The 95,966-nt window shown below is 65.9% G+C and carries 85 protein-coding genes, 1 tRNA gene, 1 other RNA gene and 1 pseudogene; 27 read left to right on the top strand and 61 right to left on the bottom strand.

All coding sequences use genetic code 11. The features are described 5' to 3' along the window. The first annotated feature begins 247 nt into the window (after positions 1-247). The 3 genes from CXY80_RS19075 to CXY80_RS04645 all read left to right on the top strand — a co-directional run bounded on the left by CXY80_RS19075 (position 248) and on the right by CXY80_RS04645 (position 3,115). Positions 248-583, top strand: coding sequence for a hypothetical protein (locus tag CXY80_RS19075; RefSeq protein ID WP_233194983.1), 336 nt, complete (start codon positions 248-250; stop codon positions 581-583). A gap of 196 nt (positions 584-779) precedes the next feature. Continuing rightward, the gene (locus CXY80_RS04650) at positions 780-2,285 is read left to right on the top strand and encodes a GntP family permease (protein WP_199182222.1); all 1,506 of its coding nucleotides are present in this window, start codon (positions 780-782) and stop codon (positions 2,283-2,285) included. Between the two features lie 5 nt (positions 2,286-2,290). Then, positions 2,291-3,115, top strand: coding sequence for a DeoR/GlpR family DNA-binding transcription regulator (locus tag CXY80_RS04645; RefSeq protein ID WP_104131774.1), 825 nt, complete (start codon positions 2,291-2,293; stop codon positions 3,113-3,115). A gap of 11 nt (positions 3,116-3,126) precedes the next feature. Here the strand turns inward: CXY80_RS04645 and CXY80_RS04640 are convergent, their stop codons facing one another. From CXY80_RS04640 to CXY80_RS04630, 3 genes are all read right to left on the bottom strand, one after another. Next, positions 3,127-4,584, bottom strand: a complete 1,458-nt coding sequence (locus CXY80_RS04640; protein ID WP_233194980.1) for a four-carbon acid sugar kinase family protein — start codon at positions 4,582-4,584, stop codon at positions 3,127-3,129. Further along, a complete protein-coding gene (locus CXY80_RS04635) occupies positions 4,581-5,354 on the bottom strand; it encodes an SDR family NAD(P)-dependent oxidoreductase (RefSeq protein ID WP_092448216.1) in 774 nt (257 codons plus the stop codon). The genes CXY80_RS04640 and CXY80_RS04635 overlap by 4 nt, the downstream gene beginning before the upstream one ends. 80 nt (positions 5,355-5,434) lie before the next feature. Next, positions 5,435-6,139: a FadR/GntR family transcriptional regulator gene (locus tag CXY80_RS04630; RefSeq protein WP_092448217.1), complete on the bottom strand. Its 705-nt coding sequence runs from the start codon at positions 6,137-6,139 to the stop codon at positions 5,435-5,437. Positions 6,140-6,263: 124 nt separating this feature from the next. Here CXY80_RS04630 and CXY80_RS04625 point away from each other — a divergent pair, with 124 nt between their 5' ends. The 5 genes from CXY80_RS04625 (at position 6,264) to CXY80_RS04605 (ending at position 10,226) form a co-directional block, all read left to right on the top strand. After that, the gene (locus CXY80_RS04625) at positions 6,264-7,094 is read left to right on the top strand and encodes an ATP-binding protein (protein ID WP_199182221.1); all 831 of its coding nucleotides are present in this window, start codon (positions 6,264-6,266) and stop codon (positions 7,092-7,094) included. 7 nt (positions 7,095-7,101) lie between these two features. After that, entirely contained in the window at positions 7,102-7,503 is a 402-nt protein-coding gene (locus CXY80_RS04620) for a tyrosine-type recombinase/integrase (protein ID WP_255411831.1), read from the top strand. Positions 7,504-7,995: 492 nt separating this feature from the next. Next, entirely contained in the window at positions 7,996-8,289 is a 294-nt protein-coding gene (locus CXY80_RS04615; protein ID WP_369828626.1) for a helix-turn-helix domain-containing protein, read from the top strand. Further along, the gene (locus tag CXY80_RS04610; protein WP_104131771.1) at positions 8,286-9,533 is read left to right on the top strand and encodes a type II toxin-antitoxin system HipA family toxin; all 1,248 of its coding nucleotides are present in this window, start codon (positions 8,286-8,288) and stop codon (positions 9,531-9,533) included. Before CXY80_RS04615 ends, CXY80_RS04610 begins: the two co-directional genes overlap by 4 nt. A gap of 180 nt (positions 9,534-9,713) precedes the next feature. Next, on the top strand, positions 9,714-10,226 hold the full coding sequence (locus CXY80_RS04605; protein WP_104131770.1) for a tyrosine-type recombinase/integrase: 513 nt from the start codon (positions 9,714-9,716) through the stop codon (positions 10,224-10,226). A 731-nt stretch (positions 10,227-10,957) separates the two neighbouring features. Here CXY80_RS04605 and CXY80_RS04600 read toward each other — a convergent pair. The 10 genes from CXY80_RS04600 to CXY80_RS04560 all read right to left on the bottom strand — a co-directional run bounded on the left by CXY80_RS04600 (position 10,958) and on the right by CXY80_RS04560 (position 21,784). Beyond that, on the bottom strand, positions 10,958-11,950 hold the full coding sequence (locus CXY80_RS04600) for an acyltransferase family protein (protein WP_146070681.1): 993 nt from the start codon (positions 11,948-11,950) through the stop codon (positions 10,958-10,960). Between the two features lie 151 nt (positions 11,951-12,101). After that, positions 12,102-12,266 (bottom strand): hypothetical protein, encoded by a 165-nt coding sequence (locus CXY80_RS19400; RefSeq protein ID WP_158251566.1) that lies wholly within the window; start codon positions 12,264-12,266, stop codon positions 12,102-12,104. A 101-nt stretch (positions 12,267-12,367) separates the two neighbouring features. Continuing rightward, positions 12,368-12,691, bottom strand: coding sequence for a hypothetical protein (locus CXY80_RS04595; protein ID WP_092448221.1), 324 nt, complete (start codon positions 12,689-12,691; stop codon positions 12,368-12,370). 82 nt (positions 12,692-12,773) lie between these two features. Then, positions 12,774-13,790 (bottom strand): hypothetical protein, encoded by a 1,017-nt coding sequence (locus tag CXY80_RS04590; protein ID WP_104131768.1) that lies wholly within the window; start codon positions 13,788-13,790, stop codon positions 12,774-12,776. After that, the gene (locus CXY80_RS04585) at positions 13,790-14,383 is read right to left on the bottom strand and encodes a low molecular weight phosphatase family protein (RefSeq protein ID WP_104131767.1); all 594 of its coding nucleotides are present in this window, start codon (positions 14,381-14,383) and stop codon (positions 13,790-13,792) included. Before CXY80_RS04585 ends, CXY80_RS04590 begins: the two co-directional genes overlap by 1 nt. Then, complete coding sequence (locus CXY80_RS04580) at positions 14,380-15,816, bottom strand: polysaccharide biosynthesis tyrosine autokinase (RefSeq protein ID WP_104131766.1); 1,437 nt, start codon at positions 15,814-15,816, stop codon at positions 14,380-14,382. Before CXY80_RS04580 ends, CXY80_RS04585 begins: the two co-directional genes overlap by 4 nt. 107 nt (positions 15,817-15,923) lie before the next feature. Beyond that, positions 15,924-16,448 carry a hypothetical protein gene (locus CXY80_RS04575; protein WP_146070680.1) on the bottom strand — a complete coding sequence of 175 codons (525 nt, stop codon included), beginning with the start codon at positions 16,446-16,448 and terminating at the stop codon, positions 15,924-15,926. Positions 16,449-16,498: 50 nt separating this feature from the next. Beyond that, a complete protein-coding gene (locus CXY80_RS04570) occupies positions 16,499-18,298 on the bottom strand; it encodes a DUF4012 domain-containing protein (RefSeq protein ID WP_104131764.1) in 1,800 nt (599 codons plus the stop codon). A gap of 62 nt (positions 18,299-18,360) precedes the next feature. Next, a complete protein-coding gene (locus CXY80_RS04565; protein ID WP_104131763.1) occupies positions 18,361-20,277 on the bottom strand; it encodes a DUF4012 domain-containing protein in 1,917 nt (638 codons plus the stop codon). A 73-nt stretch (positions 20,278-20,350) separates the two neighbouring features. Then, entirely contained in the window at positions 20,351-21,784 is a 1,434-nt protein-coding gene (locus tag CXY80_RS04560; protein WP_104131762.1) for a polysaccharide biosynthesis tyrosine autokinase, read from the bottom strand. A 159-nt stretch (positions 21,785-21,943) separates the two neighbouring features. Here CXY80_RS04560 and CXY80_RS04555 point away from each other — a divergent pair, with 159 nt between their 5' ends. Continuing rightward, entirely contained in the window at positions 21,944-22,774 is an 831-nt protein-coding gene (locus CXY80_RS04555) for a CPBP family intramembrane glutamic endopeptidase (RefSeq protein ID WP_233194978.1), read from the top strand. Positions 22,775-22,949: 175 nt separating this feature from the next. Here CXY80_RS04555 and CXY80_RS04550 read toward each other — a convergent pair whose 3' ends face one another. The 5 genes from CXY80_RS04550 to CXY80_RS04530 all read right to left on the bottom strand — a co-directional run bounded on the left by CXY80_RS04550 (position 22,950) and on the right by CXY80_RS04530 (position 28,334). After that, positions 22,950-23,498, bottom strand: a complete 549-nt coding sequence (locus CXY80_RS04550) for a sortase (RefSeq protein WP_104131760.1) — start codon at positions 23,496-23,498, stop codon at positions 22,950-22,952. A gap of 205 nt (positions 23,499-23,703) precedes the next feature. Next, positions 23,704-24,330 carry a thymidine kinase gene (locus tag CXY80_RS04545; protein ID WP_092448232.1) on the bottom strand — a complete coding sequence of 209 codons (627 nt, stop codon included), beginning with the start codon at positions 24,328-24,330 and terminating at the stop codon, positions 23,704-23,706. Continuing rightward, positions 24,331-25,740: a hypothetical protein gene (locus tag CXY80_RS04540; protein ID WP_104131759.1), complete on the bottom strand. Its 1,410-nt coding sequence runs from the start codon at positions 25,738-25,740 to the stop codon at positions 24,331-24,333. Continuing rightward, positions 25,737-27,059, bottom strand: a complete 1,323-nt coding sequence (locus CXY80_RS04535) for an ATP-binding protein (RefSeq protein WP_104131758.1) — start codon at positions 27,057-27,059, stop codon at positions 25,737-25,739. The genes CXY80_RS04540 and CXY80_RS04535 overlap by 4 nt, the downstream gene beginning before the upstream one ends. A gap of 69 nt (positions 27,060-27,128) precedes the next feature. Beyond that, positions 27,129-28,334: an Rv2578c family radical SAM protein gene (locus tag CXY80_RS04530; RefSeq protein ID WP_233194976.1), complete on the bottom strand. Its 1,206-nt coding sequence runs from the start codon at positions 28,332-28,334 to the stop codon at positions 27,129-27,131. Positions 28,335-28,601: 267 nt separating this feature from the next. Between CXY80_RS04530 and CXY80_RS04525 the strand changes: the two genes are divergently transcribed. The 3 genes from CXY80_RS04525 (at position 28,602) to CXY80_RS04515 (ending at position 30,626) form a co-directional block, all read left to right on the top strand. Then, a complete protein-coding gene (locus CXY80_RS04525; protein ID WP_104131757.1) occupies positions 28,602-29,813 on the top strand; it encodes a DNA topoisomerase IB in 1,212 nt (403 codons plus the stop codon). An 89-nt stretch (positions 29,814-29,902) separates the two neighbouring features. After that, a complete protein-coding gene (locus CXY80_RS04520; protein WP_146070679.1) occupies positions 29,903-30,328 on the top strand; it encodes a hypothetical protein in 426 nt (141 codons plus the stop codon). Positions 30,329-30,344: 16 nt separating this feature from the next. Next, positions 30,345-30,626 carry a hypothetical protein gene (locus tag CXY80_RS04515; RefSeq protein ID WP_104131755.1) on the top strand — a complete coding sequence of 94 codons (282 nt, stop codon included), beginning with the start codon at positions 30,345-30,347 and terminating at the stop codon, positions 30,624-30,626. Between the two features lie 71 nt (positions 30,627-30,697). On the opposite strand, the gene CXY80_RS04510 is transcribed toward CXY80_RS04515, so the two are convergent. The 16 genes and pseudogenes from CXY80_RS04510 to ffs form a co-directional block, all read right to left on the bottom strand. Next, positions 30,698-31,006: a hypothetical protein gene (locus CXY80_RS04510; protein ID WP_104131754.1), complete on the bottom strand. Its 309-nt coding sequence runs from the start codon at positions 31,004-31,006 to the stop codon at positions 30,698-30,700. A gap of 181 nt (positions 31,007-31,187) precedes the next feature. Continuing rightward, complete coding sequence (locus CXY80_RS04505) at positions 31,188-32,666, bottom strand: malate:quinone oxidoreductase (protein ID WP_104131753.1); 1,479 nt, start codon at positions 32,664-32,666, stop codon at positions 31,188-31,190. Further along, entirely contained in the window at positions 32,663-34,084 is a 1,422-nt protein-coding gene (locus tag CXY80_RS04500; RefSeq protein ID WP_233194974.1) for a PP2C family protein-serine/threonine phosphatase, read from the bottom strand. Before CXY80_RS04500 ends, CXY80_RS04505 begins: the two co-directional genes overlap by 4 nt. Further along, on the bottom strand, positions 34,081-34,506 hold the full coding sequence (locus tag CXY80_RS04495) for an ATP-binding protein (RefSeq protein WP_255411832.1): 426 nt from the start codon (positions 34,504-34,506) through the stop codon (positions 34,081-34,083). Before CXY80_RS04495 ends, CXY80_RS04500 begins: the two co-directional genes overlap by 4 nt. A gap of 7 nt (positions 34,507-34,513) precedes the next feature. Next, a complete protein-coding gene (locus CXY80_RS04490) occupies positions 34,514-34,846 on the bottom strand; it encodes an STAS domain-containing protein (protein WP_104131751.1) in 333 nt (110 codons plus the stop codon). 129 nt (positions 34,847-34,975) lie between these two features. Further along, the gene (locus CXY80_RS04485) at positions 34,976-36,976 is read right to left on the bottom strand and encodes a glycosyltransferase (RefSeq protein ID WP_104131750.1); all 2,001 of its coding nucleotides are present in this window, start codon (positions 36,974-36,976) and stop codon (positions 34,976-34,978) included. 438 nt (positions 36,977-37,414) lie between these two features. Further along, positions 37,415-39,814, bottom strand: a complete 2,400-nt coding sequence (locus tag CXY80_RS04480; RefSeq protein ID WP_104131749.1) for a bifunctional diguanylate cyclase/phosphodiesterase — start codon at positions 39,812-39,814, stop codon at positions 37,415-37,417. 98 nt (positions 39,815-39,912) lie between these two features. Continuing rightward, positions 39,913-41,168 (bottom strand): annotated as a pseudogene (locus tag CXY80_RS04475) (IS110 family transposase). Positions 41,169-41,375: 207 nt separating this feature from the next. Continuing rightward, positions 41,376-42,446 carry an aspartate-semialdehyde dehydrogenase gene (locus CXY80_RS04470; protein ID WP_104131747.1) on the bottom strand — a complete coding sequence of 357 codons (1,071 nt, stop codon included), beginning with the start codon at positions 42,444-42,446 and terminating at the stop codon, positions 41,376-41,378. Between the two features lie 380 nt (positions 42,447-42,826). Further along, positions 42,827-44,104, bottom strand: coding sequence for an aspartate kinase (locus CXY80_RS04465; RefSeq protein WP_104131746.1), 1,278 nt, complete (start codon positions 44,102-44,104; stop codon positions 42,827-42,829). 478 nt (positions 44,105-44,582) lie between these two features. After that, a complete protein-coding gene (gene recR / locus CXY80_RS04460) occupies positions 44,583-45,182 on the bottom strand; it encodes a recombination mediator RecR (RefSeq protein ID WP_092448250.1) in 600 nt (199 codons plus the stop codon). A gap of 3 nt (positions 45,183-45,185) precedes the next feature. Continuing rightward, entirely contained in the window at positions 45,186-48,179 is a 2,994-nt protein-coding gene (locus CXY80_RS04455) for a DNA polymerase III subunit gamma and tau (protein WP_233194970.1), read from the bottom strand. A 198-nt stretch (positions 48,180-48,377) separates the two neighbouring features. Then, positions 48,378-49,592 (bottom strand): acetate/propionate family kinase, encoded by a 1,215-nt coding sequence (locus CXY80_RS04450; RefSeq protein WP_104131744.1) that lies wholly within the window; start codon positions 49,590-49,592, stop codon positions 48,378-48,380. Next, positions 49,589-51,805 carry a phosphate acetyltransferase gene (pta, locus tag CXY80_RS04445; protein WP_092448455.1) on the bottom strand — a complete coding sequence of 739 codons (2,217 nt, stop codon included), beginning with the start codon at positions 51,803-51,805 and terminating at the stop codon, positions 49,589-49,591. The genes CXY80_RS04450 and pta overlap by 4 nt, the downstream gene beginning before the upstream one ends. Before the next feature lie 227 nt (positions 51,806-52,032). Further along, positions 52,033-54,483, bottom strand: a complete 2,451-nt coding sequence (locus tag CXY80_RS04440; protein ID WP_233194984.1) for a phosphoketolase — start codon at positions 54,481-54,483, stop codon at positions 52,033-52,035. Between the two features lie 299 nt (positions 54,484-54,782). Beyond that, positions 54,783-54,879, bottom strand: an RNA gene (ffs, locus tag CXY80_RS04435) — signal recognition particle sRNA small type. A 107-nt stretch (positions 54,880-54,986) separates the two neighbouring features. On the opposite strand from ffs, the gene CXY80_RS04430 reads away from it, so the two are divergent. Continuing rightward, positions 54,987-55,074: transfer RNA gene (locus CXY80_RS04430), tRNA-Ser, on the top strand. Positions 55,075-55,392: 318 nt separating this feature from the next. On the opposite strand, the gene CXY80_RS04425 is transcribed toward CXY80_RS04430, so the two are convergent. From CXY80_RS04425 to CXY80_RS04395, 7 genes are all read right to left on the bottom strand, one after another. Further along, a complete protein-coding gene (locus CXY80_RS04425; protein WP_092448255.1) occupies positions 55,393-55,905 on the bottom strand; it encodes a DinB family protein in 513 nt (170 codons plus the stop codon). 312 nt (positions 55,906-56,217) lie between these two features. Continuing rightward, the gene (locus CXY80_RS04420; protein WP_139226619.1) at positions 56,218-56,538 is read right to left on the bottom strand and encodes a hypothetical protein; all 321 of its coding nucleotides are present in this window, start codon (positions 56,536-56,538) and stop codon (positions 56,218-56,220) included. A gap of 71 nt (positions 56,539-56,609) precedes the next feature. Then, a complete protein-coding gene (locus CXY80_RS04415) occupies positions 56,610-57,329 on the bottom strand; it encodes an SDR family NAD(P)-dependent oxidoreductase (RefSeq protein WP_092448257.1) in 720 nt (239 codons plus the stop codon). Positions 57,330-57,342: 13 nt separating this feature from the next. Then, positions 57,343-58,107 carry an SDR family NAD(P)-dependent oxidoreductase gene (locus CXY80_RS04410; RefSeq protein WP_104131743.1) on the bottom strand — a complete coding sequence of 255 codons (765 nt, stop codon included), beginning with the start codon at positions 58,105-58,107 and terminating at the stop codon, positions 57,343-57,345. Continuing rightward, positions 58,100-59,506 (bottom strand): MFS transporter, encoded by a 1,407-nt coding sequence (locus CXY80_RS04405; protein ID WP_092448259.1) that lies wholly within the window; start codon positions 59,504-59,506, stop codon positions 58,100-58,102. Before CXY80_RS04405 ends, CXY80_RS04410 begins: the two co-directional genes overlap by 8 nt. Further along, positions 59,503-60,393 (bottom strand): polysaccharide deacetylase, encoded by an 891-nt coding sequence (locus CXY80_RS04400; RefSeq protein ID WP_092448260.1) that lies wholly within the window; start codon positions 60,391-60,393, stop codon positions 59,503-59,505. The genes CXY80_RS04405 and CXY80_RS04400 overlap by 4 nt, the downstream gene beginning before the upstream one ends. A 19-nt stretch (positions 60,394-60,412) precedes the next feature. Further along, on the bottom strand, positions 60,413-61,450 hold the full coding sequence (locus CXY80_RS04395; protein WP_233194969.1) for an asparaginase: 1,038 nt from the start codon (positions 61,448-61,450) through the stop codon (positions 60,413-60,415). Between the two features lie 214 nt (positions 61,451-61,664). Here CXY80_RS04395 and CXY80_RS04390 point away from each other — a divergent pair, with 214 nt between their 5' ends. After that, positions 61,665-62,702 (top strand): LacI family DNA-binding transcriptional regulator, encoded by a 1,038-nt coding sequence (locus CXY80_RS04390; protein ID WP_092448261.1) that lies wholly within the window; start codon positions 61,665-61,667, stop codon positions 62,700-62,702. Here CXY80_RS04390 and CXY80_RS04385 read toward each other — a convergent pair. The 5 genes from CXY80_RS04385 to CXY80_RS04365 form a co-directional block, all read right to left on the bottom strand. Beyond that, entirely contained in the window at positions 62,683-62,973 is a 291-nt protein-coding gene (locus CXY80_RS04385; protein ID WP_233194968.1) for a hypothetical protein, read from the bottom strand. The genes CXY80_RS04390 and CXY80_RS04385 overlap by 20 nt on opposite strands. A 177-nt stretch (positions 62,974-63,150) precedes the next feature. Then, positions 63,151-64,284, bottom strand: coding sequence for a sulfate/molybdate ABC transporter ATP-binding protein (locus CXY80_RS04380; protein ID WP_233194966.1), 1,134 nt, complete (start codon positions 64,282-64,284; stop codon positions 63,151-63,153). After that, positions 64,281-65,063 (bottom strand): ABC transporter permease, encoded by a 783-nt coding sequence (locus CXY80_RS04375; RefSeq protein WP_092448264.1) that lies wholly within the window; start codon positions 65,061-65,063, stop codon positions 64,281-64,283. The genes CXY80_RS04380 and CXY80_RS04375 overlap by 4 nt, the downstream gene beginning before the upstream one ends. Positions 65,064-65,340: 277 nt before the next feature. Then, complete coding sequence (gene modA / locus CXY80_RS04370; RefSeq protein WP_104131742.1) at positions 65,341-66,138, bottom strand: molybdate ABC transporter substrate-binding protein; 798 nt, start codon at positions 66,136-66,138, stop codon at positions 65,341-65,343. Continuing rightward, positions 66,135-66,539, bottom strand: a complete 405-nt coding sequence (locus CXY80_RS04365) for a molybdopterin-binding protein (RefSeq protein ID WP_092448266.1) — start codon at positions 66,537-66,539, stop codon at positions 66,135-66,137. The genes modA and CXY80_RS04365 overlap by 4 nt, the downstream gene beginning before the upstream one ends. A gap of 316 nt (positions 66,540-66,855) precedes the next feature. Between CXY80_RS04365 and CXY80_RS04360 the strand changes: the two genes are divergently transcribed. The 6 genes from CXY80_RS04360 to CXY80_RS04335 all read left to right on the top strand — a co-directional run bounded on the left by CXY80_RS04360 (position 66,856) and on the right by CXY80_RS04335 (position 71,564). Next, positions 66,856-68,163, top strand: a complete 1,308-nt coding sequence (locus CXY80_RS04360) for a ThiF family adenylyltransferase (RefSeq protein ID WP_092448267.1) — start codon at positions 66,856-66,858, stop codon at positions 68,161-68,163. Then, on the top strand, positions 68,160-69,584 hold the full coding sequence (gene glp, locus CXY80_RS04355) for a gephyrin-like molybdotransferase Glp (RefSeq protein ID WP_104131741.1): 1,425 nt from the start codon (positions 68,160-68,162) through the stop codon (positions 69,582-69,584). Before CXY80_RS04360 ends, glp begins: the two co-directional genes overlap by 4 nt. Continuing rightward, positions 69,581-70,096: a cyclic pyranopterin monophosphate synthase MoaC gene (moaC, locus tag CXY80_RS04350; protein WP_092448269.1), complete on the top strand. Its 516-nt coding sequence runs from the start codon at positions 69,581-69,583 to the stop codon at positions 70,094-70,096. Before glp ends, moaC begins: the two co-directional genes overlap by 4 nt. A gap of 102 nt (positions 70,097-70,198) precedes the next feature. Further along, complete coding sequence (locus CXY80_RS04345) at positions 70,199-71,047, top strand: molybdenum cofactor guanylyltransferase (protein ID WP_104131740.1); 849 nt, start codon at positions 70,199-70,201, stop codon at positions 71,045-71,047. A gap of 5 nt (positions 71,048-71,052) precedes the next feature. Next, complete coding sequence (locus CXY80_RS04340; RefSeq protein WP_092448271.1) at positions 71,053-71,325, top strand: DUF6457 domain-containing protein; 273 nt, start codon at positions 71,053-71,055, stop codon at positions 71,323-71,325. Beyond that, on the top strand, positions 71,325-71,564 hold the full coding sequence (locus CXY80_RS04335) for a MoaD/ThiS family protein (RefSeq protein ID WP_092448272.1): 240 nt from the start codon (positions 71,325-71,327) through the stop codon (positions 71,562-71,564). The genes CXY80_RS04340 and CXY80_RS04335 overlap by 1 nt, the downstream gene beginning before the upstream one ends. 117 nt (positions 71,565-71,681) lie before the next feature. Here CXY80_RS04335 and CXY80_RS04330 read toward each other — a convergent pair whose 3' ends face one another. Next, on the bottom strand, positions 71,682-72,164 hold the full coding sequence (locus tag CXY80_RS04330) for a molybdenum cofactor biosynthesis protein MoaE (RefSeq protein WP_104131739.1): 483 nt from the start codon (positions 72,162-72,164) through the stop codon (positions 71,682-71,684). After that, positions 72,164-72,679: a molybdenum cofactor biosynthesis protein B gene (locus CXY80_RS04325; RefSeq protein ID WP_104131738.1), complete on the bottom strand. Its 516-nt coding sequence runs from the start codon at positions 72,677-72,679 to the stop codon at positions 72,164-72,166. The genes CXY80_RS04330 and CXY80_RS04325 overlap by 1 nt, the downstream gene beginning before the upstream one ends. 356 nt (positions 72,680-73,035) lie before the next feature. On the opposite strand from CXY80_RS04325, the gene CXY80_RS04320 reads away from it, so the two are divergent. The 3 genes from CXY80_RS04320 to CXY80_RS04315 all read left to right on the top strand — a co-directional run bounded on the left by CXY80_RS04320 (position 73,036) and on the right by CXY80_RS04315 (position 76,136). Further along, positions 73,036-74,361 carry an MFS transporter gene (locus CXY80_RS04320; RefSeq protein ID WP_104131737.1) on the top strand — a complete coding sequence of 442 codons (1,326 nt, stop codon included), beginning with the start codon at positions 73,036-73,038 and terminating at the stop codon, positions 74,359-74,361. 80 nt (positions 74,362-74,441) lie between these two features. Next, a complete protein-coding gene (locus CXY80_RS19675) occupies positions 74,442-74,615 on the top strand; it encodes a hypothetical protein (RefSeq protein ID WP_166787499.1) in 174 nt (57 codons plus the stop codon). Between the two features lie 291 nt (positions 74,616-74,906). Beyond that, positions 74,907-76,136, top strand: coding sequence for an NAD(P)/FAD-dependent oxidoreductase (locus CXY80_RS04315; protein ID WP_104131736.1), 1,230 nt, complete (start codon positions 74,907-74,909; stop codon positions 76,134-76,136). Between the two features lie 108 nt (positions 76,137-76,244). Here CXY80_RS04315 and CXY80_RS04310 read toward each other — a convergent pair whose 3' ends face one another. From CXY80_RS04310 to CXY80_RS04280, 7 genes are all read right to left on the bottom strand, one after another. Next, positions 76,245-77,630 (bottom strand): dicarboxylate/amino acid:cation symporter, encoded by a 1,386-nt coding sequence (locus CXY80_RS04310; protein WP_369828625.1) that lies wholly within the window; start codon positions 77,628-77,630, stop codon positions 76,245-76,247. Between the two features lie 168 nt (positions 77,631-77,798). Beyond that, the gene (locus CXY80_RS04305) at positions 77,799-78,137 is read right to left on the bottom strand and encodes a DUF488 domain-containing protein (RefSeq protein WP_104131735.1); all 339 of its coding nucleotides are present in this window, start codon (positions 78,135-78,137) and stop codon (positions 77,799-77,801) included. A gap of 9 nt (positions 78,138-78,146) precedes the next feature. Then, on the bottom strand, positions 78,147-78,920 hold the full coding sequence (gene narI / locus CXY80_RS04300; protein WP_233194964.1) for a respiratory nitrate reductase subunit gamma: 774 nt from the start codon (positions 78,918-78,920) through the stop codon (positions 78,147-78,149). A 2-nt stretch (positions 78,921-78,922) separates the two neighbouring features. Next, positions 78,923-79,573, bottom strand: a complete 651-nt coding sequence (gene narJ, locus CXY80_RS04295) for a nitrate reductase molybdenum cofactor assembly chaperone (RefSeq protein ID WP_104131778.1) — start codon at positions 79,571-79,573, stop codon at positions 78,923-78,925. Between the two features lie 80 nt (positions 79,574-79,653). After that, positions 79,654-81,354: a nitrate reductase subunit beta gene (narH, locus tag CXY80_RS04290; protein WP_104131734.1), complete on the bottom strand. Its 1,701-nt coding sequence runs from the start codon at positions 81,352-81,354 to the stop codon at positions 79,654-79,656. Next, positions 81,354-85,118 carry a nitrate reductase subunit alpha gene (locus tag CXY80_RS04285; protein WP_104131733.1) on the bottom strand — a complete coding sequence of 1,255 codons (3,765 nt, stop codon included), beginning with the start codon at positions 85,116-85,118 and terminating at the stop codon, positions 81,354-81,356. The genes narH and CXY80_RS04285 overlap by 1 nt, the downstream gene beginning before the upstream one ends. A 105-nt stretch (positions 85,119-85,223) precedes the next feature. Beyond that, positions 85,224-85,928, bottom strand: coding sequence for a metalloregulator ArsR/SmtB family transcription factor (locus CXY80_RS04280; protein ID WP_092448282.1), 705 nt, complete (start codon positions 85,926-85,928; stop codon positions 85,224-85,226). A 137-nt stretch (positions 85,929-86,065) separates the two neighbouring features. Between CXY80_RS04280 and pdhA the strand changes: the two genes are divergently transcribed. Genes pdhA through CXY80_RS04265 form a run of 3 tightly spaced genes read left to right on the top strand, consistent with a single transcriptional unit; the run spans position 86,066 to position 89,532 of the window. Further along, positions 86,066-87,172 (top strand): pyruvate dehydrogenase (acetyl-transferring) E1 component subunit alpha, encoded by a 1,107-nt coding sequence (gene pdhA, locus CXY80_RS04275; protein ID WP_233194961.1) that lies wholly within the window; start codon positions 86,066-86,068, stop codon positions 87,170-87,172. Then, positions 87,172-88,191: an alpha-ketoacid dehydrogenase subunit beta gene (locus CXY80_RS04270; RefSeq protein ID WP_092448284.1), complete on the top strand. Its 1,020-nt coding sequence runs from the start codon at positions 87,172-87,174 to the stop codon at positions 88,189-88,191. The genes pdhA and CXY80_RS04270 overlap by 1 nt, the downstream gene beginning before the upstream one ends. A 9-nt stretch (positions 88,192-88,200) precedes the next feature. Then, entirely contained in the window at positions 88,201-89,532 is a 1,332-nt protein-coding gene (locus CXY80_RS04265; protein WP_104131731.1) for a dihydrolipoamide acetyltransferase family protein, read from the top strand. Positions 89,533-89,810: 278 nt separating this feature from the next. Here the strand turns inward: CXY80_RS04265 and CXY80_RS04260 are convergent, their stop codons facing one another. Genes CXY80_RS04260 through CXY80_RS04250 form a run of 3 tightly spaced genes read right to left on the bottom strand, consistent with a single transcriptional unit; the run spans position 89,811 to position 92,129 of the window. Next, a complete protein-coding gene (locus CXY80_RS04260; protein ID WP_104131730.1) occupies positions 89,811-90,050 on the bottom strand; it encodes a ferrous iron transport protein A in 240 nt (79 codons plus the stop codon). Continuing rightward, complete coding sequence (locus CXY80_RS04255) at positions 90,047-90,745, bottom strand: TrkA family potassium uptake protein (protein ID WP_233194958.1); 699 nt, start codon at positions 90,743-90,745, stop codon at positions 90,047-90,049. The genes CXY80_RS04260 and CXY80_RS04255 overlap by 4 nt, the downstream gene beginning before the upstream one ends. Next, positions 90,738-92,129 (bottom strand): TrkH family potassium uptake protein, encoded by a 1,392-nt coding sequence (locus CXY80_RS04250; RefSeq protein WP_092448287.1) that lies wholly within the window; start codon positions 92,127-92,129, stop codon positions 90,738-90,740. The genes CXY80_RS04255 and CXY80_RS04250 overlap by 8 nt, the downstream gene beginning before the upstream one ends. 291 nt (positions 92,130-92,420) lie before the next feature. Between CXY80_RS04250 and CXY80_RS04245 the strand changes: the two genes are divergently transcribed. Next, a complete protein-coding gene (locus CXY80_RS04245; protein ID WP_146070678.1) occupies positions 92,421-92,981 on the top strand; it encodes a hypothetical protein in 561 nt (186 codons plus the stop codon). Positions 92,982-93,033: 52 nt separating this feature from the next. On the opposite strand, the gene CXY80_RS04240 is transcribed toward CXY80_RS04245, so the two are convergent. From CXY80_RS04240 to CXY80_RS19070, 3 genes are all read right to left on the bottom strand, one after another. After that, positions 93,034-94,416, bottom strand: a complete 1,383-nt coding sequence (locus CXY80_RS04240; protein ID WP_369828627.1) for an NAD(P)/FAD-dependent oxidoreductase — start codon at positions 94,414-94,416, stop codon at positions 93,034-93,036. Positions 94,417-94,421: 5 nt separating this feature from the next. Beyond that, the gene (locus CXY80_RS04235; RefSeq protein ID WP_104131728.1) at positions 94,422-95,135 is read right to left on the bottom strand and encodes a phosphatase PAP2 family protein; all 714 of its coding nucleotides are present in this window, start codon (positions 95,133-95,135) and stop codon (positions 94,422-94,424) included. 258 nt (positions 95,136-95,393) lie between these two features. After that, on the bottom strand, positions 95,394-95,966 hold a 573-nt coding region (locus CXY80_RS19070; RefSeq protein ID WP_146070677.1), incomplete at its 5' end, for an HNH endonuclease signature motif containing protein.

The raw sequence follows: 95,966 nt of genomic DNA, 5'->3' as shown, positions 1-95,966 counted from the left end.
ACGACCACTGCGAATCAGTAAGGAAAACGGTGCGAGTCACATCTAAATGCTCTCACAACCAACCCACTGGGTTAGGAGACACGCCCTAGCCGCCTAAACTCCCACTGGTCTCATTCGCCTTGACAAATTCCGGGGCCGCAACTGGACAGACGCGGTACAGAAGGCCGCTCTTGACCTACTCGCCACGGGGAAGACAACTGAGTTGAGCAGCACCGAACGGAGCCGACTGAAGCACCGCGTCCGGAGCTTGGACGTAGGCGCGCTCGCGGGCCAGGTCCTTCGGGACCGGGTCTCGCTGAGACGAGCTGCAAGCGACGAGGCCAAGAGTCGTTGCGTTTCCGTGCTGGCCAGTGAGCTTGGCCTCTCCGCTGGCGGCGGACTGGGCGTATTGGTCGCACATGACGCCAGCCGCGCGGCCAGAAAGTCTCGTCTGGGCCTCGATGACTCCGGCGATATTGCTGTCATTGAAGGCGACGAGGTACACCGCCGAGGGCTTGAAGCCCTGGCTCTCTACACCTACGGCGATGCGCGCGAATGCTCAGCCGCGACCCAATGGATCACCTCTGCCCAGAAAGCCGCATGAATGACCGCCCACTGATCAAGATTGCGAAGTCGGCGGGTCGGGATCGCTCGCCCCGAACTTGCGTAAATAATCCCACTAAGTGGATGAAATGCGCAGTATGACTCACTAAGTCGCTTGCTTTGCGCATCTTCATTAGACATACTGGGAAGGTCCGCGCGCTGCTGCCGGGCCTCGCCCTGCTCAAGGAGATATCACTGTGGATATAAGACTCATCGCCGCTCTCGTTCTAGGGATTGCGACGATCATCGTTCTGGTGCTCCGCACCCGCCTGGACGCCTTTGCAGCCCTCCTCGCGGCGGCTCTGGTAACCGGCTTCGTTGCCGGCCAACCGGCCCTCGAGATTGTCACCGCCATCACCACCGGGTTCGGAAACACCCTCGCGTCGATCGGTATTGTGATCGGGCTGGGAGTCGGAATCGGCAAGATCCTCGAAGTCTCCGGCGCAGCAAAATCACTGGCACAGGCGTTCCTGAAGCTCTTCGGAAAGGGCCGCGAACCCTGGGCCATGGGCAGCGTCGGCGCCATCGTGTCGGTTCCTGTGTTCTGCGACGCGGGCTACGTCATCATGAACCCGCTGGCCCGTTCAATCGCGCGGGTCAAGCGCGGGGGCTACGTGACCATCGCCCTCGCCCTCGGTGCCGGCATGACGCTCACCCACCACCTCGTGCCCCCGACCCCCGGTCCCCTCGCGGTGGCCGGCATCCTCGGCGCCGACCTCGGCATGGTGATCATCGTCGGCGGCATCTTCACCGTGCTGCTGCTGCCCGTCGTGGTGATGTATGCCAAGTGGGTCGGTCCCAAGCTTGAGTCCGCGGTGACCCCGGCGGTTCGCCAGGCCGTGTACGGCACTGCGGCCGTGACACAGCAATCGCACGGCGGCAGCGCGACGACGGCCACCGAAACCCTCGAGCGTGATGCTGACTCGACCGACGCCGGTGCACTCTTTGCTGAGCTCGACGCCGATGAAGAGCCCGACCTCGGCACGCCGCCCGCCGGCGCCAAGCCGCATCGCGTCAACGCTCTGCTCGCCGCGCTTCCCCTCGCCCTGCCGCTTCTGCTCATTCTGCTCAACACGGTGGGAACCGCCGTTGACAAGAGCACACAGGGCGCGCTCACGGGCGACTACACGCCCTCCGACTGGGTCATTCCCCTCGCCTTCATCGGTAACCCCGTGATCGCACTCATCATCGGCATGCTGCTCGCCGTCTACGTGCTCCTCCCCCGCTGGACGCCGCGCGGCAAGGTCAACGGCTGGCTCGCCGAGGCCGCAGCATCCGCTGGACTCATTCTGCTCATCACGGGTGCCGGCGGCGCGCTCGGCCAGGTTCTGCGCACCTCCGGAGTCGGCGACGCCCTCGCCGAAGCGATCGGTTCCACCAACCTGCCGGCCTTCCTCATCCCGTTCCTCATCGCGACCGTCGTGCGCATCGCCCAGGGTTCCGGTACCGTCGCCATGATCACTGCAGCCGCCGTCTCCGCTCCGTTGGTCACAACCCTCGGCATCGACCCCATCGTCGCCGTTCTGGCCTGCACCGCTGGTTCCATGGTGTTCAGCTACTTCAACGACTCCTACTTCTGGGTCGTCACAACCTTCACCGGTCTCGAAGGCACGAGCGCGCTCAAGGGCTGGTCGGGCATTACCACCGCCATCTGGGCCGGATCCATCCCGCTTTTGTTCCTCGCAAACCTGATCCTCGGCTAACGCTCATGGCGACCAGGCCCAGCCAAACGGATGCCCCGGCGCCGACCGATTACCGACGCGGCACCAGGGCGAGGCATGAACGACTCCTCGCTCTGGTGCGCGCCGGATCGACGGGGGTCGACGAGCTCGCGACCGCACTCCAGATCTCACGGTCCACCGTGCGGCGCGACCTGGCCCACCTCAACACCACCGGGGACATCACCCGCACCTACGGCGGCGCCAGCTCTGCCCCGCCGTTTAGAGAGCGTGAACTCAGCGACCGCGTCACCGTCGAGCACGCGGCAAAAGTAGCGATTGCTGCCCGCGCCGTCGAACTCGTGCCGCCAGGCGCCACCATCTTTCTCGATGCCGGGTCTACCTGCGGGGAAGTCGCTCGGCAGCTCTGGCACACCGAGGGCCTCACCGTGGTCACCCGAAGTCTCGATAGCGCGCTGTATCTCGCATCCGCTCCCGGCGTCGATGTCGTCGTCACCGGCGGCCGGGTCGCCCGCACCAGCCACGGGCTCGTGGGGCCACTCGCAGATCTCGCCCTCGGCCGCTACATGGTGGACATCGCCTTTCTCGGGGTCGACGCCGTTGACCCCATCGATGGCGTCGGCGAGCCGACCCTGTCTGAGGCTCAGGTTAAGGACACCGCGGCCCGCCGCGCGCGCCGCGTCGTCGTTCTTGCCGATGCGAGCAAGCTCGCCCGCGGCGCGGTACCGGCCTGGGCGCCACTGCCGCACGGGTGGACCCTGATCACTAACGAGGTCGACGACGACATCCTCGACCGTTACCGGTCGGAGGGTGTCGCCGTCATCTCGGTCAAGGTGGGCGCCGAGCCGCGCTGATCGAAGCGGGACTACTCCGGTGCCACACCAAACGCGCTGAGTGTGCGCACGACGGCGAGGAGCGATTCATCGTCGCCGACGTTGCCCGCAAACACGATGTAGGGGATGCCGGCCGCTGGCCCGTTCACCGGCTGCCAGAGCGAGACGATGCCAGGCAACATGGGCCCGCGCACGATCGCGTGGCGAATCTGCAGGCCGAGCGCGGCGACATCCGAGGAGGTGATACCGCCCTTGGCGATAACGAACCGCGGACGGATGCGCGCAACCACTCCTTTCACGACCTCGACAACCGCGGCGGAGACTGTTCGGGCGATTTGCAGACTGTCGGCCGGGTCGGTCGAGCTCACCAGCACCCGGCTGGTCTGCAGGATGACGTCGGCGCAAGCAAGGGCGTCGACCACACGGTCGACAACTACACGCAGGTCGGCCGGCGAATCGGGCGAGAGGAGCCCGGCAACGTCGATCTCAACCACCTGGGCCGCCGAGTGCGCGCTCGTGAGGGCGTCGAGCTGGCGAGTGGTCATGGCTACATGCGAGCCCACGACGATCAGGCCGCCCGCGCGGGCCGGAACGGTGTCGCCGAAGGCATCCGCTGCGCTGAGCGGTTGGCGTACGTCCTGGCCGATGCGCGCCCGCACAAACGGCGGACCCACCCGGTAGATCAGTCGTTTGCCGCGGCGCTCTGCTTCGTCAAGGCCGAGGGCCAGCAGGCGCAGGTCATTTTCGGTGGCCGCGTCGACGACGATCGGGGTTGCATCGGTGGCGGGCTCGATCGCGGCTGCGATCGCTCCGGGCCCGGCGCGCAGGATCGCCAAGTCGATGCCGATGACGGCCGACGCCGGCAGCCGTCCGCCGCTTTTTTCCTCGACGTAGTCGGCCAGGCGCGAGTGCGCGAAGGCGAACGTTGCGTCCCGGGCGAACTCGGTGTCGGCGATGGGAGTGAGCTCGTCGGCCGCGGAGCGCATGTAGTGCACCCCGCCGATGGTCACCCGCCCGGCATCAGGAAAGGCGGGGACGATCACCACGCCATCGGTCTGCACCCCGGCACGGCTGCGCAGCGTCTCGGCGATGACGTCGGGTTCGAGCGGAAAGTGACCACGCAGGGTTGAATCCCCCCGGCTGACGAAAGCCAGCGCAACCCCGTCGGCAGCGGCGAGCGCATTGGTGACGACCTGGCGGTTGCGCTCGGCGGCCGCGTTGGGTTCGAGGCTGCGCGTATTGGTGAGCACATAGATCGCCGGCGCCCCCAGGCCGAGCGCCCAGCGAAAGTCCGAGGGCTCCCAGTGGGTGAGGACCGGCAGGTCGGCTACCGACTGGGTTCCGGTGGGGTCGTCATCGAGCACGATCAGAACGCGACCGGTTGCGGCCACCGCGGCGGCGACATCCTGAGCCAGCACTTCCACTTCAGCGGGGAACCCCGCCAGCAGCTCCCGGGCGAGCATCCGCCCTGCGTCGTCGGTGGGGCTCATGAAACCTGCAGCCCACCGTTGATGTCGTAGGTCGCTGCGGTGATGTAGCCGGCGTCTGCACTCAACAGAAAGGCGATAAGCGCGGCGACGTCGTCGCGGGTGCCGACGCGTCCCATGAGAATATCGGCGGACATAGCGTTTTTGCGCTCGTCCGAGAGGGTGCCGCCCATGATGTCGGTGTCGATCGGGCCGGGAGCCACGGCGTTCACGGTGATGTTGTGCTGGCCCATTTCGCGGGCCAGGGCGCGTGTGAAGCCGATGATGGCCGCCTTGGAAGCGCTGTAGGCGACCTTGGAGTAGGTGCCGCCACCGCGCTGGGCGGAGATGGAGGAGATGCTCACGATGCGGCCGAGCTGACGCTCGATCATGCCGGCGAGCACGCGCTGAGAGACCAGGAAAGAGCCGCGCATGTTGATCGCGAAGACGCGGTCCCAGGCCTCAACGGTTTCATTCATGAATTCGGTGGGCGAGCTGATTCCGGCGAGATTCACGAGGCCCACGATCGGCGGCATCGCGGCCTCGATTTTGGAGATGGCCGCGTTGACCGAGTCCTTGTCCGAGACATCGGCAGCGACGCCAATCGCACGGATACCGCGAGCCGCCGTAATCGCGGCGGCCGCCTCTCGCGCAGCATCGCCGTCAATGTCGACGATGGCAATCGACCAGCCGAGCGAGGCAAGCTTGTCGGCCGTTGCCCGGCCGATTCCGCGTTCGGAGGCGGCACCGGTCAAGACTGCGGTGCGGTCGGTGGGAAAAGTAATGTCGCTCACGGGTCATTCCTTCGGTCGAGGGCCCACTTCTGTGTGGACCGCACCACCAGCCTAATAGATATCTGACGTCTGATGTCTAGCTAGGACTGCGCTTGGATGAAGTTCTCGTAGTCCGCAAAGGTCTGCTGAATATGCGCTTCCATGGCGCGGCGCGCCTCATCGGGGTTGCGGCTCGCAATTGCCGAGCGCACGATTTTGTGATGCGCGATGGCGTGTTCCTGCACCTCAGTGAAAGCGGATGTTTCCCGCCGCAGCGTATAGAGCAGCTGGCCGAGTTGTCCCATCAGAGCGGGCACGAAGGGGTTGCCGCTGGCCGCGAGGATGATGTCATGGAACGCGAGATCGTTCCGGGTGAGGCGTTCGAGGTCGCCGTCCACGTAAGCGGCTTCCATTTCGGCGATCGTCGCATCGAGCGACACGAGGTCGCTGTCCTGGTGGTTGCGCGCTGCCAGCTCGGCCGAGCCGGTTTCCACCATGCGCCGCACCTCGAGCAGCCGCAGCGGCACCTCGGAACTGCCCAGGTCGTGCGCGGCGGCGCGCAGGATCGCGTCGAGGCTCGACCAGTCCGAAGGTGGGTTGACAAAGGTGCCCAGCCCACGCCGGACCGAGACAATCTTCTGTGCCTGAAGGGTCTTGATCGCCTCGCGGGCCGTCAGGCGGCTGACGCCGGCTTCCTCGGCCAGAACCGCCTCCGGAGGAAGCATCTCATGCGCCGCGAACACCCCCCGCAGAATCCGGTCGAGGAGACTCTCCACCAGGTCATCGACCAGCGATATTCGACTCATGAAACCTATTCCTTCGTCCCGGCGCGGCGTCGGACTCTCGGTTCAGTGTATCGAGCCCCCTGATTGCGCGTCGATCGCAGCGCGAGCTTGCTCCCTCGATTCAAGGCTGGCCTCGACCAGCGGGGTGGGTGCGGCGGGCGTCGGCGAGACCGAGATCGACCTGGAAGGGTACGTGCAGGAGATTGTGGCCTCCGGCTTTCCGGGAATTCGATCGTTGCCCGGTCGCGCACGGCGTCTTCGCCTCGACGGCTACGTCCAACGCGTCGTAGAGCACGAGGTCGTGGACGAGGGGATGCTGCGCGGGCAACCGGCGCAGCTGAAGTCTTGGATGGCGGCATACGCCGCAGCGACCGGCTCCACGGCAACCAGCACCACTATTGCCCAAGCTGCCTCCTCTGGCAGCGATGTTCCCGCACGATCGACGACTGAGCGATATCGTGATGCCCTCACTCAGCTGTGGCTCCTCGATCCAGTACCCGCGTGGCATCCAGGCAACGACTTTGCACGGCTGAGCTTGTCCCCTAAGCACTTTCTGGCCGACCCAGCGCTTTCCGCGCGCCTTCTCGGTCTCGATGAGCCGCGGCTATTGGCTGGTGCGAGGACCAAGATGCTCGGGCCTCAGGACAGAACGGCGCTGGGCGCCCTATTTGAGGCGCTCGTCGCACTCAGTCTGCAGACCTATGCGCAAGCCGCAGAAGCCGTTGTCGAACACATCCGCACATCACGCAGAGACCACGAAATAGACTTCCTGCTTCACCGAAATGACGGAACCAATATCGCTGTAGAAGTAAAACTGACCGGCGCCCCAGACAGCAGCGACGTACGCCACCTTCTGTGGCTTAAAGAGCAACTCGGAGAAGACCTCACCGACATGGTGCTCATTTACGCCGGTTCACACGCGTACCGCCGGCAGGACGGCGTTGCCGTCGTGCCACTGGCGCTGCTCGGACCCTAATCCAGCTGTGTATCTTCGACTCACGGGCAAAGGCAACAAGGATGCGACAATGCCCCGACCGGAGCCGGTGCTGCGCGCCCTCCTCGCAGCCGCCCGCGACCGGACGACCGGCTCCGTCGTACTCACCAAAAGCGGCAAGGCACAGAACCGGCGCAGCGCGGACGGCCGCTGCAAGATCCTCGTCAAGCGAGCTGGCCTTCCAGCCGGAACCCACCCGCACCCGATGCGGCACGCCACCATCACGGCCGCGCTCGACGCCGGCGCACCACTGCGCGATGTACAAATATTCGCTCGGCACAGCGACCCACGCATCACTACGCGTTATGACCGGGGCCGGCAAAACCTAGACCGGCACGCCGCGCACCTGGTGAGCGCTTATATTGCTGAAGGAAGCATGCCCGCGTCGTGAGCATCCGCTTGAAATGAGGGCCCGCATGAGGATGGTTGACGGCAGCCATGTTGCGGCCTCGACGTCGATCGCTGGGACCTCGCTCCTCGACCGGGAGATCATTCAATGGATTCACGGTCATGCTCGCTCTTCTAATGCCCGGACCAGCCGGGAGTGCTGTTGGTCGGTGACGCGGCCCAGAGCCCGGGCGCTGCTGATGGCTTGGTTTAGAAGTCGACTGGGAACGCCGCTCTGAATCCCTTGGTCGATAGCCGTAGGAACGGTGACCGTGCGGATCCCCTCTCACCAGCCGATCTGGTCCGGAACGAGGTCGTCACGATGCAGAACATCGATGGGCCTACGGTTGGCGAGTTGAACAGTTTCGCCCGTGGGGACGCGTGCCGACACCAGCGGTCGTCGCGAGATTATGGCCTCCAGACAATGGCTAGTGCATCACCCACTAATTGCTATAATGGATTCGATACTCGTCAATAATGTCGGAGGTGTCACGTGGTGACAGAACTGCCCAGTGCCATCATCAGGTCCGCACGCGAGATCGGCCTGGACTTTGCCGGCTGGCGGAAGATTCTTGGACTCACGGCCGCCCAGGTCGCAGACCGCGCCGATATTACGAGAGACACGCTTCGTAAGCTTGAGCACGGCGATCCAACCGTGAGCTTCCACGTCGTGCTGCGCGTCTCCCGCGCCCTCGGCCTCCTCGAGACGATCACCGAGGCACTAGACCCGCTCGACACCGATCTCGGTCGCGCACGCGCCGGCCAGCTCGAGAGGAAGCGCATCCGATGACCGTCTACGACGCACTCGAAGTGCATCTTGAGCTGGCCGGCGAGACGCTGCTTGCTGGCCGCGCGCAGTTTCACCGCAGCCGCGGCACCCTCACCTCGACGACTTTTCAGTACGACCAGGCATATCTCGCTCACACCTCGGCGTACCAGCTCGACCCCGCCCTACAGCTCGTCTCCGGCGCCCAACAGACACAGGGCCTGCCTGGAGCATTCTCCGACTCGGCGCCGGATCGCTGGGGACGCAACCTCATCAAGAAGCGAGAGCGAGCCCTTGCGGGACTCGAGTCTCGCCGGCCACGTGATTTCGACGACGCGGACTTCCTGGCCGGGGTCAGCGACTTTACCCGCCAGGGTGCGCTGCGATACCGTGCTGAGTCGAATGCGGAGTTCCTCGATCCCGGCCACACCGTGCCGCGGCTACTGCGCCTTCCGGGACTTCTCCATGCAGCCGACACCGCTTCAAGTGATACGGGCCCCGACGGTTACGAGGCCGTGAAGTTGCTCCTGGCAGCTGGGACCGGCTCCCTCGGCGGCGCTCGGCCCAAAGCAGCTGTGCTCGACAGCGACGGCCGCCAGCTCATCGCGAAGTTCCCGCACCTTGAAGACGACTGGGACGTTATGGCCTGGGAAGCCACGGCACTGGACCTCGCCGCTTCGGCCGGAGTGACTGTTCCGCCCCGAAGGCTCGTTCGTGTCGAGGGGCGGCACGTGCTGTTGCTCAATCGGTTCGACCGCACAAAGACGGGCGACCGCATCGGCTACACGAGCGTGATGACTATGCTCGAGCACCGTGACGGAGATCATGCCGACTACGTCGACATCGCCGACATCCTTGCCGAGGTCAGTGCCCAGGCGAAAGAAGACTCGCGCCAGCTGTTCTGTCGCGTCGCAGTCAGCGTCGGGCTGAACAACACCGATGACCACCTGCGCAACCACGGGTTCCTCCACGGCCGCGGAGGATGGACGCTCAGTTCGGCGTTCGACGTGAACCCGAATCCGAATCCCGAGCTCCGCCAGACCACGATCGCGGGTGCCGACTCACCCGCTGACGAATCCGCAGGACTCATGGAGCTCGCCCGCGCCTGTCGGCTCTCCGCAGCCGAGGCCAGGGCGGTACTCGCTAACGTTGCCAACGAGATCACCAGGTGGCGAGACATCGCTATCGGCAACGGCGTGCCACAGTCGCAGCTCGCCAAGTTCGAGGAGTCATTCGCGAATGGCGTCAGCACCCTGAGAACGGCCTGACCTGGCTGCTACCGACCATCCAAGCGCAGAGGACCGCTGTGCCGGACCGTCGGGCCGCCATGGTCGGCATGCGCTTGTGTCGAGCCCGCGACTGCCTTGGCGGATGAAACACTCGCCCAGAGCGACGGAGAACTCACGCCCCTGGTCAGGGTTGGATGGGGGCACTTTTTGGTGTCTGTTGTGCGGCGTATATTCGCGTCGGCGTCGTGCCCGAGCGACGGCGCCTTGTTTGCACTCATGGGACGGATGGGCCTCCGCGTGAGCGAGGCCTGCACTGTGCAGATCGAAGACTTTCAGGACGAGGTCCGCGGACACCGCGCGCTTCGACTGACGGGCAAAGGCAACAAGGACGCGACAATGCCACTACCGGAGCCGGTGCTGCGCGCCCTCCTCGCAGCCGCCAGCGACCGAACCACCGGCCCCGTGGTGCTCACCAAGCGCGGCACGGCGCAAAACCGGCGCGGCGCGTACGGCCGCTGCAAGATCCTCGTCAAACGACCCGGCCTCCCCGCCGGAACCCACCCACACACGATGCGGCACGCAGCCATCACGGCCGCCCTCGACGCCGGCGCACCACTTCGCGATGTACAAATATTCGCCCGACACAGCGACCCACGAATCACGACGCGCCATGACGCTATGACCGGGGCCGGGGCCGCCAAAACCTGGACCGGCACGCCGCGTACCCGGTGAGCGCGTACATCGCCGGAGGAAGCATGCCCACGTCGTGAGCATCCGCTTGAAATGAGGGCCCGCATGAGGATGGTTGACGGCAGCCATGTTGCGGCCTCGACGTCGATCGCTGGTACCTCGCGCCTCGACCAGCGGGTGGTGGCGGCATCGTCGGAGCTGCGGCATCCGCTCTGATTCCGCTCGGACCGCCTATTGCGACGCGGGTGCGCGTTGACCGTTATCGCGACGGTGCGAGACCGAGTCATCAAAAGGGGTGCCGCACTTCCCCGCCTTCGGAAGGCTCGAATTTACAGTCTTCGGCTTCGTTAGCTATGTCGTAGCCCGCAGTACCACCGCAGGCGTCTAAGCAGTAGAGGCACGGAGGCCCGTTGCGATATCGGCCTTGGGACAACCCGTCAAACTGCCACGTTTGACGGCTGCGTCTTTGACGATCTCGAGCGGAGGAAGGTGTCGCGTTTCGCAGGCATAGTCACGGTGGTCGATGGCGGTCTCGGCAAGCTCGACCAGCGGAATTTGCGAGCACGACGATGAACCTTGGGGTTGAGGCGGTGGAGCTTGCACGCTTCGGCGGAGCCCACACTGCAAGATGAGGTCTTACGCTTCAGCCAAAACCTCCTGGATGGTCGGGCCGTTGGGGCATCCAGCCACACGACGACGATTCCTCTTGGCGGCCCCACCAAAGTAATACGATTTCGTAATAGCCGCGTGGTACTACTAAATCGTAGTAGCACTCACCTGTCGCTCGGTCGTCGGGCGGGAGTCGCGGCAGAACCGGTGAAGACGCTACCGAGCGGCATTCGACTAATGAAGTACGCGAATGTCCACGAAATCACGAGAACGATGAGGAAGACCACTACCGCGGGTAGGTCGATTGGGAACGCGCTGAACAACAAAATGAATGCACTGTGGGTCAGCACAACCGCGAGCCCGACGGTGGCCGCCCGCGTAACAGCTCCGGCAACCCGTGGCCTGATGGAAGCAAACACCCTTTGAAATAAGAGGACGAGACCTGCAGAGATGGCGCTGGCAACCACGACGCTCACGACAGGAGTGCCAAAATCACCCTGCTTCATGTCTAGTGGCTGCGAGAGGCCGGTAACGATGAGGGCTGCTGAGCCGGCCAGGAGGGCCACTGAAACCCAGCCCCTCGACTTGAGCCGCGGGGCGATCCGGCGAAAGGAAATGCCCGCGAGGATGAAGATCATGGCGGGCACGGCAACGCCCAGCGAGAAGGGGACGGCGGTCAATGCGTCGGGGGCGAGGTAGGCGACGGTCAACCCGGCACCGGCAACCGCCCAGGGTAGCCAGACGGGAAAGCGCTGCAGTGCACGAAGCAACAGGCAGGCGCCGAAGAGCGCGGTAACGAACCAGAAGGCGAAGAATGGTGCGCCCATGTAGGAACCGCCGAGCAACACGTTGCCTACCTGCAGAGCCTGCCCGTTTGCCCAGAGGTACGTGCCGTAGACGGCGCCGATAGCGAGCAGCCACGCGACGTAGGGCACGAGCAGAGTGCGTACCCGCTTGCGGAATTCGACGCCCAGCGTGCGTTCGTTGGCCCAGAGGTATCCGCTGAGAAAGAAGAACACGGGAACGTGCCAGGTGTAGAGACCCATGCGGGCGATGTCATTGCTCTGGTCCGACCAGACGTGCCCAGCCACGATGGCCACAATGCCGATAACGCGCAAGCCATCGATCGCGGCCGAGCGCATTCTTGTACTGTCCACCTGGCGAAGCCTAGGGCTCCGCGCTTCCAGCTCGCTGAACTTCTTCTGGCGAGCCGCACGGTCGCGCCACCCCGGGGTAGATTTTGTATTCTGACCCCTTTCCCCGAACCGTCGAGCAGTGAGTTGAGCCGGTTGTAACCGACGCGCGACTTTAGGGGCTCAGCGGAGCGATTTCAATGGCCTGACCTCGGTCTGCCCAGGCGATGCTGTCGGCGGGGCTCTCGGCGGGGCAGCACACGGTCACGCTGTCGGGCACGGTCGGTGACGGTTCGGCCGTTTCGCGGGTGGCGTCTTTGACGGTGAGCGCGAGCGGCACTCTGATCTACCTTTCCGACATGGAAGCGGATGCCGTGACGACTGTTGCCGCCTCGCTGGCCTCGACCAGCGCGGGGGCGGGGCGGCCAGCCGGAGAGGACGCTAACGGGAGTCGCGGGGCGGCCAGATGCCGTCGCATCCGTTTTGGAGACAGACGAATCGCCAGGTCTCTCCGTCGGAAACGGCCCCCATGCGCATCAGGCAGCGGGGGCAATTGGGCGGGCTCAGCTCGAGCGGAGCATCGCTGGCCAGCTCGGCCTCGGAATAGGGCGGGCCGAAGTAGAGCTGCGTACAGCCGAGATTCGTGCAGCCGTAGTCATAGCCGTCACCGTGCCAGGAAACCTCCATGGCGTCCCCGCACTGCGGGCAGAGGCGCGGACGTTCCACGTCTTGCTTCTCGAACAGCCACGAGACGTTGTCGTCCATGGAGTGAGACTAGTCCCGCTGGCAGGGGTGTGCTGGGGATTCTAGGAACTGTGGAGAAGTGGGCGCCGCATACTCGGGGCAACTAGAGCCAGGACTGGCCGGCGTCGGTGGAGCGCAGGGTGAGGTCGCCGATCCAGAGCCAGAGGGTGTCCTCGGCGGATGCGACCGCAATGTTTGCGGCCAGTTCGGCGGGAGCTTCGTCGGTGGCGTAGCAGCCAGTGGTGCTCGCGCTTAGTGCAGCGGTCTCGGCGGCAGGGTCAGTGGCAGGGTCGAGCACGCCGACGTCGACGACGCTAAGGCCGAGGCACGCGACCGAGCCGGAGTCCGCCGACGAGGCGGCCGGGTCCCCCGCGGCCAGGGCGATGTAACCCCGGTCGGTTGCGGTGAGGGTGAGCACTCCGGGGACGGTCAGGGGCGCTGACCAGGAGGCGGCCGCATTCGTTGTGGCGAAGATGCGTGAGTCGGCGCAGAGAACGGCGGCGGAGTCAGCGTCGGCCGGACTCGCAGCGAGGGCGACGACCGCGTCGCACGGCGCCGAGGCCAGGCCGTCTGGTCCGTGCACGGCGGCGCGGTCGGCCGGGTCGACGTACCACGCGTCGTCGAGCTCGTCGGGGTAGCTGGAGTAGTTGTCTCCGGCGACGAAGGTCTTGACGAACTGCGGGGCGCAGTCGTCGTCGAGGCCGATGAACTCGGCGACCGATTCGCTCTGGGCCGCGATGGACTGCAGGGCGGTGACTCCGGAGCGGCCGGTGGCGTCGGTGGCGGTCCAGCTGGATCCGGAATCGGTACTGAGTTCGGGTGCGGCCGGGGCCCTGCAGGTTCCGGTGCTGGCACGCCAGGCGGCGGTGGCCGACACCGCGGAGAGCAGGCGGGTGGCCGGCAGGGGCATCACCGTGGGCGCGGCCGTTGGCGAGGTCGTCCGGGTGGCGCTCGGCACGGGAAAAGCGGATGCCGTGGCGGCCGGCTCCGAAGACGCGTCGGCGGCAGCATCAACCGAGGTCGAGGTGAGGGCGCTCGTGATGAGCACGGCGTCGATGAGCAGGAAGAGTCCGATAGCGGAGTAGGCGATGATGCGACGCCGGCGGGGGTGCTGGGTCATTAGGCTCCGGCCGCGATCAGGGCGGCGGTGATCGTGGTGACGGAGGCGTTGATCGCGGCGGCGGCGCGGTCATAGACGGCAGCGGGCTGGCGGTAAGGGTCCTCGACGTCGTCGAGGGTCGGCGGGTTAGGCGAGGGGTGGAGTCCGCGGGTCGAGGCGACGGACGCGACGAAGGCGGGGAAGTCGAGGCCTGTTTGGGCGTCAGCGCGGGAAGTGTCAGCGGCGAAATCTTCGGCTTTGGCCGGGGCCACCAGGCGGGCGAACTGGTTGAGGGTGAAGGTGTAGCGAGTGGCTTTGGGCAGCAGGGTGACGACGTCTCGACGGTGATCGCGGGTGGCAGCGAGCACGAGGTCGGCGTCGGCAATGAGCTTCTCGGTGAGCTGCCGAGCGACGTGCTCGGTGTTTGACGCGCCGTATTGCGTCGACAGAGCGGCGGCTTCGGGCGTCATGGCGCTGCCCGTCATGGCGTGGGTTCCGGCGCTCGTGACCACGGCATCGATGTTGGCGTTGCGCAGGTTTTCCCGCAGCAGCTGCTCCCCCAGTGGCGACCGGCAGATGTTTCCGGTGCAGACGATGAGGATGCGGGCGGTCATGCTTTGGCCCTTGATCGGCGCGAGTAGGCGGGAGCGATGACCTCGGGGGCCGAACCGGTGTCGCCGTAGGTGTGTCCGTAACCGTACTGGCCGTAGTGGCCGTAGCCGTAGGCATCCGGTCCCTTGGTCGGCAGCATGGTCATGACGACGCCGCTGATCGGAGCGCCGACCTTGTCGAGCGCGGCGATGGCTCCGGTGAGCTGGTTCTTCTGGGTGCGTCCCGCGGCGACGATGACAATGGCGCCACCGACGCTCTTGGCGAGAATAGCGGCATCCGTTACGGGAAGCAGCGGCGGGCTGTCGAAAATGACGACATCAAAGGTGCGGTTGAACTCCTCGATGATCTGCGCCATGCGCGACGACCCGAGCAGCTCGCTCGGGTTCGGCGGAATGCGCCCGGCGGGCAGCACGAACAGCTGACCGCTGCCCCAGGGCTGAATGACATCCTCGAGTTCGGCTCGGCCGACGAGCACGTCGGTGAGGCCGACACCGCCCTCGATGTTCATGTAGTCGGCGACGCGCGGTTTGCGCAGGTCGGCGTCGACGAGCAGAACGCGGGTGCCGGCATCCGCTAGCGAAATGGCCAGGTTGGCGCTCGTGGTGCTCTTGCCCTCGCTGCCGATCGAGGAGGTGACCACGAAGCAGCGGTCCCGCCGCTCCACGTCAAGGTACTGCAGGTTGGTGCGCAGCGTGCGAAAGGACTCCGCGCGCGGGCTGCGCGGGTCGGCGTGCACGATGAGCGGGCGCTCGGTCGCCTTCGGATCGAAGACGATACCGCCGATGATGGGCAGCGCGGTGACCTGTTCCACATCGCGCTGGCTGCGAATGCGGGTGTCGAGCGTTTCGCGCAGCACCGCGAGGCCGACGCCGAGGGCGAGGCCCACGAGCGCGCCGAGCGCAATATTGAGGGGAACGTTCGGGGCGACCGCAGCGGACGGAACGCTGGCCACCTGGATGCGGGTGAGTTTCACGGTGGGCGCCCCAGTGACCGCGTCGCGCTGCTCGATCTCCTGCACGCCAACGGCGAGGCTCTCGGAGACCGCGTTGGCGATGTCGGCGGCGCGGCGCGGGTCGTCGTCGGTGACGGCAATGTCAATGATCGCGGTATCGAGCGGCGCCGACACAGCGATGTTCCTGGCGAGTTCGGCTGCGGTCTGGTCTAGCCGGAGGGTCTCGATGACCGGCAGCAGCACCAGCGGTGAGACCGCGATGCCGGAGTAGGTCTTGACCCGAGCGACCGTGAAGCTCGCGCCCTGCACGAGATCGCTCGTGCTGCCGCTGGACTGTGTCGATACGAACACCCGGCTCGTCGCGCTGAACGTCGGTGTTTGCAAAATTGAGAAAACGGATGCCGCCGCGACGGCCACGAGGGTCAGCGCCACGATGAGCATCCAACTCTTCTGAAGGATGCGGATGTAGTCGCGGAGTTCCACGCTGCTACCTTTCGTTGCGATACAAAGTTGCCAACCAGTAGCTTGACACAGGTGAAAGGGCCACTTGGTTGCGCAAGCGGCCCACAATCAGGGGGTGAGCTGTCGAATCAGGCGGTGGTAGCGCGGCGGCGCAGGGTGACACGGAGGGTGATGACGAGGCCCAGGCCGAGCAGCAGGGCGCCGGCGGCGCTGTAGATGAGGGCGGTCGGCACGTCGAATCCGGCGGTGGCGAGGCCGGCTCCGTCGGCGGCAACGACCGTTATCGTGGCGGTGCCGATGTTCTGCGAGCTGTCTCCGATGGCGGTGAGGGTGTACGAGCCGGTTGCGTCGTTCGGCAGGGTGACCTTGAAGTCGAGGGCGCCGGTACTCGTGGCCGCCTTCTGGGTGTCGACGGTAGCGGAACGCAGCGTGGCCAGGGTGGCCGAGCCTTCGCCCGACACGGCGATCGAAACCTGCTCCTCGGCGGTGAAGGCGTCGTGATCGAACGCTACTCTCACCGTGCTGCCGGCGGCCTGACTACCGGAGACGGTGATGAGGTCGGCGGCCACGTACCCGGCGGCGTGCGCGGCCACTGGACCGGCCAAAACGGCGACTCCGACGAGCGCGAGCGTGGCAAGAACTTTTCTAAACAAGACGAATCCCCCGTAGTGCATTGTGTGGCAGGAACGCTCTGGGCGAACCCCTAGCAAATGAAGTCTAGTGATGCCGTGTCGTTGAGCGCGATCAGTGGCGTGCTGCGCAGCTCGAGATCGCCGGAGAATGGCTCCGGGCCGAGCCAGTTGAAGCGCAGCACTGTACTTTCACCGGGTGCCAGTTCGATCGCGATGGTGCTCACCGGGTAGGTGGCATCGGCCGCCGGATGGTACGGCGCCTCAGCGCCGTCGCGGGTGAGGCCGAGGTTCTGCACCTCGGGGGTTCCATAGGCCGAAACAACGGTCTTGATGCTGCCGAGGGGCACGTCGAACACGCCGCCGCCGGTCACGTACGCGGGGAGGCTGGTGGCGGCATCCGCTGGTGCGGTATTGCTGAGGGTGACCTCGAGCGTGTACTGCGGGCGCAGGTCTTCCCGGCAGGTCTGCTGGCCGAGGGCGGTGGAGACGTCGAGGTAGAGGTCCATTTTGGCGCCGGTGCCGTCGTTGAGAAAGAGGCCGAAGCGATTGGTCTGGTCGTCACTGACCGGCCGGGCGCCGGCCAGGGTGGTGCCGGCGAGAACGGTCTGCTCGGTCTCGTCGGCGTTCCAGACCAGCACGCGGTGTTCGGCTCCAGCACGGGCGAGTGCGGCGAGGAGTTTGGTCGGGTCGGCGCGGCCGCTCTTCACGGCGTCGAATACGGCGCCAGCCGCGACCGCGAAGAAGGCGTCCTGCTGAGCCGGCACTTCGTAGCGCGCGTAGACATCGCTCAGCAGCAGCTGCACGGCGTTGTCGGCGGTGAGTTCGTCGCCGGTGGCGAGGGTGATCGGGCCGGTAGCATCGAGCAGGTAGCTCAGCGCGACCGGGTCGACCGAGAGCACGCCGTTGGCTTCGAGGCCGAATTCGAGGCGCCACATTTCGCGGGCGAGCGCACCGGTCTCTGCGAAGTCCGGGGTCATCGTGACGTTTTGAATGAATTCGCCGGTGATGTCGCCGTAGATGGATCGGGTGGCGTCGCTCAGCGGCAATACGGGGGCTTCGTACTGCGGAAAGGAGCTCGAGCTGGCCTGTTGGGTGAGTTCGATGCCTCCGTTGTCGGTGTGCAGCAGGGCGAGCGCGCCGGGGATACCACCGGTGGAGCGCAGTTCGGCCGGGTTCTGAAACAGCAGAATGTAGTCGCGCGGTGCCGTCGCACCGAGCATGGCCGGCAGCAGGGTGACGGCGCGGTCCATGGCGTCGAGCGTGACCGCGGTGTCGTTGGTGACGGTTTGCAGCCGGGTGACAGCGTCGCGCACGGCGTCGTGCACATCGTCGGTATTGATGGCATTGACATCTTCTGCGGCGCTGGTGAGCGCGGTGTTGGCCTGCACGACGGGCGGCTGTGCGTCGAGCAAAGGTTGCAGGGCGATAGATCCGTCGACGGGCTTGAACGCGTTCAGGTCGAGGGTGCCGGCCAAACCGGCCAGCGGGGTGACGACGTTCTGGGCGACATCGTCGACGACGGCGGCCAGTTCGCGCACGGCCGTGAGGTTGGGGCCGAGGAACGGGAGCATTTCGTAGCTGCCCCAGATCGGGTCGCTCGTGCGCGATCGCGCTGTCGCCGCGAATTCGGCCAGGTCGGCGGCGGTTTGGGCCGCCTGTTCACCGTTACCGGCGAGGATCTGGTCTTGAATGGTCGACGCGAGCGGAACGGCAGCTTCGAGGGCGTCTTTGGCCTGCAGACCGCGAATGCCGACCCAGGCGGTGGCCGCCACGACGATCACGAGCAGCCCGAGTGCGGAGAGCCCGACGATGGTTCGTGTTTTTTTCGGCTTTTTCGCGGGTGCGGCGTGCGCGGAACGGGACGAAGACATTGCCCTATTCAAGCAGAGCGCACCAGCCGGTTAGCGCCTGCGCGGTGAATTGCGAGTCGACGCTAACAACTGAGGTCGAGCTTCTCGGTTTCGTACAGCGTTATCAACGGGGTGCTGCGCAGGGCGAGATCACCGGTGAACGGCCCGGTGCCGAGCCAGTCAAAGTGCAAAACGGTGCTTTCGCCGGGAGCCAGTTCGAAGACCAGCGACGTCACCGGATAGCTGGCATCGGTCGCGGGAACATGTTCCGCGTCGACGCCGTCCCGCGTGACACCGAGGTTGTACATCGTCGGAACACCGTAGGCCGAGACCATGGTCTTGATGTTGCCGAGCGGCACTCCCGAGATGCCGCGGCCGGTGACGTAGACGGGAAGGGAGGTGGCGGCATCCGCTGGTGCAGTGTTGGTGACGGTGACCTCGAGCGTGTATTGCGGGCGCCGGTCGGTGCGGCAGGTCTGTTGGCCGATGGCGGTTTCAACGTCGAGGTAGAAGTCCATTTTCGCACCGGAGAGGTCGTTGATATAGAGACCGAATCGGTTCGTCGAATCGTCACTGAACGGGCGGTCGCCGGCGAGGGTGGTGTCGGCGAGCACAGCCTGTTCGGTCTCGTCGGCGTTCCAGACCAGCACGCGGTGTTCGGCTCCGGCGCGGGCGAGCGCACTGATGAGTTTGGTCGGGTCGGCGCGACCGCTCTTGACGGCGTCGAACACGGCGCCGGCGGCGGCCGCGAAGAAGATGTCCTGCTGCTTCAAGTCGTCATAGCGCGCGTACACGTCGTGCAGGAGCAGTGACACCGCGTTGTCGGCGTTGAGTTCGTCGCCGGTAGCGAGGGTGATCGGGCCGGTGGCATCGAGCAGGTAGCTCAGTGCAACCGGGTCGATCGAGAGCACGCCGTTGGCTTCGAGGCCGAATTGGAGCCGCCACATTTCGCGGGCCAGGGCTCCGGTTTGGGCGAAGTCGGGCGTGAGGGTGACATTTTGGATGTATTCGCCGGTGATGTCCCCGTAGATCAGGGTCGTGTCGTCGCCGAGCGGCAGCACCGGCGCGGCAAACGGGTCAAAGTCCTCAGCGGTGGCCTGCTGGGTGAGTTCGACGCTGCCCTGATCGGTATGCACCAGGGCAAGAGCACCGGGGATGCCGCCGGTCGCGCGCAGCTCGGCCAGGTTCTGAAACAGCAAGATATAGTCGCGCGGAGCGGCCCCGCCGAGCATGGCCGGCAGCAGGGTGACGGCGCGGTCCATGGCGTCCAGGCTGCTCGCGGTCTGCTCGGTGACGCTCTGCAGCCGAGTGACGGCGTCGCGCACCACGGCGAGTACGTTGTCGGTGTCGATCGCAGTGACATCTTCTACGGCGCGGGCGAGGGCTGTGTTGGCCTGGTCAACTGACGACTGCGCGTCGAGCAGGGGTTGCAGGGCGATCGATCCGTCGACGGGCTTGAACGCGTTCAGGTCGAGGGTTCCGGCCAGACCGGCCAGCGGGGTGACGGCGTTCTGGGCGACATCATCGACGACGGTAGCGAGTTCACGCACGGCCGTGAGATTCGGTCCGAGAAACGGCAGAAATTCGTAGCCGCGCCAGATCGGGTCGCTCGTGTGCGACCGAGCTATTGCCGCGAATTCGGCCAGGTCGGCAGCGGTTTGGGCCGCTTGTTCACCGTCGCCGGCCAGGATTTCGTCCTGAATGGTCGACGCGAGCGGAACGGCGGCTTCGAGGGCGTCCCTGGCCTGAAGACCGCGAATGCCGACCCAGGCGGTGGCCGCCACGACGAGGATGAGCAGGCCGAGGACTCCCGCGATGGTGCGGCGGCGCGTGGGGGATTTTGGGGGTTCCTCGGCCGAGGCGGCATCGGGAGTGACGGGGTCAGGCCGTGCAGCCTCGGAAACTTCGGAAACTTCGGGCACAGCGGAGGCTGCGTCGGCCGCGTGCGGCGCGGGGTCATCAGAGTCGGGTGCAGGCCGTGCCGAGTCTGGAGAGGGCATGGCCCTATTCAAGCAGAGCGCGGGACCGGCCAGGACTTGACGCGCGCACCTGCACACGCCCCGCTCGGGCTGGCTAGGACTTGACGCGCGCGCCGCGGGCGCGGGCCGGTTCAGCCGGGATCGAGGGCGCGATGGCCTCGGGATCACCGTAGCTATAGCCGTAGCCGTAGTGGCCGTAACCGTAGGCATCCGGGCCGCTGGTGGGGAGCATGGTGAGTACGAGACCGGAGATCGGCGCCCCGACGTTGTCGAGGGCGGCGATGGCTCCGGTTAGCTGGTTCTTGTGCGTGCGACCGGCGGCCACGACGATGAGGGCGCCACCCACATTTTTGGCGAGGATCGCGGCATCCGTTACCGGCAAAAGCGGCGGTGCGTCGAAAATGACCACGTCGAAGGCCCGGTTGAACTCGGTGATGAGCTGCGTCATGCGGGTCGAACCGAGCAGTTCGCTCGGGTTGGGCGGCACGTGGCCGGCTGGCAGCACGAACAGCTGGGCCTTGCCCCACGGCTGAATAACGTCGGCCAGATCGGCGCGGCCGATGAGAACGTCGGTGAGGCCGACAGCGCCCTCGACGTCCATGTAGTCCGCGACCTTGGGGCGGCGCAGGTCGGCATCGACGAGCAGCACACGCGATCCGGCGTCGGCCAGGGCGATGGCGAGGTTGGCGCCCGTCGTGCTTTTTCCTTCACTCTCGATCGAGGAGGTGATGACGAAGGAACGGTCGACCCGGCCCACGTCGAGATACTGCAGGTTGGTGCGCAGGGTGCGGAACGACTCGGCGCGCGGGCTGCGCGGGTCGACGTGCACGATGAGCGGTCGTTCTTTGGCCTTGGGGTCGAAGACGATGCCGCCGAGAATGGGTAGGTCGGTGAGCTGCTCAACGTCGTGAGTATTGCGGATGCGCGTCTCGAGGGTTTCGCGCAGCACCGCGACGCCGACGCCGAGGGCCAGCCCCACGAGCGCTCCGAGGGCGATATTGAGCGGCACGTTGGGACTGATCGGCGCGATCGGAACGGTCGCCTCCTGCGTGAGGGTGAGCTTGACCGGCGAGGTCGCGTCGACCGTGTCGGGAGTTTCAATCTCTTCAACGACGACGGTAAGGCTGTTCGAAATGGCGTTGGCCGTGTCTGCGGCCCGCACCGGGTCGGTATCGGTGACGGTCACGTCGATGATCGAGGTTTCGAGCTGTGCGGCGGCGGCAACCTTCTTGGCCAGCTCGGCGGGCGTGATACCGAGGTCGAGGCTGGCGATGACGGGAAGCAACACGATCGGGGTGGTCGCGAGTTCGGCATAGGTCTTGACGCGCGCGACCGAGAAGTTATTGCCCTGGGCGAGGTCGGCGGTGGACCCGCTGGACTGCGTCAGGGTGACCACCTTGGACGTGGCGCTGTACTGTGGCGTCTGCAGAATTGAATAAGTGGATGCCGCACCAACGGCCACCAGCGTGCACAACACGATGAGTACCCAGCTCTTGCGCAGAATGCGAATATAGTCGCGAAGTTCCATGCTTGGGCGATCCCCTCGTGTCGAGGAATACAACCCGTACTGCACCGCACGAACGCGCGGTTCCCCACTTCTGAGGGTACCGAACTTTGAAACTCGCGCCGACCGGCGATGGGTGCCGGTAAATTGGGCCTTATGGGGAAAGTGGTTGTGCAACAGCCTGTGAGCGTTCTAATGCCGGCGGGCTTCGGCCTTGTGGTGGCCATTGTGCTGCTGATATCGGCCGATTCCACGTCTTTCGGGGACGCGAATGTGGCGAATTTGCTGGGGTACCTGTGCGTGTGGGTTCCGATGCTGGTGGCGATTGGGGTGGCTGGGGCTGGCGTGGCGCGCGGCGGCTGGGGCTCGGCGCTGGATGGGCCGGGTCCGGCGGTTCGTAGCGACGCGGCTGCAGCTGGAGCGGTTTCAAACCCGACGGGGGGTTTCGACTCTGCTCCTGCTCGGGCCGGCGGGGGCGACGCGGGGAACGGCATCCGCTCTAGAAAAAGCCTGCTCCGGCTGTCGATTCGGCCAATCGACCTGATCTGGGGACTCGGGGTCGGCCTGATGGCTCGCACGGTGGCGAGCCTGATCGAGATTCTGGGCTTCGGCAGCATCGGAACTGCCGGCGCTACCTTCGGCGAGACCGTCTACAACGGCTGGTGGCTGTTCGGCGCGCTGCTGGCCCCGCTGCTGCTGGCTCCGTTCGTGGAAGAGCTATTCTTTCGCGGGCTCGTGCTGCGGGGCGTCTATGCGCGAGTGACGGCGCTCGGCGCCGTGCGCTGGGCCGCGCCGACCGCGGTTGGCGTGAGCGGGCTGACCTTTGCTCTGATGCACCTTGTGACCATCGACCCGGGAAACACTGCGACCGTGGTGGTGGTCGGAGTTTCGACCCTGATTTTCGGGCTCGCCGCGGCTGCGCTCGCGCTGGCAACCGGACGAATCGGCGGCGCGATCGTGGCGCACGTGACGTTCAACGGGCTCGTTATCGTGCCGACGTTGCTGGGGATCTGAGCCTCTTTTGCGTGGGCGCAGGCTGCGCGGCACAGGCCCCCGCAGGCGAAGATGGCCGAGCACCAGGCACGCGCCTTCGTCCTTGCGGGCGGGCCCGGGGACAGACGAAACGCCCCGACACCGGATGGTGTCGAGGCGTTTCGGTGAGTCGCCCGGGGCTACTCGGAGAAGCGAATTACGCGGCAGCGTGCTGACGACGAACCGACACGCGCACGAGAACGAGTGCGAGGCCGAGAACGAGAACGCCAGCGGCGCCCCAGATGACGAGGACCGGAGCGTTGAAGCCGGTGGAGGCGAGGCCCTTGTCGGTGGTGACAGCGGCGGTCCCAGCGTCAGCGGCAACGACGGCGAGGGTCGCGGTACCGACGATGCCGGACGTGACGCCGCGCGCGGTGACGGTGTAGTCGCCGGTGGCCTCGGCGGGAATCGCCACGGTCACGGTGACGGCGCCGGCGCCGGTGGCCGTCTTGGTCAGGGTCGACGTGACGGCGGTCTTGACTACCGACAGGACGGCGGTGTGTGAACCGGTAACCGAGAACTCAACGTCTTCGCCATTTGCGAAGGCGCCGTCGTTGAAGGCAACGGGCGTGGACTCGCCGGCTTCAGGCGCAGCCGCAACGGTGACGAGCGAGTCAGAAACGTACTCGGCGGCGTTGGCGGCCGGCGCGAAGGCGAATACGGCGATGACGGCGAGTGCCGCCGTGGCCAGGCTTTTCTTGAACATGATGAGGGTCCCCCCGGTATTTAGATGGTTTATACGCCGTAGACGGCGAGTCCCGGCAGATCATCTTGAAATACCTAGGTGGCTTTCAGGCTAGCGCGCGATTGCAGCATTACATAGCCCGGCCGGGGCTGAACCACGGGTTATCGCGACCGAATCGCCGCAATCACACCTGAAGTGGGGGTAGGCACAGTAGTGTTTCGCGGCGTTACGCGTCGGGACGGCTGCGGTTATTGAGCACGCCGTGGCTCTCTTCGAGGTAGCAGCTTCCGCAGAGCGATTCGTAGGTGACCTCTTCGCCATCGATGGCCACCTGGTCGCCGTCGAACACATAGACGCCGTCGATCTTGCGGCCGTTGAACACGGCCTTGCGTCCGCAGCGGCAGATGGTCTTGAGCTCTTCGAGGCTGTGGGCCACTTCGAGCAGACGGCGGCTTCCCGGGAAGGCGACGGTTTGAAAGTCCGTGCGGATTCCGTACGCCAGCACGGGCACGTTCTCGAGAATGGCGATGCGCAGCAGGTCGTCAACCTGGGTCTCGGTGAGAAACTGGGCCTCGTCGAGCAACAGGGCGCTCACGTCACGGCCGGACTCTTTCAAGACCTGCGCGCGGTGCTGCTGGAACAGGGCGTAGGCATCCGTTTGCGGGGTGAGCAGAAAATCGACGGCGCGCATCACGCCGAGACGGGAGAGAATTCCGCGGTCGCCCTTGGTGTCGACCGACGGTTTGGCGAGCAGCACGTGGTGGCCGCGTTCCTCGTAGTTGTATGCCGCTTGCAGCATAGAGGTGCTTTTGCCGCTGTTCATGGCGCCGTATCGAAAGTACAGTTTCGCCATTTAGGTGCCTTTGGTTGAGTTTGAGCCGCTGCGGTCAGCGTCAAATTCTAGCGTGAGAAGCGGATGCCGGCTGGTCACGCGCACCTGGGAGAAGACGGCGCGGAGCACGCTGAGGTACGGGCGCAGGGCCCGGCGGCGCTGGTACGGGGGCAGCGAGATTCCGGCCTGAATGGTGATGGTGTCGACGGCGCGTGCACCGGTCGAGCGCGATCGGGGCTTCAGCTGCGCTTGCGCCTGGGCTTGGGTGCGGGCTTGCGCGGCGGCTTGCTCCTGGGCGGCGGTCACGATGGCGATGGTCGTGGTGTCGGTGGCCGGGGTAGGGTGGGCTCCGCGGGTACCGAAGGCCTGGGTGACCTGGGCGGTGTCGGCGGGGGCGGGGCCGGACCCGTCGATTTGCACGACGAGGCTGGTCGGATCAAAGCCCTTGAGGGTGCAGAGCGCCACGAGGATAGCGCCGGCGGCGGCACGCTGGTCGGAGTCGAAGGCGGTCGCTCGGCGCTCGGGGTCGGCAATGACGCAGAGCGGGTTGAGGCCGCGCTCGGTCAGTGCGGCGCGTTCACGTTCGATCAGGTCGTCGAGCCAGGTGTGGTCGACTTCGGCCACGAGCACCCGACGCACCTGGAAGGCGAGGGAGCGGGCCCGCTTCACGTCGGCGGCGGTGAGCGCATCCCGCTCGAGCACATCGGCCAAGAACGGCAGCACATCTGCACCGAGGTTCTTGACGCGATGGTCGACGACCTCGTGCGCGAGGAGGTCGCGATTCTCCTCGGTGCGCCCGCGGATCGCGCGGCGGGCATCCGTTTGCCAACGGTGAATGGAATTGACGACCTGGCGCGAGAACGCGGCGGCGGCGAGGCTGGGCGCGAGCACCTGGGTCATGGCGATGATCGCGAACAGGGCGGGCGGGGTTCGCACGCCGAGAAAGGGCGCTTGCACGAGGGCGGTGGCGCCGACGATGATCGCTGAGATTCCGCCGAGCGCGAGGATTTCTTTCCACGGCCGGAACGGAGCGAGGGCGAGCAGCAGCAGGCCGAGTCCGATCGGGGCGAAGTCGTCCTGGATCATGCCGTTGTACTGCCAGGCGCTGGCCGCGGCGAGCACGTGGGCGACCAGTCCGAGGGCCACGACGACGATCGCACGGGTGCGGGTGAACGGGGCCAGGTCGGGGCGCGCCGACCAGACCAGCACGGCGGCCGCGATAATGAGCGCGACGACGGCCGAGACCGCGAGCTCCTCAATTTGGATTTCGTGCGGACGCGACACGGTCGCGGCTATCGCGTAGGTCACCACGATCAGGGCGACGACCGGGGCGATCGGCCAGGCAGCCAGGCCACCGATGGGGTCGAGACGCTGCTGTGAAGCGGATGCCGGTGCGCGCGGCCGGCGCGGCGTGGGGGTCGCGCGGGTCATCGGGGGTACCGGGGGGCGGGGGTGGCATTGGCCGGGGTGGCATTGAGGCTGCCGGGCCGGACCGGCGTGTGGTGGGTGGGCAGGGTTGGCTTCGGTTTGATGCTGGGGGTTTCGGCCGGCACGGTCAGTCGCACGCTTGCGCCGGCGCCCGGGCGGCTCCAGATCAGCACGGATCCGCCGAGCTGCTCGATACGTCGCCGCACGGACTGCCGTAGACCGAGCCGGTCGGAAGCGGATTCCGATTCCGTGAAGCCGCGGCCGGCATCCGTTATGAGCAGTGAAATAGTGGTGCGGTCAGACTCAATGGAGAGTTCGGCGGAGTCGATGCCGGCGTGGAGGATGACGTTGACGAGGCATTGCTGCACGGCGAGGCCGACGTCGCGGTCGCTGCCGGCGTCGAGGCGAGCGAGGGCGTCACGGTCGCCGGTGACCTCGACTTTCAGCCCGCGATCACGGCAGCGTTCGACGGCGGTGTAGACGGCGCTGGAGCGCCAGGCCGGGCTTGGTGTTGGCGCTTGCTCGTGGACGGTTGGCTGCGGTGAGGTGGTCGTGCGGGCGTCGATATCGGCGAGCCAGTTGGTGTCGTGCAGGGTGGTGAGGGTGTCTCTCAGGCTGGCTTTGAGGGCCGGCGAGAGAGCGCCGGGTTCGGCCAGGGAGAGCGCGACGAGCTGGGAGACGGTCGTGTCGTTGAGCAAAGCGATAGCGCGGGTATCGAGGGCATCGCGCAGCTGGCGGTTGGCGCCGTCCTGCACCGCGCGGTGGATGGCGGGTTGGGCGGCGTTGCTGGCGCGGCGGTCGATTCCGGCGAGCACCATAACCCCGACGAGTACGAGGTAGGTCGAAAGGGTGAACAGGTCGGGCCGGTAGGGCACGGTCGTGCCGACGATGGCGAGGAACGCAGCCGCCTCGGCGAGCAGAAACGCCGCGGTGCTCCAGAGCACGCCGGCGAGGGCCGTGGATCCCGCGCCGCCGACCATGACGAGGGCCATCTTCGGCAGGGCGACGAGGAACATATTCGACGCGGGGAATACGTCGGGTACGCCGAGCACGGTGGCGGTGAAGACGTAAACGCCGAGGGTACCAACGAACAGATAGGCAACGGCCAGCGGGATGCGCCGATGCCGGGTAAAGAGGATGAGCAGGGCTGCCATGACGGCCACAACCACGATGGTGATCCAGAGTTCGGGGGTTCTGAGGGCGAGGATACTGACTGACAGGATCGCGGCGCTAAAGCAGGTCAGCGCGAACCAGTGCGCGCCCCGTGCGATGGCGCATGCGAGCGTGCGCTGGACCAGATGGCCGGGTAACCCTAGAGACATATTTCCCCCAATAGGTAAGTATGCCATCGGGGTGGGTGGGGGTTGGGTGCGGGGAAGGCAGTGATGGGGTCAGAACAGGGTCGGGGCCAAGTCGGTCGGGAGTTCGGCGGCGATCAGGGACCGGGGCGCCTCCGTGCTCCGGGCCCACTTTAGGGAACCGGGCCCATGATCCATCATGGGCCCGGTTCCCGGGCCCGGGCCCGGTGAACGGGCGGGGGTGAAGGCGGGCGTCCGGCGGGCGGCGGGCATCCGTTCTGGGGAAGACGGGAGAGCGCTGGAGCGGAGGCCGCCGGTCGCGGGGTCGACGATGCCGCGTTCGAGGCCGTGCGCGCGAATGAGCGGCTTGATGCGCGCGGCGAGCCAGGTGCGGTACTCCTTGGGCGCGTATTGGCCGCCGGCGTAGAGCTCGAGGTAGCGGGCAACCAGCTCGGGATGCTCGCGGTCGAGCCAGCGCAGGTACCAGTCCTTGACGGCGGGCTTGAGGTTGAGGCCGGAATAAAGCACGCTCGTGGCTCCGGCCGCCTTGGCCTGCCGCAGCGCCTCATCGAGGTGCGCGCGGGTGTCGGTGAGGAACGGCAAAATGGGCATGAGAAAGACGCCGCAGTCGAGTCCCCGTTCGCGCACCGCGGTCACAGTGGCGAGGCGCGCCTTCGTCGTGGGAGTTCCCGGCTCGACCGACTGCTGCAGGTCGTCGTCGCGCAGTCCATCATCATAGATGGCAATCGACATGGCCAAATCGACTGGAACGTGCTCACTCGCCTCGACGAGCAGGTCCAGGTCGCGGCGCAGCAGTGTGCCCTTGGTGAGAATGGAGATGGGGGTTTTGCTGTCAGCAAGGGCCGCGATGATGCCGGGCATGAGTCGGTAGCGTCCCTCGGCGCGCTGATATGGGTCGGTGTTGGTGCCGAGCGCCACCGGATGCCTCCCCCAAGTGGGCTTGCCGAGCTCCTTGCGCAGCACCTCGGCCACGTTGACCTTGACGATGATCTCGCTATCGAAGTCTTTGCCGGCGTCGAGGTCGAGGTACTGGTGGGTCGGCCTGGCGAAGCAGTAGGTGCAGGCGTGGGAGCATCCGCGATAAGGGTTGATCGTGTAGCCGTACGGCAGCGCGCTCTGACCGGGTACATGATTGAGCGCCGACTTGCACAGGATCTCGTGGAACGTGATTCCGGCGAACTCGGGCGTCTGCACGCTGCGTACGAGATTATTCAGGCGGGCGAGTCCGGGAAGGGCGCCGACCTGTTCGGTCTGTAGTTCCTGCCCGCTCCACCGCATGGATACAGTCGAACACAAGTTCTAGCAAAGTGCAAGTGATGCCAGAAAAAACCGCACTGAAGCGGATGCCGCGGCTCGCGTCGCGGCACTCGTTCGAGACGCGGCCCCCCTACGCAGGGGTGCCGCGAGTGCCGCGAGCTCGGCCAGCACTGCGGGCCCCAGCGAGAGCGCGACGGGCAGGCGATGGGCGGGCAGCGGCATCCGCTTTCGTGCTGACGAGGGCGATTCGCACTACTGTTTCGGCATGCGCACACCGACGGTACCCGCGTGACCCGGCTGCGTCGCAGCGACCCGACCCGGCCGGGGTATTCCCGGCGGCGCGCGGGCACGGGCTTCAGCTACCGCGACCCGGCCGGGCAGAAGGTCACCGAGAAGCAGCTGCGCGAGCGGTTCGCCGCCCTCGCGATTCCGCCGGCCTGGACCGACGTGTGGATCTCGCGGCACCCGAACGGGCACATCCAGGCCATTGGCATCGATGCGGCCGGGCGCCGCCAGTACATCTACCATCCGGCCTGGCGCGAACAGAAGGACCGCCTCAAGTTTGAGCGCGCGTTGGAGCTGGCCGCCTCCCTGCCCCGGGTGCGTGGTCAGGTGACCCGGGATTTGCGCGGGGACAGCGAGCCGCGCGCGCGGGCCCTCGCCGCGGCATTTCGCATGCTCGACCTCGCCTCCCTGCGCATCGGCAGCGAGCGTTATGCCGACGACTACGGTAGCCACGGGCTCTCCACCCTGCTCTGCTCGCACGTGTCGGTGCGGGGAGACTGGGTGCGGCTGGACTTTCCCGCCAAGAGTGGCCAACAATTTCAAGGCGTGATAATGGATGCTGACCTCGCGACCTATCTGCGCGCCCGCCTGCGCGAGCGCCCGGCTGCACCGCTACTGTCCTGGGTGGTCGACGGGGAGGAGACTGCTCTCTCGGCCGCCGATATTAACGAATTCATCAAGGAACGCACCGGCGGCGAGTTCAGCGCGAAGGATTTTCGCACCCTGCGGGGCACGGTCGCTGCGGCCCAAAGTCTGGCCCAAAGCCTCGCGCAGAATCTGAGGGCGGCGGCTGGCATGACCAAGCACGAGGATGAGGCGAGCAGCGATGCGGGGACAAGATCGGGCAGCACTGGGAGCAGGGCGAAGGCCAGCACCGCCGGGAAGGGGGCAAGGGACGGCACCGCCGGAGCTGGCAGGAAACCCGGCACTACCTCCATCCCCGCGACGGCGACCGGCGTTGGGGCCGTGCCGGCAGCATCCGCTTCACGGCAACCGCGGGCGGCGTCGCGCAACCGTCGCGCCGACACCCGAGCTATTGCCGAAGCGATGCGGCAGGCGGCCGCGGTGCTCGGCAACACCCCCGCGATCGCACGCACGAGCTACGTCGACCCGCGCATCCTGGATCTGTTCCGTGCCGGCGAGACCATCGACCCGGCCGGACGCGTCTCGGCCGAGACGGCACTGCGCACGCTCGTACTCGGTGAGGATGTTTGAGAAACGACGCTTAAGAATGTCGCACGTTCGCGGTATAACTTGAGTGCCGCTCAGCTGATCCGGCTGCTGTCTATAAGAAAGGTATGCCCGTGACCCACGACTCTGACCCCGTTGAAGAACCGCCCCTGGACATTCCTGAGCCGCCCAATACTCTCACAAACCCCGACCAGCTCGTTGGACCTGACGGACCCGACGGCCCGGCCCAGGAACAGGCCAGCTCGGCTGATGTAAGCACCGTAGCGGCCGTTCCGGTCGCCAGCGCCGAGACCGGTCCCGACGGCCCCGCACCGAGCGATGACGGCTCAACGGCCGGAGAAGCCGCCACAGCCAGCCCGGTCGAGCCCGACAGCGACACCGATCCTGACAGTGACAGCGACACCGAAGACGGCCAGGACAACGCCGACAACGAACCGAACCTCGACGATATCGACCCCGCCGACAACCCGTCGAACCCCAATCTGGTCGGCCACGATATCGATGAAGAAGCCCCCAACCTCGCCGAACCAACCGCCTAACCCCAAGGAGTCCCCCATGAAGGGCAAGTTTCTGTTTCTCGCCGGCACCGCGACCGGCTTCGTACTCGGATCCAAGGCCGGCCGCCAGGCCTACGACCGCATCGCCGCGAAGGCCCGCCAAATGTGGGGCGACCCCGGCACCCAGAAGGTCATCTGGCAGGCCGAAGGCATCGCGCGCGACGCCGCCACCGTGGCCCAGACCAAGGTGAGCGGTCTGCTCGACCAAGCCCAAGCATCCATTAAGAAGGAGGAGCGCAAGGCAAATTCGACCCCGGATGCCGACAGCCACGACCTATAAATCCGTCACGACGGCCACGCCCCGGCTGGAGTCCCGGTGGGGGTGTCCGGCCGGGTGGTTTCCCGGGCGCGCTAGTCGGTGACGCGTGAGCTCACACGCTCGGTCGGCCCAAATGTGGCGGGAGGCTCGGGCGCACCCGGCACCAGAAAGCTGGCTCGGGCGCGGTCGAACGAGGAGTAGAACCAGCGCGTGTTGAGCACGCCGAGCTTGGTCACTCCGTAAACTCCCCCGATTTGTTCGATGACTCCCATGAGGGCGGCCGGGTCGCCTTCCGGTAGTGCGGGATCTCGAACCAGCCATTCGGTGGATGAGAGCTGGAGGATGCCGAGTTGCGATACGCGCAGATTCTCCGCATCCGAAACGCCATTGTTCGGGTTCACTTGCCGCCTCCGGGCCGCTTTGGAATATTAAGTAGACCCCGGCCCACTCACTCCTTCAAAGGGTTGACGGCACCCTCCTACGTGACTCTCACGAAACGCCCAACTGCCAGGCCGCGAGAGCGCAAAAAGTGCCCGATTGAAGGGTTCAATCGGGCACTTTTTGCGCTATCGCGTGAGAGGCCTAGTTACTAAGGTGCAGCACCTCGGCCGTCGCGGCGAGGGACGCGGCGGCAGCTGCGGGGTCGTCGGACAAGCGGGTGCCATAGCTCGGAATCATCTGGCGGATGCGCGGCTTCCAGCCCTCAATGCGGTCGGGGAAGCAGCGGGCCAGCAGGTCCACCATGATCGGCGCGGCCGTCGAGGCTCCCGGCGAGGCACCGAGCAGTCCGGCGATCGAACCGTCGGACGAGGTGATGACCTCGGTGCCGAACTGCAGCACTCCGCCGAGCTTGGCATCCTTCTTCATGACCTGCACGCGTTGGCCGGCCGTGATCAGTTCCCAGTCGCCGGAAACCGCAGCGGGAATGAACTCACGCAGGGCCTTGAGCTTGGCGTTGCGCGAGGCGAACACCTCGCCGATCAGGTATTTCATCAGGTCGAAGTTGTGACGCGCGACCGCGAGCATCGGCCCGAGGTTGTGCGGGCGAATGGAGAACGGCAGGTCGAACCAGGTGCTGGTCTTCAGGAACTTCGGGCTGAATCCGGCGTACGGACCGAACAGCAGCGACTTTTCGCCATCGACCACGCGAGTGTCGAGGTGCGGCACCGACATGGGCGGGGCACCCTTCGCCGCCTTGCCGTACACCTTGGCCTGGTGCTGGGCGACGAGCTTGGGGTTGGTCGTGCGCAGAAACTGGCCGCTGATCGGAAAGCCTCCGAACCCCTGAATTTCAGGGATTCCGCTCTGCTGCAGCAGCGCGAGCGCGCCACCGCCGGCGCCGACGAAGACGAACCGCGCGTTGATGGTGCTGCGGGTCTGCCCGACCTGACGCAGCAGTTTGAGGTTCCACGAGCCATCCGCTTTGTGCTGGAGGCCGACGACCTGCTCGTTCATGTGCATGTTGACCCCCTGCTTCTCGAGGTTGTCGAACATGAACCGGGTGAGGGCGCCGAAGTCGACGTCGGTGCCGCTCGCGATGCGCGTGGCGGCGATCTTCTGGCCAGCCGGACGATTGCGGGTGAGCAGCGGAGTCCAGGTGCCGATCTTTTCGACGTTGTCGCTGAACTCCATGCCGGCAAACAGCGGTTCGGTGACAAGTACGGCGTGCCGCTTGCGCAAGTACTCCACATTGGCTTTGCCGTGCACGAAGGTCATGTGCGGGGTGGAATTGATGAACTTTTCAGGCTCCGGCAGGGCACCAATAGAAACAAGGTGCGCCCACAATTGCCGGCTGATCTGGAACTGCTCGTTGATCACAACGGCCTTGTCGGCGGTGACCGAACCGTCTGCAGCCTGCGGCATGTAGTTGAGTTCGCACAGCCCGGCATGCCCGGTGCCGGCGTTGTTCCACGGGTTCGAGCTCTCCTGGGCCAGTTCACCGAGGCGCTCGTACACCTCGATGCGCCAGTTGGGCTGCAGCTCCTTGAGGAGCGTTCCGAGGGTGGCACTCATGATGCCGCCACCAATGAGGACAACGTCGACAGTTCCCTGAGAATTCACACTTTCGAGTGTATCGCTGCAAGCGGGTGCGGCCGACCCGCCCTCCGCTCCGTGCGGCTCACGACGATGACGGTGACGTCGTCGGTGGCGACCAGGCCGGCCATGCTCATGATTTGGTCGATAGCAGCCTGAGCGCTCTCTGCTGCCCGAACGATCTCTGCCACTTTGTCGAGCGCTCCGAGCGTGCCGTCGAACAGGTCGAGAACACCGTCGCTGACCGAGACGAGAACGTCGCCGTACCCCAACTGCACGGATTCTTCGATCCATTCCTGTTCGGCCTCGGCTCCAAGAGGGAGTCCACTGGTGGCCAAACGTTCGCTGGTGCCGTCTGCCCGAAGCAGAAGCGACAGTCCGTGCCCGGCGTCGATGTAACGCACGACTCCGGTGTCCATGTCGAGACGGGCATGAAACAGGGTGACGAAGCTGCCCGCCTCCTCCAGGTCGGGTTCGAGGGTCGTCGCGGCCGCCTGCACGACATCTCGTATGTCGTCGAGGCGGGATCCGGCGCGCAGCATAGCGCGCACCGTCGCGGCGAGAATGGCCGCACCGATCCCCTTGCCCATGACGTCGGCCAGGGTGAACGCGGCACCCTCCCCCACCGGATACCAGTCATAAAAATCGCCGCCGACGGCCAGCGCCGGTGCACACCCGCCGGCCACCTCAAAGCCCGGCAGGCTAACCAGCTTCTTGGGCAGCAGGCCGCGCTGCACCTCGGCTGCCCGGTCGAGTTCCTGGTTGGCATAAAGGTCGTTCTGCACCCAGACCGCGAGGTCGCGCAGCAGCACCTCTTCCTCCGGGCTGAACGAACGCGGCAGCGAGTCGATCAGGCAGATCGCCCCGAGACGCTCACCGCCCGGCGCCTCGAGCGGATACCCGGCATAGAAACGCACGTGGGACTGACCGACGACGAGTACGTGATCCTGAAAGCGCGGGTCGATCGTGGCGTCCCGCACGATCAGAGCGCTCGGTTCGGTGAGCGTGTGTTCACACAGCGCAACGCCCCGCGGCATCTCGCTCATCGCCACGCCCGAAGTCCATTTGTACCACTGACGATCGTGGTCCATCAGGGAGATTCCGGCAAATTCCACTTTGAACAGCTCTTTAGCCAGGCGGGTAATGCGATCGAAGCGTTCCCCGTACGGCGTATCAAGCAGACGAAGCTCCTCGACCGCACGTTGCCGGGCCACCTCCAGCGCGTCCTCGACGACCACGGACACGTCGGTGACGACCGCGGTCACGGCGAGCGCCACGGCCGGGGAACCCTGCACCGGGGCGGGAGTGGCGCCGCCGGAATCACCCACCCCCTCGCGTGCTGCCCCGACCTGGTCGGCCACACGGGAGACGTTCAGCACGTCGCGTACTGCGCCAATTGCGGCCGCGACCACGGCGGCAGTGAGTTGCTTGTCGTGAGCGGTCATGAGTCCAATCTCCGCACAATGTGCCATTTATTGTAGTTACCGTCTCGGCTGTAGCCCAGAACGTCGACGAGAGCTCGGATAAGCGGAAACCCTCGAGCAGATTCCGAGAGAGCGTCGGGCATCGGTGCCCGCTGGTCTACCGGCGTCAGTTCGGTGGGAACCAGACCGACCGGAACCGGGATGCCATCATCGCGCAGGGTGGCATCGAGCTGCCGCGGGGAGATCTCCACGCAGACGACGCAGGTGACCCCGGATCCGGCATCGCCGTGGCGGAACACATTGGAGACGAGCTCGATCAGCGCCGTCTCAAACGAAAACCGGTGGGTCGAGGAAACTTCAGGAGCATTCGTCCAGACGCTCTCAAGCATCGTGTGGATCCTGTCGACACTATCTGGCGGCGAGCGCAAATGTAGGGTGTGCACGCTCACATCAGCTCATGAACGCAAGCTCAGCCGTGGGATACACGCTGAGCACGCGTTCCATATTGGTGAGCTTCAGCACCAGGCGAACCTGTTCGTTGGGTGCGGCGATGCGCAGATCACCGCCGACCTGCCGGGCTGCCTTCAGCCCGCTGATCAGGGCGCCCAGCCCCGAGGAGTCGATGAAGACGAGCTCGGAAAGATCGACCACAATGCGATTGCTACCCTCGGCAACGGATGCTGCCACCACGTCTCGCAGGCGCTGCGCGGTGACCATATTGAGCCGTCCGGCCAAGTGCACAACGGCTACGCCGTCACTGAGACTGGTTACTTTGTATTCCATGGTGCACCCCGACGCGGGGCCCGTCAGAGCGAACCCAGATTAATTATGCATGACCCACTGTGGGAAATGTTCAAAACGCAGATTGTAGCTTTCGTCCGTTAGATTTGCGCGGCCGGACCCACCATTCCATCACACGATCGGCGACCCGACCTGGTCCGTGGCGACCAGCTGTTTCGGGGCGAACCCCTGATAGCGAACGGCCGGAACCAGCACGCTGAGAATGATCAAATCGAAGATGACCCAGGCCACGTTGACCCAGGTTCCCAACGGTTCGCCGATGCCGAGAGCCAACCGGATGAGGCCGACGACGGCGGCCAGAACGAGTACGACCGCGACGACGATCTGCAGGCGGATCAGGTGCCAGGGCGCTGCACTCTCCTGCCGAACCTTTGGCGTGACTGCGAAGTCGAGCGGACGGTGCAGCACCACGTTCGCCAGTGCGGTGGTCCCGGCCTTGATCCACACTGGGAACAGCGCCAGGCTGTATTGCTGGCCCCGCCAGGTGGAAATTCCGTGGCTGGAGATGATGAACAGCACCTGGTTGGCGACCAGGAACGGCAGAAAATGCAGAAAGAATTCGAGCGCGGTCGTATTGACCGGCAGAATGCCGAAGCAGAGAAAGATCACGGGCGCGGCAAAATACACCAGCGCGGCGTATCCGCTCAGATAACTCCACATGGTCGCGAAGTACATCAGCCGCTGCGGCACGGTGAGGCCGCGCTGCAGCAGCGGGTTCTCCCGAAGCATCACCTGCATCGTGCCCTGCGCCCAGCGCAACCGTTGGGTGATCATGGTGCCGAGATCTTCGGGGGCGAGCCCCACGGCGAGGGTCTCGTGGTGGTAGACGCTGGTGAACCCGAGGCCGTGCAGTCGCATGCTCGTGGCCATGTCTTCGGTGACGCTGATCGTGGCGAGCGGCATCAGCGGCTGGGCTTGGTCGGCGCAGTCGACGTCAATCGAACGCAACAGCTCCTGCACGCATTCCAGCGCCCCGAGGGGAGAAAGATCGCGGGACGCGAGCAGATCGATACTGCGGTCAAGGTCCTCGGGAAGCGGGTAGTCGGCATCCGTTTCGTCTTGCATCTCGCGCAGTGCCGCGAGGTCGAGGGCGAGCAGGTGCAGGTCGTCGGCGACGAGGTCGCGCGAGACCGTGGCAATGCGCTGTTGCAGCGTGTAGGTTGCCTGCCCGATGGTTTCGCCGGCGGCCAGCGCGGCGCGCGTGTCGTTGATCGCCGCAGCGACCTCGTGCAGGGCGGTCTGCACGGTCGGGTTCTGCGCGTCCTTGGCTCGACCGGCCCGGGCGAGCACGCGTGATGCGCCGGTGAGGGCGCGCGTGACGGAGCGCTCCATCTCGAGCACGTAGCGGGTGACGCCGAGCTGCATAAGTGCTTCGCGGCGTACGAGTGCGTTGGATCCGCAGAAGAACGCGGCATTCCAGCCGTCTTTTCCCTGCTGGATCGGACCGTAGAACAGGGACGCCTGGCTGCCGAGCGGATCGGCCGCCGTGACGTTTTCGAAGACCTGCGGCGTCTGCACCAGCGCGACCCTGGGGTCCTCAAAGTAGCCGAGGGTCCGGTCGAGAAATTCAGGCACCGGCACCTGATCGGCATCGAGAATCAGCAGAAACTCGCCCTCGGTGCACATGAGCGCGTTGTTGAGGTTGCCGGCCTTGGCGTGCAGCGGCCGTCCCTGCCAGTCGGCCCCGCGGGTAATGTACCCGACGCCGAGCTCGTCGGCCATCCGGTGCATCTCGGGCCGGTTGCCGTCATCGAGGAGGAAGGTGGTGTGCGAATAGCGGATGTCGCGCGCGGCGGCCGCGGTGCGTCGCACCAGTGGGACGGGCTCGTTGTAGGTCGTGATGAAGACATCGACGGTGAGATCGGATGCCGGACCGGCGGGGAGCTCGCGATCGCGAGCACGCCACATCGTGAGTCCAAACAGAGCCACATCAATAAGGCTGTAAGTCTCGGCCAGAACGAGGGCCAAGGCGATCCACCAGGCGTCCCAGTTGAGGGAGAAATACCAGCGCCAGATGATGTAATTCGCGCCGAGTGCGATGGTGAGGATCACCGCCACTCGCAGGAGCAGAAGGTGTGGCGCGAATCGGCCGGGACCAATTGATACACCCATGATGCTCCCTGGTACCTGCCCGCCACGACCAGCGAACCTATCGATAATAATAATCCCACGGACACCAAAAGGTCTTTCCCCAAAGTGGGAATTGTGTCGCAATTCTCTGTTATTTTCAGTTCGGTGATGCGTCTGCCCGACGGCGGGGAGGGGTTCGCAATTCGGCGGGATGCGAGCCGTTTTTCGCTACTCCCGCCCGCGGTTATTCGACTCTCCCGCACGGGAGAATACCGCTACATGGTGCCAGAAAACACTCAGGGCTGAATCGTCGCCATCGTCAAAGATGACGCGGACATTCCCAACCTGCACGAGAGTGCACTCACTAGGCGGGATTGATCGCCATCGCCACGATCAACAGGTTGGAGGGCATCACCGCTCTCCGACCCTGGCGTGGCCTGGCCTGGCCTGATGACGCAGAGTCCAGTCCCGGGTGGCCGCTTACTCCGGAAGGGTCAGCGCGGATCGATGATCGACCCGGCTCGTTGAAGCTATCTCAAACGGGTCGATCGCACGCACTGGGCGCACGGCCTGTGCACCGAACTCCTCGAGTCGTGCAATGGTTTCGGTGAAACTTTGCGGCACACCGAAGTGGAAGCCCTGAGCACTGCGAATGCCAAGCCGGGCCAGTTGGGTGGCAATCAGCTCGTTCTCAACCCCCTCGACGATCATCGAGTATTCAAGTTTGTCCCCAAAATCCTGCAGTGCTACGAGCACCTCGCGCTGCCGAATGTCAGCGAGATCGTCAACGAGGCTGCGGTCGATTTTGAGGATGTCCATCGGCACACGAACCAGCGAATCCACCGACGAGTCTTCGGAGCCGTAGTCGTCCAGAGCGATGAGAATGCCGCGATCACGCAGACGGTTGGCCTGCTCCCGCAGTTCCGGCGACACGCGCACGACAGACCGTTCGTTCAATTCAAGGCAGAGTGAAATCTCCGGGTACTTTGTGAAAAGTTCTTCGAAGAACCCACCCAACCGATCCGGTGCGATCTGATCGCCGTCCACATTGATGGCCATGCACACGATTGCGGGCTCGATCAGGCGAAATTCTGCTGCCGCCACCATGGCGCTCGCCGCGACCCGCCGGGTGAGTTGATCAAATCGTGCGATGCTCTTCGCTTTCTGCACGAGAAGGGGAGGCGAGATCGCACCAAATTCCGGATCGACGTACCGAAGCAAAGCCTCAAATGCCCAAATCTTGCCCGTAACCAGGCTGACGATGGGCTGGTACGCCACATCGACCTCATCATTGTCGATGGCCCGGGCCACGGCGACAGTGAATTGCGACGAACGATGGGACGAAACATGGATGCTGCTGGCGGCGGCCGGGTCAGAGCCTCCCCGACGCCGGGCTTTCTTCACAGCGAGCAGGGACTGGTCGGCGTCGAGAACCAGCGCCGCGACATCCGTTTCAATCAAGGCTGAAAAGGCGAGCCCGATGCTGAGCCGTGGGGTGATAGTGAGGTCACCGAAGGACACCGGCAGGATCGCGGCGGCCAAAATAGTTTCTGCGAGAGTGGAGGCTTCCGCCAGGGTGGACAATCGGGTGAGAACAATCACGAATTCGTCTCCGCCGACCCGCGCCACGATGTCGTGCGGGCGCGCTGCCTGACGCATCCGCTGGCCGACAACCTGCAGAATCACGTCGCCGGCCTGGTGTCCATGCGTGTCATTGAGACGTTTGAATTCGTCGAGGTCAACGAACAAGACCGCGATGGCCTCGTCATCGCCACGTTTGCTGTTGATGGTGTCGAGGGCATCCTGAAAAGCGCCGTAATTGGGCAGGCCGGTCAGGGAATCGGTGTTGGCGCGGGCGGTGACACCGGCCAAATTCTGTCGGGCATGTATGACAAGTTCGGCCGTGGCCGCGAGGGCTTCGAGTGCTCGCCGGTCGACTCCGGAGAATGCGCCATCCATGGCGTCGCGGCGGGCAACGACGAATCGCGGCTCGCCGGTGAAGCGAACCCCGACGCCGATCGCGCCGACCTCGGCCGGTTCAGACTGCACGACAATGGACTGCACTCCGATCGCGCCAGCAGCGGCCTGGCACAATGCTTCAGTGATGTCGATCGGTGAGTCACCGCCGCGGCTAGCGCTGAGAAGGCTGCTTCCCACGATCAGACCATTCAGTCGTCGCCGCATATCCCCCATCGTGCGAAGCACGATAGCCACCAGCGCCACGACAAAACTTCCCAGCAGTGTGCCGACCGCGGTTTCGGGCGGCGTGCGCCCCGAGCCAGGGGTCGGCAAGCCGACGACGGCCCAGTGTGCCGAGGCCATTGCCAGCCCAGCCAAGCCAACGACGAGCAGGCACAAGCGTAGTGGTGAGATCAGGGTCGTCCCCCCACGATCAGACGGAGCATAGATCAGCCGCGTGCGTAACAATTCAACCGCCAGCACGAAGACTACGTACCCTACGGATGCCGCCGCCACCGCAGCCAGCGCCGGCACGGCGACCCGCTCCAGCAACCACACGATCAGGAGAAAGAGCGTGCAGCCCATACTCGCCAGTCCCGCGCTGTAGACGGAGACGTTGACGCGGCGAGATTCCGCCATGAGCGCGACGAAGACACCCAGCATGATGACGCCGATAATGGCGTGGGCGGGCAGCACCGGCGCCAGGGCGGGCACAGCCAATACCGGCACGCTCATGGTCGGCGATCGGTGGACGACGCTTCCGACCCGAATCAAGGCAATTTCGAGTGCCGCCACGCAGATCACACCGGCCAGGGCGGGAACCAATCGACCGCCGGGATTCGCCAGAATGACGACGACGGCACTGGGAATGAGCACCAGGCCAATTGCCCCGAACACGCCGAAGAAAATGCGCTGCACCACTCTCCCCACCACACTTCGGCTCACGCGATCAAATGCTACGCGATTTGCTCCCTAGTGCAAGTCGCTGTGCGCAATGAGGGGGTGCCCCTATGTTTTTGTCAAGCGGCGAGTTGGTGTTCAGTGTCGTAGAGGGTGCCGTCGCGCAGCATGGCGAATAGAACATCGCAGCGGCGTCGGGCGAGTGCGATGAGGGCTTGGTTGTGGCGTTTGCCTTGGACGATTTTTCGGTCGTAGTAGGTCCGTGAGACGGGGTCTCGGAGTGCTGCGAAAGCGGATAGGAACAGGGCGCGTTTGAGGATCTTGTTTCCTCGTCGGGAGGGATGTTCGCCGCGGATTGAGCTGCCGGAGCGTCGGGTCACGGGTGCGAGGCCGGCGTAGGAGGCCAGGTGGCCGGCGGTTTCGAAGTGCTTGCCGGTGACCTCGGTGAGGAGCCGGGCTGCGGTCCTGACGCCGACTCCGGGCATGCTCGTCAGGACGGGGGAAAGAGGGTGGTTGTTCACCAGCTTCTCGACCTCGACGGCGATGTCGGACCGCTGCCGGCGCAAGGCGGCGAGCTGTTCAGCCAAGCGCGGGAGGACCGTTGCTGCGGCATGGGTGCCGACGACCACGACAGTTTGTTCGCCCAGTGCCTGGGTGATTTCTTCTGCCAGGCGGCGGCCCATCCGTGGGGCCAGCTTCAGCAGCCGGGTGGCCATCCGCGTGGTGCCGGCTGTTTTCATCGCCGCCGGTGACGGGTAATGCTGGAGCAGATCTAGCATCGCTGGGTGGTTCAGGTGCGGGCCCACGACCCGCTCCAACGCTGGGTGAATCTGGGTGAGCAGCCCGCGAATTCGGTTGCTGGTCGCGGTCATCTGACCCACGATGTCATCGTCAAAACCACATAGCATCGACAGCTCCGCGACTGACTCATCAGCCAGCTGAATCGACCGCAACGCATGCGGCAGCGTCCGGGCGGCTTGGGCGATGATCGCTGCGTCGCGGGCGTCGGTCTTCGCCTCACCCGCGTGGAGGTCGGCGATGCGCCGCATCGCCAGGCCGGGCAGGTAGCCGACGAGGACTCCTTCGGCTTGGGCGACGGCGATCGGCAAGGCGCCGATCGTGGCCGGCTGATCCACGATAACGAGCACCGTGCCGGACTGTTTCAGCTTCCGCAGCACCGCCCGCATCTTGCCTTCGTCGTTCGGTAATGCTTTGTCGAAGAGGACCTTGCCGGCCCGGTTCAGGGCGACGGCGTGGTGCTCGCCTTTGCCAACGTCGACACCAACGAACACGTCGACGCTGTCATAGTTTTCGATCATGACTGCTCCCATCCACTTGTATTCGTGGCCTGGTCTACGGCGTCAAGTCTCGGCATCCACGTTACGAACGACCTCGGCTTTACGCCTAGTCGAGCCCCTATCAGCGATCACCCGACGCCAATCGAGTCCGGTGACAACACCCCCCGGATCATCAACGACTGGGGGTAACAATCATGCCGGACCCGACAGGCCAACTCCCTCAGATACTCACACCATCCGAGGTTACAAACAAGGTAACGGGGCAGACGACGAAGTCGGCGCGGTTAGACAACGACGAGGTCGGCAGCGATGAGCTCGGCGATCTGCACGGCGTTCAGCGCCGCACCCTTGCGCAGGTTGTCGTTACTGATGAAGAGGGCCAGGCCACGGCCATCCGCTACGCCTTCGTCCTGACGGATTCGGCCGACGAAGCTGGCATCCTGCCCTGCTGCCTGCAGCGGGGTGGGGATGTCGGTCAGTTCGACGCCGGGCGCGGTCTTGAGCAGTTCCTCGGCGCGGGCGACGCTGATCGGCTTCGCGAACTCGACGTTGATCGAGAGGGAATGACCGGTGAACACCGGAACGCGCACGCAGGTTCCAGAGACGAGGAGCTGGGGCAAACCGAGGATCTTACGGCTCTCGCCCCGCAGTTTCTTCTCTTCGTCGGTCTCGAACTGACCGTCGTCGACGATGGTGCCGGCGAGCGGAATCACGTCGAACGCGATCGGGCGGGCGTAGATGGTGGGCTCGGGCAGGGCTACGGCGCTGCCGTCGTGCACGAGCTGGAACAGGTTCTCGTCTTGCGCCGCGACGCGCACCTGGCTGGCGAGCTCGAACGCTCCGGCCAAGCCACTGCCGGAGACGGCCTGGTAGGTGCTGACGATCAGGCGCTTGAGCCCGGCCTCGTCGTGCAGTACCTTGAGCACGGGCATGGCGGCCATGGTGGTGCAGTTCGGGTTGGCGATGATGCCCTTGACGGCGAGCTTGATGGCTTCGGGGTTGACCTCGCTGACGACGAGGGGAACGTCTGGGTCCATCCGCCAGCCCGACGAGTTGTCGACGACGGTGACGCCGGCCGCGGCGAAGCGGGGAGCCTGCGCCTTGGAGAGCGTGGCCCCGGCCGAGAAGATAGCAACGTCGAGCCCGGTCGGGTCGGCGACGGAGGCATCTTCGACCGTGATTGACTCGCCCCGAAAGGTGAGGGTGGTGCCGGCCGAGCGTGCCGACGCGAAGAAGCGGATGCTCTTCACCGGAAAGTCACGCTCCTCCAGCAGACGACGCACGACGGCGCCCACCTGTCCGGTGGCTCCGACGACGCCGATGTTGATTCCAGAAGTGCTGACTGAGGTGGTCACGTGTGTTTCCTAACGTCGTTGGGGCTGTCTCCCGTGGCTCATTCAGGAAACACCGGCGATCCTGCCGATATTTTCTCCCCAGAGCGGATGCTGCGGGTCGATTCCCTGAATTAGCTCCCAAAAGGTGGGGTGACGAGGTGGTGCGGGTGGTTGATGCGAGGTTCTCCCCCCACTTCGCGCATAACTCCTGCAATTTCGTCGCCCGCCGGTTCAGTCCCGAGCAATTACAGGGCAGTCAAAGTCGATGATGACAATTTGCAGGAGTTATGAACGGGCTGGGGCTGGACTGGGTGGTGAGGCGGGGAATCCGCTCGCCGAGGTGTGAGTTGTGTCCGGTTTCGGCCGAAACCGGGGACGAAACTCACAGCGTGGCGTGGCTGTTAGCGGCCGGAGCCGCCGTGCACGATGGCTTCAGCATCACCGTCGAGCCCGAACGCGGTGTGTACCACGCGGAGGGCTTCGTTGATGGTGTCGGCGCGGGTGACGACCGAGATGCGGATCTCGCTCGTCGAGATCATCTCAATGTTGATCCCGGCTTCGTAGAGTGCCTCGAACAGTTTCGCTGAGACACCGGTGTTGGTGCGCATGCCGCCGCCGACCAGGGCGAGCTTGGCGATCTGGTCGTCGTACTGCAGGCCAGCGAATCCGATGCGGTCGCGCTCGTTGGTCAGGGCAGTGAGCACCTGCTGGCCCTCCGACTTGGGCAGAGTGAAGGAGATGTCGGTGAGTCCGGTCGACGCGGCCGACACGTTCTGCACGATCATGTCGACGTTGGCGTTGGTCTTGGCGACGATCTTGAAGATCAGGGCGGCCTTGCCGGGAATGTCGGGAACGCCGACGACGGTGACCTTCGCTTCGCTCAGGTCGGCGGCGATTCCGGCGATGATGGGCTCTTCCACAATTTCTCCATTTTCTCGCGCGGTCGCGGCGTTGTAGACGATGGTGCCGGTGTTGTTGTTGAAGGATGAGCGCACGTGCAGCGTGACCCCATGGCGGCGAGCATATTCCACAGCGCGAATATACAAAACTTTGGCTCCAGCGGCGGCGAGTTCGAGCATCTCTTCGCTCGTCACGCGCTCGAGTTTTCGAGCTTTGGGAACGACGCGCGGATCCGCTGTGAAAACGCCATCGACATCCGTGTAAATCTCGCAAATGTCGGCGCAGAGGGCGGCGGCCAGTGCGACGGCGGTCGTGTCGGAACCGCCGCGTCCGAGGGTGGTGATGTCTTTGGTGTCGCGGTTGAAGCCCTGGAAGCCGGCGACGATCGCGACGGCACCCTCGTCGAGGGCATCGCGGATGCGTCCGGGCGTGACGTCGACGATGCGCGCCGAGCCGTGGCTCGCGTCGGTGATCATGCCGGCCTGGCTGCCGGTGAAGGAGCGGGCGTCGTAGCCGAGGCTCTTGATGGCCATCGCGAGCAGCGCCATGGAGATGCGTTCGCCCGCGGTGAGCAGCATGTCGAGCTCGCGCGGGGCGGGCAACGGCGTTACCTGATGGGCGAGGTCGAGCAACTCGTCGGTACTGTCTCCCATCGCCGAAACGGCGACGACGACCTCGTTGCCGGCCTTGCGGGTGTCCACGATGCGCTTGGCGACCCTCTTGATACTTTCGGCATCGGCGACGGACGATCCGCCGAACTTCTGCACGATCAAGCTCATGTGACTCCTGAGATGGGGGTGTCGCTGGCCGATGTTCGGGCCGCGTCCAAGTTCCCATCCTAAATGCTGGTGCTGACGGGTGGGTGCCATGTGACACTGTGCGGCGGCGTTCAGCGAATTCAGGGGCACGCGTGCAGGGCGGGCGCTCAGGAGTGCGCGTGCAGGCGGGGGCGTGGGAGGGCGCTATCCGGACGCCGGGCCCAGGATAGGGAACCGGGCCCATGATCAAGCATGGGCCCGGTTCCCGGGCCCGGGCCCGGGAAGTAAGACGAGACCGCGCGGGGAAGTCACCGCACCGAATCACTCGACGGGCCCGAATACGGACGCCGGGCCCAATGTTAGGAAACCGCGGTCCGGATACGGTCGCCGGGCCCAGGATAGGGAACCGGGCCCATGATCAAGCATGGGCCCGGTTCCCGGGCCCGGGCCCGGGAAGTACTACGAGACCGCGCGGGGCGGCCGCAGGTGCGGCGGGTGGCTAGTGGGTGACCTCGCGGCGGCCCTCGAAGGCGCGGCCGAGGGTGACCTCGTCGGCGTATTCGAGGTCGCCGCCGACGGGCAGGCCCGAGGCGAGACGGGTCACCTTGATCTCGAGCGTCGTCAACAGGCGCGAGAGGTAGGTGGCAGTCGCCTCCCCCTCGAGGTTCGGGTCGGTGGCGATAATGACTTCCTGCACTGTGTTGTCGGCGAGGCGCTGCATCAGCTGGCGGATACGCAGGTCGTCGGGGCCGACCCCGTCGATCGGGCTGATGGCTCCGCCGAGCACGTGGTACAGGCCCTTGAACTCGCGGGTGCGTTCGATCGCGACGACATCCTTGGCCTCTTCGACCACGCAGATCGAGGTGGGGTTGCGGCGCGGGTCGCGGCAGATCAGGCAGGTCGGCTGCTCGGACACGTTGCCGCAAATGTCGCAGAACCGCACCTTGTCGCGCACCTCGAGCAGCACGTTGGCGAGCCGGGTCACGTCGAATTTCTCGGTCTGCAGAATGTGGAACGCGATGCGCTGCGCCGACTTCGGTCCGATGCCGGGAAGCTGGCCGAGCTCGTCGATCAACTCTTGAACGATGCCTTCATACATGGTTTAGTGGTCGTTTCTGGTTCGGGGCGCCGCGGTGTACGGCTGTTCTTCGATGAAGGTCGCGCCCAGGATCTCGCGTACCACGGCCTCACCATAGCGCTGCTTCTCAGCGAAGGACGGCGCGCGGGACGGGTCTTTCGCGGCTCCGCGCTGGCCGGATGCGTTCGGGTGCTGGCGCTGCACTGGCGCAGACTGCAGGCCGCGGTTTTGCTGATCGCTCGGCTGGCCAGCGTTGCGCTGGCCGTTCGGCTGGCCGTTCGGCTGGCCGGGAGCGTGAGCCGCGTTCTGCTGGCCTGAGCGACGCGAATCCTGCTGCCCTGCACTGCTTGGCTGCCCCGAGCTCAGCTGCGAAGCGGATGACTCGGCGTCGGCCCCGTAGTCGGGCACGCGTTCCTCCGCGGGCGCGTCCATTTCGGGCGGCGCGTCGTCGTCGTCAAATGGCGGGGGCGCATCGTCAAATGGCGGCTCGTCCCCGCGCGGGGACGCGGAGCCGGCGAGCGAAGACGGCGCTAAGACTGGAGTTGACGACGACGAGGAAGCCGAGACCGAAGCCGCGTCGGGTACGTCTGATATTGGAGCCGCGGGACTGGCGAGTGCCGGGGCATCCGTTGTGTCGTCGACGAGGGCAGGCAATGCCGGGCCGTCGGGCGAGCCGGGAATCGCCACGGTGGCCCACCCAGTGGTCGAGGCGGCGACGGGCGAGGCACCTGCTGGTGTGGAAGCTGGCGCTGTCGCGGGTGCCGCAGTAGCCGCAGCCGCAGGCGCAGCGGTGGGAGTAGCCGGCGCGGGAGCCCCGGACGCAGACGCAGAGGGCGCGGAGGTCGCAGGCGCGGAAGCAGGCGACCGGACTTGCGCGGCCTCGGTCGAGGCTGGATCGGTGAGCGCGGATTCTGCTGTGTCGGCCGCGTTCTCAGTCGACCCAGGTGATGCGCTCGACACAGAGTCGGCTCCGGAATCTGCCGGCACGGAAGTTGCCGGCACGGAAGCTGCCGGCGGTTTCGGTGCGGGAACCGCTGGCGCAGGCTCCGCGGCGACGGTCGTCGAGTCGCCGGACGATGTGCTCGGCGAGGACGTTTCACGGCCGGCATCGACCCGGGCGATGAACTTGACGCGCAAGCCGAGCACGGCGACGATCGCGGTGCGGAGGAAGTCGCTCGTTCCCATTCCTGGAACCTTCTGCTGCTTGAAGCTGTCAACGTCGGCAACGCTCGGGAACGACAGCGCGAGTACGTCACCGTTCAGGCTGAGCACGTGCGCGGTGTAGACGACGAGCCACGCGGTCGTTTTTTCCGTTTTCACGGCCTCGAGAATTTCGGGCCAGGCGTCTTTCAACTGCTGCAGGGAGACCGGTGCCCCCGGGATGGCGGTCTCGTTGGGCAGGCCTTGGATCGAGCCTGTCGAGATTTCGACCAACGGAGAGGGTGAGGCCGCGGAGGTTACTGGCGCGCCGGAAGCGGCAGACGAGGAGCCCGGCGTAGAGCTCGAAGAAGGTGCTGCGCCCGCGGAAGGGGCGGAACCGGAAGATGACGCGGGCCCCGCGGAGGAAGGTGATGCCGCGGAGGCGCCCTGAGTTCCCAGGATGGCGGTTTCAACAGGCTGGACCAGCGGAGCAGGAGGCGTCGCGGAGTTTGCTCGCGCGGCCGAGGCCGCGTCGGGAGCGGAGGCGGCAGGTGTTGCAGAGCCTGGCGCGGAGGGCGACTGAGCACCGGGAGCGGCGACGCCGCCAGCTTGCGGTGCCGCCGCGGGCGCGACCGGGTCCCCCACCCGCTGATCGAGCTTGCCGAGATCGCCACTGGCCGACCGGGGCGCGGGCGCCGACGCAGCGACCCCGTCGACCCCGATGCGACGCTCGAGCCGCTCGACCCGGGCGAGGGCGCCGCGGGTTGTGTCATCGGTCGCGGGAATCAGGGCGCGCGCGATCATCAGTTCGAGGTGCAGGCGCGGCGAGGTTGCCCCGCTCATCTCGGTGAGGGCGGCGTTCAAAATATCGGCGGTGCGCGAGAGTTCGGCTGGCCCGAAAGCGGATGCCTGCACGCTCATGCGCTCCAGCTCGTCTTGCGGCACCCCGCGCAGCACCGCTGCAGCTCCCGCGACGCTGGTGGCCGCGACGATGATGAGGTCTCGCATCCGCTCGAGAAGGTCTTCGACGAACCGGCGCGGATCTTGCCCGGTCTGGATGACCCGGTCGACGGCGTCGAACGCGGCCGCGGAATCGCGGGCTCCGATGGCGTCGACGGCTTCGTCGAGCAGCGAGGCGCTCGTGTATCCGAGCAGGGCGACGGCGCGCTCGTACTCAATGGACTGACCGTCGGCCCCGGCCATGAGCTGGTCGAGCAGTGACAGGGTGTCGCGCGGCGAGCCTCCGCCGGCGCGCACGACCAGCGGCAGCACGCCCGGAGCGACGACCATCTTCTCGACGTCACACATCTGCTGCACGTATTCGAGCATCGGACCCGGCGGCACCAGCCGGAACGGATAGTGATGGGTGCGCGAACGGATGGTGCCGATCACCTTTTCGGGTTCGGTGGTCGCAAAGATGAACTTCACGTGTTCCGGCGGCTCCTCGACGATCTTCAGCAGCGCGTTGAAGCCCTGCGGCGTCACCATGTGTGCCTCGTCGAGGATGAAGATCTTGTAACGGTCGCGGGCCGGCGCGAAGATAGCGCGCTCACGAATATCGCGGGCATCGTCGACACCGTTATGGCTGGCCGCGTCGATTTCGACGACGTCGAGCGACCCGCCGCCGTCGCGGGCGAGCTCAACGCAGCTCGGGCAGACGCCGCACGGAGTGTCGGTGGGGCCCTCGGCGCAGTTCAGGCAGCGGGCCAGGATGCGCGCGCTCGTGGTCTTGCCACAGCCGCGCGGGCCGCTGAACAGATAGGCGTGATTCACCCGGTTGGTGCGGAGCGCCGTCATCAGCGGATCAGTCACTTGGGACTGGCCGATCATCTCGGCAAAGGTCTCTGGCCGATAGCGGCGATACAGGGCGGTAACCACGCTCTAATGGTACTTGCCGCAACCGACACTCGGCCGCGCGCAGGCGTCCGCCTGAAGGTCAAGACCCCCGCACCCACGGATGACGTGCGCGACCGGGCGTGCTTAAGTGCGAAGATCGCGCGCGCTAAGGTTCAGTTCAGCGTCAAATCGGCCTGAGCGCAGTGACATTTCTCTGCTTTCTGCTGATCGTGACCTGACTCAGTACAGCGAGCGCACCGTGGTGAGGGTCTGGCGGGCTATCTCCAGCTCCTCGTTGGTGGGGATGACGAGCACGGTGACCGCAGAGTCGTCGGCCGAGATGCGCCGCGCACCTCGATTCGCAGCGGCATTGCGCTCCGGGTCGATCCGGATTCCAAACGCCTCGAGTTCACCGACCGCGCGCGCTCGCAGCATCGGGTCGTTCTCGCCGACTCCCGCCGTGAACGTGATCACGTCGACCCGCCCCAGTTGGGCGAAGTAGGCACCCACGTAGTGCTTGAGCCGGTGCACGTAGACGTCGATGGCGAGCTGGGACGGACCGTCGCCGGACTCCGCCGCCACGATCACGTCGCGCATATCGCCGCGACCGGTGAGGCCGAGCAGGCCGCTGCCGCGGTTCAGCAGGGTGTCGAGCTCGTCCATGTCGAGACCGGCCCGGCGGTGCAGGTGAAACAGCACGCCCGGGTCGATGTCGCCCGAACGGGTGCCCATGACGAGACCCTCGAGCGGGGTCATGCCCATGCTCGTCTCCACCGATCGGCCGCCGCGCACCGCACACACCGATGCGCCGTTGCCGAGGTGCAGCACAATCTGGTTCAGGTCAGCCAGCGGACGCTCGACGAATTCCGCGGCGGCACGTGAGACGAAGCTGTGGCTCGTACCGTGAAACCCGTAGCGACGAATACGGAACCGCTCGGCCAGGTCCACGTTGATCGCGTAGGTGAACGCCTCGGGCGGGAGGGTCTGGTGAAAGGCCGTGTCAAAGATGGCCACGTGCGACACCGACGGAAAGGCGATCTCAGCGGCCACGATGCCCTGCAGCGCGCCCGGGTTGTGCAGCGGCGCGAGCCCGGAGAGCTCGTCGATGTCGCGTTCCACCTGCGGTGTGACGAGGGTCGGCTCGTGAAAACGAGCCCCTCCGTGCACGACCCGGTGGCCGACCGCGACCGGCGCATGGGTGGCGAGCGAGGGGCCGTGCGAGTGAAAGGCCTCGAGCATGACAGCGAAGCCCGCCGTGTGGTCGGGAATGGGCAGTTCACGCCAGGTCTTGGCGCCGTCGGCGTCGTCTATGCCGGTTACCGTATGGGACGAGTGCCCCATGAGCTCGCCGATACGTTCGACCAAACCGCTCGCGAGGGTGGTCTCGGTGTCCATCTCGATCAGCTGATATTTGAAGGAGCTCGACCCCGAGTTAACGACCAAAACAGCGGTCATCGAATGGCTCCAGCCGGCGTCGCATCCACTACGGCCGCCAGGGCGGCGGCATCCGTCAGTCCAGCCGCCTGGATGGCGGTGATCGCCACGGTGTTGACGATGTCCTGCACGAGGGCTCCGCGCGACAGGTCGTTGATCGCCTTGCGCAGACCCTGCAGCACCGGTCCGATCGCGACGGCTCCCGCGCTGCGCTGCACCGCCTTGTAGGTGTTGTTGCCGGTGTTGAGATCCGGAAAGATGAACACCGTGGCGCGGCCAGCCACGTTGGAACCGGGCATCTTGGTGGCCGCGACCGCGGCATCCGCTGCTGCATCGTATTGAATCGGACCCTCGACCAGCAGATCGGGTCGGCGCTCACGCACGAGGGCGGTCGCGGAGCGCACCTTTTCGACGTCGGCGCCCTCGCCGGAGGTTCCGGTGGAGTAGGACAGCATCGCGATGCGCGGCTCGATGCCGAACTGCACGGCCGTCGCCGCGGCAGAGATGGCGATGTCGGCCAGCTGCTCGGCCGTCGGTACCGGAATGACGGCGCAGTCGCCGTAGACCAGCACGCGATCGGCGAGCGCCATGAGGAACACGCTCGATACCACGCCGACGCCGACCTGGGTCTTGATGATCTCGAAGCTCGGCCGAATGGTGTGCGCTGTGGTGTGCGTCGCGCCAGACACCATGCCGTCGGCGAGGCCCAGCTGCACCATCATCGTGCCGAAATAGCTCACATCGGTGACGGTTTCATTGGCCTGGTCGAGCGAAATTCCCTTATGTGCTCGCAACTGCATATATTCGTGGGCGAACTTGATTCGCAGCAGATCGTCGTACGGGCTGACGACGTGGGCCTTGGAAATGTCGAGGCCGAGGCCGATCGCGCGAGATCGCACCTCGAATTCCTCACCGAGGATGGTCAGCTCGACCACGTCGCGGGCCAGCAGGGTCGCGGCGGCGCGCAGCACGCGGTCATCCTCACCCTCGGGCAGCACGATGTGCTGACGGTTCTGGCGCGCGCGTTCGAGCAGCGCGTACTCGAACATGAGCGGCGTGACGACCTCCGCGCGGCTCACATCGAGCCGGTCCAGCAAAGCGGATGCATCGACGTGAGTCTCGAACAACGCCAGCGCGGTGTCGTGCTTGCGCTGGGAGTCGGCGGCGAGGCGTCCACGGGCGCGCGTTATGCGCATAGTCGTGTCGTACGAGCCGAGTGAGGTTCTGATGATCGGGAGCGAGGGGGCGAGGCCTTCCATCAACCGTTGGATCGCCTCGGGCAGCTCGAAGCCGCCATTGAGCACGATGCCGGCGATCGACGGGAAGGTTGCGGAGGCGTTGGCCAGCAGCACGGCCAGCAGCACGTCTTCGCGGTCGCCCGGCACAACGACGACGGCGCCCTGAATCAGGCGCGGCAGCACGTTGACCATCGACATTGCGGCCACGACGACGCCGAGCGCCTCACGGGCCAGCAGGGCAGGGTCGCCCTTGATCAGGGTGCCCTCGGTGGCCTCCATGATGCTCTGCATGCTCGGTGCGACGAGGTACGGGTCTTCGGGAATGGCCCAGATCGGCACGCCGAAAGCGCCGCCGGACCGCGCCGGCTGGGCATTGGTGGTGACCCGCACCGCGTCAATAATGGCCGGCAGCGCGTTCTCGTCGGCCCGATTGATGATGATCGCCAAAACGGATGCGTGTTCGTCGCGCAATTCCGCCAGCGCCACGTCGGTCTGCTGGGCGATGTCCACGGACGAGCGGGCGTCGCTCTGACCGAGGCGTTCGCCCTCGCCCGGGCCGACTCGGCCACCGAGCACGAGCAGCACGGGGGCGCCGAGATTGGCCGCGATGCGCGCGTTGAAGGCGAGTTCAGTGGGGCTGCCGACGTCGGTGTAATCACTGCCGATGACGACGACCGTGTCGCAGTTGACCTCGACCGCTTTGTACCGCGCAACGATGCGGGCCAGGGCGGCGTCTGGATCGGTGTTGACGTCGTCGTAACTGACACCGATGCTCTGCTCGTAGGTTTGTCCGGCGGCAGCGCCGGGGCCGGCGTTCGCCTGCAGGTGCCGGAGGAGAAGCTCGACGACGTAGTCGGGCTCGGTCGCAGTGCGGGCGACCGGGCGGAACACACCGACCCGCTCCACGAGGTGGGTGAGTGTGTCGAGCACGCCGAGGGCGATCGTCGACTTGCCGGTATTGCCTTCTGCGCTGGTGATATAGATGCTTCGAGCCACGGTGTCCATTCAAGCTTATTCGGAGTGGGAGTGCGTCGGCGAGATCATAGAGGTAAGTCGTGACCCACGCTATACCGAGTTTGGGTGGGTCGATTGCGGTTGAGTTGAGTTAGCCTGCGCGGATGGCGGGGTTCCGCAGACGGCCAGCGCTGGGCGATGGCGGTCGTCAAGCTCGACCAACGACAGGTGGCGTCCCGCGCGCGGGTGGGGGCCGGAGCAGTGCTGGGTTAGACATTGTCGCTGCCGGTCGAGGCGGCGCGGGGAGCGGCATCCGCTTGGGAAGACCAGGACCAGTCGGTGATGGCGGGAACGTCTTCGCCGTGGTCTCGGGTGTATTGGCGCGCGGCCAGGCGGGCGTCCTGCATCCGCTGCCGGAGCAGGCCGGCGCGGGCGGCGAGGCCGGGGGTGCGGTCAATGACGTCCATGACGAGGTGATATCGATCGAGGTCGTTGAGCATGACCATGTCGAACGGGGTCGTCGTGGTGCCGATCTCTTTGTAGCCGCGGGCATGCAGGTTGTCGTGGCCGTGACGCTTGTAGGTGAGCCGATGGATCAGCCACGGATACCCGTGATAGGCGAAAATGATCGGCTTGTCGGGCGTGAAGACGGCGTCGAAGGCGCTGTCGCTCAGGCCGTGCGGGTGGTCCTCCGCCGACTGCAGCCGCATGAGGTCGACGACGTTCACGACCCGCACCTTGAGCTCGGGCAGGTTCTCGCGCAGAATCTCGGCGGCGGCGAGCACCTCGAGCGTCGGCACGTCACCGGCGGCGGCGAGCACGACATCCGGCTCCTGACCGGCAAGTTCGGTGCCAGCCCAGTCGAAGATGCCAAGTCCGCGGGTGCAGTGCGCGACGGCCTCGTCCATGGTGAGCAGGTTCGGCGCCGGCTGCTTGCCCGCCACGACGACGTTCACATAATTGACGCTGCGCAGGCAGTGGTCGTAGGTACTGAGCAGGGTATTGGCGTCGAAGGGCAGGTAAACCCGCACCACGTCGGCGCTCTTGTTGACGACGTGGTCGATGAAACCGGGGTCCTGGTGGCTGAACCCGTTGTGATCCTGCCGCCAGACGTGCGAGCTGAGCAGGTAGTTGAGGCTCGCGATCGGCGCCCGCCACGGGATCTCGGCCGTCACCTTGAGCCACTTGGCGTGCTGGTTGAACATCGAATCCACAATGTGAATGAACGCCTCGTAGCAGTTGAACAGCCCGTGCCGCCCGGTGAGCAGGTAGCCCTCGAGCCAGCCCTGGCACTGGTGTTCGCTCAGCATCTCCATCACGCGGCCGGCCCGGGCGAGGTTGGTGTCGCCGGGCCGGATCTCGGCGTTCCACTGCTTGTCGGTGACCTCGTAGACCGGCGGGGCGAGCCGGTTCGAGGCGGTTTCGTCGGGTCCGAAGATGCGAAAGTTATCCGGGTTCAAGCGGATGACCTCGGCCAGGTAGCCGCCCAGCACGCGCGTCGCCTCATTCCGCGTTGCACCCGGCTGCGGCACGTCCACGGCGAAATCACGGAAGTCGGGCAGGTGCAGGTCGCGGCGCAGCACTCCGCCGTTGGCGATCGGGTTGGCGCTCATGCGCAGGTCGCCTTGTGGGGCGAGGTCAGTGATCTGTTTCACGGGAGCACCGTCTTGGTCGAACAGATCTGCGGGGCGGTAGGACAGCATCCACTGTTCGAGCAGGGCCGTGTGCGCCGGGGTGTCGCGGGCGTTTGCCAGCGGAACTTGGTGGGCGCGCCAGGTGTTCTCAACCTGAACGCCGTCGATACGGGCGGGGCAGGTCCAGCCCTTGGGGGTGCGGAGGATGATCATGGGCCAGCGTGGGCGGGCGAAATCCTCGTTGTTGGTGGCGGCCTGGGCGGCTGCGGCCTTGATCTCGGCGATCTGGTTGAGCACCAGGTCGAGGGTCTCGGCCATGCGGGCGTGCACGAGCATCGGGTCTTCGCCGTCGAAGCCGCCGCTCACCAGATAAGGAGTGTGACCGTAGCCGCGCATGAGGTCCTGCAGCTCGTCTTCGGGGATGCGGGCGAGCACGGTGGGGTTGGCGATTTTGTACCCGTTGAGGTGCAAAATGGGCAGCACGACGCCGTCCTGCAGCGGGTCGATGAATTTGTTGGAGTGCCAGCTGGTGGCGAGCGGGCCGGTTTCGGCCTCGCCGTCCCCGACCACCGCGGCCACGAGCAGGTTCGGATTGTCAAACGCGGCACCGTAGGCGTGGCTCAGGGCGTAGCCGAGTTCGCCGCCCTCGTGGATGGATCCGGGCAGCTCGGGCGAGGCGTGGCTGGGGATGCCGCCGGGGAAGGAGAACTGGCGAAACAGTTTCTGCACGCCGGCGGTGTTCTGCTCAATGTCGGCGTAGACCTCGGTGTAGGTGCCGTCGAGGTAGGCGTTGGCGACCATGCCAGGGCCGCCGTGGCCGGGGCCGGTGATGTAGATGGTGCTCTGGCTGCGTTCGGCGATCGCGCGGTTCAGGTGTGCGTAGAGAAAGTTGAGGCCGGGCGTGGTGCCCCAGTGGCCGAGCAGGCGCGGCTTCACGTGATCGCGGGTGAGCGGCTCGGTGAGCAGGGCGTTGCCGAGCAGGTAGATCTGGCCGACGGCGAGGTAGTTCGCGGCCCGCCACCAGGCGTCGATGCTATCCAACGCCGCTGCACTGAGCGGTTTCGGCGCGCGTGTAGGCCAGGGCATGGTGCCGGAATCGTGGCTCATTGGTCCTCCGCAGTGTGGTGCGGCGACATAGCCGCGCTGCCTTAATCCTATTGAGCCGTGGCGGCACAGCGCAGGGCCAAAGGTCCCGACCCGCGAGCGTTCACGCGGATTTCACGCTCATTACGCGAAAGCGGATGCTGGTGGGGCCAAAAAGGACTCCTCGCGCACCTCGGAACAGGAGCACAGCCCCGGGTACCCTTGCGCTGTGGGTATGAAAAAGACTCCTCGCGCACCTCGGAACAGGGGCACAGCCCCGGGTACCCTTGCGCTGTGGGTATGAAAAAGACTCCTCGCGCACCCGCCAGAGCCCGGTTACCCTTGCTACGTTTCCGTCCTGGGGGAATTGGCCTGGGTGGCGCCACGCGAGGAGCCGACCCTCAGTTTAGGGCACGCGACGAGACTGCACCAACCGAGGGTGGCGGCAGCATCCGCTGGAAACAGGTAAGATTCTGTGGTGCCGTTGCTTTATTGAACGGCGGCCAGGAGAATTCGCCTAGTGGCCTATGGCGCACGCTTGGAAAGCGTGTTGGGTGAAAGCCCTCGGGGGTTCGAATCCCCCATTCTCCGCCAGACTTGTAGTACAGCGTGTTGGGTGACGCACAAACCCCACTCGCAGGGTTCGAATCCCCCATTCTCCGCCAGACTTGTAGTACAGCGTGTTGGGTCACGCACAAACCCCACTCGCAGGGTCCGAATCCCCCATTCTCCGCCAGACTTGTAGTACAGCGTGTTGGATGACGCACAAACCCCACTCCCAGGGTCCGAATCCCCCATTCTCCGCCAGACTTGTAGGACAGCGTGTTGGGTGACGCACAAACCCCACTCGCAGGGTCCGAATCCCCCATTCTCCGCCAAAGGTCCACTGCAGCGTGTTGGATGACGAACAGGTCAGGCGTCAGCGCGGTCGGCGAGACCGCGCACGAAGGCTGCCTGGCCGGCGTGCTGCAGGTCGTCAGAGAGCACACTCGCGAGGCGCACGCCGACGGTGACGGCGGGGGTCCAGGATTCGTCGATGACCCGGTCGAGATCGGCCTCGACGAGGGTACCCAGGTACGCCACGGTCGCGGTGTGCACGGCGTCGTAGTAGCCGACGAGCAGTTCAGCGTCGGCGCGAACGGCCGCGACATCGGCCGAGGTGTGGCCATAGCCGGTGGCCGTCGGCCCGAACGGAAGGTCGAATCGTTCGGCCCAGCCCTGCCCGGTGTACACCTGCGCGGTGCCCGCCAGGTCGGCGAGGTGGTCGTCCTGCACGCGGGACAGGTGCCAGATGAGCCAGGCGATCGTGTTGGCGTCGGCATCCGCTCGATACGTGAGGGTGGCGACGGTCGTGTTTTTCAGGGTCGCACCTACGTATCCCTGGATACGGGAAAACTCTTCGATGAGCAGTTCGGACGGGGTCATGGCTCTCCTTAGTCGTTCTGCCACCGTACCCCCGCGCTATTCCGCGATCCCGCCGGGACTCATACACATCCGCTGAACCGCGGGTTGTTGCCACCTCCGACGACACCAGTTTGCGTGGCGCAAGCCTAAAGCTTCGTGCCTCGGGCTCACGTGAGAAACAACGCCCCGCCCTATTATTCGGGCCGTCTGCCCGGAGATCAGGAGGGCGGTGCGGGTTTGCGTGGCCCAGCGAGGGGCAGCTCGCACACGTCGGCGATGGGCGGGTCGCCCTCGCGGCGGCTGGTGCGTTGCTCAGGCTAGTCGCAACGTCGATCAGCGAGGCGAGCCAACGAGCAAGCGCTGCCGCGTCAGGTCGAGCCCGAGGGCAACGACGCGCGCCGAAAGGCCCACGGACCCTTCGGTGCGCGCCCTCACCTCGAGCGCGTGCTGCAGCACCGACGCACTTCGGACGGGGAGCGCACGCCAGATGTCAGCAACGGTGTGGCACAACGAGATCGAGCCGGTGGCGCTGGTCACCGACCATCCAGCGGCGAGCGCCGCGATGCGGGGTGCGCCGGGCACGCCGGCACACACGGCGGACACCGTTTGCGCCACCAGAATGCGATTTCTGAGGGTGTGTTCGTTGCCCATCACCGGGTCAGGGTAGACCGTCGTGCCGCATGCTCCGCACATTTTTTTGTTCCTGACTGACCTGACGGCCCGAGTTACTGCATCACGTCGCCGGAGTTGGGCCCGAGGGTCTGCCCTACATAGAGGTTTCCTCCGGGCTCACTCGCAAGCAGCAGCGCCGTGGGGGCGACTTCGGCCGCAACGCCGAAACGCCGAAGCGGCAATTCGGCGCGCTTGGCAATCTTCCAATCTTCGGAGATCCCCTGCACGAGCGGGGTCTCGATCGGGCCGGGAGCGATGCTGTTGACGAGCACGTTGTCGCTGGCAACTTCGAGCGCCAGCGATTTAGTCAGCGCCACGACCCCGGCCTTGGCCGCCGAATAGTGGCTCAGGCCGGTGCCGCCCTTGATGGCGAGCTGGGAAGCGATATTGATGATGCGGCCCCATTTCTGTTGGCGCATCTCCCCCACCACCTCCCGGCAGCACAGGAACACCCCGGTGAGGTCGACCGAGAGAGTCTCGTTCCACATGGCGAGTGTCATGTTTTGCAGTGGTGACTCGGTGAGCAGACCGGCACTGTTCACCAGAACGTCAATGGTGCCAAGCCGTTGGCGAGCGGTCGCGAAGGCCGTGCGCACGCTGTCTTCCTGCGACACGTCAACGTTGATCGCGTCAATGTCGGTGCCCGCGCGATCGAGTATGACCACGCGGTCACCGTTGGCGACAAACGCTTCGGCGATCGCCCGCCCGATTCCACTACTGCCGCCGGTGACGACGACTCCGCGGCCGGTGGACGCGCGATGGTGCGGGGTCATTTCTGTTCCATATCTATGCGCGCATTTTCACGGTGAGTCCGCCATCAACGATGAGGGACTGCCCGGTGACGTACCCGGCCTGCGAAGAAGTGAGAAACGCGATAACACTGGCCACTTCTGCCGGCGTACCCACCCGACCCCAGGGGATGTCCTTGCCGGCTCGTGCGAGGCCGTCCGGTCCCAGCGAATTTACCGGGTCGAGTGACTGCGGAGTTTCGATGAGACCGGGAATGACCGCATTGGCCCGGATGCCCTGCGGCCCCAGTTCAACAGCCACACTGCGAATCAAACCGAGCACGCCGGCTTTCGCCGCCGCGTAGTGGGCATGGCCCTCCCACCCGTAGACCGCGCCGGCGATCGAGGACACCGCCACCATGGCGCCGCCCTCGGTCATGCGTTCGGCTCCGGCACGCAGTGTGCGCAGGACACCAGTGAGGTCGACATCGAGCATGTCGGTCCACCGGGCATCCGTCATGTCGGCGAGGGATGAATGACGCAGAATGCCCGCGTTGGCGACGGCGTAGTCGAGGCGGCCGTATTCGTCTACCGCTCGTTGGGCGAAAGCGTCAACGGATGCCGTGCTTCGCACGTCAACTTCGTGCACGACGGCTTCGCCACCGACGGCGCGCACCAGCCGCAGTGTTTCCTGCGGGTCGTGCGGGTCGCCCGGGAAGGTACCGATGATGCTGCGCACCCCCTCGCCGGCGTAGTGCACGGCGAGGGCCCGGCCGATACCGCTGGCGGCTCCGGTAATTATTGCGACGCGGGGTTCAGGCACGCTGGGTTTTCAGCTCGTTTTCCGGTGCGATAGCGAGGGGAGCTTCTGCCATGGGTTTGGCGGCGATCATGAGCACACCCGAGATGAGGGTGCCCAGGGCGCCGACCCAGAGCGCGGCGGTTCCCGTGTTGGCTCCGGCGGCGACGGCGGTGAATAGCGCGCCGCCGAGGACGATGCCGGGCTGGCTCATCGCGCCGATGAACGCGGTGCCGGTGGCGCGGCAGCTCACCGGGTAGCACTCGGCCATGAAGTACTGAATAGCTGCGTACGGGCCCACCAGAAAGAAAAGGCCAGCACCAAAGCTCGCAACGATGGTCACGGGGCTGTTCGCGAGGGGACTCAACATGATGGTGAAGGCGACCGATGCGAGGATCCAGCCGCTGATGATGGTGCGCTTGCGGCCGATCTTGTCGCCGAGCCACCCGTGGAACACGTAGCCGAAGTAGGCCAGGGCGTTGATGATGATGAGCATCCAGAAGGCGTCGGAGAGTTCAATACCCTTGGCGTTCTTAAGAACGGAGCTTCCCAGAATGCTGAAGATCATGATGCCCATGAAGTTGAAGATCCAGGCGAGCGAGAACACGATCGTGTTACGGCGCAGCTTCGGCTCCCAGATGAGCTTGAGTGGTGCGGTCGAGGAGTGCTCGACGCCGTACGACCCGGCGAGCAGGTGGGCTTCTTCGGTGCGCCCGGCCTTCTCGAGTCGGGTGAGTTCACTGTGCAGCTCGAACTGAGGAGTTTCTTTGAGCTTGCGTGCGATGGCCCATACGATGAGCGCTGCGGGGATGGTGGCCATCAAATACAGTGCACGCCAGCCGAAGGTCGGAAGAAAAGCCAGGGCGAGCGCACTGGCGAGCAGAAAGCCGAGCGGCCAGCCGCCCTGAATAAAGGAGTAGCTCAGGCCCGGGCGCTTGCGCTTCTTCTCGTCTTCGGTGACCTGGTAGACCTCGTTCATGTAGGTCGCGTTGACGGCCTGCTCGGAGAAGCCCAGACCGCCAAATGATCGAACGATCACGAGCAACCCACTGCTGAGGAAGGCCATTCCGGTGGGGATGATGGCGGTGAGGCCGGAGACGATGGCCGTGCCACCGACGGTGACCATCATGCCCTTGCGTCGTCCGAGGCGGTCGATGACCGGACCGACGCCGAAGCAGACGATCGCGGTGCCCACGGCGATCCAGGTGTTGATCGCGTAGGCTTCCGGCGCGGTCCAGCCGAAGGATTCCTGCATGGCGGGCAGAAGCGTGCCGAACAGTCCGTAGTCGAAGACGGCAACGGTCCAGGCCAACAGCGCCAGAATCGTGGCGGTGCGGGTCTGCTTCACGGTGAAGGCGGGAAAGCGACGTTTCTCGTTGACGGTCGCCGCCGTGAGATCGAGGGTGGGAGATTTCAGTTTCATACGGAGGGAACCTTTCGGGGGGAACGGGCGAGGAACGAATCTGCAATCTGGTCGAAGGTGTTCCAGCTGACGCCTTCGTGGGAGTTGAAATGCTCGATGAGGCGCTCGAGCATGAGGAGCACTTGCGGGCGTCCGGAGACGTCGGGGTGGATCGTCATCGTGAAGACGGCCTGATCCATTTCGCGGTAGACCCAGTCGAACTGGTCTTTCCACATCTGTTCGATATCGCGTGGGTTCACGAAACCGTGCGAGTTGGGGGCGGCCTTGATGAACATCATGGGGGGCAGGTCATCGAGGTACCAGTTGGCGGGAATCTCGACCAGGTCAGTCTCGGTGCCGCGCACGAGCGGCTCCATCCAGGTTTGGGCGTTCTGGGCGTAGTCGATCTTTTTCCAGCTGTCACCGACGCGCACGTAGTACGGCTCGAAGTCCTTGTGCATGAGCGAGTGGTCGTACTTGATGCCCCGTTCGAGAAGAATTTCGTTCGTCACCGACGAGAATTCCCACCAAGGGGCGACATACCCAGTGGGGCGGCGTCCGGAGACGTTTTCGATCAGTTCGATGGATCGGTCCAGGATCGTGGTCTCCTGTTCGCGGGTCATCGCGATCGGGTTCTCGTGGGAGTAGCCGTGCACGCCCATCTCGTGGCCCGCGGCAACGATCATGCGGGTGAGCTCGGGAAAGGTCTCGATGGAGTGCCCTGGAACGAACCAGGTAGCGGGCAAGTCGTACTTGTCGAACAGGCGAATAAGACGCGGCCCACCGACCTCGCCGCTGAACATGCCGCGGGAGATGTCGCACGGGGAATCTTCGCCGCCGTAGGAACCGAGCATGCCTGCGACAGCGTCGACGTCTACTCCAAATGCAATCTGGATATCTTTTTTCATATCTGTGCCTTTCGTTGCACTAACAAATTTGGGCGGACTCGGTGATGGCTGCCCCGTACAGGGCAAACGCGGCGGCGATCTCGTCATGGTTGCGATCGAGCTGCAGCAGAAGGCTGAGCAAAATCAGCGATTGTGAGGGCCGCAGCAGGCCAGTGGGGATGGCACCGGCCGCGACGAGGTCTCGTCCTCCGCCGGCGCCATAGACCGGGATGACCGGGCCGGCACTCACCCGGGTGCTCGTCACCACGACGGTGCCGGCCGCGGCGGCGGCGGCGACGGCGACGCACAGGGCGGGGTTGCCGTTGCCGCTTCCCGTCGCTTGCAACACGATTCCGCTGGCCCCGGCAGCCACGGATGCCTGCAGCAAGATCCCGTCCGCCCCCGGATAGGCAGACACCACGTCGACGCGTCTGGCCTGGCGGGGAGGGAGGGGCGGGAGCGGGAGCGGGGGCATCCGCTGGTCCTGGCGGGTGATTACGACGTCACCGGTGGCGGTCAGGGAACCGGCCGAGCCAAAGTCGGGGTTGGTGAAGGCATGGAGTGCGAAGGTCTGTGCTTTGCGCACGCCGCGGGCGGGGAATATCTCGCCGGCGAAAACGATCAACACGCCGAGGCCTGCTGCCGCGGGTGATCCAGCGACCGCGATGGCATCGGCGAGGTTGCCGGGACCGTCGGGGTCGGCGGCGTCGGCGGATTTCTGCGCCCCGGTGAAGACGACCGGGCTTACGTGGTCGTGGGTGAGGTCGGCCAGGTAGGCGGTCTCTTCCATCGTGTCAGTGCCGTGCGTGACGACGACCCCCCGCACCGATGGGTCGGCGAGGGCAATCTTGATCTGCGCGCAGATCGCGATCATGTCAACGAGAGTGAGCAGGTAGGACCCCTCACAGGCGACGTCGACGACCCGCACGGGGTAGGCCGGGGCTGTGGCCAGACCGCCGAGAACTTCTGCACCGGCGTCGGCGGCAACCGCGGCGCCGCCTTCCGCAGAGCGGGCGCGCGACGAGATGGTTCCACCGGTCGCCAGCAACACCACGTGGGTGCCGGCACGATCTGTCATTATTTTCTCCGGAGGTCGGTACCCAAACGATTGGGTTTCTTGATGCAAGAGTAAATACCCAATGTTTCGGCCGACTGCACGCGTCATTGCGGGTACGTAACGTTCACTACCCAATCGTTTGGGTAGTGAGGTGGTAAAACTATAGAATGAGATCCACAAGCAAGTCAAGCTTCGCATCCGGCTTTCTCGGATAACGGAAACTGGAGACAGCGAAATGACAGGCATCAGACCGGGGTCCGTCACCCTGAAAGATCTGGCCGCCGAACTCGGCCTACACCCGTCGACCGTGTCACGGATCCTGCACGGGAAAGCTGACACGGCACGCGGCGCCGCCGCGCCGGTCACGGCCCAACGTGTGCGTGACCTCGCCAAGAAGGTGGGCTACTCCCCCGACCCCCAGGCTACGAGTCTGCGCACGCGGCGCACGCATCTTCTCGGAGTTATCGTTCCGCGTCTTTCCGACCTCGTGCTTGCGGTTATGTACGAAGGAATCGACGAGGCAGCCGACGACGCCAACTACTCCACATTCGTCATGAACTCTCGCGACGATACATTGATACAGCGGCGCAAGATGGAAATCATGCTGTCGCGGCGAGTAGACGGCCTCATCATCGGTGACGCGCACCTTGACGGCAATATTCTCGACGAGCTCACCGAACGCAAGGTGCCTTTCGTGCTCATGAACCGCGCCATTGCCGGTTTTGCGTCAGCAACCTGCGATGACACCCTTGGCGGAGCTCTGGTGGCGCAGCACCTGTGGGACCAGGGCCACCGCGATGTTTCCATCATCGCTGGTGAACCCTACGCCAGTACTGCAGTCGATCGCACGCACGGCTTCGTCTCCCGGTTTCGCTCGCTCGGCGGAACGATCCCCGAGGGCGCCATCGTGTGGTCGCGCTTCGACACAACGGGCGGGCACACCGCAGCGGATAGCATTCTGCGAGGCACACATCCTCGCCCCAGTGCGATCTTCGCGGTCAACGACTTCGCGGCCATCGGCGCCATGGGCGCGGCAAATTCTCACGGATTGCACGTGGGCCGCGATCTGGCAATTGTCGGATTCAATGACACGTCGCTGGCCGCGCAACTGCCCATCGCGCTATCGTCGGTGCGATCACCGATGCTCGACATCGGCCGGGTCGCCGTGAAGTTGCTCCTCGGCGTGCTGAACGGAGACGCCGTGGAGTCGGTTCGACTCGCTCCTGTTTTGTGCGTGCGAGACAGCAGTGATTTCACATGGGTGGCGGGATAAAAGGCGGATACTGCCCGAAAACGGTGAGGGTGGCCAGACAGGTGCATCCGGGCGGGGCTGGGGCGGTGGGTGGCAAGATGCCGTCGCATCCGCTTCGCTGGCAAACATTGGTGAAGCCGACAACGCCCTCGACGTTCATGTATTCGGCGATCTTCGGGCGACGCAGGTTGGCGTCGACGAGCAGAACGCGAGCTTCCGCGTCAGACAGGGCGATGTCCAGGTTGGCGCTCGTCGTGCTCTTGCCTTCACCGCCGAGGGAAAATGACGACAAAGGAGCGATCGGCGCGGCCCCGATCAGCTTCTCTTGAACACAGTGAGGGCCCCCGGTCCTTGGATGGTCGCCACTTCAACGTTGACGCTCCTTGGCACATCATCTTGAAATACCTAGGAGCAGTGACCGACTCTTTTTCTCCTCGTTGATCGCCGCCCCGGTGTCCGGAATGTAACGTTAGCGACGGTAGGCACTCACATCGGTGGCCTTGACCGAAAGCCAGACCGTCAAGCCCACCTGCAGGCCGAGGTCGGCAACCGCGGCGGGGGTGAGTTCTGCGATGATCTCGGGGTCGCCGCTCGTGCGCAGGCGCACCCCGCCGGTGCCCGGCTCAATGCCGGTGACCCGGGCCGACCAGACGTTGCGGGGGCTCGCGTGACGGGGCTGTACCGTGTGCACGACAACGGATGCCGGGCGAAAGACGGCCGCGGCGGCTTCTGCGCCGGGGGTTGCAGAGGCGGGAGTTGTGGGCGACAGGGCTGCGGCATCCGCTGGGCGCACCCAGAACGTGCGTCCGTCTGGGGCGACGACCCCGCCGTTCTGCGCGGTGCCCACCACGAGATTGACGCCGGCGAGCGCCGCAACGAAGGGGTTTTGCGGGGCCGCGAGTACCGCTGCGGTCGTGCCTTCGTCGATGAGCGCGCCGTGGTGCAGCACGGCGACGCGGTGGGCGAGCACGACGGCGTCGACGATGTCGTGGGTGACGATGATGGCGCTCGTGCCCGTTTCGCTAAGCTGCTCGCGGATGAGTTGCCGGATGAACGGTGCTGTTTCCGCGTCGAGGGCAGCCATCGGCTCGTCGAGCAGGAGCACTCGCGGGCCGGCCGCGAGGGCTCGGGCGAGGGCGACGCGCTGCTGCTGCCCGCCGGAGAGGGCGCCCGGCAAGCTGCTGCCGAGGCCGGCCAGCCCGACCCGATCGAGCCAGCGGTCGGCCTGCACCCGAGCCTCGGCGGTCTTCAGTCGCGCTCCGCCGACCCGGAACGCGAAGGCCACGTTGACCCGGGCGCTCAGGTGCGGAAAGAGCAAGGGCTCTTGTCCGAGCAGGCCGATAGCGCGATTTTCGGGGGCCACGAGCCGGCCGGACGCGGTGAGGGTCACACCATCGAGGGTGACGGTTCCGGTGTCGGGGGTGGCGAGTCCGGCGAGCAGATCGAGCACCGTCGATTTGCCCGAGCCGTTCGGGCCGAGCAGGGCCAGCACCTCGCCGGGCGCGAGCGTGAGTTGCACATCGAGGGTGAACGAGCCTCGGGTGAGCTGCAGGTTCGCGGCGAGAAGTGCGGTGGCGGCGTCCTGGCAGAGGGCGGCGGTCACGACAGTACGCTCGCTCGGCGGGTTCCGACCAGCACGAGAATGATCACGGCGACCGCGATCAGCAGCAGCGACAGGGCGACGGCCTGGTCGGTCGTGACGCCCGAGCCGTTGAAGGCGGTGTAGATGGCGAGCGGCATGGTGCGGGTGACTCCGGCCTGGTTGCCGGCGAATAGGGCGGTCGCGCCAAATTCGCCGAGGGCGCGGGCGAAGCTCAAAACGGTGCCGGCCAGTAGTCCGGGGCCGACAAGCGGCAGCGTAATGCGGGCGAAGACGGTGCCGCGATGGGCGCCGAGGGTCGCGGCGACCCTCTCGTAGCGGGTGCCGGCGGTGCGCAGCGCGCCCTCGACGGCGATCACGAGAAACGGCAGGGCCACGAAGGTCTGCGCGAGGACGACGGCCGCGGTCGTGAACGGAATGCGCAGCCCGACCAGTTCGAGGGTGCTGCCGAGCACGCCGCCGCGTCCGAGCAGGGAGAGCAGCGCGATGCCGCCGACCAGTGGCGGCAGCACGAGCGGCACGGTCACGAGTGCGCGCAGCAGACCGGCTACCCGCGGCCGCGACCGGGCGATAACGACGGCGAGCGGCACGCCGAACAGCAGGCAGAGCAGCGTCGAAACGGATGCCGTCGCGAGCGAGAGCCCCAGCGGCTGCAGGGCTTCCGGCGAGAGGAGCAGGGAGGGGAGGCGGGGCCAGTCGACCTTGAACAGCAGGCCGGCGAGCGGCAGCACGAGCAGGGCGAGGCCGATGCTCGCGGGCAGGTAGAGCAGGCGCGGAATCATGCGCGACCGTGCCCGGTGCTCGGGCCAGAGGGCGTGACGTGTCTGAGCATTGCTTTCCGGTCCCGGGCCCGGAAAGCGGGCCCATGTTCGATCATGGGCCCGGTTGCATAAGGTGGGCCCAGGCGGGCGATCCCGTATCCGCGAACGGTTGCCGTTTCGTCGCAGCCTGCGATGTGCCGCGGGAGGTTTCTCCCGTTCCGGGCCCGGGCCCGGTCGGTGGGCCCATGTTCTATCCTGGGCCCGGTTTCCGGGCCCAGGCCCGGTCGGCATGAAACGCTCACGGGGCGAGAAATCCGTGAGCGGCGAGCACGGACTGCCCCGCCGGCGAGAGCACGAGGTCAACGAAAGCTTGGGCCGCCTCGGCGTGCGCGCTGCCCGCCACGACCGCGATCGGATAGTGCCCGATGACCGCGTCGGCTCCGGCCGGGGTCCGGCCGTCGATGCGGCCGGGGTTGGCGGCGACATCCGTCGCGTAGACGAGGCCGGCATCCGCTTCGCCGCCGGCGATTTTGGTAACGACGGCCGTCACATTCTGTTCCTCGCTGGCGGGTGTGAGAGTGACACCGGCGTTGGCGAGCAGGGCAGCGGATGCCGCACCGCACGGCACCTGCGCCGCGCACAGCACGGTGATCACGCCGGGGCGGGCCAGATCTCCGAGGGTGTCGATCTGCAGCGGGTTGCCCGGTGTGACCGCGATGCGCAGGGTGTTGCCGGCGAACACGGTGGCCGGGCCGACGAGCCCGTCGTCGGTCAGCGGCTGCAGGTTCTTCTGGTCGGCGCTCGCGAACACGTCGGCCGGGGCGCCGGCGGCGATCTGGGTGGCGAGGGTGGAAGATCCGTCGTAGGTGAGCTGCACATCGACGGCCGGATTCTGCTGCTCGAGCAGTGTCGCGAGTTCGTCGAAGGCGCCGGTGAGCGACGCGGCGGCATAAACACTCAGAGTTTGGGACTCGAGATCAGTGCCCGCGGCAGCCGAGTCGGTTGCCCCGGTATCTGTGGCGGTCGAGAGTGCACAACCGGTGAGGGCCAGGGCGAGCACGGCCAGAACGGCGAGGGCCTGGGGGAGGCGGGTCACGGCATCCGTCCCGGAGTTTCGACGATCACATTGGTGGCCTTGATCACGGCAACGCTGAGCGACCCTACCTCGAGCCCGAGTTCGCGCACGGCCTCGCTCGACATGAGCGAGACGACGCGGTGCGGGCCACACTGCAGCTCGACCTGAGCCATGACCGTGTCCATGGTGATGGCCGTGACGATGCCGACGAAGCGGTTGCGGGCGCTGCGGCCCACGCTCGACGGGTCTGCCGGGGTGCTCGCCTGGTCGACGGCGAAGGCGGCGAGCGCCGCTCCGTCAACCGCGAGGCGACCGGATGCATCGGCATCCGCCACGAGACGGCCACCGTCGACCCAGCGGCGCACGGTGTCGTCACTAACGCCGAGCAGCTCGGCGGCCTCACTGATCCGATATTGCGTCATGAATTGCACGATAGCACCGTATCTGCGGTTTTGACCCGCTGTCTGGGTCCCTGTCTTCGCGATCGGCCGTGGCTAATTCAGGAAGCCACCGAGTGAGCCCGACCACCGGGGCATAACTCCTGCAAATTGATCGCGGCGGTCGGCCAATCCCCCGTAAATACGGGCATCGCACTGCCGGGAGCGAGAAATTGCAGGAGTTAGGCGCCGGCGACCCGGGGCGGATGGGGTTCGTGACATCACGCTGGACGGATGGGAAGGCAGAGGAGAGCGCGCGGGATGGGTGGCCGAGGGGCCGCGCAACGCCTAGCGTTAAGCCATGGCCATTCCTCCCCTCGTTGAGCCCGTTGACCGCCTCAGCGCATCCGAATCCGTGCGGACCGCTCGCCAGCGCCGCCTCCCCCAGCTCAACGAACTCGGCCAGCGCCGCCTCGCCAACGCTCGGGTTCTCGTGCTCGGCGCCGGCGGGCTCGGCTCCCCCGCGCTGCTCTACCTCGCGGCAGCGGGCGTCGGCACCATCGGTATCGTCGATGGCGACGACGTGGAACCGAGCAACCTCCAGCGCCAGATCGTTCACGGTCAAGCGGATGTCGGTCGCCCCAAGGTAGACAGCGCCGCCGAGCGTATCGCCGAGATCGCCCCGGAGACCACCGTCGTTCGGCACGCCGAGCGTCTGGTCGCGAATAACGCCGCCGAGATCCTGGGCGGCTACGACGTGGTCATCGACGGCACCGACAACTTTCCGACCCGGTTCCTCGTGAACGACACCTGCGCGCGGCTCGGACTGCCGCTGGTGTGGGCATCCGTTTTGCGATTCGATGCCCAGCTTTCGGTGTTCTGGGCCACGCCGCCGGCGAGCTCAGGCGTCACCGGAGTGCACCTGCGCGATCTGTTTCCGACACCGCCGGCCGACGGTGAAGTGCCCAACTGCGCCGATGCCGGCGTGCTCGGCGCTCTCTGCGGCCAGGTCGGATCGCTCATGGCGACCGAAACCATCAAGCTCATCACCGGAATCGGCTCCCCGCTGATCGGCCGGGTGCTCGTGATCGATGCCCTGTCCGGCCGATTCAGCGAGATTCCACTGGTCGGAACCGGCATCGCCGCCGAGCCGACCGCTGCCGAGGTCGCGGCCGAGCTCGCGGCCGAAACCGCCCGCGTCGCCGCAGAGAATACCGCCGAGGTTTCGGGTGCCGAACTCGTGGAACGTCTCGAGGCCCAACGCGCCGGAAACGACAACTTTCTCGTGCTGGACGTGCGCGAGCCGAACGAGAATGCCGAGAGTTCCATTCCGACGGCCCGACTACTGCCGCTCGGCGAGCTCCTCACCGACGGGGTACTCTCCGACACCGGCCGGGCCGCCCTCCCGGTGGAGACCCCGCTGATCGTGCACTGCCACGCCGGGGGGCGAGCCGCCCGCGCTGCTGCCGCGCTGCGCGAGGCCGGATTCACCGACGTCTCCGTGCTCACCGGCGGGATCGTGGCCTGGGACGACCTCGTCACGGCGGGACGCGCGCCCGGCATCGGCAGCCGCTGGCCGTCCCTCGAGCCGACTCCGACCGGGCGCCACGCGTCGGCTCCGGATAACAGGGCAGCGCCCGCCAGCCCGACAGCCACAACTAGCCGATGACCGAGACGAATCTGCCCGGCGCGACGGCCGTGCCAAACGAATTCTTGGTTCGACCTGCGCAGGCTGACGGCGCGCACGCCGCTCATCACGACCACACGCATTCCGACAGAGCGGATGCCTGCGCGCCGGCCGCATCCGCTCGCACCGTCGCCGAACAACTGGCGGTGATTCTGGCCGACCTGAAGCCGCTGGTGCCGGTGCGCGTGTCGCTCGACGCCGCGCGCGGCCTGGTGCTCGCCGAGGACGTGCTGTCAGCGACCGATACTCCTCCGTTCGACAACTCCGCGATGGACGGCTACGCCGTTATCCGCGCCGATCTGCTCGGCGCCTCGGCGCAGAACCCGATCAACCTGCCCGTCGTCGCCGACCTGGCCGCCGGCACCGCCGAGAACCCACACCTGATGCGCGGGCAAGTCGCGCGCATTATGACGGGCGCGCCGATTCCCGACGGAGCGGATGCCGTCGTTCCGATCGAAGACACCGACCAGGGCACCGACCGGGTCACCATCGTGCGCGCCCCCACGGCCGCAGCGCACGTGCGCCGCGCCGGCGAAGACGCCCACGCCGGGGACCGCGTGCTGGGCGCGGGAAGCGTGCTCTGGCCGACCCGGGTCGCCGCAGCGGCGAGCGCCGGAACCAGCTCTGTGCTGGTGCACCCGGCGCCGCGCGTCGCGGTCATCTCCACCGGCAGCGAACTCGTCACCCCCGGCAGCCCGACCCGGCGCGGTCAGATTCCCGACTCCAACTCCTTTCTGCTGGCGGCGGCCGTCACCGAAGCCGGCGGCGTTGCCATTCGGGTGGGCGCCGTGCCCGACGACGACGACACGTTGCGCGCGTTGCTCACCGACCTGGCCGGAACGGTCGACGTGATCGTGCTCTCCGGCGGCGTCAGTGTCGGAGCGTACGACGTGGTCAAAGCCGTACTACAACCCCTCGGCACCGTGCACTTCGGACCGGTGAAGATGCAACCCGGCAAGCCCCAGGGGTTCGGACGCTGGCCCGCTACCGAAAACGTGCCCGGACCGCTCATCTTCGCCCTGCCCGGCAACCCGGTCAGCGCCTACGTGTCGTTCGAAGTGTTCGTGCGCCCCGCGCTGCGCCGCCTGCTCGGGCACCCGGAGCTGCACCGCCGCACCATCACGGCGACCGTCGCCGACGGCTGGAATTCCCCGCCCGGACGCGCCCAGTACATGCCCGTCATCGTCACGCACCGTACCGATTCTGGAACCGAGACCGGGACTGACACCGACACCGACGGAACCCGAGACGGAACCCACATCGAGGTGCGCCCGGCCTCCCGCGGCGGATCGGGTTCGCACCTCGTCGCCGGGCTGGCGCAGGCAACTGGTCTTGCCATCGTGTCCGAAGACACGACTCACGTTCGCGGCGGCGACCTCATCACTGTCATGCTGTCATCATGACGCACACCACCGATATTCCCGACGCGACAGTGCCCACCCAGCCGTTCACCCACCTCGACTCGGCCGGACAAGCCCGCATGGTCGACGTCACCAACAAAGTTCCGACCGTTCGCAGTGCCACCGCGGCGGGCTTCGTGCGCTGCGGTGCCACGGTGATCGCGGCGCTCCGCGACGGCACGGCTCCCAAGGGCGATGTGCTCGCCGTGGCCCGCATCGCCGGAATCCAGGGCGCCAAGAAGACCGCCGACCTGCTCCCCCTCGCCCACGTCATCGGCGTGCACGGCGCCGTCGTCGACCTGATCGTCGAGGATGACCGGGTGAGCATCACCGCGACCGTGCGCACCGCAGACCGCACCGGCGTCGAGATGGAGGCGTTCACCGCCGTCTCGGTCGCGGCTCTCGCCATCGTCGATATGGTCAAGGGCCTCGACAAGTCCGTCACGATCGAGAACGTGCGTCTGCTCTCCAAGAGTGGTGGCAAGTCCGGCGACTGGCTGCGCAGCCAAGGCTAAGCGGATGCTCCCTCCCGTGACCGCGCCCGATACGGGTAGCCGCTACGCCGGTTACCGTAGCGCGCACCCATATCGGGCGCGGTCGTGCCCAGGGCACGCCTCATGAGCCCACTTCCGGCACTCACCATCGACCTCATCGTGCTCGCGGGCGGGCGTGGCAGCCGCCTCGGCGGCGCGCTCAAACCCGCAGTCGAGGTGGCCGGGCGCACCCTGCTCTCCAGGGTGCTCGACGCCCGACCGGTCGCCCGGCACACCGTCGTTGTCGGCCCGCCCGCAGCGGTGCCCGCCGCCGACACGCCTCCGCTCGCCGCGCACCCCGCACCCTCGACAGGTGCACCTGCACCCGCACCCGATCCCAATCTCGTGTCGCCCACGGCCACGGCACTAACCCCCGCAGCCGCAACGCCCGCCGCCGCTACCGCCATGCCGTCCGCACTGATCTGGGCACTCGAAGACCCACCGTTCGGCGGCCCGGTAGCCGGAATCGCGGCCGGCCTCGCCGCGCTCGAGGCGCACGGCGCAGCACACGTCGAAGTACACTGCGAGGCACACGGCGCGACCAAGGTCGAAGCGAACGTTGACGCGCCCGCCACCTGGCTGCTCGTGCTCGCCTGCGATCTTCCGTGGGGAGCGGATGCTGCGCGCCTGCTGGTCGCCGCGGCATCCGCTCTGGAGGATATCGGTGAACAGGCCGACGGTGTGCACCTCACCGATTACACCGGCCACGCCCAGTGGCTCGCCGGAATCTACCGGGCGCCCGCCCTGCGCGCGGCCGTGGACCGCCTCGGCGATCGCGTCAACGGCGCCAGCATGCGGAACCTACTGTCGGGGCTGAAGCTCATAGGGCTGATGGACGAATCCGAAACCGGGGTCGACGTCGACACGTGGCAGGATGTTGAGAGCAGCACCGCGCGTTTGACCGGTGTACCCGACGCACGACCCGAGGAGTGACCAGAATGAGTTCAGCACCGCTGCCTCCCGAAGCGCTCGACGACTGGCTGACCGCCCTCGCCGACCGGCTCCAGCTCGATCCGGCCGACGTGCCGGTCGGCGACCTGCTCGACGTGGCCCGCGACGTGGCCCACAATGTGGCCCGGCCGGCTGCACCACTCAGCACCTTTCTGATCGGCCTCGCAGCCGCGAAGAATGGGGGTACCGGTGCCTCAATTGAGGCCGCCTGCGCCGCCGCGAGCGAACTCGCCCTCGACTGGACTCCCGAAAAACTGTGATGGCGACCCTGCGGTTCTTCGCCGGAGCGGCCGAAGCCGCCCAGACCGAAACGGCCACGCTCGATGCCGGCACGATCGGCGAGCTGCGCGCCGAACTCGGCGAACGCTACGGCAGCGAGTTCGTGCGCGTGCTCGGCCTCTGCTCGCTGCTGGTGAACGGCGCCCGCGCCGCCGATGACACCGTTGCGCTCGCGCCGACCGACACCGTTGACGTCCTCCCGCCCTTCGCCGGCGGCTAAGTACCAGGGGCTCCCCGCATAACTGCGGAGAATTTCGCCCAACGGCCCCGATCAGCCGCCGAAACAGCGATCTCCGCGATTCTGAACGGCACCCGCGAAGTAGCGCTGTCGGCGAGGCTACAAACCGACCCAGGAGTGCGTTCCGTCGACCTCGTATTGCTTCTTCCAGATCGGGACCTCTGCCTTGACGGCCTCGACGAGGGCTTCGCAGGCCGCAAAGGCGTCGCCGCGGTGGGCGCTCGCGACCGCAGCCACGAGGGCGAGGTCGCCGACCTCAAGGTGTCCGATGCGATGACTGACCGCCAATACGACCAGCGGATGCTGCGTCAACACCCGCTCGGCAATCTCACCGATAATGCGCCCCGCGTCGGGATGCGCGCTATAGTCCAGGCCCGTGACGCGCCCGAGCGCATCGGGATCGTGGTCCCGCACCTGTCCGATGAACGTCACCACGGCACCGTGGGAAACGCCCGAAACGGCCGAAACGTGCTCGGTGACGTCGAGCAGCGACTCGGTTACACGGGCGAAGCCGAGCGATGCGCGGCCCACACCCGAAGAACCCGCGGCCGAGAAATCCGCGTCCGATGCACGTGCCCCCATCAGTGGTCGCCGCCGTCGAGCTGGTCGATGATGTGCCGCACGAGCGGCGCGAGTATGGCCACACCGTCCCGCACCGCGCCAACTGAACCCGGCAGGTTCACCACCAGGGCTCCGTTGTTGCCGACCGAATCGGCGATGCCGGAGATGCCGCGGGACAGCACCGCGGTGGGAATCGTCGCGACGCTGATCGCGCGCATCCGCTCGGAAATGCCCGGAAGAATCGTGTGCAGCACCGTCGCCGTGCCCTCGGGCGTCAGGTCGCGCGCCGATACGCCGGTGCCACCGGTCGTCACGACCAGGCGGGAGCCGTCAGCGAGCGCCGCCGAAATAGAGCCAGCCACACTTTCAATTCCGTCGGGGACGACCCGGGGCGGCCCGCACGGAATGCCGACCTCGCCGAGCGCATCGACGACGGCCGGGCCGGACCTGTCTTCGCGTTCGCCGCGCGAACAGCGATCAGACACGGTGATCACGACGGCCCCGAGTTCGGCCCCAAGTTTGAGCTGAGTTTTCACCGTTCTAGAGTACCGCGGCCCGCCCGGGGAGAATCGGATGCCGGCGACCCCAGACCCGGTCACGTTGGTCGATGGCGATCTCGGCAAGCTCGATCAACGGAGGGGACGGACCACGGACCGCCTCCAGCCGCGCCACAGCGAGAAGCGGATGCCGGCGACCCCCGACTCAATCACCTTGGTCGACGGCAAACTCGATCACCGGAGGGGTGCGACCTCGGACGCGATCGCACCGGGCCGCCGGCATCCGCTTCGCTCCGAATCATTTTTCACGGCGTTTGTGCGACGCGTCGGCACCGGCAAGCGAACAAGCTGGCTACTAAGCGGGCCTGCTGCCCGACCAACCAGCCGAGGAAACCATGTCAACCGTCTCACCACCACGCGTCACGTCCACGCTGAAGCCGGACCTCTCGAACTGGGATCCGGAAAACGAAGAGACCTGGGATTCACACCTCGCCTGGCGCACCCTGTGGATCACCACGTTCAGCATGACCCTCGGTTTCGCGGCCTGGTACCTGGTCAGCGCGATCGCTCCGCGGCTGAACGACATCGGCTTCGACCTGAGCACCAGCCAGCTGTACTGGCTCGTCGCGCTACCCGGCCTGGCCGGTGGCCTGCTGCGCCTCGTCTTCATGTTCCTGCCGCCGATTCTCGGCACGCGCATCCTCGTCGCCCTCTCCAGCGCGCTGCTGCTGTTGCCGATGATCGGCTGGACCCTGGTCGCCCGCGACGTGTCGACGCCGTACTGGGTGCTGCTCGCGCTCTCCTTCGCAGCCGGTATCGGCGGCGGCAGCTTCTCCGGTTTCATGGCTTCGACCAGCTATTTCTTTCCCAAGCGCCTCGCCGGAACGACCCTCGGCCTGCAGGCGGGGCTCGGCAACTTCGGCATCGGACTGATCCAGCTGCTCACCCCCTGGGTCGTCGGCTTCGGCCTGCTCGGCACCGCGGTGCTGACCCCGGAGAGTGATTCGAACGGCGAACTGGTCTGGCTGCACAACGGCGGCCTCGTGCTCATCCCCTGGGTGCTGCTCGCGGTCGCCCTCGCTCTCATTTTTCTACGTAAAGTGCCGATCAAAGCTAACTTTCGGCAGCAGATGGACATCTTCACGGTCAAGCACACCTGGATCATGACGCTCATCTACCTCATGAGTTTCGGCGCGTTCAGCGGCCTGGCGGCCCAAATGGGCCTCATCATCCTCAACGTCTACGGCGACTTCCCCGATGCACCCAACCCGCTCGCCTTCGCCTTCATCGGCCCGGTACTCGGCGCCCTCGTGCGTGCAGCGTGTGGCCCGCTCTGCGACCGGTTCGGCGGCGCCATCTTCACCTTCATCGGCGGCGCCGGCATGGCCGTCGGCACCCTGGTCACGGTGTTCTTCCTCACCCCGACCAGCGTCGACGAGTTCAAGGGCTTTCTCACCGGCATGATCATCATCTTCTTCTTCTCCGGCCTCGCCAACGCCGGAACGTTCAAGCAGATGCCGATGATCTTCCCCAAGCGCCAGGCCGGCGGCGCGATCGGCTGGACCGCCGCGATCGCCGCCTTCGGCCCATTCATCGTCGGAATGGCCCTCACGGCCATGAGCCCGACCACTTTTTTCATCGGCTGCACGGTATTCTGCGTGCTCTGCACGGGCCTCGCCTGGTTCTACTACGCGCGTCCCGGCGCGCCCAACCCGAGCTGACGCTCGACTCCCACCCGGAGCCCCCTCCTCCTCCAGCGGGGGGCTTCGGGTCTTTCCCGGCCCAGGGCCATACTGAAACGATGACCACACACGATGACGCTCACTCGGTCGACGATGCAGCAATCGGCGGTAACCCGATCGGTGGCGACCCAGCCTGCTGGCTCGAACAGGTCTGCCCGGACTGCGGTGCATTCGTTCCGGGCGAGCTGCCCGCCACCTGCTGGCGCTGCGACACCCTGGTCGCGCCGAGCTGAAACCTGGCATCCTCTTTTAAACGGATGCCGTCCCGCCGCCCCGCGGGCAGCCACCGTTGGGCGATGGCGGTCTCGAGCGATCGCGCGGGGGATGCGCCGCTGCGCGGGAGGCGCAACACCCACGCACTGGCGCAACTCCAGCGCGACGCGTGGCGCTGGAGTTTTGGCCAGTCCCGAACTCCCGCGCACTGGCGCAAGTCCCGCGTAGCGCACGCGGCCGGCACAGCCGCACCTCGACCAAACCGCCAAACCCTCGTACAGTCAGAGCACACCCCCGAGGAAGGACCACACATGGCCGACCAGCAGAATTTTGTGATTGTAGGGGCGTCCCTCGCGGGGGCGAGCGCTGCCCGAGCCTTGCGCGAAGAAGGCTTCGACGGACAGATTGACCTGATCGGAGCCGAGGAACACCGTCCGTACATTCGCCCGCCGCTGTCGAAGGACTACCTGGCCGGCACGGCCGAACGCGACTCCGTCTTTGTGCAGAGTGCGAGCTGGTACCCCGACCATGAGGTGCAGCTGCATTCCGGCACCCGGGCGGTGAGCCTCGACCTCAGCGCGCACCTCCTCGACAACGACGACGGCGCGCAGCTGAGCTACGACCGGCTGCTCCTGACCACGGGCTCCCGGCCGCGACGCCTGACTGTGCCGGGTGCAAACCTCGGCGGAGTGCACTACCTGCGCACCCTCGACCACTCCGACCTGCTGCACTCCGTTCTGGCTGACGGCGGCAAGCGACTCGTAGTCGTGGGATCCGGTTGGATCGGCATGGAGGTCGCCGCAACCGCCCGCACCCTCGGCAACGAGGTCACTATCCTGGAACGTGGCGCCGTCCCGCTTGCTGCGGCGCTTGGCGACGAGCTCGGCGACCTGTTCGCGAGCCTGCACGAGCGCAACGGCGTGGTCATCCGTCGCTCCGTGACCGTCGAAAGCCTGGTCGGAACGGATGGCCGGGTCACCGGAGTGCTCCTGGCCGGCGGCGAAACCGTGCCGGCCGACCTCGTTCTGGTGGGCATCGGTGCGGTTCCGAACGTCGAACTCGCCGAAAAGGCCGGGCTCGCAGTCGACAATGGAATTCTGGTCTCCGCGAGCCTGGAAACCAGCGATCCCCACGTGTTCGCGGCGGGCGATGTGGCCAACGCGGAGCATCCGCTCATCAAACAGCGGCTGCGCAGCGAGCACTGGGCGAATGCCCTGAACGGCGGTCCGGCCGCGGCCCGAGCGATGCTCGGCCAGAGCGTTTCGTTCGATGCCATTCCCTACTTCTATACCGACCAGTTCGACCTCGGCATGGAGTATTCCGGATTCGGCATATTGACCGACGGCGCCGAGCTGGTCTACCGCGGCAACCGGGATTCCCGCGAGTTCATCGTGTTCTGGCAGCAGACCGGCCGTGTCGTCGCGGGCATGAACGTCAACGTCTGGGACGTCAATGACACCGTTCAGGCTCTGATTCGTCGGGGCGAGCCGGTCGATCCCGCTCGCCTCGCCGACGAATCCATCCCCCTCGACCAGGTCTAGGCTTCGCTGCTCGAGGCCACCAGTCGGTCGAGACGCGAGGAACGAGCGGTCGAGACCCACGCATGATCGCGATCGCTCGCTCCTCGATCAACGAGCAGCGCGAGTGGGCTAGGCCCGCGTGTCGGCCAGCTCGCTCGGCGCCGACTCCGCGGCGGCGTCGTCCGTGAACGGCTGCGCGGTGCGCGGTGCGTTGTAGAGCGTCTCGTCTAGGATTCCCTGGCGCTTGGCCACAATCGTGGGCACGAGCGCCTGACCTGCGACGTTGACAGCGGTGCGACCCATGTCGATGATCGGGTCGATGGCCAGCAGCAGGCCCACCCCGGCCAGCGGCAGTCCCAGCGTGGACAGGGTCAGCGTCAGCATGACGACGGCGCCCGTGGTACCGGCGGTCGCTGCGCTCCCCAGCACGGAGACGAGCACGATCAGCAGATACTGGGTGAGGTCCAGCTGAATGCCGAAGAACTGGGCCACGAAAATGGCAGCGACGGCCGGATAGATCGCCGCGCAGCCATCCATTTTGGTCGTGGCTCCGAGCGGAACGGCGAAGGATGCGTAGGCGCGGGGTACACCGAGGCTGCGCTCGGTCACGCGCTGGGTCAACGGCAGGGTGCCGATGGAGGAGCGCGACACGAACCCGAGCTGCACCGCCGGCCACACGCCGGAGAAGTACTGCCTCACGGACAGCCCGTGCGATTTGATCAGCACCGGGTAGACGACGAACAATACGAGTACCAGGCCGATGTAGATGGTGACCGCGAACTTTCCGAGCGACCCCATGGTGTCCCAGCCGTAGACCGCGACGGCATTACCGATCAGGCCGATCGTGCCGAGCGGCGCGATTCGAATGATCCACCAGAGCACTTTCTGAATAACCGCCAGAGCGGATGCGTTCAGGTTGAGGAAGGGTTCGGCCAGCTTGCCCACCTTCAACGCCGCGATTCCCACCACGATGGCGATGACCAAAATCTGCAATACGTTGAAGCTGATGTTGGTGGTCGCGGTGCCGTCAACGACGCTGGTGCTCGCGCCCAGACCAAGGAAGTTCTTCGGGAACAACCCGGTCAAAAAGGCCCACCAATCGCCGGTTCGGCCGGAGTACTCGCCGGCCTCGGCTATGCCGGTTCCGGCACCCGGTTTGATCAGAACGCCCAGGCCGATACCGATCACAACGGCGATCAACGCGGTAATGGCGAACCAGAGCAGGGTGTTCCAAGCCAGCTTCGCCGCGTTGGATACCTGGCGCAGATTGGCGATGGAGCTGACCACGGCTGTAAAGATGAGTGGTACGACGGCCGCCTGCAGCAGCGAGACGTAGCTCGATCCGATGATTTTCAGCGTGGCGCCGAGACCGGTCGGGCTCTCTTCGGTGCTACCGGTGTATTTGGCGAGCAGCCCAAGGCCCAGGCCAATAATGAGTGCGGCGATGATCTGAACGCCGAAGGAGCGTACCCATTTGGGGATTCTGCTGGTGCTGACGCGATCTGCTGAAGTCACTAGTACGACACTTTCTGTTGCCATTCGTGGTACCGCGCACGCTCGACTGCCCCGTTCCCCGGGCCGGCCAGTACTCGTCGAGGCGAGTGTTCGCGTGTGAGCGGCTCTAGCTGCAAGCCCAAATGGCGGCGCACTATTCCGCTTCGGCACATTGTGGCGATACGTCGGTTACTCCGCGAGCACTCGAGCGTGGTTCACGTGCGGGTCCTTGGCTCCGTAGACCAGGGTTGTGACACCCTCGGCGACGAGCGCGCGCAACGCCGCGACCGCCACCTGGGTCGCGGCCACAGAGTAGAGTTCGGCGCGATAACGCAGCGCGAACTCATCCATTCGCTCCGGGTCGTGCTTCCACCAGGTGCGCAGCTTCGGCGACGGCGCCACGTCTTTCAGCCACTCATCGAGCTCGGCGCGTTCCTTAGAAACACCGCGCGGCCAGAGTCGATCAACCAGCACCCGGCATCCGTCATCAGCGGATGCCTCGTCATAGGCCCTCTTGATGCGCACCATGAAAGCAGCCTACTTCCGTGAGCGTTCCAGCGGGCGCTCGCTCTTCTCCCACCCGCGACGCGGCGGGCGCGCCCCGGCACCGCGGGGGTCATCGCGCGAACGGTAAACCACGTAAGGGCGAACGAGGTAGCCGAGCGGCGCCGAGAACACGTGCACCAGACGGGTGAACGGCCAGAGCAGAAACAGCGTCGTCGCGGTGAGCACGTGCAGTTGAAAAAAGAACGGCACGTCGCTCATGAGCGAGGGATCGGGCTGAAAGCCATACAGCGAGCGGATCCACGGCGAAATCGACCCACGATAGTCGTAGCCGCCGCCAAAGATTTGGTACAGCACCGTCGCCGTGGTGCCACACAAGATCGTGCTGGCCAGGAACACGTACATGACCTTGTCCATGACCGTCGTGACGAGCAGCACCCGCTTAGTCAGGCGTCGCCGGTAGATCAAAATGGCGAGGCCAGCCACCGTGAGTATGGCCGCGAATGTTCCCAGCCAGGTCGCCCCGAGATGATAGATATGCTCGGTCACCCCGAAGAACTCGAGCCACGGCTTCGGGATGAACAGGCCGACGACGTGCCCGCCGATCACCATGAGCATGCCGTAGTGGAACATCGGCGAGCCCCAGCGCAACAGTCGGTTCTCGTAGGTCTGGCTCGATCGCGACGTCCAGCCGAACTGGTCGTAGCGGTAGCGCAGCAGGTGCCCGACCACGAACACGCCGGAGGCGGCGTAGGGAAAGGCGACCCAGAGCAGGTAATCCCAGGCGGTCATACTGTCATTACCCATTTCTATCTGGCCTCATTCGCGTGCGCGGAAAACGGCTTCAAATTGCCGAGGTAGGTCATGCCGACCGTCTCGCTCGGCGGTCCCTCGTTGACGAGGTCCAGGTAGCGTTCGCGGGTTTCGTCGTCAATCTCGGGCAACGACAGCGACACGGCGCGCGCCAGGTGCGCGTACGGGCTGTCGAATTTCTCCAGCGCCGTACGCAGCACCTCGATGCCGTCGCGGTGCGCTGAGAGCAACTCCTGCGCGATCGGTGAGTCCGACAGCGCCGAGAACTCCAGCACCATCGGCAGGTAATCCGGCAGTTCGTCGGCGTCAACCTGCCAGCCGGCCGCCCGATACGCCTCGAGAAAACGCACCAGCGCCATGCCGCGCCGACGGGTATCGCCGGCCGCGTAGTAGGTGAGGTACGGGCAGCATTTGCGCTTCAGATCGAAGATCGCGGTGAAATGGGTGGCGAGCTCCTGCTCGCTCCAGCCGTCGATCGCCGTGAAGAACGCGTCGAACGCCTCCCGCAGCGGGTCGGGCAGTTGAATAACGCCTGAACGCACCAGCGAAAACTGCCGCTGCCGCTGGGGCGTGGGGTAATCCAGCAGAATCGACGCCGCCATGTGCGCGATAACGCCGTGCTCGGGCGTGAGCGGCACTGCGGCCATGAACCGCGGGGCCACCTTCGGCGCCCGAAAGCCAAAATTCACCCGCGCAGCGAGTGCCGCAGGAAGGCGGGTGGCGGCGCTCATGCCGCGCTCCCGGCATCCGCTTTGGGCGGGAACATGCCCTTCGGCACCCCGCCACCATTCCAGTTGAGCAGGTTGACCCGGCCAGGGGTCACCGGGCGGGTCTTGATGAGCGGCGAGTCGCCGACCATCTGGTTGTAGTTGTCAACGGTCGCGTTCAGCGGCATGCCGGGGGTATTGCCGTACGGGCCCGCGGGGCTGGAGTCGCCGCCATTGTGCGGGCCGGCGTGCTCGCGCGGGCCGCCCATCCCGGGGCCGCCGTCATTGGAGAGTGAGCAGCCGAGCTCGTCGAGCTCCCGCGCGGTCTCGACGTGCGCCTTCGGAATGACGTAACGGTCTTCATACTTGGCGATCGCGAGCAGCCGGTACATGGCCGTGATGGTCTCGCCGGTCATGCCGACAGCGTTCGGGATGCGCTCGTCTGGCTCGTTACCGAGGTTGATGCCCCGCATATAGGCGCGCATCGCGGCGAGTTTGCGCAGCGACAGCTCGACCGGAACGACATCGCCGGCCGAGAACAGCCCGGCGAGGTATTCCACCGGGATGCGCAGCTTGTCGATCGCGGCGAACAGGGTGCGCGCGTCTTCGCCGTCGCTGCCGGAGTTGCTCACGACGTCGACCACCGGGGAGAGCGGCGGGATGTACCAGACCATGGGCATGGTGCGGTATTCCGGGTGCAGCGGCAGGGCAATCTCGTACTCGGAGATGAGCTTGTAGATGGGGCTGTTCTGGGCGGCTTCGATCCAGTCGTCGGCCATGCCGTCCGCCTTGGCGGCGGCGATGACCTCTGGATCGAACGGGTCGAGAAAGCAGGCACGCTGGGCGTCAAGCAGGTCGTGTTCGTTTTCGATCGAGGCTGCTGCAAGTACGGCATCGGCGTCGTAGAGCATGAGGCCAAGGTAACGCAGACGTCCGACACACGTTTCGGAGCAGATGGTGGGCTTGCCCTGCTCGATCAGCGGGTAGCAGAGCGTGCACTTTTCGGCCTTGCCCGTTTTGTGGTTGAAGTACACCTTTTTATAGGGGCAGGCGGAGACGCACATGCGCCAGCCACGGCATCCGTCTTCGTCCACAAGCACGATGCCGTCTTCTTCACGCTTGTACATGGCGCCAGAGGGGCAGGCGGCCACGCAGGCGGGGTTCAGGCAGTGCTCGCAGATGCGCGGCAGGTAGAACATGAAGGTCTCTTCGAACTCCATCTTCACCTTCTCGCTCATCGTTGCGAGAATCGGGTCCGAGCTCGCGGTCTCCTGCGAGCCGCCGAGGTCGTCGTCCCAGTTGCCCGACCATTTGATGTCGATGTCCTGGCCGGTCAGTAGCGACTTCGGGCGGGCGACCGGGCTTTGGGTGCCGGCCGGAGCGGTGGTGAGCATGTCGTAGTCGTAGGTCCACGGCTCGTAGTAGTCGTCGATCTGCGGCAGGTTGGGGTTGTTGAAGATCTGCGAAAGTTTCTTCAGCCGTCCGCCGGCCTTGAGCCGCAGCCGGCCGCGCTTACCCAGCACCCAGCCGCCCTTCCACTTGTCCTGGTTTTCGTACTCGCGCGGGTAGCCGAGACCTGGCCGCGTCTCAACGTTGTTGAACCAGGCGTATTCCACGCCGGTGCGGTTGGTCCACACCTGCTTGCAGGTGACCGAGCAGGTGTGACACCCGATGCACTTGTCGAGGTTCATGATCATCGACATCTGGGCCATGACACGCATTAGTAATCCACTTTCTGGCTGCGGCGACGAATCACGGTGACCTCGTCGCGTTGGTTCCCGGTCGGGCCGAGGTAGTTGAAGGCGAAGGACAGCTGGGCATAGCCGCCGATCAGATGGCTGGGTTTCAGCAAAATGCGGGTGAGCGAGTTGTTGGTGCCGCCGCGCATACCGCTGGTTTCGGCGACCGGCACGTTGATGGTGCGGTCCTTCGCGTGATACATGTACACCGTGCCCTCCGGCATGCGGTGCGACACGACCGCGCGGGCCACGACGACGCCGTTGCGGTTGTAGGACTCGATCCACTCGTTGTCGATCACGCCGATCTTGTCGGCGTCTTGCGGGCTCATCCAGATGGTCGGACCGCCGCGGGAGAGCGAGAGCATGAGCAGGTTGTCTTGGTATTCGGAGTGGATCGACCACTTTGAGTGCGGCGTCAGGTAGCGCACGGCTACCTCGGCGTGACCGGTCGGGGTCTTACTCGTGGCGCCGACGATCGAGTCGTCGAACAGGCGGTACATGTCCAGCGGCGGCCGAAAGATCGGCAGTTGCTCGCCCAGTTCAATCATCCAGTCGTGGTCGAGGTAGAAGTGTTGACGACCGGTGAGAGTGTGCCAGGGCTTCAAGTGCTCGACGTTGATGGTGAAGGCGCTGTAGCGGCGACCACCGTGCTCTGAACCGGACCATTCCGGGGAGGTGAGCACCGGGATCGGCGCACCCTGGACATCCGGATAGGAAAAACGTCGACCCTCGTTGTCGCTGGCCAGCTGGGCGAGCTTGACACCGGTGCGTTCCTCGAGCTGCCGAAAACCCTGCGTGCCGAGGCGGCCGTTGGTCGTGCCCGAGAGCGCGAGCACCATTTCGCAAGCGTGAATAGCGGTCGACAGGCGCGGGCGGCCGGCGGCGGGGCCACTGGGAACGAGCCCGTTTTTCTTGCCGAGGTAGGCGACCTCGACGTCGGGGTTGAATTTCACTCCCTTGGTGACCATGCCGAGCTTTTCGGTGAGCGGCCCGAGCGCGCCAAGCTGCGCGGCGAACGCCGGGTAGTCGCGTTCCACCACGACGAGCTTCGGCATGGTGACGCCGGGGATGAGCGGCTGATCGTTCAACACGGTGCCGTGCGGGGTGGCCATGCCGTCGGGGGTGTCGTGTTGCAGAGGCGCTGCGACCAGGTCATTGCGCACGCCGAGGTGCGTGACGGACATTTCGGAGATCTTGGCGGCGAGCACGTGAAAGATGTCGAAGTCGGTCTTGGCCTGCCACGGCGGCGCGATCGCGGGGTTGAACGAGTGAATAAACGGATGCATATCCGTCGTCGAGAGATCGTTCTTCTCATACCAGGTGGCCGGCGGCAAGACCACGTCACTGTAGATCGTGGTCGACGTCATGCGGAAATCGCTCGTGACCAGCAGGTCGAGCTTGCCTTCCGGCGCGCTCTCATGCCATTTCATGGTCTGCGGGCGGCGCGCCGGCATCGATTCCACGGCACGCACCGCGGACGGTGCCCCGAGCAGGTGCTTGAGAAAATACTCATTGCCCTTGCCCGAGGAGCCGAGCACGTTGGCCCGCCACACCACGAGCACCCGCGGAAAGTTCTCGGGCGCGTCCGGGTCTTCGCAGGAGAACACGAGCGAGCCGTCCTTCAACGAATCGACGACGTACTCGGCCGGTTCTTGGCCAGCGGCGGCCGCGTCGTCGACCAGGTCGAGCGAGTTGCGGTTGAAGGTGGGGTAGCTGGGCATCCAGCCGCGCTTGGCCGATTCGACCATGGTGTCCGCGGTGGTGCGTCCCTTGAATATCCCGGCGCCGAGCGGGCTCGCGAGAGTGTCGGCGCTCAGGCCGTCGTAGCGCCACTGGTCGGTGGCGAGGTAGAAGAAGCCGGTGCCGATCATCTGGCGCGGCGGGCGCACCCAGTCCAGTCCGAAAGCGTACTGGCCGTATCCCGTGAGCGGACGCACCTTTTCCTGGCCGACATAGTGGGCCCAGCCGCCGCCATTCACGCCCTGGCAGCCGGTCATGGTGGTGAGCGCGAGAAAGGCACGGTAGATGGTGTCGGAGTGGAACCAGTGGTTGGTGCCGGCGCCCATCAGAATCATCGACCGGCCCTCGGAGTCCTCGGCGTTCTGCGCGAATTCGCGGCCGATGCGCGCCGCGGCCTGCCACGGCACCGAGGTGATCTCCTCCTGCCAGGCTGGAGTTCCTGGGCTGGAGGCGTCGTCGTAGCCGGTGGGCCAAACGCCTGGCAGGCCGTCGCGGCCGACGCCGTACTGAGCGAGCAGCAGGTCGAACACGGTCGTCACGAGCACACCGGCGACCTCGCGCACGGGCACGCCGCGGCGCACGATGCCGGCGGCGCCTGCGTGCTGCTGGGCCTCCTGCTGCCCGGCGGGGCTGTCAACATCGGGCGTTCCGTCGAAGCGGGGCAGGTCGATCGCGACAGAGCGACCGTCGTAGTCGGGGGCATCCGCTATGGAAAGGAGTGGGTCTCGACCCTCGAGGTCGAGGTTCCATTTACCCTTGTCGGCCTCGCTGAACCGGTGCCCGATCGACCCGTTCGGCACGAAGGCCTCACCGTTCTCGTCGAGCATGACCGTCTTGAAGGCTGCACTTGAAACGGATGCGTCGGTGCCAGGCAGCGCGTCGGCCGTCAGAAACTTGCCGGGAACCCAGGCATCCTGGCGCGGAGTGAGCGCGATCAGGTACGCCGAGTCGCTGAACTTCTTCAGGTACCGGGCGAAGCGCGGGGTGCGGCGGTCGACCAGGAATTCCTTGAGCACGACGTGGCCCATGGCCAGGGCGAGGGCACCGTCGGTTCCGGGGTGCACGGCGAGCCACTCGTCGGCGAACTTGGAGTTGTCGGCGTAGTCGGGCGAGACTGTGATGACCTTCTGGCCGCGGTAGCGGGCCTCGACCATGAAGTGCGCGTCGGGGGTGCGGGTGACGGGAACGTTGGAGCCCCACATGATGAGGTAGCTGGAGTTCCACCAGTCGGCCGATTCGGGCACGTCGGTCTGGTCGCCGAACACCTGCGGGCTGGCGACGGGGAGGTCGGCGTACCAGTCGTAGAACGAGAGCATGGTGCCGCCGAGCAGTGAGATGAAGCGGTTGCCGACGCCCTGCGACACGATCGACATGGCCGGAATCGGACTGAAGCCGACCACCCGGTCGGGCCCGTACTGCTTGATGGTGTGCACGTGGGCGGCGGCGACGATCTCGGCGGCTTCGTCCCAGGTGGCGCGAACCAAGCCACCCTGGCCGCGGGCGCTTTTATACTGGCGGGCAGTTTCGGGGTTGCCGGTGATCTCAGCCCAGGCCAGCACGGGGTCACCGAGGCGGGCCTTCGCTTCGCGGAAAAGGTTCAGCAGTACGCCGCGAACGTAGGGGTACCGCACCCGGGTGGGCGAGTAGGTGTACCAGCTGAACGCGGCGCCGCGGGGGCAGCCTCGGGGCTCGTATTCGGGTGAATCGGGGCCAACACTCGGATAGTCGGTCTGCTGGGTTTCCCAGGTGATAATGCCGTCCTTGACGTACACCTTCCAGGAGCAGCTGCCGGTGCAGTTCACGCCGTGGGTGCTGCGCACCTCTTTGTCGTGGGTCCAGCGGTCACGGTAGAACGCGTCGGCGGTGCGGCCGCCGGTCTTGAACACGCTGCGCAGGTCCTCGCTGGTTTCTGAGCTGCGCAGAAAGCGACCGAGTTTGAGCAGCGAATCGGCGACCGGGCCGTCGGTACCGGGCTTGCTGGTGGTACTGGTTGTGCGTGTTTTCACGGCTGCCCCTTGCCTGCCGGGGAATGCCGAAGCGCTATTCCCCCTCAGAACGAGCTAAGCCGCTGCCTTCGAGGTCAACAACCGCAAAGTGCCGGTAATAATGTTTTACCTCGGTTCGCGAGAGCGCAAAAAGTGCCCGTTTGAGGTGTCCAATCGGGCACTTTTTGCGCTCTCGCGTTCAGCGGGAAGGGGAGCGACGTCGATCACGCAGAGGTGCGGGGCGTCGATGAGGTTCAGGCCGACTGCGCGAAGGGGGCCGTCGGCCTGCTCCAGCACTCCTTGAATCAACCGGTAGTGCACGCCGCAGACCTCGGGGTGATCCTTGATCATCTCCGAGTACGGGCAGTCGTGCAGGTTGACCTGTTCACCGTTGGCGGCGACGCTCGCGTCGAAGCCGGCCTGATCCAGGTGGTCGTCGAGGGCATCGAGCTGACGCCGGGCTGCGGGGCCGGTGCAGCCGGCCAAGGCGGGCTGGCCTGCAGGAAGCAGCAGCAGCCGTCTCAACTGCTCGGCACGCTCCTGCGCGGCCTCGATCTTGCGGGCGCGAATCGAACCGAGTTCGGTACTGACCCCGCCGGCGGCGCTATAGAGCATCTTCGGGCGACCCTTGCTGTCGCGCGGCTCGGGCGCACAGGTGACGAAACCGTCATTGATCAGGCGATCGAGGTGTTCGCGGGCGGTGTTGGGGTGCAGGCCAGCGGCTTCGGCGAGGTCGTTCACGGTCATCGTTCCGCGACTTTGCAGCTGGTAGAGCAGGTTCATGCGGCTCAGACTGGCGAGCGTTTTGTAACTCGGAGGTTGGGCGGCCATGACTCCATTATGACCTCCCACGCGTGAATCAGCTGCAGTGGGTGGCAGCAGAAACAGTCACTTTCTCTCCCTCCCGCCGCAGATTCTCCGGCTGAGCTGCTGGGAAGCAAATCATTCAACGCAAAGTAATAGTCTTAATGAACGAAATACGCAGGAAGTGGGACCACATGGCGGCAAAAGCCCGCACGCGACCGAAAGCAGTAGTCGAGTCCGCTGGTGGTGAACCCGCCGAAACCCTCCGTGACTACTACGAACGGATGTCGCTGGTGCGGGCCTTCGAGCTGCGCTCCAGTGAGATGTACGCTCGCGCCAAAATCGGCGGCTACTGCCACCTGAACCTCGGCGAAGAGGCCACCGTGGTCGGTCTGATGGCCGCCATAGAGTCCCGCGACTACCTGTTCACCGGCTACCGCGACCACGGCTACGCCCTGATGCGCGGCCTCGCGCCCGAGCGTGTGATGGCCGAGCTGTTCGGCAAGGTCACCGGCGTCTCCGGCGGACGCGGCGGCTCGATGCACCTGTTCGACGACGAGGCGCGCCTGCTCGGCGGCTACGGCATCGTCGGCGGGCAGATTCCCCCGGCCACCGGCGCCGCGCTCGCCCTGAAATATCAAGAAGCGGCCGGCCCCGACGCTGCCGCCGTGATGTGTCTGCTTGGCGACGGCACCACCAACATCGGTGCGTTCCACGAATCGCTCAACCTCGCCGGGCTTTGGAAGCTTCCGATCGTCTACGTGATCGTCAACAACGGCCTCGGCATGGGAACGACGGTGGAGAAGGCATCAGCTGAACCCGATCTGTACAAGCGCGGCGCGTCGTACCGCATGCCCGGTATCCGGGTCGACGGGGATGACGTTCTCGCCGTGCGCGATGCCGCCCGGGACGCCCTCAAGCAGGCCCGAGAGTCGCGCCAGCCGGTGCTGCTCGAGGTCATGTGCTACCGGTTGCGCGGCCACTCCGTGGTCGACCCGGCCCGCTACCGCTCGCCCGAAGACACCACGATCGCCCAACAGTCCGACCCGGTGCCGAGCTTTCGCACCGAGCTGATCGCCTCCGGCGTGCTCAGCGAAGCGGATGCCGCCGCCATCGACGAGGCCGCCGACGTGCGCGTTTCCGAGGCGGTCGTGTTCGCCGACGAGAGCCCCGAGCCCGTCGTCGCCGACCTGTTCAAGTATGTATACGCAACCCCGGTGGCGAATGCGCCATCCGCTTTGCCCGGAGAACCCGTTATGGACGCACTGTGATGACTACCGAAGTAGCAACAACCCGCACGATCACCTACCGCCAGGCACTCAATGAGACCCTGCGCGCCGAGCTCGAACGCGACGAGAAGGTCTTTCTGGTAGGCGAAGAGATCGGGGTGTTCGAGGGGTCCTACAAGATCACCGCCGGACTGCTCGAAGACTTCGGACCCGACCGAGTGCTCGACGCCCCCATCGCCGAGGAGGGGTTCGTGGGCGCAGCCCTCGGCGCCGCGATGCTCGGCATGCGTCCCGTGGTCGAAATCATGACCATCAACTTCAGCCTCATCGCGATCGACCAGATCGTGAACCACGCCGCCAAAATGCGCTCGATGTTCGCCGGCCAGGTCTCCATTCCGCTGGTCATTCGCATGCCCGGAGGTGGTGGCCAGCAGCTCGCCGCGACCCATTCGCAGAACCTCGAGGTCTGGTACGCGCACATTCCCGGGCTCAAGGTTGTCGCCCCGTCGACCCCGGCCGACGCGAAAGCGCTGCTGACCGCGGCGATTCGCGATGACGACCCGGTGATCTTTCTGGAGAACCTCTCGCTGTACAGCGCCAAGGGCGAGGTTCCCGACGGCGAACAGGTCGCCGAGATCGGCAAGGCCGCCGTCGTCAAGACCGGCACCGACCTCACCATCGTGAGCTACTCGCGCGGCACCACGACCGCCCTCGAGGTGGCCCATCAGCTCGAAGCCGAGGGCCTGTCAATCGAGGTCGTCGACCTGCGCAGCCTGCGCCCGCTGGACCGCGACACCATCTGCGCCTCGGTGAAGAAGACCGGCCATGCCGTCGTCTTCGAAGACGACTGGCTCAGCTACGGCATCGGCGCTGAGATCTCGGCGACCATCGGCGAGGGTGTGTTCGACTTTCTCGACGCCCCTGTGCGCCGCGTCGCCGCCGCCGAGGTTCCGTTGCCCTACGCAAAGGCCCTCGAGAAGGCCGCGCTGCCCAATGCCGCCGACCTCGCCAAGGTCGTGCGCGAAGTACTCAATATCTCAACTACCGCGAACGACAAGTAGGAGCCGGCCATGCCCGACGTCATCATGCCCCGCCTCTCCGACACCATGGAGGAGGGGGAGCTCAGCCGCTGGATGAAGCAGGTCGGCGACGAGATTCACAAGGGCGACGTGCTCGCCGAGATCGAAACCGACAAAGCCACGATGGACCTTGAGGCCTTCGACAACGGCGTCCTCGAGCAGCTGCTCGTAGTCGCCGGCACCCTGGTGCCGATCGGCGCCCCGGTCGCCCGCATCGGTGACGGCAGCAATATCGTCACGGATGGCGCGACACCCGCTGCGCCGGTTGCGACGGCTGCTCCAGTTGCGACCACTGCCCCGGTTGCGACCACTGCCCCGGCAGCGGATGCCGCAGCTCCGGCTGCACTGCCCGCCGCATCAGCCCCGGCCCCCGTCGCGGTGGCTCCGACCGCTCCCACCGCACCCACCGCACCGGAGGCTCCGGCCGCGACGCCGACGCCGACCGGCGAGCTCCGTACCTCGCCGCTGGCCCGCAAGATCGGCCGCGAGCATGGAATCGACCTGCACACGATCGCGGGCACCGGGCCGCAGGGCCGTATCACCCGCACCGACGTTGACACGGCGATCCTGGCTCAGGCATCCGCCGCATCCGTTCCGGAGCCGGTAGCCGCTGCGGCAGCCCCGACCGCCGTTTCGGCCGACTCGGTCACCGTGCCGGTCAGCCGCATTCGCGCCGTTACGGCCCGCCGGCTCACCGAGAGCCAGGCCGTGCCGCACTTCTTCCTGACGAGCGTCGTTAACGTGGAACGTCTCGTCGCGTTCCGCACCGACGTCAACGCTTCGCTCGAGACGGTCGGCAGCAAGGTCAGCCTGAACGACCTGTTCGTGCGCGCCTGCGCCGTAGTGCTGCGCGCGCACCCCGAGGTGAATGCATCCTGGGGCGATGGAGTCATTCTGCGGCACAACCACGTGAACGTCGGCGTGGCCGTCGCGACCGACGACGGACTGCTCGTTCCAGTGGTGGCCGACGCCGACCAGAAGTCGCTCGCCGCCATCGCCACCGAGACGCGCGCCCTGGCCGGGCTCGCCCGTACGGGCAGCCTGTCCCTGGCGCAGATGTCTGGTGGAACCTTCACCATCAGCAACCTCGGCATGTTCGGCATCGACTCGTTCACCGCCGTACTCAACCCGCCGGAGGCCGGAATTCTGGCGATCGGCGCGGCCACCGAGGTCCCCCAGGTGCGCGATGGCCAACTCGTCAGCGTGCCCATGGTCAAGATCACCCTGACCGTCGACCACCGAGTGCTCGACGGTGCCGTCGCGGCCGCGTTCCTGCGCGACCTGACCCAGCTGCTCGAGGAGCCGCTGCGCATCGTTCTCTAGCCCGAATGGTCCGGGCTGGAGGTCGCTTCCCTTGGTCGATGGGGAACTCGGCAAGATCTTTGCGGCGCGCGGAAGTTGCGCAGCTGCGCGGGAGGCTAAACCCCCGCGCACTGACGCAGGTCCCGCGCAGCGCAGCCCAGCCCCACGGATGCTCACTCCCTCAACTCCCAGCGCCGCCAGAACTCCCGCGCATTAGCGTAACTCCCGCGCCAGCCGAGCAATCGGCCGACGCCGCGGGCGCGGCCCTGGCTCCGGCGTCACGGCCTTCTCGACTGGCGCTACGGCCGGGCAGGCGTTCGCCGCCGGCGCTGCTCGGGCGCCGGCGGTACCTCTTTCGCGGCGACGACGTCGGCCATCGCGAGAGTCACCAGTCCGCGCTTGGTTTCCACCGAAACGGATGCCGCGCTGCGGCTGCGCAAAAACCCGAGCGCGTCCGTATAGCCACCGGGGATTCGCGTGCGCACGACGACCCGGGTGCCGAGCGGGGCATCCGCTAGAAAAGCGAAGGGATCGCTCATCGCATCAGGCTGTACTTTTCGACCCGCGCCGACTCCCCGGCGATCAGAATGATGTCGCCATCTTCGATCACCGTGTCGAGCGAGGTGTAGCTCCAGCCCACGCCAGGCCGATGAAACGCCGTCACGGTCACACCGTAGCGGGCGCGCACCTTCGCCTCGCCGAGCGGAACCCCGATCAGCGCGCGCGGCGGCGCCGTTTTCACGAGCGCGAAGTTCTCACCGATCTCGATGTAGTCCTGCATGGCACCGCGCACGAGGTGCGCGACCCGCTGGCCCATGTCTTTTTCGGGGTAGATAACGTGATTGACGCCGAGTTGGGTAAGAATTTCCCCGTGCGGGTCACTGACAGCCTTGGCCCAGATGTTCGCAATGCCGAGCTTGAGCAGCAGGGACGCGGTCAGAATGTTCGCCTGAATGTCACCGCCGATAGCCACCACCACGCTCGAGAAGTCGGGCACCGAGAGCTCGCGCAGCGTTGCCTCCTTGGTCGAGTCGGCGCGCACCACGTGCGTGAGCAGCCGGTTGTGCGCCTGCACGATCTCTTCGTCACCGTCGATGCCGAGTACCTCGGTGCCGCTCTTCATGAGTTCGAGGGCCAGGGAGCTGCCGAACCGGCCGAGGCCAATGACGACGACCGATTCGGCTTCGGCCAGGCGGGCCGGGTCACGATGCCCGAACAGCGAATATTTAGCCAATGATCGGCCTTTCCTTGGGGAGTTCATAGGTGGTGTGCCGTTCGCGCAGGGCGATAGCAGAGCCGATGGTGATCGGACCGAGACGGCCGACGAACATGAGCAGGATAAGAATGATCTGCCCCTCCCAGGGCAGCCCGGCAGTGATTCCGGTGGACAATCCCACGGTCGCGAAGGCGCTGATCGCCTCGAACAACAACGCGTCCATTGAGATATCCGTCATGAGCATGAGGGCCACGGTCGCGGCGATGATCACGCCGACCGCGAGCAGGGCGATCGTGATCGCCTCCCGGTGCACCGCCCGGGAGAGCCGCTTGCCAAAAACGTTGACGGCAACCTCGCCGCGCAGCTCCGTCCAGACGATGAAGAACAAGACGGCGAAGGTCGTGATCTTGATGCCACCGGCGGTTCCGGCCGGGCCACCACCGATCAGCATGAGCACGTCCATTCCGAGCAGGCTCGCCGAATCCATCTGGCCAATGTCGATGCTGTTGAAACCCGCGGTGCGGGTCTGCACGGACTGAAAGAAACCGGTCAGCAACTTGCCGGGCCAATCGAGCGGCCCGAGCGTATTCGGATTCGACCATTCAACGGCGGTGATATATACCGTTCCCAGACTGAGCAATGCGATCGTGCCGGCCACGACGACGCGGGTGTTCATGGTCCAGGTGCGAATCGACCAGGCACTCTTTGACCGAGGATGCCGCAGCTGCCGCCGCAACTGAACGATCACCGGAAACCCCAACCCACCCAGGATGACGGCGGCGCTGATCGGCAGGCAGATCCAGGCATCCGTTGAAAAACCCATCAGGTTGTCGCTGAACAGGGCAAAGCCGGCGTTATTGAAGCTCGACACGGAGTGGAACACTCCCAACCAGACGGCTCGGCCGACAGGTTCGCCGTAGCCGACCATGAAGCGCACGGCCAGCATGATCGCGACGGTCAGCTCGATGACCAGCGAGATGCGCACAACACCGAGCACGAGTCCCTTGACGTCTTCGAGACCGACACTCTTGGTTTCGGCGGCGGCCGTGATGCGCGAGCGCAGCGAGAGTTTACGGGCGATCGCCAAACCGACCACCGAGGCGAACGACATAATACCGAAACCGCCGATCTGGATCAGCCCAAGAATCACGATCTGGCCGAACGGCGTCCAGTAGACCGCCGTATCGACGACGGTCAGACCGGTGACGCAGACGGCGCTCGTGGCGGTGAACAGCGCCTCCATGAAGGACGCCCCGCCCGGCCCGACCCGCGCGTTCGGCAGCATGAGCAGCGCGGTGCCAACCAGGATGGTCAGGGCAAAACCGGTGACGACGACTTGCGCCGGGTGCAGGCGGTAGCGCTTCGATGTGTTGCCGCGTTCGCGGACGGCCCGTGAGTGCACAGAGCCAACTCTACGCTGGGAGTCCGCGCTGGCTCGGACGGGCAGGACTGTGGGGCGTCAGGCTCCCCGGGCCTGAAGCGTGGGCGGACCCGGCTCCCCGGGCCCACTTTGTGAACCCGGGCCCCGTTTCTAAACTGGGCCCGCATTCCGCGCCCGGGCCCCGTACAGGAACGTGCCGGCCTCGATTGTGCGGCAGCTATTTGTAGTCGGTTTGACGGGCTTCGTCTAGCCCCCAACTTCGGTCCGCGACTCCGACAACAAGTGCGCAATACTCAATCTGGGGGATCGACAATGACGATAAGTGATGAGGTAGAACCGGCGCAAATACGTGTGCTGCGACCGCGGGAGCGCATCATTTCGCACGCGATCATCGCGGCGCTCGCCCTGTTCATCCCGCTCTTTCTCGTGTTGTACTGGCTGTCCATTCCTCGCCAGACCTGGCCGTTTGTGCTCGAAATCCAATGCGGGTTCACCGCCCTTGGTGTGATCTTCGGGCTCGGAGTCAGCAAAATGGCCCTGCGCGTCACCCCCGACCGACTATCGGTTCGGAGTCTGCTCGGTCGCGAAACGCACGTCGCCACCGCCGATATCGGCAGCGTGGTGCTGGTCGAGCTCTATCAGAGCGGGACGGCCGATTGCCTGCCGCACCTGTATTTGCTTGATGCTGCCGGTGATGTGCTCGTGCACCTGAGTGGCCAAATCTGGTCGCGGTCCACGATTGAGAGCGCGATCGACCAGCTCGGTGTCGCTGTGCTGCGCCCACCCGACCCGCTGACCGTGGCCGAACTCGGCCAGCTGCGGCCTCAGCTGGTGCGCCGCCTGGCGCGACACGCAGCCCGACTGAACGACTGAACGACTGAACGGCTGAACGGCTGAACGGCTGAACGGCTGAACGACTGAACGGCTAGTGCCCGCGCCCCGACACCACATCGGCCACCCGCGCGAGCGGTGACGTCGTGCGGCGGCCGGTCAGCTCGGTGCGGTCGGCGAGCGAGTAAGCCCGATAGAGCGCCGTGACCGCGAGCCAGCGCAGCGGTTCCGGCTCCCACTGGCGCACCCGATGGTTCACCCACGGCAGTTCGGTGAGCGAACTGCTCCGGCCGAGAATGAGGTCGGTCAGGGTACGGCCGGCCAGGTTCGTGGTCGCCACCCCGGTGCCCACATAGCCGCCGGCCCAGGCCAGTCCGGTCTGCGGGTCGAGACCGACGGTCGCGGCCCAATCCCTGGGTACACCGAGCACGCCCGACCACGCATGATCGATGCCCGCGTCCTTCGTCGCCGGGAAGAAGCGCACCAGAATCGCGCGGAGGGCGTCGATGGTGGATTGCGGGGTCTGGCCGTCGGTATCCGTTTTCGAACCGAATCGGTAGGGAACCCCGCGCCCGCCGATGGCGATGCGGTCGTCGCTCGTGCGCTGCGCGTACATGTAGGCGTGCGCCATATCCCCCAGGGTTTCCCGACCCGACCAGCCAATCTTTTCCCAAACGGATGCGTCGAGCGGCTCGGTCGCGATCAGCGACGAATTCATGGGAAGCCAGGTGCGATGCAGCCCCTTGAGCGTGGCCGTGAAGCCCTCGGTCGCACGCACAACGAACGCGGCGTCGACGGTACCGTGTTCGGTCACCGCCTGGTTTGCCGCGATTTCGCTCACCGGGGTGTTCTCGTAGAGCTCAACGCCGAGCGAAACGACCTTGCGGGCCAGTCCGGCCACGAGCTCCGCCGGATTGATGCGGGCGCAGTGCGGATGCCACATACCCCCGGTCATTCCCGCCACGTTGATGCGGTTTTGTGCCTGGGCCCGCGAGAGCACCTCGACGTCGGTGTGCGCCCAGGTCTGTTCGGCCCGGGCGGCAGCTTCGAGGCGGTGCTGCTGCGGGGCATCGTAGGCGACGGTGAATTCGCCGCCCTTGACGATGCCGGCGTCGATGCTCTCCGCTGCGGCCACGCGGATGACCTCGTCGACCGTGTCGTTCATCGCGGCCTGAAAGTTTTCAACCGCCGGGCGGCCGTGGTGCTTCAGGTACTGGTCGCGGCCACCGGTGATCGAGTTGGTGAGCCAGCCGCCGTTGCGTCCGGAGGCGCCGAACCCGGCGAAGCGGGCTTCGAGCACCACAATGCGTAGCTGCGGCGCCGCCTTCTTAAGGTAGTACGCGGTCCACAGTCCGGTATAGCCGGCGCCGACAATGACGACGTCGGCGCGGGTCGACCCGGGCAGGGTCGGCCGCGGCGCTGGCTGGCCGAGCTGGTTCCACCAGAACGAGACGTCGCCATTGCGCACCGGGGTCACTCGAGTCACGATTGCGCCGCCTTCTTTCGGTCTCGTTCAAGCCGCAGCCGGGCGGCGAGTGCGCGCTCGCCATCGAGCTTCGCGGCGACCGGAGCCCACAGCACAATTGCAACTCCGGCACCGATCAATAGCCCGCCGATGGTGTCGGTCAGCCAGTGCACACCGAGGTAGGTACGGCTGAGCAGCATGACGATCGTGTACGCGGCACCGGCCAGGGCCACCCACAACCGCGGAAAGATGATGGCGAGACACACCGCCATGGTCGCCGCATTGGCGACGTGGCCAGACGGAAAGGAGCCAAAATCGGACGTGACCAGCATGTCTTCTGGCCGGGCCCGGCCAAAGACCTGCTTCAGGACTTGCACAGCGCCGGCACTGACCACGGTCGCCACGAGATAATAGCCGGCCGCCCACGGACGTTTGATGAACACGACGACCACGGTGATGACGATCGGCACGATCAGCACGCCGAACAGACCGCCACCGAGGGCGTTCATGAACAGCGACGGAACCTCCCAGATCGGAGCGCGGTGTTCGATCACCTCGCCCATCCACTCGGTGTCGACCTCGAGGGCGAGTCCGTTGGCACGCACGACGACGACCAGGCCAAGCAGGGCGGCCAATGCGACGGCCGCTATCCCGCTGATCACAGGCCAGCGGCGGGAGATGCGGCGCGCTGCGGGGTCGGCGGCACGCTCCGGAGACTTCGGGTTCGTCATCCCGCCATCGTAGAACAGCCGCTCCGGATTGGGCCATCGGCGGGCCGGACCCGCGCCATCCGCTCCCCTGAATGTGTGCCCCCGCACCTGCACCGGACCCGGGCCCGGAACGTGGGCCCAGGTTAGATCATGGACCCACGACCGTAAGGTGCGCCCGCAGAGCCTGGTCCCGGCAACCTGGTCACGTCAACCTGGTCCGCACCCGCTCAGACTCAACAATTCGCACCGCGGCGCGGTCCCTGATCCGCGTTGCTGGGTTCAGTTGGCTTCGGCGTCCTGCTGCCGCTTGAGTTCGAGCATGAGCGGGCTCTTACTGGGCAGCGGAATCAGCGTCTGCGTCGGGTCGATGCTCGCGGGTGGTTGCAGCCAGAACTCCCCCGGCTCGCCAATCACCCGCCAGCCTTCCTGATGAAGTCGGCGGTGGCAGGGGCCGCAGAGCAACAGCCCCAGGTCGATGTCGGTCGCGCCGGTGGCGCGCACCCACTGGTCGGCGTGGTGCGCCTCCGTTCGGGAGGGTGGCATGTCGCAGCCCGGAAACATGCAGCCGCCGTCACGTACGCCCATGGCCACGCGCTGCGCCTCACTGAAAGTTCGCATGGTGCGGCCCAATTTCAGCGAATGCCCCGCCTCGTCTACCAACAGCCGCAGCTGGCCGGTGTTGCAGAGAAACCGTTGCACCGTTTCGAGGGAGATCGGGGCGGGGTTGCCCTCAAGGAATCCATGCCCCACCCGCCCGCGCTGCCGGGTCTGCTCGCTCAGGCCGCTCCGCCCTGCCTGCTCGCTCTGCCCGGTCTGCCCGCTCTGCCCGCTCTGCCCGCTCTGCCCGCTCTG

The organism is Cryobacterium sp. M91, from assembly GCF_002929615.1.
GTDB classification, from domain to species: domain Bacteria; phylum Actinomycetota; class Actinomycetes; order Actinomycetales; family Microbacteriaceae; genus Cryobacterium; species Cryobacterium levicorallinum.
This window is presented reverse-complemented; position numbering and strand designations above follow the sequence as displayed.

Coding starts and splice junctions, on each gene's coding strand:
- CXY80_RS04645 (WP_104131774.1), top strand. CDS start 2,291: ATGGCGACCAGGCCCAGCCAAACGGATGCCCCGGCGCCGACCGATTAC.
- CXY80_RS04640 (WP_233194980.1), bottom strand. CDS start 4,584: ATGAGCCCCACCGACGACGCAGGGCGGATGCTCGCCCGGGAGCTGCTG.
- CXY80_RS04630 (WP_092448217.1), bottom strand. CDS start 6,139: ATGAGTCGAATATCGCTGGTCGATGACCTGGTGGAGAGTCTCCTCGAC.
- CXY80_RS04610 (WP_104131771.1), top strand. CDS start 8,286: ATGACCGTCTACGACGCACTCGAAGTGCATCTTGAGCTGGCCGGCGAG.
- CXY80_RS04595 (WP_092448221.1), bottom strand. CDS start 12,691: ATGGACGACAACGTCTCGTGGCTGTTCGAGAAGCAAGACGTGGAACGT.
- CXY80_RS04590 (WP_104131768.1), bottom strand. CDS start 13,790: ATGACCCAGCACCCCCGCCGGCGTCGCATCATCGCCTACTCCGCTATC.
- CXY80_RS04585 (WP_104131767.1), bottom strand. CDS start 14,383: ATGACCGCCCGCATCCTCATCGTCTGCACCGGAAACATCTGCCGGTCG.
- CXY80_RS04570 (WP_104131764.1), bottom strand. CDS start 18,298: ATGTCTTCGTCCCGTTCCGCGCACGCCGCACCCGCGAAAAAGCCGAAA.
- CXY80_RS04565 (WP_104131763.1), bottom strand. CDS start 20,277: ATGCCCTCTCCAGACTCGGCACGGCCTGCACCCGACTCTGATGACCCC.
- CXY80_RS04560 (WP_104131762.1), bottom strand. CDS start 21,784: ATGGAACTTCGCGACTATATTCGCATTCTGCGCAAGAGCTGGGTACTC.
- CXY80_RS04550 (WP_104131760.1), bottom strand. CDS start 23,498: ATGTTCAAGAAAAGCCTGGCCACGGCGGCACTCGCCGTCATCGCCGTA.
- CXY80_RS04545 (WP_092448232.1), bottom strand. CDS start 24,330: ATGGCGAAACTGTACTTTCGATACGGCGCCATGAACAGCGGCAAAAGC.
- CXY80_RS04540 (WP_104131759.1), bottom strand. CDS start 25,740: ATGACCCGCGCGACCCCCACGCCGCGCCGGCCGCGCGCACCGGCATCC.
- CXY80_RS04535 (WP_104131758.1), bottom strand. CDS start 27,059: ATGTCTCTAGGGTTACCCGGCCATCTGGTCCAGCGCACGCTCGCATGC.
- CXY80_RS04530 (WP_233194976.1), bottom strand. CDS start 28,334: ATGCGGTGGAGCGGGCAGGAACTACAGACCGAACAGGTCGGCGCCCTT.
- CXY80_RS04515 (WP_104131755.1), top strand. CDS start 30,345: ATGAAGGGCAAGTTTCTGTTTCTCGCCGGCACCGCGACCGGCTTCGTA.
- CXY80_RS04500 (WP_233194974.1), bottom strand. CDS start 34,084: ATGACCGCTCACGACAAGCAACTCACTGCCGCCGTGGTCGCGGCCGCA.
- CXY80_RS04490 (WP_104131751.1), bottom strand. CDS start 34,846: ATGGAATACAAAGTAACCAGTCTCAGTGACGGCGTAGCCGTTGTGCAC.
- CXY80_RS04485 (WP_104131750.1), bottom strand. CDS start 36,976: ATGGGTGTATCAATTGGTCCCGGCCGATTCGCGCCACACCTTCTGCTC.
- CXY80_RS04465 (WP_104131746.1), bottom strand. CDS start 44,104: ATGAGCTTGATCGTGCAGAAGTTCGGCGGATCGTCCGTCGCCGATGCC.
- recR (WP_092448250.1), bottom strand. CDS start 45,182: ATGTATGAAGGCATCGTTCAAGAGTTGATCGACGAGCTCGGCCAGCTT.
- CXY80_RS04450 (WP_104131744.1), bottom strand. CDS start 49,592: ATGACCGCTGTTTTGGTCGTTAACTCGGGGTCGAGCTCCTTCAAATAT.
- CXY80_RS04440 (WP_233194984.1), bottom strand. CDS start 54,483: ATGCCCTGGCCTACACGCGCGCCGAAACCGCTCAGTGCAGCGGCGTTG.
- CXY80_RS04425 (WP_092448255.1), bottom strand. CDS start 55,905: ATGACCCCGTCCGAACTGCTCATCGAAGAGTTTTCCCGTATCCAGGGA.
- CXY80_RS04415 (WP_092448257.1), bottom strand. CDS start 57,329: ATGACCCCGCACCATCGCGCGTCCACCGGCCGCGGAGTCGTCGTCACC.
- CXY80_RS04405 (WP_092448259.1), bottom strand. CDS start 59,506: ATGAAACTGAAATCTCCCACCCTCGATCTCACGGCGGCGACCGTCAAC.
- CXY80_RS04400 (WP_092448260.1), bottom strand. CDS start 60,393: ATGAAAAAAGATATCCAGATTGCATTTGGAGTAGACGTCGACGCTGTC.
- CXY80_RS04395 (WP_233194969.1), bottom strand. CDS start 61,450: ATGACAGATCGTGCCGGCACCCACGTGGTGTTGCTGGCGACCGGTGGA.
- CXY80_RS04390 (WP_092448261.1), top strand. CDS start 61,665: ATGACAGGCATCAGACCGGGGTCCGTCACCCTGAAAGATCTGGCCGCC.
- CXY80_RS04375 (WP_092448264.1), bottom strand. CDS start 65,063: ATGATTCCGCGCCTGCTCTACCTGCCCGCGAGCATCGGCCTCGCCCTG.
- CXY80_RS04365 (WP_092448266.1), bottom strand. CDS start 66,539: ATGACGCAATATCGGATCAGTGAGGCCGCCGAGCTGCTCGGCGTTAGT.
- CXY80_RS04360 (WP_092448267.1), top strand. CDS start 66,856: ATGGCCATTCCTCCCCTCGTTGAGCCCGTTGACCGCCTCAGCGCATCC.
- glp (WP_104131741.1), top strand. CDS start 68,160: ATGACCGAGACGAATCTGCCCGGCGCGACGGCCGTGCCAAACGAATTC.
- moaC (WP_092448269.1), top strand. CDS start 69,581: ATGACGCACACCACCGATATTCCCGACGCGACAGTGCCCACCCAGCCG.
- CXY80_RS04345 (WP_104131740.1), top strand. CDS start 70,199: ATGAGCCCACTTCCGGCACTCACCATCGACCTCATCGTGCTCGCGGGC.
- CXY80_RS04340 (WP_092448271.1), top strand. CDS start 71,053: ATGAGTTCAGCACCGCTGCCTCCCGAAGCGCTCGACGACTGGCTGACC.
- CXY80_RS04335 (WP_092448272.1), top strand. CDS start 71,325: ATGGCGACCCTGCGGTTCTTCGCCGGAGCGGCCGAAGCCGCCCAGACC.
- CXY80_RS04330 (WP_104131739.1), bottom strand. CDS start 72,164: ATGGGGGCACGTGCATCGGACGCGGATTTCTCGGCCGCGGGTTCTTCG.
- CXY80_RS04320 (WP_104131737.1), top strand. CDS start 73,036: ATGTCAACCGTCTCACCACCACGCGTCACGTCCACGCTGAAGCCGGAC.
- CXY80_RS19675 (WP_166787499.1), top strand. CDS start 74,442: ATGACCACACACGATGACGCTCACTCGGTCGACGATGCAGCAATCGGC.
- CXY80_RS04315 (WP_104131736.1), top strand. CDS start 74,907: ATGGCCGACCAGCAGAATTTTGTGATTGTAGGGGCGTCCCTCGCGGGG.
- CXY80_RS04305 (WP_104131735.1), bottom strand. CDS start 78,137: ATGGTGCGCATCAAGAGGGCCTATGACGAGGCATCCGCTGATGACGGA.
- narI (WP_233194964.1), bottom strand. CDS start 78,920: ATGGGTAATGACAGTATGACCGCCTGGGATTACCTGCTCTGGGTCGCC.
- narJ (WP_104131778.1), bottom strand. CDS start 79,573: ATGGCCGCAGTGCCGCTCACGCCCGAGCACGGCGTTATCGCGCACATG.
- narH (WP_104131734.1), bottom strand. CDS start 81,354: ATGCGTGTCATGGCCCAGATGTCGATGATCATGAACCTCGACAAGTGC.
- CXY80_RS04280 (WP_092448282.1), bottom strand. CDS start 85,928: ATGGCCGCCCAACCTCCGAGTTACAAAACGCTCGCCAGTCTGAGCCGC.
- pdhA (WP_233194961.1), top strand. CDS start 86,066: ATGAACGAAATACGCAGGAAGTGGGACCACATGGCGGCAAAAGCCCGC.
- CXY80_RS04270 (WP_092448284.1), top strand. CDS start 87,172: ATGACTACCGAAGTAGCAACAACCCGCACGATCACCTACCGCCAGGCA.
- CXY80_RS04265 (WP_104131731.1), top strand. CDS start 88,201: ATGCCCGACGTCATCATGCCCCGCCTCTCCGACACCATGGAGGAGGGG.
- CXY80_RS04260 (WP_104131730.1), bottom strand. CDS start 90,050: ATGAGCGATCCCTTCGCTTTTCTAGCGGATGCCCCGCTCGGCACCCGG.
- CXY80_RS04245 (WP_146070678.1), top strand. CDS start 92,421: ATGACGATAAGTGATGAGGTAGAACCGGCGCAAATACGTGTGCTGCGA.
- CXY80_RS04235 (WP_104131728.1), bottom strand. CDS start 95,135: ATGACGAACCCGAAGTCTCCGGAGCGTGCCGCCGACCCCGCAGCGCGC.